Annotated in this window: 111 protein-coding genes, 1 tRNA gene and 3 pseudogenes (2 of these 115 only partly in view); 65 read left to right on the top strand and 50 right to left on the bottom strand. The window is 59.3% G+C overall.

Annotated elements, in window-relative coordinates:
* Nucleotides 1-270, top strand: partial view of a glutathione S-transferase family protein gene (locus ACODTD_RS09915; protein ID WP_201816267.1) — the end only. The gene continues 363 nt to the left of window position 1, outside the view; only the last 270 of its 633 coding nucleotides appear in the window; its start codon lies beyond the left edge, outside the window; the stop codon is at nucleotides 268-270.
* Nucleotides 267-1211: a Nudix family hydrolase gene (locus ACODTD_RS09910; protein ID WP_011335655.1), complete on the top strand. Its 945-nt coding sequence runs from the start codon at nucleotides 267-269 to the stop codon at nucleotides 1209-1211. Before ACODTD_RS09915 ends, ACODTD_RS09910 begins: the two co-directional genes overlap by 4 nt.
* Nucleotides 1212-1285: 74 nt before the next feature.
* Here the strand turns inward: ACODTD_RS09910 and ACODTD_RS09905 are convergent, their stop codons facing one another.
* From ACODTD_RS09905 to ACODTD_RS09895, 3 genes are read right to left on the bottom strand one after another with little or no spacing between them, the layout of a single operon-like run.
* A complete protein-coding gene (locus ACODTD_RS09905) occupies nucleotides 1286-1870 on the bottom strand; it encodes a cob(I)yrinic acid a,c-diamide adenosyltransferase (protein WP_285354190.1) in 585 nt (194 codons plus the stop codon).
* Between the two features lie 3 nt (nucleotides 1871-1873).
* Entirely contained in the window at nucleotides 1874-3910 is a 2037-nt protein-coding gene (locus tag ACODTD_RS09900) for a sensor histidine kinase (protein ID WP_011335653.1), read from the bottom strand.
* 45 nt (nucleotides 3911-3955) lie between these two features.
* Nucleotides 3956-4873, bottom strand: a complete 918-nt coding sequence (locus ACODTD_RS09895) for a putative 2-dehydropantoate 2-reductase (RefSeq protein ID WP_011335652.1) — start codon at nucleotides 4871-4873, stop codon at nucleotides 3956-3958.
* A gap of 140 nt (nucleotides 4874-5013) precedes the next feature.
* Here ACODTD_RS09895 and ACODTD_RS09890 point away from each other — a divergent pair, with 140 nt between their 5' ends.
* Entirely contained in the window at nucleotides 5014-5499 is a 486-nt protein-coding gene (locus tag ACODTD_RS09890) for a YajQ family cyclic di-GMP-binding protein (protein ID WP_011335651.1), read from the top strand.
* Between the two features lie 136 nt (nucleotides 5500-5635).
* A complete protein-coding gene (locus tag ACODTD_RS09885; protein ID WP_007951217.1) occupies nucleotides 5636-6475 on the top strand; it encodes a mechanosensitive ion channel family protein in 840 nt (279 codons plus the stop codon).
* A gap of 123 nt (nucleotides 6476-6598) precedes the next feature.
* On the opposite strand, the gene ACODTD_RS09880 is transcribed toward ACODTD_RS09885, so the two are convergent.
* Complete coding sequence (locus tag ACODTD_RS09880) at nucleotides 6599-7945, bottom strand: OprD family porin (protein ID WP_011335650.1); 1347 nt, start codon at nucleotides 7943-7945, stop codon at nucleotides 6599-6601.
* Nucleotides 7946-8844: 899 nt separating this feature from the next.
* Here ACODTD_RS09880 and ACODTD_RS09875 point away from each other — a divergent pair.
* Nucleotides 8845-9270: an HIT family protein gene (locus tag ACODTD_RS09875; protein WP_041475414.1), complete on the top strand. Its 426-nt coding sequence runs from the start codon at nucleotides 8845-8847 to the stop codon at nucleotides 9268-9270.
* Nucleotides 9271-9273: 3 nt separating this feature from the next.
* A complete protein-coding gene (locus tag ACODTD_RS09870; RefSeq protein WP_007951214.1) occupies nucleotides 9274-9480 on the top strand; it encodes a SlyX family protein in 207 nt (68 codons plus the stop codon).
* A 90-nt stretch (nucleotides 9481-9570) separates the two neighbouring features.
* Here the strand turns inward: ACODTD_RS09870 and ACODTD_RS09865 are convergent, their stop codons facing one another.
* On the bottom strand, nucleotides 9571-10173 hold the full coding sequence (locus ACODTD_RS09865) for a cold-shock protein (RefSeq protein ID WP_011335647.1): 603 nt from the start codon (nucleotides 10171-10173) through the stop codon (nucleotides 9571-9573).
* A gap of 307 nt (nucleotides 10174-10480) precedes the next feature.
* On the opposite strand from ACODTD_RS09865, the gene ACODTD_RS09860 reads away from it, so the two are divergent.
* From ACODTD_RS09860 to nadA, 19 genes are all read left to right on the top strand, one after another.
* Complete coding sequence (locus ACODTD_RS09860) at nucleotides 10481-10951, top strand: Dps family protein (protein ID WP_007951212.1); 471 nt, start codon at nucleotides 10481-10483, stop codon at nucleotides 10949-10951.
* 242 nt (nucleotides 10952-11193) lie between these two features.
* Complete coding sequence (locus ACODTD_RS09855) at nucleotides 11194-11541, top strand: ribbon-helix-helix domain-containing protein (RefSeq protein ID WP_011335646.1); 348 nt, start codon at nucleotides 11194-11196, stop codon at nucleotides 11539-11541.
* Between the two features lie 113 nt (nucleotides 11542-11654).
* Nucleotides 11655-11876: an FmdB family zinc ribbon protein gene (locus ACODTD_RS09850; protein ID WP_007951210.1), complete on the top strand. Its 222-nt coding sequence runs from the start codon at nucleotides 11655-11657 to the stop codon at nucleotides 11874-11876.
* A 108-nt stretch (nucleotides 11877-11984) separates the two neighbouring features.
* Nucleotides 11985-13760: an aspartate--tRNA ligase gene (aspS, locus tag ACODTD_RS09845; RefSeq protein ID WP_011335645.1), complete on the top strand. Its 1776-nt coding sequence runs from the start codon at nucleotides 11985-11987 to the stop codon at nucleotides 13758-13760.
* Nucleotides 13761-13884: 124 nt separating this feature from the next.
* On the top strand, nucleotides 13885-14631 hold the full coding sequence (locus ACODTD_RS09840) for a YebC/PmpR family DNA-binding transcriptional regulator (RefSeq protein WP_003227527.1): 747 nt from the start codon (nucleotides 13885-13887) through the stop codon (nucleotides 14629-14631).
* Nucleotides 14632-14771: 140 nt separating this feature from the next.
* Complete coding sequence (gene ruvC, locus ACODTD_RS09835; RefSeq protein WP_007951206.1) at nucleotides 14772-15299, top strand: crossover junction endodeoxyribonuclease RuvC; 528 nt, start codon at nucleotides 14772-14774, stop codon at nucleotides 15297-15299.
* A gap of 114 nt (nucleotides 15300-15413) precedes the next feature.
* The gene (ruvA, locus tag ACODTD_RS09830) at nucleotides 15414-16022 is read left to right on the top strand and encodes a Holliday junction branch migration protein RuvA (RefSeq protein ID WP_007951205.1); all 609 of its coding nucleotides are present in this window, start codon (nucleotides 15414-15416) and stop codon (nucleotides 16020-16022) included.
* On the top strand, nucleotides 16023-17084 hold the full coding sequence (ruvB, locus tag ACODTD_RS09825) for a Holliday junction branch migration DNA helicase RuvB (protein WP_011335643.1): 1062 nt from the start codon (nucleotides 16023-16025) through the stop codon (nucleotides 17082-17084).
* 127 nt (nucleotides 17085-17211) lie between these two features.
* A complete protein-coding gene (gene ybgC / locus ACODTD_RS09820) occupies nucleotides 17212-17679 on the top strand; it encodes a tol-pal system-associated acyl-CoA thioesterase (protein WP_007951203.1) in 468 nt (155 codons plus the stop codon).
* The gene (tolQ, locus tag ACODTD_RS09815) at nucleotides 17669-18364 is read left to right on the top strand and encodes a protein TolQ (RefSeq protein ID WP_039766018.1); all 696 of its coding nucleotides are present in this window, start codon (nucleotides 17669-17671) and stop codon (nucleotides 18362-18364) included. Before ybgC ends, tolQ begins: the two co-directional genes overlap by 11 nt.
* A 23-nt stretch (nucleotides 18365-18387) precedes the next feature.
* Nucleotides 18388-18840 (top strand): protein TolR, encoded by a 453-nt coding sequence (gene tolR, locus ACODTD_RS09810; protein ID WP_162130475.1) that lies wholly within the window; start codon nucleotides 18388-18390, stop codon nucleotides 18838-18840.
* Nucleotides 18840-19919, top strand: a complete 1080-nt coding sequence (gene tolA / locus ACODTD_RS09805; protein ID WP_064383749.1) for a cell envelope integrity protein TolA — start codon at nucleotides 18840-18842, stop codon at nucleotides 19917-19919. Before tolR ends, tolA begins: the two co-directional genes overlap by 1 nt.
* A 17-nt stretch (nucleotides 19920-19936) precedes the next feature.
* A complete protein-coding gene (gene tolB / locus ACODTD_RS09800; protein WP_166742344.1) occupies nucleotides 19937-21217 on the top strand; it encodes a Tol-Pal system beta propeller repeat protein TolB in 1281 nt (426 codons plus the stop codon).
* A gap of 52 nt (nucleotides 21218-21269) precedes the next feature.
* Entirely contained in the window at nucleotides 21270-21767 is a 498-nt protein-coding gene (gene pal, locus ACODTD_RS09795; protein ID WP_003178634.1) for a peptidoglycan-associated lipoprotein Pal, read from the top strand.
* 6 nt (nucleotides 21768-21773) lie between these two features.
* Nucleotides 21774-22613 carry a tol-pal system protein YbgF gene (ybgF, locus tag ACODTD_RS09790; RefSeq protein ID WP_011335639.1) on the top strand — a complete coding sequence of 280 codons (840 nt, stop codon included), beginning with the start codon at nucleotides 21774-21776 and terminating at the stop codon, nucleotides 22611-22613.
* A 164-nt stretch (nucleotides 22614-22777) separates the two neighbouring features.
* On the top strand, nucleotides 22778-23425 hold the full coding sequence (gene queE, locus ACODTD_RS09785; protein ID WP_011335638.1) for a 7-carboxy-7-deazaguanine synthase QueE: 648 nt from the start codon (nucleotides 22778-22780) through the stop codon (nucleotides 23423-23425).
* A gap of 1 nt (nucleotide 23426) precedes the next feature.
* On the top strand, nucleotides 23427-24119 hold the full coding sequence (gene queC / locus ACODTD_RS09780) for a 7-cyano-7-deazaguanine synthase QueC (RefSeq protein ID WP_011335637.1): 693 nt from the start codon (nucleotides 23427-23429) through the stop codon (nucleotides 24117-24119).
* A gap of 63 nt (nucleotides 24120-24182) precedes the next feature.
* A tRNA-Lys gene (locus ACODTD_RS09775) sits at nucleotides 24183-24258 on the top strand.
* A gap of 271 nt (nucleotides 24259-24529) precedes the next feature.
* A complete protein-coding gene (gene nadA, locus ACODTD_RS09770) occupies nucleotides 24530-25588 on the top strand; it encodes a quinolinate synthase NadA (protein ID WP_039766022.1) in 1059 nt (352 codons plus the stop codon).
* Between the two features lie 58 nt (nucleotides 25589-25646).
* On the opposite strand, the gene ACODTD_RS09765 is transcribed toward nadA, so the two are convergent.
* From ACODTD_RS09765 to arcD (ACODTD_RS09710), 12 genes are all read right to left on the bottom strand, one after another.
* A complete protein-coding gene (locus ACODTD_RS09765; protein WP_011335635.1) occupies nucleotides 25647-26135 on the bottom strand; it encodes an RDD family protein in 489 nt (162 codons plus the stop codon).
* Between the two features lie 97 nt (nucleotides 26136-26232).
* Nucleotides 26233-26445 (bottom strand): cold-shock protein, encoded by a 213-nt coding sequence (locus ACODTD_RS09760; RefSeq protein WP_011335634.1) that lies wholly within the window; start codon nucleotides 26443-26445, stop codon nucleotides 26233-26235.
* A gap of 404 nt (nucleotides 26446-26849) precedes the next feature.
* Nucleotides 26850-27974 (bottom strand): glycine cleavage system aminomethyltransferase GcvT, encoded by a 1125-nt coding sequence (gene gcvT, locus ACODTD_RS09755; protein WP_011335633.1) that lies wholly within the window; start codon nucleotides 27972-27974, stop codon nucleotides 26850-26852.
* Nucleotides 27975-28067: 93 nt separating this feature from the next.
* Nucleotides 28068-29444, bottom strand: coding sequence for an L-serine ammonia-lyase (locus tag ACODTD_RS09750; RefSeq protein ID WP_221615325.1), 1377 nt, complete (start codon nucleotides 29442-29444; stop codon nucleotides 28068-28070).
* Between the two features lie 202 nt (nucleotides 29445-29646).
* A complete protein-coding gene (gene gcvP / locus ACODTD_RS09745; protein ID WP_489104790.1) occupies nucleotides 29647-32499 on the bottom strand; it encodes an aminomethyl-transferring glycine dehydrogenase in 2853 nt (950 codons plus the stop codon).
* 10 nt (nucleotides 32500-32509) lie between these two features.
* Complete coding sequence (gene gcvH / locus ACODTD_RS09740; protein ID WP_011335630.1) at nucleotides 32510-32893, bottom strand: glycine cleavage system protein GcvH; 384 nt, start codon at nucleotides 32891-32893, stop codon at nucleotides 32510-32512.
* A 367-nt stretch (nucleotides 32894-33260) separates the two neighbouring features.
* Nucleotides 33261-34769 (bottom strand): sigma-54-dependent transcriptional regulator, encoded by a 1509-nt coding sequence (locus ACODTD_RS09735; protein ID WP_039766033.1) that lies wholly within the window; start codon nucleotides 34767-34769, stop codon nucleotides 33261-33263.
* A gap of 285 nt (nucleotides 34770-35054) precedes the next feature.
* Entirely contained in the window at nucleotides 35055-35417 is a 363-nt protein-coding gene (locus tag ACODTD_RS09730) for a DUF5064 family protein (protein WP_011335628.1), read from the bottom strand.
* A 62-nt stretch (nucleotides 35418-35479) separates the two neighbouring features.
* Nucleotides 35480-36409: a carbamate kinase gene (arcC, locus tag ACODTD_RS09725; RefSeq protein WP_064383742.1), complete on the bottom strand. Its 930-nt coding sequence runs from the start codon at nucleotides 36407-36409 to the stop codon at nucleotides 35480-35482.
* 73 nt (nucleotides 36410-36482) lie between these two features.
* Nucleotides 36483-37493, bottom strand: a complete 1011-nt coding sequence (locus tag ACODTD_RS09720) for an ornithine carbamoyltransferase (RefSeq protein WP_201816234.1) — start codon at nucleotides 37491-37493, stop codon at nucleotides 36483-36485.
* 69 nt (nucleotides 37494-37562) lie between these two features.
* Nucleotides 37563-38819 (bottom strand): arginine deiminase, encoded by a 1257-nt coding sequence (gene arcA / locus ACODTD_RS09715; RefSeq protein ID WP_011335625.1) that lies wholly within the window; start codon nucleotides 38817-38819, stop codon nucleotides 37563-37565.
* A gap of 34 nt (nucleotides 38820-38853) precedes the next feature.
* A complete protein-coding gene (gene arcD, locus ACODTD_RS09710) occupies nucleotides 38854-40281 on the bottom strand; it encodes an arginine-ornithine antiporter (RefSeq protein WP_011335624.1) in 1428 nt (475 codons plus the stop codon).
* A 448-nt stretch (nucleotides 40282-40729) separates the two neighbouring features.
* On the opposite strand from arcD (ACODTD_RS09710), the gene arcD (ACODTD_RS09705) reads away from it, so the two are divergent.
* A complete protein-coding gene (gene arcD, locus ACODTD_RS09705; protein ID WP_285354196.1) occupies nucleotides 40730-42157 on the top strand; it encodes an arginine-ornithine antiporter in 1428 nt (475 codons plus the stop codon).
* A gap of 74 nt (nucleotides 42158-42231) precedes the next feature.
* On the opposite strand, the gene ACODTD_RS09700 is transcribed toward arcD (ACODTD_RS09705), so the two are convergent.
* From ACODTD_RS09700 to gap, 9 genes and pseudogenes are all read right to left on the bottom strand, one after another.
* On the bottom strand, nucleotides 42232-43578 hold the full coding sequence (locus ACODTD_RS09700; protein WP_201816217.1) for a CoA transferase: 1347 nt from the start codon (nucleotides 43576-43578) through the stop codon (nucleotides 42232-42234).
* Between the two features lie 38 nt (nucleotides 43579-43616).
* A pseudogene (locus ACODTD_RS09695) lies at nucleotides 43617-44144 on the bottom strand (methyl-accepting chemotaxis protein); the annotation flags it as partial.
* A gap of 330 nt (nucleotides 44145-44474) precedes the next feature.
* A pseudogene (locus ACODTD_RS09690) lies at nucleotides 44475-45482 on the bottom strand (methyl-accepting chemotaxis protein); the annotation flags it as partial.
* 453 nt (nucleotides 45483-45935) lie between these two features.
* The gene (locus ACODTD_RS09685) at nucleotides 45936-46331 is read right to left on the bottom strand and encodes a YbaN family protein (protein WP_011335620.1); all 396 of its coding nucleotides are present in this window, start codon (nucleotides 46329-46331) and stop codon (nucleotides 45936-45938) included.
* 91 nt (nucleotides 46332-46422) lie between these two features.
* Nucleotides 46423-47019 carry a biliverdin-producing heme oxygenase gene (locus ACODTD_RS09680; RefSeq protein ID WP_011335619.1) on the bottom strand — a complete coding sequence of 199 codons (597 nt, stop codon included), beginning with the start codon at nucleotides 47017-47019 and terminating at the stop codon, nucleotides 46423-46425.
* 109 nt (nucleotides 47020-47128) lie between these two features.
* A complete protein-coding gene (locus ACODTD_RS09675; RefSeq protein ID WP_285354197.1) occupies nucleotides 47129-49714 on the bottom strand; it encodes a TonB-dependent receptor in 2586 nt (861 codons plus the stop codon).
* Nucleotides 49715-49836: 122 nt separating this feature from the next.
* Entirely contained in the window at nucleotides 49837-50802 is a 966-nt protein-coding gene (locus tag ACODTD_RS09670) for a FecR family protein (RefSeq protein ID WP_011335617.1), read from the bottom strand.
* A 124-nt stretch (nucleotides 50803-50926) separates the two neighbouring features.
* A complete protein-coding gene (locus tag ACODTD_RS09665) occupies nucleotides 50927-51445 on the bottom strand; it encodes an RNA polymerase sigma factor (RefSeq protein ID WP_201816208.1) in 519 nt (172 codons plus the stop codon).
* Nucleotides 51446-51564: 119 nt separating this feature from the next.
* Nucleotides 51565-52566: a type I glyceraldehyde-3-phosphate dehydrogenase gene (gene gap, locus ACODTD_RS09660; protein ID WP_085689348.1), complete on the bottom strand. Its 1002-nt coding sequence runs from the start codon at nucleotides 52564-52566 to the stop codon at nucleotides 51565-51567.
* 220 nt (nucleotides 52567-52786) lie between these two features.
* On the opposite strand from gap, the gene edd reads away from it, so the two are divergent.
* The 11 genes from edd to ACODTD_RS09605 all read left to right on the top strand — a co-directional run bounded on the left by edd (nucleotide 52787) and on the right by ACODTD_RS09605 (nucleotide 66073).
* Nucleotides 52787-54613 carry a phosphogluconate dehydratase gene (gene edd, locus ACODTD_RS09655; protein ID WP_085745187.1) on the top strand — a complete coding sequence of 609 codons (1827 nt, stop codon included), beginning with the start codon at nucleotides 52787-52789 and terminating at the stop codon, nucleotides 54611-54613.
* Nucleotides 54610-55566, top strand: coding sequence for a glucokinase (locus tag ACODTD_RS09650; RefSeq protein WP_489104789.1), 957 nt, complete (start codon nucleotides 54610-54612; stop codon nucleotides 55564-55566). Before edd ends, ACODTD_RS09650 begins: the two co-directional genes overlap by 4 nt.
* A gap of 79 nt (nucleotides 55567-55645) precedes the next feature.
* Nucleotides 55646-56377, top strand: a complete 732-nt coding sequence (locus ACODTD_RS09645) for a response regulator (protein ID WP_011335612.1) — start codon at nucleotides 55646-55648, stop codon at nucleotides 56375-56377.
* 31 nt (nucleotides 56378-56408) lie between these two features.
* A complete protein-coding gene (locus ACODTD_RS09640) occupies nucleotides 56409-57836 on the top strand; it encodes an ATP-binding protein (RefSeq protein WP_170929703.1) in 1428 nt (475 codons plus the stop codon).
* Between the two features lie 104 nt (nucleotides 57837-57940).
* Nucleotides 57941-59200, top strand: coding sequence for a D-mannose isomerase (locus ACODTD_RS09635; RefSeq protein WP_201816202.1), 1260 nt, complete (start codon nucleotides 57941-57943; stop codon nucleotides 59198-59200).
* A gap of 118 nt (nucleotides 59201-59318) precedes the next feature.
* Complete coding sequence (locus tag ACODTD_RS09630; protein WP_007951167.1) at nucleotides 59319-60620, top strand: ABC transporter substrate-binding protein; 1302 nt, start codon at nucleotides 59319-59321, stop codon at nucleotides 60618-60620.
* Nucleotides 60621-60713: 93 nt separating this feature from the next.
* Nucleotides 60714-61622: a carbohydrate ABC transporter permease gene (locus ACODTD_RS09625; protein WP_011335609.1), complete on the top strand. Its 909-nt coding sequence runs from the start codon at nucleotides 60714-60716 to the stop codon at nucleotides 61620-61622.
* On the top strand, nucleotides 61615-62460 hold the full coding sequence (locus ACODTD_RS09620; protein WP_011335608.1) for a carbohydrate ABC transporter permease: 846 nt from the start codon (nucleotides 61615-61617) through the stop codon (nucleotides 62458-62460). Before ACODTD_RS09625 ends, ACODTD_RS09620 begins: the two co-directional genes overlap by 8 nt.
* A gap of 2 nt (nucleotides 62461-62462) precedes the next feature.
* The gene (locus tag ACODTD_RS09615; RefSeq protein ID WP_064383728.1) at nucleotides 62463-63623 is read left to right on the top strand and encodes an ABC transporter ATP-binding protein; all 1161 of its coding nucleotides are present in this window, start codon (nucleotides 62463-62465) and stop codon (nucleotides 63621-63623) included.
* A gap of 132 nt (nucleotides 63624-63755) precedes the next feature.
* Nucleotides 63756-65102 (top strand): carbohydrate porin, encoded by a 1347-nt coding sequence (locus tag ACODTD_RS09610; RefSeq protein WP_489104788.1) that lies wholly within the window; start codon nucleotides 63756-63758, stop codon nucleotides 65100-65102.
* Between the two features lie 116 nt (nucleotides 65103-65218).
* A complete protein-coding gene (locus ACODTD_RS09605; RefSeq protein ID WP_221615331.1) occupies nucleotides 65219-66073 on the top strand; it encodes a D-hexose-6-phosphate mutarotase in 855 nt (284 codons plus the stop codon).
* A gap of 58 nt (nucleotides 66074-66131) precedes the next feature.
* Here ACODTD_RS09605 and ACODTD_RS09600 read toward each other — a convergent pair whose 3' ends face one another.
* Nucleotides 66132-66992, bottom strand: coding sequence for a MurR/RpiR family transcriptional regulator (locus tag ACODTD_RS09600; RefSeq protein ID WP_169842436.1), 861 nt, complete (start codon nucleotides 66990-66992; stop codon nucleotides 66132-66134).
* A gap of 226 nt (nucleotides 66993-67218) precedes the next feature.
* Here ACODTD_RS09600 and zwf point away from each other — a divergent pair, with 226 nt between their 5' ends.
* The 4 genes from zwf (at nucleotide 67219) to ACODTD_RS09580 (ending at nucleotide 70952) form a co-directional block, all read left to right on the top strand.
* Nucleotides 67219-68685 carry a glucose-6-phosphate dehydrogenase gene (zwf, locus tag ACODTD_RS09595; RefSeq protein WP_221615332.1) on the top strand — a complete coding sequence of 489 codons (1467 nt, stop codon included), beginning with the start codon at nucleotides 67219-67221 and terminating at the stop codon, nucleotides 68683-68685.
* A complete protein-coding gene (gene pgl, locus ACODTD_RS09590) occupies nucleotides 68672-69385 on the top strand; it encodes a 6-phosphogluconolactonase (protein ID WP_064383725.1) in 714 nt (237 codons plus the stop codon). The genes zwf and pgl overlap by 14 nt, the downstream gene beginning before the upstream one ends.
* A gap of 17 nt (nucleotides 69386-69402) precedes the next feature.
* Entirely contained in the window at nucleotides 69403-70068 is a 666-nt protein-coding gene (locus ACODTD_RS09585) for a bifunctional 4-hydroxy-2-oxoglutarate aldolase/2-dehydro-3-deoxy-phosphogluconate aldolase (protein ID WP_011335602.1), read from the top strand.
* Between the two features lie 167 nt (nucleotides 70069-70235).
* Nucleotides 70236-70952, top strand: a complete 717-nt coding sequence (locus ACODTD_RS09580) for an intradiol ring-cleavage dioxygenase (protein ID WP_201816161.1) — start codon at nucleotides 70236-70238, stop codon at nucleotides 70950-70952.
* Here ACODTD_RS09580 and ACODTD_RS09575 read toward each other — a convergent pair.
* Entirely contained in the window at nucleotides 70949-72130 is a 1182-nt protein-coding gene (locus tag ACODTD_RS09575; RefSeq protein ID WP_489104787.1) for an aminotransferase class V-fold PLP-dependent enzyme, read from the bottom strand. The two genes, ACODTD_RS09580 and ACODTD_RS09575, sit on opposite strands and share 4 nt — an antisense overlap.
* A 30-nt stretch (nucleotides 72131-72160) precedes the next feature.
* The gene (locus ACODTD_RS09570) at nucleotides 72161-72397 is read right to left on the bottom strand and encodes a DUF3820 family protein (RefSeq protein WP_003213031.1); all 237 of its coding nucleotides are present in this window, start codon (nucleotides 72395-72397) and stop codon (nucleotides 72161-72163) included.
* 205 nt (nucleotides 72398-72602) lie between these two features.
* Between ACODTD_RS09570 and ACODTD_RS09565 the strand changes: the two genes are divergently transcribed.
* On the top strand, nucleotides 72603-73070 hold the full coding sequence (locus ACODTD_RS09565; RefSeq protein WP_007951153.1) for a PA2169 family four-helix-bundle protein: 468 nt from the start codon (nucleotides 72603-72605) through the stop codon (nucleotides 73068-73070).
* A gap of 75 nt (nucleotides 73071-73145) precedes the next feature.
* Here the strand turns inward: ACODTD_RS09565 and ACODTD_RS09560 are convergent, their stop codons facing one another.
* The gene (locus tag ACODTD_RS09560) at nucleotides 73146-73616 is read right to left on the bottom strand and encodes a MaoC family dehydratase (protein WP_003227420.1); all 471 of its coding nucleotides are present in this window, start codon (nucleotides 73614-73616) and stop codon (nucleotides 73146-73148) included.
* A gap of 43 nt (nucleotides 73617-73659) precedes the next feature.
* Entirely contained in the window at nucleotides 73660-74604 is a 945-nt protein-coding gene (locus ACODTD_RS09555; protein ID WP_201816158.1) for an alpha/beta hydrolase, read from the bottom strand.
* 248 nt (nucleotides 74605-74852) lie between these two features.
* Between ACODTD_RS09555 and fadD2 the strand changes: the two genes are divergently transcribed.
* On the top strand, nucleotides 74853-76541 hold the full coding sequence (gene fadD2 / locus ACODTD_RS09550) for a long-chain-fatty-acid--CoA ligase FadD2 (RefSeq protein ID WP_201816156.1): 1689 nt from the start codon (nucleotides 74853-74855) through the stop codon (nucleotides 76539-76541).
* Between the two features lie 352 nt (nucleotides 76542-76893).
* Nucleotides 76894-78591, top strand: coding sequence for a long-chain-fatty-acid--CoA ligase FadD1 (gene fadD1 / locus ACODTD_RS09545; protein ID WP_011335597.1), 1698 nt, complete (start codon nucleotides 76894-76896; stop codon nucleotides 78589-78591).
* Between the two features lie 52 nt (nucleotides 78592-78643).
* On the opposite strand, the gene ACODTD_RS09540 is transcribed toward fadD1, so the two are convergent.
* Complete coding sequence (locus tag ACODTD_RS09540) at nucleotides 78644-79021, bottom strand: hypothetical protein (RefSeq protein ID WP_007951149.1); 378 nt, start codon at nucleotides 79019-79021, stop codon at nucleotides 78644-78646.
* Between the two features lie 197 nt (nucleotides 79022-79218).
* On the opposite strand from ACODTD_RS09540, the gene ACODTD_RS09535 reads away from it, so the two are divergent.
* The 3 genes from ACODTD_RS09535 to def all read left to right on the top strand — a co-directional run bounded on the left by ACODTD_RS09535 (nucleotide 79219) and on the right by def (nucleotide 81080).
* Nucleotides 79219-79410, top strand: coding sequence for a CsbD family protein (locus ACODTD_RS09535; RefSeq protein ID WP_011335596.1), 192 nt, complete (start codon nucleotides 79219-79221; stop codon nucleotides 79408-79410).
* Nucleotides 79411-79587: 177 nt separating this feature from the next.
* The gene (locus ACODTD_RS09530) at nucleotides 79588-80538 is read left to right on the top strand and encodes a YihY/virulence factor BrkB family protein (protein ID WP_011335595.1); all 951 of its coding nucleotides are present in this window, start codon (nucleotides 79588-79590) and stop codon (nucleotides 80536-80538) included.
* Between the two features lie 2 nt (nucleotides 80539-80540).
* On the top strand, nucleotides 80541-81080 hold the full coding sequence (gene def, locus ACODTD_RS09525; protein ID WP_007951144.1) for a peptide deformylase: 540 nt from the start codon (nucleotides 80541-80543) through the stop codon (nucleotides 81078-81080).
* Here the strand turns inward: def and ACODTD_RS09520 are convergent, their stop codons facing one another.
* Entirely contained in the window at nucleotides 81081-81500 is a 420-nt protein-coding gene (locus ACODTD_RS09520) for a GNAT family N-acetyltransferase (RefSeq protein WP_489104786.1), read from the bottom strand. It lies immediately after the preceding gene.
* A 337-nt stretch (nucleotides 81501-81837) separates the two neighbouring features.
* Here ACODTD_RS09520 and ACODTD_RS09515 point away from each other — a divergent pair, with 337 nt between their 5' ends.
* From ACODTD_RS09515 to ACODTD_RS09490, 6 genes and pseudogenes are all read left to right on the top strand, one after another.
* On the top strand, nucleotides 81838-82779 hold the full coding sequence (locus ACODTD_RS09515; protein WP_489104785.1) for a fatty acid desaturase: 942 nt from the start codon (nucleotides 81838-81840) through the stop codon (nucleotides 82777-82779).
* Between the two features lie 7 nt (nucleotides 82780-82786).
* Nucleotides 82787-83578 (top strand): phosphate/phosphite/phosphonate ABC transporter substrate-binding protein, encoded by a 792-nt coding sequence (locus ACODTD_RS09510; RefSeq protein ID WP_489104784.1) that lies wholly within the window; start codon nucleotides 82787-82789, stop codon nucleotides 83576-83578.
* Nucleotides 83579-83705: 127 nt separating this feature from the next.
* A complete protein-coding gene (locus tag ACODTD_RS09505; protein WP_489104783.1) occupies nucleotides 83706-84251 on the top strand; it encodes a sigma-70 family RNA polymerase sigma factor in 546 nt (181 codons plus the stop codon).
* On the top strand, nucleotides 84248-85261 hold the full coding sequence (locus ACODTD_RS09500; protein ID WP_489104782.1) for an ABC transporter substrate-binding protein: 1014 nt from the start codon (nucleotides 84248-84250) through the stop codon (nucleotides 85259-85261). Before ACODTD_RS09505 ends, ACODTD_RS09500 begins: the two co-directional genes overlap by 4 nt.
* Nucleotides 85262-85852: 591 nt before the next feature.
* Nucleotides 85853-86623, top strand: a pseudogene (locus ACODTD_RS09495) (PAS domain-containing protein); the annotation flags it as partial.
* Between the two features lie 9 nt (nucleotides 86624-86632).
* Nucleotides 86633-87172 (top strand): methyl-accepting chemotaxis protein, encoded by a 540-nt coding sequence (locus tag ACODTD_RS09490; protein ID WP_371914057.1) that lies wholly within the window; start codon nucleotides 86633-86635, stop codon nucleotides 87170-87172.
* A 46-nt stretch (nucleotides 87173-87218) separates the two neighbouring features.
* On the opposite strand, the gene ACODTD_RS09485 is transcribed toward ACODTD_RS09490, so the two are convergent.
* The 4 genes from ACODTD_RS09485 to ACODTD_RS09470 form a co-directional block, all read right to left on the bottom strand.
* Nucleotides 87219-87680 (bottom strand): hypothetical protein, encoded by a 462-nt coding sequence (locus tag ACODTD_RS09485; protein WP_011335588.1) that lies wholly within the window; start codon nucleotides 87678-87680, stop codon nucleotides 87219-87221.
* A 154-nt stretch (nucleotides 87681-87834) separates the two neighbouring features.
* Nucleotides 87835-88401 carry a hypothetical protein gene (locus tag ACODTD_RS09480; RefSeq protein ID WP_011335587.1) on the bottom strand — a complete coding sequence of 189 codons (567 nt, stop codon included), beginning with the start codon at nucleotides 88399-88401 and terminating at the stop codon, nucleotides 87835-87837.
* Between the two features lie 153 nt (nucleotides 88402-88554).
* Complete coding sequence (locus ACODTD_RS09475; protein WP_489104781.1) at nucleotides 88555-89976, bottom strand: MFS transporter; 1422 nt, start codon at nucleotides 89974-89976, stop codon at nucleotides 88555-88557.
* 125 nt (nucleotides 89977-90101) lie between these two features.
* The gene (locus tag ACODTD_RS09470; RefSeq protein ID WP_011335585.1) at nucleotides 90102-90542 is read right to left on the bottom strand and encodes a PACE efflux transporter; all 441 of its coding nucleotides are present in this window, start codon (nucleotides 90540-90542) and stop codon (nucleotides 90102-90104) included.
* A 120-nt stretch (nucleotides 90543-90662) separates the two neighbouring features.
* On the opposite strand from ACODTD_RS09470, the gene ACODTD_RS09465 reads away from it, so the two are divergent.
* A complete protein-coding gene (locus ACODTD_RS09465) occupies nucleotides 90663-91535 on the top strand; it encodes a LysR family transcriptional regulator (protein WP_011335584.1) in 873 nt (290 codons plus the stop codon).
* Nucleotide 91536: 1 nt separating this feature from the next.
* Here the strand turns inward: ACODTD_RS09465 and gntR are convergent, their stop codons facing one another.
* Nucleotides 91537-92568, bottom strand: a complete 1032-nt coding sequence (gntR, locus tag ACODTD_RS09460) for an HTH-type transcriptional regulator GntR (protein ID WP_039766142.1) — start codon at nucleotides 92566-92568, stop codon at nucleotides 91537-91539.
* Between the two features lie 216 nt (nucleotides 92569-92784).
* On the opposite strand from gntR, the gene ACODTD_RS09455 reads away from it, so the two are divergent.
* Nucleotides 92785-93318 (top strand): gluconokinase, encoded by a 534-nt coding sequence (locus tag ACODTD_RS09455; RefSeq protein ID WP_011335582.1) that lies wholly within the window; start codon nucleotides 92785-92787, stop codon nucleotides 93316-93318.
* Nucleotides 93319-93401: 83 nt separating this feature from the next.
* Nucleotides 93402-94754 (top strand): GntP family permease, encoded by a 1353-nt coding sequence (locus ACODTD_RS09450; RefSeq protein WP_011335581.1) that lies wholly within the window; start codon nucleotides 93402-93404, stop codon nucleotides 94752-94754.
* A gap of 76 nt (nucleotides 94755-94830) precedes the next feature.
* On the opposite strand, the gene alaC is transcribed toward ACODTD_RS09450, so the two are convergent.
* The gene (alaC, locus tag ACODTD_RS09445; protein ID WP_201816119.1) at nucleotides 94831-96039 is read right to left on the bottom strand and encodes an alanine transaminase; all 1209 of its coding nucleotides are present in this window, start codon (nucleotides 96037-96039) and stop codon (nucleotides 94831-94833) included.
* Nucleotides 96040-96178: 139 nt separating this feature from the next.
* Here alaC and ACODTD_RS09440 point away from each other — a divergent pair, with 139 nt between their 5' ends.
* The 3 genes from ACODTD_RS09440 (at nucleotide 96179) to ACODTD_RS09430 (ending at nucleotide 98210) form a co-directional block, all read left to right on the top strand.
* A complete protein-coding gene (locus tag ACODTD_RS09440; protein ID WP_201816113.1) occupies nucleotides 96179-96841 on the top strand; it encodes a LysE family translocator in 663 nt (220 codons plus the stop codon).
* Between the two features lie 68 nt (nucleotides 96842-96909).
* Nucleotides 96910-97404 carry a GyrI-like domain-containing protein gene (locus ACODTD_RS09435; protein ID WP_285354208.1) on the top strand — a complete coding sequence of 165 codons (495 nt, stop codon included), beginning with the start codon at nucleotides 96910-96912 and terminating at the stop codon, nucleotides 97402-97404.
* 317 nt (nucleotides 97405-97721) lie between these two features.
* Nucleotides 97722-98210, top strand: a complete 489-nt coding sequence (locus ACODTD_RS09430; RefSeq protein ID WP_489104780.1) for a GNAT family N-acetyltransferase — start codon at nucleotides 97722-97724, stop codon at nucleotides 98208-98210.
* A 75-nt stretch (nucleotides 98211-98285) separates the two neighbouring features.
* Here the strand turns inward: ACODTD_RS09430 and ACODTD_RS09425 are convergent, their stop codons facing one another.
* From ACODTD_RS09425 to ACODTD_RS09405, 5 genes are all read right to left on the bottom strand, one after another.
* Nucleotides 98286-98972, bottom strand: a complete 687-nt coding sequence (locus ACODTD_RS09425) for a dTMP kinase (RefSeq protein ID WP_285354210.1) — start codon at nucleotides 98970-98972, stop codon at nucleotides 98286-98288.
* Nucleotides 98969-100105: a radical SAM protein gene (locus ACODTD_RS09420; protein ID WP_108563050.1), complete on the bottom strand. Its 1137-nt coding sequence runs from the start codon at nucleotides 100103-100105 to the stop codon at nucleotides 98969-98971. The genes ACODTD_RS09425 and ACODTD_RS09420 overlap by 4 nt, the downstream gene beginning before the upstream one ends.
* A gap of 23 nt (nucleotides 100106-100128) precedes the next feature.
* Nucleotides 100129-100965: an inositol monophosphatase family protein gene (locus ACODTD_RS09415; RefSeq protein WP_108563049.1), complete on the bottom strand. Its 837-nt coding sequence runs from the start codon at nucleotides 100963-100965 to the stop codon at nucleotides 100129-100131.
* Entirely contained in the window at nucleotides 100962-101813 is an 852-nt protein-coding gene (locus ACODTD_RS09410) for a hypothetical protein (protein ID WP_234420585.1), read from the bottom strand. The genes ACODTD_RS09415 and ACODTD_RS09410 overlap by 4 nt, the downstream gene beginning before the upstream one ends.
* A gap of 278 nt (nucleotides 101814-102091) precedes the next feature.
* Complete coding sequence (locus tag ACODTD_RS09405) at nucleotides 102092-102712, bottom strand: MATE family efflux transporter (RefSeq protein ID WP_236676401.1); 621 nt, start codon at nucleotides 102710-102712, stop codon at nucleotides 102092-102094.
* 298 nt (nucleotides 102713-103010) lie between these two features.
* On the opposite strand from ACODTD_RS09405, the gene ACODTD_RS09400 reads away from it, so the two are divergent.
* On the top strand, nucleotides 103011-103331 hold the full coding sequence (locus tag ACODTD_RS09400) for a hypothetical protein (RefSeq protein WP_489104779.1): 321 nt from the start codon (nucleotides 103011-103013) through the stop codon (nucleotides 103329-103331).
* 123 nt (nucleotides 103332-103454) lie between these two features.
* Here ACODTD_RS09400 and ACODTD_RS09395 read toward each other — a convergent pair whose 3' ends face one another.
* The 3 genes from ACODTD_RS09395 to ACODTD_RS09385 form a co-directional block, all read right to left on the bottom strand.
* Entirely contained in the window at nucleotides 103455-104513 is a 1059-nt protein-coding gene (locus ACODTD_RS09395) for a hypothetical protein (protein WP_489104778.1), read from the bottom strand.
* A gap of 220 nt (nucleotides 104514-104733) precedes the next feature.
* On the bottom strand, nucleotides 104734-105339 hold the full coding sequence (locus tag ACODTD_RS09390; RefSeq protein WP_285354214.1) for a pyridoxamine 5'-phosphate oxidase family protein: 606 nt from the start codon (nucleotides 105337-105339) through the stop codon (nucleotides 104734-104736).
* A 17-nt stretch (nucleotides 105340-105356) separates the two neighbouring features.
* Entirely contained in the window at nucleotides 105357-105842 is a 486-nt protein-coding gene (locus ACODTD_RS09385; RefSeq protein ID WP_011335575.1) for a GNAT family N-acetyltransferase, read from the bottom strand.
* Between the two features lie 141 nt (nucleotides 105843-105983).
* Between ACODTD_RS09385 and ACODTD_RS09380 the strand changes: the two genes are divergently transcribed.
* The 3 genes from ACODTD_RS09380 to ACODTD_RS09370 are packed head-to-tail and all read left to right on the top strand — an operon-like array spanning nucleotide 105984 to nucleotide 108031.
* A complete protein-coding gene (locus tag ACODTD_RS09380) occupies nucleotides 105984-106409 on the top strand; it encodes a YybH family protein (RefSeq protein WP_285354215.1) in 426 nt (141 codons plus the stop codon).
* A 40-nt stretch (nucleotides 106410-106449) separates the two neighbouring features.
* A complete protein-coding gene (locus tag ACODTD_RS09375; RefSeq protein WP_007951101.1) occupies nucleotides 106450-106794 on the top strand; it encodes a YciI family protein in 345 nt (114 codons plus the stop codon).
* Nucleotides 106787-108031: an RNA polymerase sigma factor gene (locus tag ACODTD_RS09370; protein ID WP_489104777.1), complete on the top strand. Its 1245-nt coding sequence runs from the start codon at nucleotides 106787-106789 to the stop codon at nucleotides 108029-108031. The genes ACODTD_RS09375 and ACODTD_RS09370 overlap by 8 nt, the downstream gene beginning before the upstream one ends.
* Nucleotides 108032-108042: 11 nt before the next feature.
* Here ACODTD_RS09370 and ACODTD_RS09365 read toward each other — a convergent pair whose 3' ends face one another.
* Entirely contained in the window at nucleotides 108043-108768 is a 726-nt protein-coding gene (locus ACODTD_RS09365; RefSeq protein ID WP_489104776.1) for an SDR family oxidoreductase, read from the bottom strand.
* Between the two features lie 111 nt (nucleotides 108769-108879).
* Between ACODTD_RS09365 and ACODTD_RS09360 the strand changes: the two genes are divergently transcribed.
* Nucleotides 108880-109716, top strand: a complete 837-nt coding sequence (locus tag ACODTD_RS09360; protein ID WP_201816071.1) for a LysR family transcriptional regulator — start codon at nucleotides 108880-108882, stop codon at nucleotides 109714-109716.
* Between the two features lies 1 nt (nucleotide 109717).
* Here the strand turns inward: ACODTD_RS09360 and ACODTD_RS09355 are convergent, their stop codons facing one another.
* Entirely contained in the window at nucleotides 109718-110572 is an 855-nt protein-coding gene (locus tag ACODTD_RS09355; protein WP_011335570.1) for a LysR family transcriptional regulator, read from the bottom strand.
* An 88-nt stretch (nucleotides 110573-110660) separates the two neighbouring features.
* Between ACODTD_RS09355 and ACODTD_RS09350 the strand changes: the two genes are divergently transcribed.
* Nucleotides 110661-111098, top strand: coding sequence for a multidrug/biocide efflux PACE transporter (locus ACODTD_RS09350; RefSeq protein ID WP_011335569.1), 438 nt, complete (start codon nucleotides 110661-110663; stop codon nucleotides 111096-111098).
* Nucleotides 111099-111158: 60 nt separating this feature from the next.
* On the opposite strand, the gene ACODTD_RS09345 is transcribed toward ACODTD_RS09350, so the two are convergent.
* A protein-coding gene (locus ACODTD_RS09345) for an SDR family NAD(P)-dependent oxidoreductase (RefSeq protein ID WP_011335568.1) crosses the window boundary here: on the bottom strand, nucleotides 111159-111298 show its end. 616 nt of this gene lie beyond the right edge of the window; the window shows 140 of its 756 coding nt (coding positions 617-756); its start codon lies off the right edge, out of view; the stop codon is at nucleotides 111159-111161.

The following is a 111298-nucleotide window of genomic DNA, read 5'->3' as shown; positions in this document are numbered from 1 at the left end:
CCGCTCAATCCGGTGCCGCCGGAGGTGAAGGTCGACATCGAGCGCATGCTCGCGCTGTGGGCCGAATGCCGCGCTGTCGCGACCGAGCCTGGGCCTTATCTGTTTGGTCGAGTGTCGCTGGCCGATGCGTTCTTCGCGCCGATTGCCGTACGCCTGCGCACCTATCAGGTGAAGCTGCCGGCCGACGATCAAGCCTATGTTGAAACCGTCTACCAATGGCCGGCCTTCAAGGCCTGGCAAAAGGCTGGACTGGAGGAATTGCAGTCGTGAAACGTGTACACGTCGCCGCCGCCGTCATTCGTGACGGCAGTGGCAAGATTCTGATCGCCCGTCGTGCCGATACCCAGCATCAAGGCGGCCTCTGGGAATTTCCCGGTGGCAAGGTCGAGGCCGATGAGTCGGTGCAAACCGCGCTGGCCCGAGAGCTGCACGAAGAGTTGGGCATTGTCGTTGGCGCCGCTCGGCCGCTGATCAAGGTGCGTCATGACTACCCGGACAAGCAGGTGTTGCTGGATGTCTGGGAAGTTTCGAGTTTTACCGGTGAGCCCCACGGCGCTGAAGGTCAGCCCTTGGCCTGGGTGTCGGCCAGGGAGCTGACGGATTACGAATTCCCGGCGGCCAACCAGCCGATCGTGGCGGCGGCGCGTCTGCCTGCCGAATACCTGATCACCCCGGAAGACCTGGAAACCCCGGCCTTGCTGCGCGGTATCCAGAAGGCAATCGCCGGTGGCATCAAGCTGATCCAGCTGCGTGCGCCCAATGGTTATGATCCGAAGTACCGCGATCTGGCGGTCGATGCGGTCGGCCTGTGCGCCGGCAAGGCGCAGTTGATGATCAAGGGCCCGTTCGAGTGGCTGGGGGATTTCCCGGCGGCCGGCTGGCACATCACCTCGGCGCAGTTGCGCAAATACGCCGCTGCGGGGCGTCCGTTACCGGCGGAGCGCTGGTTGGCAGCGTCCTGCCACAACGCTGAAGAACTGGCACTGGCCGAGCAGATGGGCGTGGATTTCGTCACTCTGTCGCCGGTGCAGCCGACCCTGACTCACCCGGATGCACAGCCGTTGGGCTGGGAGCAGGCGTCGACGCTGATCGAAGGCTTCAGCAAACCGGTGTTCCTGTTGGGCGGAGTCGGCCCGGCGGAGCGCGAAAAAGCATGGAATGCCGGGGCTCAGGGTGTCGCGGGGATTCGGGCGTTCTGGCCTGAGGCCTGAGGCCTGAGGCCTGAATTAGCATTGATGCGACTGCCCCCTTCGCGAGCGGGCTCGCGAAGGGGGCCTGACTGGCGCTACTGATCCGAAGGTTTCGCCGCCGGTTGCCACAGAATCTCGGCAATACCCTGGCGCCGGGCGATCAGCCTGGCCGCCACAAACAACAGATCCGACAAGCGATTGATATACGCCAGGCCAACCCCGGCCAACGGTTCGATCGCATTCAAATGCTGACAACGCCGCTCGGCACTGCGCGCCAGGCTGCGGCAGACGTGGGCCTGGGCAATCAGCATCGAACCGCCCGGCAGAATGAAATTCTCCAGCGGCCCCAGTTCCTCGTTCCAGACATCGATAGCGGCTTCCAGCCGTTCGATTTCTGCTGCGTTCAATGCCTGATATTCCGGCATCGCCAGCTCGCCACCGAGATCGAACAATCGGTGCTGGCAGGGCGCCAACACATCGATCAGCTCATTCAGCCCGGGGCAGATTTCGCGCTCGGCGATCAATCCGGCCAGCAGTACACCGACCTGACTGTTCAGCGTATCGACCTCGCCAATGGCTTCGATGCGCGGGTGATCCTTGGGCACCCGGCGGCCGTCGCCGAGTCCGGTTTCGCCCTTGTCGCCGGTGCGGGTGTAGATCTTCGACAGGCGAAAGCCCATGGTTTACCTCGGTAGTTGATTGGTTTCGGCGGCGATGGGCGCCGGTTGCGCCAGTGGCAGGCGCAGGGTGAAGCAGGTGCCTTGCCCCGGCGCCGACTGCACTTCCATCTGGCCTTTGTGGTTGTTGGTGATGATGAAGTACGACACCGACAGCCCGAGGCCCGTGCCCTGGCCGATTTCCTTGGTGGTGAAGAACGGCTCGAAGGTGCGCTTGCGCACGTTCTCGCTCATGCCGATGCCGTTGTCCTCGACTTGAATCTCGGCCCACGGCGGATTGAGCCGGGTGCGCAAGGTGATTCGCCCTGGCTCGCTGTCATCTTCGCGCTGGTGGATCGCCTGCGCGGCGTTTTTCAGCAGGTTCAGCAGCACCTGTTCCAGTTCGTTGGCAGTGCCGGGCACCGGGCCCAGCGCCGGGTCGAACTGGCGAATGATTGCCTGACCCTTGAAGTCGAACCCGATCGCCAGGTCGAAGTCGTTGCCGGCGATTTCCACGGCTTGATCGATCAGCGCCGGCAGGTCGCACGGCGCCATCTGGCGGTTGCTGCGACGGCTGAAACTGAGCATGTGGGTGACGATTTTCGCCGCCCGGGCGCCGGCCTGCTGAATGCCGTCGAGCAGTTGCGGGACTTCCCGGCCTTGCAGATAACGGTTCACGGTATCGAGTTCGATGCCCAGTTGCTCGGCCTGCTCGAGGTTCTTCGGCAGGTCCGGCGACAGGCGTCGGCGAATGTTCTGCACGTTGTGCAGGATCGCCCCCAGCGGGTTATTGATCTCGTGGGCCATGCCGGCGGCGAGGCCACCGACCGACAGCATTTTCTCCGACTGCACCATCATTTCTTCCAGCGACAGGCGCTGGGTGATGTCGTCGATCCGGATCACCACGCCGCGCCCGGCACCGCCCATCAACGGGTAGAAGGTGAGGGCGTAGTGCTTGGGCTCGTCGTCCTTGAACCACGTCACCCGCTCGATTTTCGCCACAGTGTGCTGTTCGACGGTCTGCTTGAGTTGCGGCAGGAACGGCTTGAGCGGCTCGAACGCGAGGAAGATCGGCTGGTTAAGCGCTTCGTCCAGTCGTGTACCGGAAAGGGCGCTGGCCTCCTGGTTCCACTGCGTGACGTAGAGCTGTTCGTCGAGGGCGATCAGCGCCGAGGGCATGGAGTCGATGATGCTGTTGAGGTAGTTCTGGAACCCGGTGAGTTTCTTCTCGATCTTGCTGCGCACCTGGACTTCCAGTTCCAGCTTGCGGTTGGTGTGGCGGGTTTCTTCGGCCAGCCCCTGGGCCTGATCGTAAGCCGCCTGGGAATCATCGCGGGCACGCTTGAGTTGCTGCTCCCTCGCCTCGATGCGCGACAGCATGGTGTTGAACGCTTCGGCGAGGCTGCCGATTTCGTCATGGTTGCCCCGGGAGGCGCGCAGGGCATAGTTCTCCTCGCGGGTTACCTGACGGGACAGTTCTTCCAGTTGATGAATCGGCCGGGTGATCAGGCGCTTGATCTGCCGGGCGATGACCAGCCACAGCAGCACACTGAAAATCAGGATCCCCAGGCTGGCCGTGAGTGTGCCGGTATAGAACGCCACCGGCAGCTCGCTGCTGGCCACCAGCAACAGATGGCCCGGCGCGGTGCCGGGGCGGGGCAGGGTGATCAGTTGATTGCTGCGAAACTCGGTCAGTTGCCAGGCTTCGATGTGCCGGTAGCGTTCCGGCAGGTTGAGTTTGTCGCCGTGTTGCAACTGCGCCAGACGTTCGCCTTTGCCGTCATATAAAGCGGCTGCACGCAGCGGAGAATAGCTGTCGAGCTCCTTGAGCAGACGCTCGGCGCTTTGTGGCGATTGCAAGGCTTCGGCCACCAGGCTCGGGTTCGACACCAGCCGGCCGATGGTCTGCAACGCCTGGGGCGCCATGCTTTCCTGGGAAATGTAATAGGCGGCGCTGATAAAGGTCAGGTTGGCGACCAGCAACACGGTGGTCAACAGCACCAGCAGGGCGGCCAGCAGTTTCTGGCCGACCGGCAGGTTTTCAAGACGCTGGCGCAATGGCATCAGGTTTATCGCAGCAAAGGAACAAGTGGCCAGCGTAGCCGCTGCTCAGTCGACGGGCAATCCGAGACTGTGCAGATGGGCAGTCAGGCGCTGCTGCAACTGCTTGAGATGCGGCAGGTTCAACTGATGACGCTCTGCAACCTTGCAGGCATGCCCAAGCAAATAGCTGATCTCGGTGCGGCGCTGGCTGGCCACGTCCTGATACATGGACGAGAAATTCGCCGCCGTGGCCTGGATCACCCGCTCCACTTCCTGTTGCAGGTTGTCCGCCGCCGCCGGTTGCCCGCAGCGTTCGAGCAGCTCGGTCAGTTCGCCGCACAGCGTGGCGACTTCGCAGTGATGTTGCTGCAAGCCACCGTTGCGGCAGTCGTGCAGCACCGTCAGCGGATTGATTGCACAGTTGAGTGCCAGTTTGCGCCACAGACGAGTGAGGATATCGGCGCTCCATTCATGGGGGATTTTCGCCGCCTCGAGATCGTCCAGCCAGATCGGCGCTACCGGATGACCGGCGTCCCCCAGCCAGGTGTAACCGTGGCCGGCGAACACCACGCGCCAGTCGCCGTCGCGAAAGGCGCCTTCGGTGCTGGAGGCGCTGATGCAGCGGGCCTGCGGGACTCGCGCGGCGACCGCTTCCTGGCTGCCGAGGCCGTTCTGCAAGAGGATCAGCTCGGCGTCCGGTGCCAGGCGATGGGCAAGTCCGGCCACAGCCGCTTCGGCGTCGTAGGCCTTACACGCCACGAGCAGGCGGCGGATCGGTTCGGGGCTGTCCGGGGTTTCGCCGGGGATGGCGTAACTGCTGGCCACGCCTTGTTCGACGAGGGTCAGGCCGCCCGCCGTTGCATAGTCGTGCAAGCGGTCAATGTCGCGCAGGATCAACCGAACCGGCAGGCCGGCCCGGGCCAGGCGCGTGGCCCAGAGCGTGCCGAGACTTCCGGCGCCGAGGACATGCCAGGGGGTGGACATCAGTTTTTCACTCGGTAAGGTACAGGCATGCAAGGCTCGCCGTGTCGGTGGGAAAAGACCCGTTATAATGAGCCCGATTTTAACCGCAAGCCAAGCGCGCCGCGTCCCGTACGAGCGCGCCTTTTTATTGGAGAGATTACATGCCGTCGTTCGACGTGGTATCCGAACTGGACAAACACGAACTCACCAACGCGGTCGAGAACGCCGTGAAGGAACTCGATCGTCGTTATGACCTGAAAGGCAAGGGCAGCTTCGAATACAAGGAAAAGGATCTGACCGTCCACCTGACCGCTGAAGCCGATTTCCAGCTGGAAGCGATGATCGAGATCCTCAAGCTGGCCCTGGTCAAGCGCAAGATCGACGTGCAGTGCCTGGAAGTCAAAGACTCCTTCGCCTCGGGCAAGCTGATGAAGCAGGACGCTGTCCTCAAGGAAGGCATCGACAAAGAACTGGCGAAGAAGATCGTCGGCCACATCAAGGAAGCCAAGCTCAAGGTGCAGGCCGCCATTCAGGGCGAGCAGGTGCGTGTGACCGGCAAGAAGCGTGACGACCTGCAGGAAGCCATCGCGGCCCTGCGTGCCAAGGAATTTGGCATGCCACTGCAGTTCAACAACTTCCGCGACTAAGCTTTTCGGTCGGAACCTCTCGGCGTTTAATGCGTCCGAGGCCCAAGCAACGGCAGAAACGATTGAGCCCTGTTCGGTTCGGTCTTTCTGCCGCTGGTTTTTACAGCCCGGGAAGCCGGCAATCAGGAGATGAAAGATGGATTTGAATGCTGAGGTGGACAACCTGGTCAAGGCATCCCAGGCGTGGATTCCGATGATCATGGAATACGGCAGCCGTGTGCTGCTGGCGGTGATCACCCTGGCCATTGGCTGGTGGCTGATCAACAAGGTCACGCAAAAGCTCGGCGGCCTGCTGGCCCTGCGCAATGCCGACCTGGCGCTGCAAGGTTTCATCAGCAGCCTGGCCAACATCATTCTCAAGGTGCTGCTGATTGTCAGCGTGGCGTCGATGATCGGCGTCGAGACCACTTCGTTCGTTGCGGCGATCGGTGCGGCCGGCCTGGCCATCGGTCTGGCGCTGCAGGGCAGCCTGGCGAACTTCGCCGGCGGCGTACTGATTCTGTTGTTCCGTCCGTTCCGCATCGGTGACTGGATCGAAGCCCAGGGTGTGGCGGGTACCGTCGACAGCATCCAGATCTTTCACACCGTGCTGCGCACCGGTGACAACAAGACCATCATCGTGCCAAACGGCAATCTGTCGAACGGCATCATCACCAACACCAACCGTCAGCCGACCCGCAAGGTTGTGTTCGACGTGGGTGTGGATTACGAAGCCGATCTGCAAAAGGCCCGTCAGGTGCTGCTGGATCTGGCCAAGGATGATCGTGTTCTGCAGGATCCGGCACCCCAGGCCGTTATTTCGACACTGGGTGACAGTTCGATCACTGTTTCCCTGCGCGTCTGGGTTAAAACGGCGGATTACTGGGATGTGATGTTCATGTTTAACGAACAATCCCGTGATCGTTTAAAAACTGCCGGAATTGATATCCCGTTTCCGCAACGAGTGATTCGTGTGGTTCAGGAATCGGCAGTGTAATGATAGGTTGCTAATTAATTGCCTGACTTATCGGTCAGGCATCTATTACAAGTGACAGGCAATAAAAAAGGCCCATCCGAAGATGGGCCTTTTTGTTTTGTTACCGCAACTAACTCGGTGCGATTACAAAAGCGACAGCGGGTAGTCGACGATCAGACGGAACTCTTTGGTATCGCCTTCACCTTCGTCGGCGTTAGCGAAGTGCCAGGCTTGGCGAATACGGAAGGACAGGTCTTTGGCCGGGCCAGACTGAACTACGTATTTGGCTTCGAAGTTGGTTTCGTTGTGTTTGCCATCTTCGCCATACAGACCAGCGTAGGCGCTGCCTGCTGGAGTGTGGGTACCGTCGATGTCCCAGCCTTTAACGTAGCGGGTCATGAAGCTCAGACCTGGAACGCCGTACTCGGCCATTTTGATGTCGTAACGGATCTGGGCAGACTTCTCGCCCGGGGCGTTGAAGTCAGAGTACTGGATGGAGTTGGCGAGGAAGATCGAGTCGCCGCCACGGTTGTTCTTGCCCACGCCGATGTAGTCGAACGGAGTGTCGCCGTTGACCTTCTGGAAGGCCAGGGTGATGGTGTGCGCTTTCAGGAACGAGAGAGCGGTGGCCAGGGAGAACGCGGTGTTGCTGATGTCACCGGCTTTCGCGCTACCGGTGTCGGTGGTGCGATAGATGTTGAAGTCGGTGTTCAGCGAAGTGTCACCACCAAATGGAGTGGTCAGGTTCACGTTGGCGTAGTACTGGTTCCAGATGTCTTCCAGTTTGGCGCCGTAGAGCGATGCGCTCAGGTTTTCGGTGATGCCGTACTTGCCACCGAAGTAGTCGATGGTGTTGGCTTCAACACCAGCGTAGGTCGCGTACAGACCACCTTCACGGGCGTTGCGGTCCTGGCTGGTTGCCGAGTAGAAGTGACCGGCTTCGAGGTCAAGGTCTTTGATCTCGCTGCTCTGCAGTTGGAAACCGCTGGCAGTTTGCGGAAGGATACGGGAGCCGCCGACAGCGAACACCGGAGCGGTGCTAGGCTGCATGTCACCGATTTTCAGCTCGGTTTTCGATACGCGGAACTTGATGGCAGCGCCGGCTTTGCCTTGGCTGTCGTCAGGGTCGCGGGAACCGTTTGCATTGAACTCGTTGCTGCGGCTCATGTTGCCGGAGCCGCTGGTGCCGGCACCGCCGTCCAGTTTGATGGCCAGGTAGCCGAACGCATCAACGCCGACGCCAACAGTACCTTGGGTGTAACCGGAGCTGAAGTTGCCCCAGATACCCTGGGTCCAGTCTTTTACGTCACGGGCACCGTCTTTGTTGTCACGGTTGAAGTAATAGTTGCGAATCAGCAAATCAGCTTTCGCGCCTTCAACGAAGCCTTTGGCTTCTGCCTGGTCACTTACGAACGGTGCGGCCGTAGCCATCTGAGTACTGGCGGCTGCTGCAACTGCCAGTGCGATCATGCTCCACTTCATCACGCGCATCGTGATTTGCTCCTTTGGTTTTAGAAGAGTACTGCCGTCCCACCTGTTTTATTATCTGGGCGGCTCTTTCTTTTTGTGTCGGCGCAAACTTATATCACGCCGACCATGTTGGCGATACTTGCGCATTCAACCTTTCAGCTTCTTTACGAGCGTGTCGCAATCGGCTTGGTAGATGTCGCAAATTTACAGTCCAAATGCAATGGGACTGACAACTTCAGCGCTGTTTTACAGGGCTTGAGCATCGGTAAAAAAGAGTCCCTTGGCAAAACGCTTGAATCTCCATCGGGCAACCCTGCCACTGTTTTTATTGGGCTCAAGGCATCCACTTCTTGTGATGCGCTTATAGTCCATATGGGTATGAATGCAACAAGCGTGCACAAACCGCTGAATTGTTCCGGTTTTTTTCAGAGCGCTCGTCTGACGCTGTAAAAACCTCATAAAACCGGGGGCTTCGAGGGCCTGTCAGTCAGGCTTGACGCCATCCTTCGCATGGTGTTGCTCCGTGAGTTTTGCTACGCGACAACCAAAAACGTTACCGGTTCACCCCGTCAGTGAGTATTCGGCGGATGCCCGACGCACTGAGCGTAGACGCACTGTGCGGTTTTGGTGCAAAAAATTTCAATGGCTGTACTGAATTCATACAGTTGGGTCGCTGGATGAACGTAGAGGCTCAGGTGTCAGGCGGTCATATTGCTCGGTTCGTTCGCGCTCCCGGTTCCGTTCTGGTGCGCATGAGTCATAAATGTCACATCCCGGGGCGTGGAGGAATTCTTGCCGCAACCCTGTTCGCCGTGAAGGTCGCTCCAATCGCAGGTATGCTGCCGTCCAGTCGCTTGGTGCACTGCTTTCAAAGCAGGGCGCTAAGCTGTAAACAGGTCATTTCGCCGGGAGTGCGCGCAGTGTTTGCTTTAGATTCACGACTTCAACAGGACACGCTGACCATCGGCGATTTCCCGCTGTGCCGACTGCTGTTGTCCAATGACGCCAACTACCCGTGGTTCATCCTGGTGCCACGCCGCGACGATATCAGCGAGTTGTTTCAGTTGGATGTCGCCGACCAGCAGCGCCTGTGGCAGGAAACCACCGCATTGGCCGAGGTGCTAAAGGATTCCTTCGACGCCGACAAGATGAATGTGGCGACCCTGGGTAACGTGGTCAGCCAGTTGCATATGCATGTGATCGTGCGTAAGCGGGACGACGCCGCCTGGCCGGCGCCGGTCTGGGGCAAGCACCCCGCCAAGCCTTACAGCGCCGAGCAAGTGGCCGCGATCCGCGAGCGCCTGCGCCTGGTGCTGGACGAAGATTTCACCTTTCTGGAGGGCTGAGTCATGAGCCTCGAACAACGTGTTACCGAGCTGGAAAGTCGTCTGGCATTTCAGGACGACACCATTCAGGCATTGAACGATGTGCTGGTGGAGCAGCAGCGAGTGGTCGAGCGTCTGCAATTGCAGATGGCAGCCGTACTCAAGCGCCAGGAAGAGATGGTGGGGCAGTTCGGTTCTTTTGAAGAAGACGCACCGCCGCCACACTATTGAGAAGTGCGCGGGCATGCTCCCGTTAAAACGCATTCATTAAAAAACCGCGAACAGCCAGGCTTTTCGCGGTTTTTTATTGCGGGACGTGGATCAGCGGCGCGGCAGGGCGGCGATCACGTCTTCGGCCTGCAGGCCCTTGTCACGGTTCATCACCGAGAACTCCACACGCTGGCCTTCGACCAGAACGCGGTGGCCTTCGCCACGGATGGCGCGAAAGTGCACGAAAATATCATCGCCGGAATCCCGGGAGATAAAGCCGAAGCCCTTGGAGGTGTTGAACCACTTGACGGTGCCGGTATCGCGGTTGCTCATGTCGTAGCTTTGCGTAGCGGCGGCCGGTGAAGATTTATAGAAGCTGACCGCCAGGTGCAGAACCACGGCGACCAGTGCGATCACCAGGCTGAACAGCACGGCTGGCTGGCCGGCGATGACAGGCATCGGCGCGATCAGGGTCAGGGTTTGCAGGACGACAGTCAGGACCAGCAGGGCGCTGACCAGATTTTGCAGATGCTGGCGCGGACCTTTGTTCCAGTAAGGGATGACTGGCGCAAGGATCAGGTTCAGCAGGCCGAAAAAGGCCAGGTAAAGTGCATCGGGTTGTTGCAGGTAAGGTACCGCTTCGGACTTCAGGCTGGGTATGAAGGACAGCAGCAAGGCTGCTGCGCCCATTAGCAGGTGGACGATTTTCAACATTTTTATTGACTCACGTTATGACGGCTCACAAGGAAGAGCTGAAGGCGCACGGTTCGCTTCGGAACAATAAGAGGCGTTGGACACGTGCACGACATCAGCCTATGCGCAGGCCCGGAAAACGGGGCGTAGCGACACACTGCCTATTTAACAGCAAAGCCTGCAGCTACTCAAATTACCCCGGCCAGTGGCAGGTACCGGACGATTTGTCGCGTCTATCGGGTTCATACGGGGGCTGCGGGGCAGGGGTGGCCTTGCTACAGTGAACCGACATCTGCTGGATGAATTCAATCGCCGTTAGGGGGTAAGCATGGCAATCGATATCGGTATCAGTGAAGAAGACCGCAAATCCATCGTCGAAGGGCTCTCGCGCCTGCTGTCGGACACCTACGTGTTGTATCTGAAGACCCACAACTTCCACTGGAACGTCACCGGACCGATGTTCCGGACCCTGCATTTGATGTTCGAGGAGCAATACAACGAACTGGCCCTGGCAGTGGACTCGATCGCCGAACGCATCCGGGCGCTGGGGTTTCCGGCGCCGGGCGCGTACGCGACCTACGCGCGCCTGTCTTCCATTAAAGAGGAGGAGGGCGTGCCGAGTGCCGAGGACATGATCAAGCAATTGGTCGAGGGTCAGGAAGCGGTCACCCGCACGGCGCGGGGGATTTTCCCTCTGCTGGACAAGGTCAGTGACGAACCGACCGCCGACCTGCTGACCCAGCGCATGCAGGTTCATGAGAAAACCGCGTGGATGTTGCGCGCGCTGCTCGAGGCTTGATGACGGAAAGCGCACGGATCCTTCGCTCGTGCGCTTTTCTCTTTTTTTCCGGAAAAATCATTCGCGACGGTAGGAAACAAGGAATACGCCCCACCGCTCCACGATCCTCCGTATCGCGTTGGCTTATCCTACGTGGATGGTCAAAAAGTCATCTGGATCTGCCTTTGCACCTGCGCTTTTAATGAGGTCACAGGAAATCGCCTTGATCACAGGCGCAGGAATGACAAAGGAGTGTCAGCGATATGGAAGGTGGAGACAGGCGAGGCGGCATTGCCGTCGGTTTGCAGCAGGACAAGTTCGGGGAGCCGTTTCTCGGCGGGTTCGACATGGCGTTGATCCGGCCGCTGTCCCGATCGGTACGCTTGAACGGTTTCGCGACCTGCATGCGGCTGGAGCAGGTTTACTGGAACATTCTGGGCCGGATGGCCGAGGACAATTGCTGTTCGGTCGGCACGCTGTTGTCCCGTGTCGATCGTGAAGTGCACCTGCGCCATGGCGGGGTGAAAAACTTTAGCGGTCTGGTGCGGGTGGTATGTGTGGTGCATGGCCTGCGGGATTCTCCGGGTATGCACGACGCGGGTTGTCACTGACGAGACGGCCTGTGCAGTCTTCCGGCTGCACAGGCCGCATTTAATGGATATAATCCCGCCCTTTCGCCGCACAGCCCTGCGCGTGCTGGCAATCTGATTGCCGAGACAACCCCATGCCGATGTACGATTACCAATGTGCTTCCTGTGGTCATCAGTTGGAAGCCATTCAAAAGATCAGCGACGCACCACTGGTCGATTGCCCTGCCTGCCAGGCGCCGGAACTCAAGAAGCAACTGTCGATGCCGGGCTTTCGCCTCAGCGGCAGCGGCTGGTACGAAACCGATTTCAAGACCGGCGCGAAGAAGAATCTGGCCGGTGGCGACAAATCTGACTAGGGTTCAAACCCAGGTCGAACGACACGCGCGAGTTTCCACAGGTTGCACAGTGCTTGAGTGCAGCGGGATCTCCACCGAATTTCGAATTACGAGAAGCGAACCACTACCATGATGCGCAGCCATTATTGCGGCCAACTGAACGAAAGCCTGGAAGGCCAGGAAATTACCCTTTGCGGATGGGTTCACCGTCGTCGCGACCACGGCGGGGTGATTTTCCTCGATATCCGTGATCGTGACGGTCTGGCCCAGGTAGTGTTCGATCCGGATCGCGCCGAGAGCTTCGCCGCCGCCGATCGCGTGCGCAGCGAATACGTCGTGAAGATCACCGGCAAGGTGCGTCTGCGTCCGGCCGGTGCCACCAACGCCAATATGGCGTCGGGCATGATCGAAGTGCTGGGCTACGAACTGGAAGTGCTGAACGAGTCGGAAACCCCGCCGTTCCCGCTGAACGAGTTCTCCGACGTCGGCGAAGAAACCCGCCTGCGTTATCGCTTCCTGGACCTGCGTCGTCCGGAGATGGCCGAGAAGCTGCGTCTGCGCTCGCGTATGACCACCAGTATCCGTCGCTATCTGGACGAGAACGGCTTCCTCGACGTCGAAACGCCGATCCTGACCCGTGCCACTCCGGAAGGCGCGCGCGACTACCTCGTACCGAGCCGTACCCACGCCGGCTCGTTCTTCGCGCTGCCGCAATCGCCACAGCTGTTCAAGCAACTGCTGATGGTCGCCGGCTTCGACCGTTACTACCAGATCGCCAAGTGCTTCCGCGACGAAGACCTGCGTGCCGACCGCCAGCCTGAGTTCACTCAGATCGACATCGAGACCAGCTTCCTCGACGAAAAAGACATCATGGGCCTGACCGAAGGCATGATCCGCAACCTGTTCAAGGAAGTGCTGGATCTGGAATTCGGCGAATTCCCGCACATGACATTCGAAGAAGCCATGCGCCGTTACGGTTCCGACAAGCCGGATCTGCGTAACCCGCTGGAGCTGGTCGACGTGGCCGATCAGCTGAAAGAAGTGGATTTCAAGGTCTTCAGCGGCCCTGCCAACGATCCGAAATGCCGTATCGCCGCACTGCGCGTTCCAGGCGGGGCGAGCATGCCGCGCAAGCAGATCGACGACTACACCAAGTTCGTCGGCATCTACGGTGCCAAGGGTCTGGCGTACATCAAGGTCAACGAGCGTGCTGCCGGTGTTGAAGGTCTGCAATCGCCGATCGTGAAAAACATCCCGGAAGCCAACCTGAACGTGATCCTCGACCGCGTTGGCGCAGTCGACGGCGACATCGTGTTCTTCGGCGCCGACAAGGCCAAGATCGTCAGCGAAGCCCTGGGCGCGCTGCGTATCAAGCTCGGTCACGACCTGAAGCTGCTGACCTGCGAATGGGCTCCGATGTGGGTTGTCGACTTCCCGATGTTCGAAGAGAACGACGACGGCAGCTTCTCCGCGCTGCACCACCCGTTCACCGCACCGAAGTGCTCGCCGGAAGAGCTGGAAGCCAACCCGGCCGGCGCTCTGTCCCGTGCCTACGACATGGTGCTGAACGGCACCGAACTGGGTGGCGGTTCGATCCGTATCCACCGTAAAGAGATGCAACAGGCGGTGTTCCGTCTGCTGGGCATCAACGAAGCGGAACAGGAAGAGAAGTTCGGCTTCCTGCTCGACGCCCTGAAATACGGCGCACCGCCACACGGTGGTCTGGCCTTCGGTCTGGACCGTCTGGTGATGCTGATGACTGGCGCCCAGTCGATCCGTGAAGTGATCGCCTTCCCGAAAACCCAGAGTGCTGCCGACGTGATGACGCAGGCGCCGGGTGTCGTGGACGCGAAGGCATTGCGCGAACTGCACATTCGTTTGCGCGAAACGCCGAAGGCTGAGTAAGACGGGCCTGAAGGCGCATCTTCGGATGCGCCTTTTTTCTTTCTGCAGTGATTGAAAACAAGATTTTTTTGCTGGCCGATGCACCTGCATGGCGGGCATTGTTCAAGAGAATTCGGAGCGAGTTATGGCAGGTCATTCCAAGTGGGCGAACATCAAGCACCGCAAAGAACGCCAGGATGCCAAGAGAGGCAAGATCTTCACCAAGTGGATCCGCGAACTGACCGTTGCGGCCCGTCAGGGTGGCGGTGATCCGGGCTCCAACCCGCGTCTGCGTCTGGCGCTGGACAAGGCGCTGGGCGCCAACATGAGTCGCGACATCATCGACCGTGCCGTGGCCCGTGGCGCCGGTGCGACGGAAGCCGACAACGTTGAAGAACTGACCTATGAAGGTTACGGCCCAGGCGGCGTGGCGGTGATGGTCGAGTGCATGACCGATAACCGCAACCGCACCGCAGCAGCTGTTCGCCACGCGTTCAGCAAGTGTGGCGGCAACCTCGGTACCGACGGTTCGGTAGCCTACCTGTTCGAACGCAAGGGCCAGATCAGCTTTGCCCCGGGCGTGGACGAAGACGCGCTGACGGAAGCGGCGCTGGAAGCCGATGCCGACGACGTGGTCAGTCACGAAGATGGCTCGATCGACGTGTTCACCTCGTTCACCAGCTTCTACGCGGTACGCAATGCCCTGGAAGCCGCAGGTTTCAAGGGTGATGACGCGGAAATCGTCATGCAGCCGACCACCAGCGCCGAACTGGATCTGGAGGGTGCCGAGAAGGTGCTCAAGCTGATCGACATGCTGGAAGACCTGGACGACGTGCAGAACGTCTACTCCAACGCGGACATTCCGGAAGACGTGGCCGCTCAGCTCGGTTAAGAGCGACTAGGCTCAATGTGGGAGCTGGCTTGCCAGCGATGGCGTCGGCACATCAGCTAATGATGGTGCCTGACACACCGTCATCGCTGGCAAGCCAGCTCCCACATTTGTTTTTTGTGTTTTTTCGAACCAGCAGGCTTATGACTTTAATTCTTGGTATCGACCCCGGTTCGCGCATTACCGGTTACGGCATTGTTCGCGATACCGGACGCGGCGGTTGCATCTACGTCGCCTCGGGTTGTATCCGCACTGGTGCCGGCGAGCTGCATGAGCGGTTGCAGATTGTCTACCGCGGCGTGCGGGAAATCATCCAGACCTACGGCCCGGTCACCATGGGCATCGAAAAGGTGTTCATGGCGAAAAACGCTGATTCGGCGCTCAAGCTCGGGCAGGCCCGTGGGGCCGCTATCGTTGCCGGCGCCGAAGAAAGCCTGGAGATCGCCGAGTACACGGCCACTCAGGTCAAGCAGGCTGTGGTGGGAACCGGTGCTGCCAATAAAGAGCAGGTGCAGATGATGGTCATGCACATGCTCAAGCTGACCAGCAAACCGCAAATCGACGCATCGGATGCCCTGGCGATTGCCATTTGTCACGCCCACACCCGCTCCAGTCTGTTACCGCACGGCTTGGGAACGGCACGCAGTCGTGGCGGGCGCCTGCGTCTCTGATAGCATCAGCAGTCATTTTTACGGAATGTGGATTTCGTGCCTGGGTTGTCGGCCGTGAATCCATGCTCTGTCGGTCGCCAGCCCACGGCTGGCCAACGCTCAAGGATCTGAAACGTGATTGGACGCTTGCGCGGTACTCTGGCTGAGAAACAGCCGCCGCACCTGATTCTGGATGTAAACGGCCTCGGGTATGAGCTGGAAGTGCCCATGACCACCCTTTATCGTCTGCCGTCGGTCGGTGAACCGCTGACCTTGCACACCCATTTGGTCGTACGCGAAGACGCACAGTTACTCTATGGTTTTGCCGGCAAGCGTGAGCGAGACTTTTTTCGCGAGTTGATCCGTCTCAACGGTGTAGGGCCGAAACTGGCCCTGGCCTTGATGTCGAGTCTGGAAGTCGACGAACTGATCCGCTGCGTACAGTCCCAGGACACCTCGGCGCTGACTAAGGTGCCGGGCGTGGGCAAGAAAACCGCCGAGCGTCTGCTGGTCGAGCTCAAGGATCGCTTCAAGGCCTGGGAAACGTCGCCGGCCATGTTCGCGCTGGTGCCGAACCAGCCGGACGGCCCGGCGCCAGTCAATACGGCCGAGAACGATGCGGTCAGCGCGCTGATTTCCCTGGGCTACAAGCCACAGGAAGCGAGCAAGGCGATTTCCGCGATCAAAGAGAAAGGCCTGAGCAGCGAAGACATGATTCGACGCGCCCTGAAGGGAATGATTTAAGTGATTGAAGCTGATCGTCTGATCGCCGCCACGCACAGTCCGCGTGAGCGCGAAGAAGTCCAGGATCGGGCGATACGTCCCGTCAGCCTGGCCGAGTACATCGGCCAGCCGACCGTTCGCGAGCAGATGGAACTGTTTATCCAGGCCGCCCGTGGCCGTAGCGAATCCCTCGACCACACCCTGATCTTCGGTCCGCCGGGGCTGGGTAAAACTACCTTGGCGAACATCATTGCTCAGGAAATGGGTGTGTCGATCAAGAGCACTTCCGGCCCGGTGCTGGAACGTCCGGGTGATCTGGCGGCGCTGTTGACCAATCTTGAGCCGCACGACGTGCTGTTCATCGATGAAATCCATCGTCTGTCGCCGATCGTCGAAGAAGTGCTGTACCCGGCCATGGAAGATTTCCAGCTCGACATCATGATCGGTGAAGGTCCGGCGGCGCGTTCGATCAAACTTGATCTGCCACCGTTCACCCTGGTTGGCGCGACGACGCGGGCGGGCATGCTGACCAACCCGTTGCGCGACCGTTTCGGCATCGTCCAGCGTCTCGAGTTCTACAGCACCGCTGACCTGGCGACGATTGTCAGCCGTTCGGCGAATATCCTCGGCTTGCCGCTGGATCCGGAAGGGTCTTTCGAGATTGCCCGTCGTGCACGTGGCACGCCGCGGATCGCCAACCGACTGCTGCGTCGGGTGCGGGATTTCGCCGAAGTCCGGGCCAAGGGCCACATCACCAAATCCGTCGCAGATCTGGCGTTGAACCTGCTGGATGTCGACGAGCATGGTTTCGATCATCAGGACCGGCGTCTGCTGTTGACCATGATCGAGAAGTTTGACGGCGGCCCGGTAGGCATTGACAGTCTGGCGGCGGCGATCAGCGAAGAGCGCCACACCATTGAAGACGTGCTCGAGCCGTACCTGATTCAGCAGGGCTACATCATGCGTACGCCGCGGGGCAGGGTGGTTACCCGTCACGCGTACCTGCATTTTGGTTTAAACATTCCGACACGAATGGGCGAGATGCCCGTGGTAGACGAGTTTCTCGATGCCGTGGACGATTGATACACATTTATTGTCGATTTATTCAGCGTTTGTACTGTCACAGGACGGTACTTTTGCGGTAAAGCCTTCCAACAATGAAAAACAGTTGCCTGGCCGGATTGGCAACCCGAGGAGTAAGCACTAGAGTATGCGCGCGCAAAACGGGCTTGAGCCGTTCGCACATCGTTGTCGCGTTTATTACGAGGACACCGATGCGGGCGGCATCGTGTATTACGTTAATTACCTCAAGTTTATGGAACGGGCTCGAACCGAGCGGCTCCGGGAGCTGGGCTTTGCCCAGTCGGCGCTGGCAGGGGAGGACCTGTTGTTCGTCGTGCATTCCAGCGAAGCGCGTTATCACGCGCCGGCGCGACTGGATGACGAGCTTCTGGTAAGCGCTGATGTAATCGAATTGAACCGTGCCAGCCTGCGCTTTCGACAGCAGGTCAGGCGGGCAACGGATAATGTGCTGCTCTGCGAAGGGCAGTTTCTGGTGGCCTGTGTGCGCACTAACAGTTTGAAACCCCGGGCCCTTCCCGAAGACCTGCGTGCGGCCTTTGCCGACGCGGTCGGCACGGGTACACACTCAAAGCAGGAGATAAAGCGTGGAAGCTAACGTCGTCGACCATTCCTCCATGTGGAGCCTGGTCAGCAATGCCAGCATCGTGGTGCAGTTGGTAATGTTGACTCTGGTGGCCGCATCGGTGACCTCATGGATCATGATCTTTCAGCGCAGCAATCTGATACGCGCCGGTCGACGTGCCCTCGAGAGCTTCGAGGAGCGATTCTGGTCGGGTATCGACCTGTCCAAACTCTACCGTCAGGCTGGCAGCAATCCGGATCCGGATTCCGGCGTCGAGCAGATCTTCCGTGCCGGCTTCAAGGAGTTCTCCCGTCTGCGTCAGCAGCCAGGCGTCGATCCTGAAGCGGTGATGGAAGGCGTGGCCCGTGCCATGCGCGTCGCCATCTCCCGTGAGGAAGAGAAACTCGAGCAGAGCCTGCCGTTCCTCGCCACCGTAGGTTCCGTCAGCCCGTACATCGGTCTGTTCGGTACCGTCTGGGGGATCATGAACTCCTTCCGTGGTCTGGCCAGCGCCCAGCAGGCCACTCTGGCCACCGTCGCACCCGGCATCGCCGAAGCCCTGATCGCCACCGCGATCGGTCTGTTCGCCGCGATCCCGGCCGTTATTGCTTACAACCGTTTCTCTGCCCGCAGCGAAACCTTGCTGAGCCGCTACTACACCTTCGCCGATGAGTTCCAGGCGATCCTGCACCGCAAAGTGCACACCAGCGAAGAATAAGCAGGTATTTCCCGATGGCTTTAATCACTCGAGCCCGACACAAGCGCAAGCCGGTCGCCGAGATGAACGTAGTGCCTTACATCGACGTGATGCTGGTGCTGCTGGTCATCTTCATGGTGACTGCGCCGATGCTCAATCAGGGCGTGAAAGTGGATCTGCCCAAGGTTTCCAGCGAAGCCTTGCCGCAGGACAACAACACCCAGGTGCTGACCATTTCGATCAAGTCGGACAAGACCTACTACTGGAACCTTGGCAGCGAAGTCGACACCGAGAAGCAGCAGGACCGGGCCATGACCCTGCCACAGATGACCGACGCGGTGACCAAGATCATTCGCGCCGGCACTGAAGGCGGCAAGCGTACCCAGGTCTTCATCCGTGGCGACAAGTCCGTCGATTATGGCTCCGTCATGGGCGCCATGGGCGGGTTGCAGAAAGCCGGGGTCGGTAACGTTGGCTTGATCACCGAGGCGCCCTGATGCAGCAACAGCGAGAGCCGTCCGCCTCGGAAAGCTACTTCTGGCCCAGTGTCTGGGCGATTGGCTTGCACGTGCTGGTGTTCGGCATGCTGTTCGTCAGTTTCGCCCTGACTCCGGAGTTGCCGCCGGCCAAGCCGATTGTCCAGGCGACCCTGTACCAGCTGAAATCGAAAAGTCAGGCAACCACCCAGACCAATCAGAAGATTGCGGGTGAGGCGAAGAAATCCGCCGCGCGCCAGACCGAAGTCGAGCAGATGGAGCAGAAAAAGGTCGAGCAGGAAGCGGTGAAGGCTGCGGAACAAAAGAAAGAAGAAGCGGCTCAAAAGGCCGAGGAAGCCAAGAAGGCCGATGAGGCGAAGAAAGCGGACGAGGCGAAGAAGGCTGATGAAGCCAAGAAAGCCGACGACGCGAAGAAAGCCGCCGAAGCCAAGAAGGCAGAAGAGAAACAATTGGCTGATATAGCCAAGAAGAAAGCCGAAGAAGAAGCCAAGAAGGCTGCTGAAGAAGAGGCCAAGAAAGCGGCCGCTGAAGAAGCCAAGAAGAAGATCGTCGAAGACGCGAAGAAGAAAGCCGCCGAAGACGCCAAGAAGAAAGCTGAAGCTGAAGAGGCGAAGAAGAAAGTCGCCGAAGACGCGAAGAAGAAAGCTGCTGCCGATGCTGCGAAGAAGAAAGCGCAGGAAGCGGCACGTAAATCCGCCGAAGACAAAAAGGCTCAGGCCCTGGCAGATTTGCTTTCCGACACGCCGCAGCGCCAGCAGGCCTTGGCCGATGAGCAGGGCGATGAAGTCGCGGGCAGTTTCGATGACCTGATTCGTGCGCGGGCAGCGGAAGGCTGGGCACGTCCACCTTCGGCACGCAAAGGCATGACGGTTGTGCTGCAGATCGGCATGTTGCCGGACGGTACGGTGACTTCGGTCAGCGTGGCCAAGTCCAGTGGCGACGGTCCGTTCGATGCGTCGGCAGTGGCAGCGGTCAAGAATATTGGACGTTTGACGGAAATGCAGGGAATGAAGCCGAGCGATTTCGCTCCGTATCGTTCATTCAAGATGACATTCACACCTGAGGATCTAGCCTTGTGAGAAACCTTCTTCGAGGAATGCTGGTCGTGATCTGCTGCATGGCAGGGATCGCGATGGCGGATGAAAAGAACATTCTGGTCACCAGCGGCAGCGATCGGGCAACGCCGATCGCCGTCGTACCGTTCGGTTTCCAGGGCGGTGCCGTCCTGCCGGATGACATGGCTGAAATCATTGGTAACGATTTGCGCAACTCGGGCTATTACTCGCCGATTCCAAAGCAAAACATGATCAGCCAGCCAAGCCAGCCGAGCGAAATCATCTTCCGTGACTGGAAGGCGGTGGGCGCGCAATACATGATGGTCGGCAGCATCGTGCCGGCCGGCGGCCGTCTGCAGGTGCAGTGGGCTCTATTCAACGTCGCCACCGAACAGAAAGTGGCTGACGGCAGTGTGTCCGGTACCACCGAACAGCTGCGTGACATGGCGCACTACATCTCGGACCAGTCGTTCGAAAAACTGACCGGCATCAAAGGTGCATTCTCGACTCGCCTGCTGTACGTCACAGCCGAGCGTTTCTCCGAGAAGAACACCCGTTACACCCTGCAGCGTTCGGACTATGACGGCGCCCGCGCCGTGACCCTGCTGCAATCGCGCGAGCCGATCCTGTCGCCGCGTTTTGCACCGGACGGCAAGCGTATCGCCTACGTGTCGTTCGAACAGAAGCGTCCGCGCATCTTCATGCAGAACATCGACACCGGTCGCCGTGAGCAGATCACCAACTTCGAAGGCCTGAACGGCGCGCCTGCCTGGTCGCCGGACGGCAATCGCCTGGCGTTCGTACTGTCGAAAGACGGTAACCCTGACATCTACGTGATGAACCTCGGTTCGCGTCAGATCACTCGCGTGACTGCAGGTCCTGGCATCAACACCGAACCGTACTGGGGCAAGGATGGCTCGACCATCTACTTCACCTCCGACCGTGGCGGCAAACCGCAGATCTACAAGACCAGCGCTGGTGGCGGCGGTGCCGAGCGTGTGACGTTCGTGGGCAACTACAACGCCAACCCGAAGCTTTCGGCGGATGAAAAGACCCTGGTGATGATCCATCGTCAGGACGGTTTCACCAATTTCAAAGTGGCGGCTCAGGATTTGCAGCGCGGAAGTGTAAAAATCCTCACTGATAGCACTCTGGACGAGTCGCCTACTGTTGCGCCCAACGGCACCATGGTAATCTACGCCACCCGCCAGCAGGGCCGGGGAGTCTTGATGCTCGTGTCCATTAATGGACGCGTGAGGCTCCCGCTTCCTACCGCTCAAGGCGAAGTCAGAGAACCGTCCTGGTCCCCTTACCTGAACTGACGCGGCGCTTTACGTTTTACTTAACACACTGGGGTTCATTAGGAGTTTCACGATGGAAATGCTGAAGTTTGGTAAATTTGCTGCGCTGGCTCTGGCCATGGCTGTAGCTGTAGGTTGCTCGTCCAAAGGCGGCGACAACGCCGGTGAAGGCGCTGTTGATCCAAACGCTGGTTACGGCGCAAACACTGGTGCAGTTGACGGTTCCCTGAGCGAAGAAGCTGCTCTGCGCGCAATCACCACCTTCTACTTCGAATACGACAGCTCGGACCTGAAGCCAGAAGCCATGCGCGCTCTGGACGTTCACGCCAAAGACCTGAAAGCAAACGGCGCTCGCGTTGTTCTGGAAGGCAACACCGACGAACGTGGTACTCGTGAGTACAACATGGCACTGGGCGAGCGTCGTGCGAAAGCCGTTCAGCGCTACCTGGTACTGCAAGGTGTTTCCCCAGCTCAGCTGGAACTGGTTTCCTACGGCGAAGAGCGTCCAGTTGCTACCGGCAACGACGAGCAGTCCTGGGCTCAAAACCGTCGCGTCGAACTGCGTAAGTAATTCGATATGCGAACGTGCCGTCGTGCTGTAACTGTTCTGGCTCTCAGCCTCGCGCCGCTTGCGGCGTGGGCTGCGGTTCCTGTGGTCGATGACAACTCCGGTTATAACAATAGCGGGAGCAGTTATCCGCCTGCAGGTTACGGTACGAACGGCGCCTATGCCGGGGGAGCGGCTTCGGCCCCTGCCTCGGCACAAGGCATGCTGTTCAACCAACTGCAACAAATGCAGGATCAACTGTCGCGCCAGCAAGGCGTGATCGAAGAACTGCAGAACCAAGTTTCGCGCATGAAGCAGGAATCCCTGGAGCGATACCAGGATCTTGATCGGCGCATAGGATCCGGCGTTGCACCTGCCGCGACTCCCGAGAATTCTTCTGCCGGTGGCGATGCAAGTGCTGCTGCCGGTGCCGCCGCTGGAGCCGGGGCTGCTGCGGCCGCCCAGGCACCTGCCGCAGGTGGCGAACCGGCTGATCCGGCCAAGGAAAAGCTGTATTACGATGCAGCTTTCGACCTGATCAAGGCCAAGGATTTCGACAAGGCCAGCCAAGCGTTTGCCGCTTTCCTGCGTAAATACCCGAACAGCCAATACGCGGGCAACGCCCAGTACTGGCTGGGTGAAGTGAACCTGGCCAAAGGCGATCTGCAAGGTGCAGGTCAGGCTTTCGCCAAGGTTTCACAGCTGTATCCCAAGCACGCCAAAGTGCCGGATTCGCTGTACAAGCTGGCTGATGTAGAGCGTCGCCTCGGTCATACCGACAAGGTCAAAGGCATTCTGCAGCAGGTGGTGGCCCAATATCCGGGCACGTCCGCCGCTCAGTTGGCCCAGCGCGATCTGCAACGCATGTAACAGCTTTGACCCGTTTGGAAGAAACCCGCGCTTGTCGCGGGTTTTTTCGTTAGAATTCACGCCCTTTTATGAAACACGCTTCTGGTGATCTACGCGTTGGCGGGGTTGCCTGAAGTGCCTGACGGAGGCGGACAGCCTGTTTAGCTGTTACGCCCGTGGCGACTATGCAAGACACATTGAGAATTACCGAAGTTTTCTACTCGTTGCAGGGGGAAACGCGGACTGCCGGGCTGCCCACTGTTTTTGTGCGCCTGACCGGTTGCCCATTGCGTTGCCAATACTGCGACAGCGCCTACGCGTTCAGCGGTGGCACGATCCGTACCCTCGACGACATCCTCGAGCAAGTGGCCGGCTTTCGCCCGCGCTACGTCTGTGTCACGGGCGGTGAGCCGCTGGCACAGCCCAATGCCATCCCTTTGCTCAAACGGTTGTGCGATGCCGGCTACGAAGTCTCGCTGGAAACCAGCGGCGCCCTCGACATCTCGGCGGTCGATCCACGGGTCAGTAGGGTGGTCGACCTGAAGACGCCTGACTCCAAAGAAGCCCATCGCAACCGTTACGAGAACATCGATCTGCTGACGCCCAACGATCAGGTGAAGTTTGTCATCTGCTCGCGGGAGGACTATGACTGGGCGGTATCGAAGCTGATCCAGTACGGTCTTGAGCGACGTGCAGGTGAAGTGCTGTTTTCCCCAAGTCACCACGACCTGAACGCTCGGGATCTGGCGGACTGGGTGGTGGCGGATAACCTGCCAGTGCGCCTGCAACTGCAGCTGCATAAATATCTATGGAATGATGAGCCGGGGCGCTGAGATGACTGAACAACTGAACACTAGCCAAAAACGTGCGGTAATCCTGCTGTCGGGTGGTCTGGACTCGGCTACGGTGGTGGCCATGGCCCGCGCTGAAGGCTACGCCTGCTACACCATGAGTTTCGATTACGGTCAGCGTTCCCACGCCGAACTGCATGCCGCTGCGCGCGTTGCCCGCGATCTGGGTGTGGTCGAGCACAAGGTGATCGGCCTGAACCTGAACGGCATGGGCGGCTCGGCCCTGACCGACACCAGCATCGACATCCCGGAAGAGCTGGGCGAAGGCATCCCGGTGACTTACGTGCCGGCACGCAACACGGTATTCCTGTCGCTGGCTCTCGGCTGGGCTGAAGTGCTCGGCGCCCGTGACATCTTTATCGGCGTCAACGCAGTGGATTACTCCGGTTACCCGGATTGCCGTCCCGAGTTCATCGAGTCGTTCGAGCGCATGGCCAATCTGGCGACCAAGGCTGGCGTCGAAGGTAATGGTTTCCGCATCCAGGCACCGCTGCAGAACTTGAGCAAGGCGCAGATCGTCCAGGCGGGCGTGAAGCTTGGCGTTGATTACGGGCTGACCGTTTCCTGCTATCAGGCTGACGATGACGGCCGTGCTTGCGGTAAATGCGACAGCTGCCGACTGCGTGCAGAAGGCTTCGCGGCGGCCGGAATCAGCGACCCGACACGTTATTTTTGATTTTTTTCAAATTAGGTGTTGAATAGTCCTTAAAAATCAGTATTATACGCGCCACCACACAGCGGGTCGTTAGCTCAGTTGGTAGAGCAGTTGGCTTTTAACCAATTGGTCGTAGGTTCGAATCCCACACGACCCACCATATTTGGCGGTTTAGAAAATCCGGAAGGCCCACTAAAGTGAGGATTTCCGGGTTTTTTTTTGCCTGTGATTCGGGCATCTCTCCCTTCGTTTCTTCCTGCCGTGACGCAGGTCAGAATCATCTTTTGTATCAACGGGATATTCTGTAGCCTTGCGCAGCTTCAATGCTGTCCGTGCCTGATAATACTCACTCTCCCGGCGGTACCCTCAAGCGGTCCGGAGCCGGGTGTATACTCGACTTTCGCGCGAATGCGCCTGCAGGTCTTGCGAACATGACGCAGATTTCCGAACGCCTTCTGGTACAAGCCCACCTCGACGCCAAACAGCCCAAACCGCTGACGGCCGAGGAAGAGGCTTATTACCGTTCCGCCATCGCCGCCGAGCTCAAGGCTCAGGACGCGGTGCTGGTTGCCCACTTTTATTGCGATCCGATCATCCAGGCCCTCGCCGAAGAGACCGGCGGTTGCGTTTCCGATTCACTGGAAATGGCCCGCTTCGGCAACGCCCATCCGGCCAAGACCGTGGTGGTCGCCGGCGTGAAATTCATGGGCGAGACCGCGAAGATTCTCAACCCTGAAAAGCGCGTGCTGATGCCGACCCTGGAAGCGACCTGCTCGCTGGATCTGGGTTGCCCGGTGGACGAGTTCTCGGCGTTCTGCGATCAACATCCGGAGCGCACCGTGGTGGTGTATGCCAACACCTCGGCCGCCGTCAAAGCCCGGGCCGACTGGGTGGTGACATCGAGCTGCGCGCTGGAGATCGTCGAAAGCCTGATGGACAACGGCGAAACCATCATCTGGGGGCCGGACAAGCACCTGGGCACCTACATCCAGCGTCAGACCGGCGCCGACATGCTGCTCTGGGATGGTGCCTGCATCGTTCACGAGGAATTCAAGTCCAAGCAGCTGGAAGACATGAAAGCGCTGTACCCGGACGCCGCCATTCTGGTGCATCCGGAGTCGCCGACCTCGGTGATCGAGTTGGCGGACGCTGTCGGTTCCACCAGTCAGTTGATTGCCGCCGCTCAATCGCTGCCGAACAAGACTTTGATCGTCGCTACCGACCGCGGCATCTTCTACAAGATGCAGCAGCTGTGCCCGGACAAGGTCTTCATCGAAGCGCCAACCGCCGGTAACGGCGCGGCATGCCGCAGTTGCGCACATTGCCCGTGGATGGCCATGAACACCCTTGAGCGCACGCTCAAGTGCCTGAAGGAAGGTTCGAACGAGATCTTTGTCGACCCGGCTCTCATTCCTCAAGCGATCCGCCCGCTCAAGCGCATGCTCGACTTCACTCAAGCCGCGCGGATGAAACTGGCCGGCAACGCCTGACCTTGCGACGCAAACAAAAACGCCCCGATTGGATCGGGGCGTTTTTGCATCTGGAGGATTATTTGGCTTTCTTCGGAATTCGCACAAGCTGCGTGTCGGAGTAGATGTCATGCCAGGCGCGTTTCTGTTTGTCGAACAGTGACCAGAAGAACCCCAGGCCCAGGCAGAGCCACGATGCAATCGACACCATGAACCGCAGCAACGCCTGCCACAGGCTGATTGCAGTGCCATCAGCGTTCTGCACGCGAATGCCCCAGACCTGCATGCCCAGCGTCTGCCCGGCGTGAGTCCAGAACTTGGCGAAGAAACCAAACAGCACCAGCAGCAGCACCGTGGAGTAGAGAGGATCGCCATCCAGCTGCCCGGCGTCGGTCAGAACCCGCAGACGCTCCTCACCGATGATCGCGGCCTGGATCATCTTGTAGACGCCACCGGTCACGATCAGCAGGGCGGTGCACAGCAGAAAGTCATAGAACATCGCTGCCAGACGACGGCCTAGGCCGACGGCGGGGAAATTGCCCTGGGGCGTGAGCAGGTGTTTCGACATGGCAGCCTCTGGACGGAAAGTGAAGCGCCATTTTACGGATTTGCGCCCACAAAAAAGCCCCTGATATCAATATCAGGGGCTTTTTCGTTACAGAAAATCAGGCTTCTGCGATGACTTCGTCAGCTTGCATGCCTTTCTGGCCTTGCACTGCAACGAAGGTCACTTTCTGGCCTTCTTTCAGGCTCTTGAAGCCGTTGCCCTGAATGGCGCGGAAATGCACGAACAGATCCGGACCGCTTTCTGGAGTGATAAAACCAAAACCTTTCTCGTCGTTAAACCACTTGACGGTACCGCTCTGACGTTGGGACATTTCTTATTTCCTTTGACGCAAAAATTGATGACAGTCTCTTCCTCATGAAAGAGTACTGGGGCTGGTTGCAGGAGAGTAAGAAGACGTCGAACGGGATGTAGCTAACTTGTAGGCTACTGCCCAGGTCACGATTCCAAGCTGACCCATGCAAACACAGTGGACAAACTCTACGCCAACTACGGGAGGAAAAACAAGCCCCGCGAAGGCCCCGGTTTTCCTGCCCTTGCCGGCACTTAGTCGATTCACTAGTCCGGCTTATACGATTAGCTTGTTCAATTGTTTTCGAACGTTATAAGCCAAGTTCATATTCGAATCGAATGTAAACAGAGTGCACTGTTTTATGGCGATTGCGTTACACATTAGTGCACGCATAACGCAATCGCGTTACTTATAGAAACAGTCAATCAACCGCGATAGTAGCGTTGTGGAACAAATGGCATTTTGCTTACAAGCAATGGCACCTTTTTCCCACGGACAATCGCCCAGACTGGCGTATCGAGTGCGACGTAGGCGCTGTCCAGGTAACCCATGGCCAACGGGCCACCCAGGGTCGGGCCGAAACCGCCACTGCACACGCTGCCGATGATCTCGCCCGCTTCGTTGACGATCTCTGCACCTTCTCGGACCGGCGTACGCTCTTGCGGCAGCAGGCCGACGCGTTTGCGCGACACGCCGTTTTGCTGTTGAGCGAAGACTTGCTCCGCACCCGGGAAACCACCGGCGCGCGCACCATCGGCACGCCGAGGTTTGGAGATTGCCCACAGCAGGCTGGCTTCGATCGGGGTGGTCTCGGTGTTCATGTCGTGGCCGTACAGGCACAGGCCGGCTTCCAGGCGCAGCGAGTCACGGGCGCCGAGGCCGATGGCGGCGACTTCCGGTTCGGCCAGCAGGGCGCGGGCGAGTTTTTCCGCGTCGACTGCCGGAACCGAGATTTCGAAACCGTCTTCACCGGTGTAGCCCGAACGGCTGACAAAGCAGTCAACGCCCAGCAGCTTCACGCGAGTGAATTGCATGAAAGTCATTTTCGCCACTTCCGGTGCCAGGCGTGCCAGCACGGTCACGGCGGCGGGGCCTTGCAGGGCGAGCAGGGCGCGTTCTTCGAACAGTTGCTCGATCTTGCACTGGTCGCCGATGTGTTTTTGCAGATGGGCCAGATCCTGGTCCTTGCACGCGGCGTTGACCACCAGGAACAGCTCGTCGTTGCCGAGATTGGCGACCATCAGGTCATCGAGAATACCGCCGGTTTCGTTGGTGAACATCGCGTAGCGCTGCATGCCCACCGGCAGATCGATGATGTCCACCGGCACCAGGGTTTCCAGGGCTTTGGCGGCATTGGCGCCGGTCAGGCGGATCTGGCCCATGTGCGAGACATCGAACAGCCCGGCCTGCTCACGGGTGTGCTGGTGTTCTTTCATCACGCCCAGCGGGTATTGCACCGGCATGTCGTAGCCGGCGAACGGCACCATGCGGGCGCCGAGTTCGAGGTGCAGAGCGTGCAGCGGGGTTTTCGACAGTTGTTCGGTGGACATGCGTGACTCCTTGATTCACACCAACCCTCTCCCGGAGGGAGAGGGGGCCAGTTTTGTGTTCTCTCCCAAAGGGAGAGCGAGTTTATGGCGCGATCAGCACTCGATAATGTTGACCGCCAGACCGCCACGGGCGGTCTCCTTGTATTTGCTTTTCATGTCGGCGCCGGTCTGGCGCATGGTGCGGATGACCTTGTCGAGGGAGACGAAGTGCTGCCCGTCTCCGCGCATGGCCATGCGCACGGCGTTGATCGCCTTGACCGAACCCATGGCGTTGCGCTCGATGCACGGCACCTGCACCAGCCCGCCAATCGGATCGCAGGTCAGGCCGAGGTTGTGTTCCATGCCGATTTCAGCGGCGTTTTCGACTTGTTGCACGCTGCCGCCAAGGACTTCGCACAACGCGCCGGCCGCCATCGAACAGGCCACGCCGACCTCGCCCTGACAACCGACTTCGGCACCGGAGATCGAGGCGTTTTCCTTGTACAGAATGCCGATGGCCGCGGCGGTGAGCAGGAAGCGCACCACGCCGTCATCGTTCGCACCGGGAATGAAGCGCATGTAGTAATGCAGCACCGCAGGGATGATCCCCGCTGCGCCATTGGTTGGTGCCGTGACCACGCGCCCGCCGTTGGCGTTTTCTTCGTTGACGGCGAGGGCGTAGAGGTTGACCCAGTCCAGCACCGACAGCGGATCGCGCAGCGACGATTCCGGGTTCTTGCACAATTGCCGGTGCAACGCCGCCGCCCGCCGCTTGACCTTCAGACCGCCCGGCAGAATGCCTTCGTTGCGACAGCCGGCGGCCACACAGTCCTGCATCACTTGCCAGATTTTCAGCAGGCCGGCACGGGTTTCCGCCTCCGGGCGCCAGGCGCTTTCGTTGGCCAGCATCACCTGACTGATCGACAGACCATAGGTGGCGCAATGACCGAGCAAGTCCTTGGCACTCTTGAACGGGAAGGTCAGCGGGGTGGAGTCTTCGACGATGCGGTCGGCGCCGGCCGCATCTTCGTCGACCACAAAACCACCGCCGACCGAGTAGTACTCGCGGCTGCGGATTTGTAATCCCGCCGCATCGAAGGCGCGGAAGATCATGCCGTTGGGGTGATAGGCCAACGGCTTGCGGATCATGGCCAGGTGTTCTTTCTCGTTGAACGCAATGCTGTGTTCGCCGAGCAGGTTCAAGCGCCCGTTGCCACGAATCTCCGAGAGACGGGCGGCGACGGTTTCAGTATCCACGGTGTCCGGATGTTCACCTTCCAGGCCCAGCAGTACGGCCTTGTCGCTGCCGTGACCCTTGCCGGTGGCGCCGAGGGATCCATACAACTCGACCCTGACGCTGGCGGTGGCCGACAACAGGTTTTCCCGGCGCAGTCCTTCGACGAAGCGCGCGGCAGCGCGCATCGGGCCAACGGTGTGGGAGCTGGAGGGGCCGATGCCAATCTTGAACAGGTCGAACACGCTTAACGACATGGTTGTTCTCCGGTTTCTTGTTATAGGAATTGGCGGGATATCAGGCTTGATGCATTTCGTGTGGGAGCTGGCTTGCCAGCGATGGCGGAGTGTCAGGCAACAGGGATGGAGGCTGATTCGCCCTCATCGCTGGCAAGCCAGCTCCCACAGGGATTTTTGGTGTTGCTGAAATCGGGGCAAGTAAAACCTGCCCCTCATTCGTTTAAGCGTAGCTTTCGATCGACGGGCAGGCGCAGACCAGGTTGCGGTCGCCGAACACGTTGTCGACGCGACCGACCGGCGGCCAGTACTTGCCTTCGATCAACGACGCCACCGGGTATACCGCTTGTTCGCGGCTGTACGGGTGAGTCCACTCGCCGACCAGCTCTGCCGCCGTGTGCGGAGCGTTCTTCAGCGGGTTGTCGTCCTTGTCCAGGGTGCCGTTTTCCACCGCGCGAATTTCTTCGCGGATGCGGATCATGGCGTCGCAGAAGCGGTCCAGTTCTTCCTTGGATTCGCTTTCGGTCGGCTCGATCATCAGCGTGCCGGCCACCGGGAACGACATGGTCGGGGCGTGGAAGCCGAAGTCGATCAGACGCTTGGCGACGTCATCGACGCTGATGCCGCTGCTGTCTTTCAACGGGCGCAGATCCAGAATGCACTCGTGCGCCACCAGACCGTTGCTGCCGGTATACAGCACTGGGTAGTGCTCTTCCAGGCGACGGGAAATGTAGTTGGCATTGAGGATCGCCAGTTGCGAAGCGCGCTTCAGGCCTGCGCCACCCATCATGCGAATGTACATCCAGGTGATCGGCAGAATGCTCGCGCTGCCGAACGGTGCTGCGCAGACCGCGCCTTCCTTGCGTTCCATGTGGCCGTGGCCCGGCAGGAACGGGGTCAGGTGCGATTTCACGCCGATCGGGCCGACGCCCGGGCCGCCACCGCCGTGCGGAATGCAGAAAGTCTTGTGCAGGTTCAGGTGCGAGACGTCGCCGCCGAACTTGCCCGGTGCGCAGAGGCCGACCATCGCGTTCATGTTGGCGCCGTCGATGTACACCTGGCCGCCGTTGTCATGAATGATGCCGCAGATTTCGCGGATGCCTTCTTCGAACACGCCGTGGGTCGACGGGTAGGTGATCATCAGCGCCGCGAGGTGTTCGCGGTGCTCGATGGCCTTGGCGCGCAGGTCTTCGATGTCCACGTTGCCACGGGCGTCGCACGCGGTCACGACCACGCGCATGCCGGCCATGTTGGCGGTCGCCGGGTTGGTGCCGTGGGCGGACGACGGGATCAGGCAGATGTCGCGACGGTCTTCGCCACGGCTCTGGTGATAGGCGCGAATCGCCAGCAGACCTGCGTACTCACCCTGGGAACCAGCGTTCGGCTGCAGCGAGATCGAGTCGTAACCGGTTGCGGCGCAAAGCATCGCTTCCAGTTCGTCGGTCAGTTGCTGGTAACCGGCGCTTTGCTCGGCCGGGGCGAACGGGTGCAGGGCGCCGAATTCGGCCCAGGTCACCGGGATCATTTCGCTGGCGGCGTTGAGTTTCATGGTGCACGAGCCCAACGGGATCATGGTGCGATCCAGCGCCAGATCCTTGTCCGCCAGTTTGCGCAGGTAGCGCATCAGCTCGGTTTCCGAGTGATAGCGGTTGAACACCGGGTGGCTGAGGATCGGCGACTGACGAACCAGCGAAGCCGGAATCGTGCTTTGCGCGGCAGCGGCCAGCGCAGCGAAATCCGGCAGAGTCTTGCCGTCGGCGAACAGGCCCCACAGGGTTTCGATGTCGGCCTGGGTGGTGGTTTCGTCGACCGACAGGCCCAGACGCTGAGTGTCGATCACACGCAGGTTGATCTGTTGGGCGCGAGCCTTGTCGTGCAGCGCGGCGGTTTGCGCGCCGGTGGCGAGGGTCAGGGTGTCGAAGAAGCTCGCTTGCTCGACGTTCACGCCCAGTGCGCTCAGGCCCTTGGCCAGAATCGCGGTCAGGTGATGCACGCGGTTGGCGATCTGGGTCAGGCCTTTCGGGCCGTGATACACGGCGTACATGCTGGCGATGTTGGCCAGCAGCACTTGTGCGGTGCAGATGTTCGACGTGGCTTTCTCGCGGCGGATGTGTTGCTCGCGGGTCTGCATCGCCAGACGCAGGGCCGGCTTGCCGAAGCGGTCAACCGAAACACCGACCAGACGGCCCGGCATGTCGCGCTTGAACGCATCTTTGGTGGAGAAGTAAGCCGCGTGCGGGCCACCGAAGCCCAGCGGCACGCCGAAGCGTTGCGCGCTGCCGATGGCCACGTCTGCGCCGAATTCGCCCGGCGGAGTCAGCAGGGTCAGGGCCAGCAGGTCAGCGGCCACGGCGACCAGTGCGTTGGCAGCGTGGAAGCGTTCGGTCAGTTCGCGGTAGTCGAACACATCGCCGTTGCTGGCCGGGTATTGCAGCAGTGCGCCGAAGAACGGCGTCACGTCGGTCAGTTCGCGCTCATCGCCCACCACCACGTCGATGCCCAGTGGCTCGGCACGGGTGCGCAGCACGTCAAGAGTTTGCGGGTGGCTGTGGATCGAGGCGAAGAACTGGTGGCTGCCCTTGTTCTTGCTCAGGCGTTTGCAGAAGGTCATGGCTTCGGCAGCGGCGGTAGCTTCGTCGAGCAGGGAAGCGTTGGCGATCGGCAGGCCGGTGAGGTCGCTGATCAGGGTCTGGAAGTTCAGCAGCGCTTCGAGACGGCCCTGAGAAATTTCTGGCTGGTACGGAGTGTAAGCGGTGTACCAGGCCGGGTTTTCCAGCAGGTTGCGCAGGATCGGCGACGGCGTGTGGCAGTTGTAGTAACCCTGGCCGATGTAGGTCTTGAACAATTGATTCTTGCCGGCGATGCCTTTGATCATTGCCAGGGCATCGGCTTCGCTCAGGCCGTCGTCCAGACCGAGCACGCTGGTGCCCTTGATGCTTTCCGGGATGACGCTGGCGCTCAGGGCTTCGAGCGAGTCGAAGCCGAGGCTGTTGAGCATGGCTTGCTCGTCACCGGCGCGCGGGCCGATGTGACGGGCGATGAATTCGTTGGCAGTGCCGAGATTTACTTGGGTCATGTCAGGTTCCTCAGGCTTCGGCTTGGGCTTTGATCAGGCGGTCGTAGGCGTCCTGATCCAGCAGCTTGGCGACGGCGGTCGCGTCGGCTGGCTTGAAGCGGAAGAACCAGCCTTCGCCCAGCGGATCTTCGTTCACCAGTTCAGGGCTGTCTTCCAGGGCCGGGTTGGTGGCCAGGACTTCACCGTCCAGTGGCATGTAAACGCCGCTGGCGGCTTTTACCGATTCCACGGTGGCGGCTTCGGCGCCTTTCTCGTAAGCCTGCAATTCAGGCAGTTGCACGAACACCACGTCGCCCAGGGCGTTCTGCGCGAAAGCGGTGATGCCAACGGTGACAGAACCATCGGCTTCGGCGCGCAGCCATTCGTGATCTTCAGTAAAACGCAACTCGCTCATGGAATCTCCTAGGGGCCAGACTCGTCTGGTGGACGCGGTGGAATACTCGGGCGGCAATGCCCTGATTTTATGAACGGTTACTTAGCAAGAACGCGGCCAAAGTAAAAATATCGTTATAAATCAATGGTTTGATTGATTTTAGGGCGAGCGCGAGTGCACTGTCTGTAGCGAAATCGCTACAGCGTGAGGCGAAGAAAAAAGCTGAACCGGATCAAAGCCTTGCACAGCGGTGATCGGAGGAGGGTGTAGCGATATCGTTCCGCTGTAGCGCTTTCAGTACAGATGGAGGTCGCTTTTGAACGGATTTCGAATCCGTCACATACCGTGTGGGAGCAAGCCCGCTCCCACATTTTTGACCGAGTTCGGTTCAGGGCTTGTTGGGGATGCCGTACTTGCGCAGCCGATGGGCAATTGCGGTGTGCGAGGTCTGCAGGCGGCTGGCCAGTTGGCGGGTCGAGGGGTAGCTGACGTAGAGCTTTTCCAGCAGCGATTTTTCGAAGGCTTCGACCGCTTCTTCCAGGCTGTCGACATCGGTGTCGGTCTGGCGTGCCACGGAGGTGCCGGCGATGTCGAGGTCGCCGATGTCCACCAGGCTGCTTTCGCAAATGGCGGCGGCGCGGAAGATCACGTTCTGCAATTGCCGCACGTTGCCTGGCCAGCGGTTACCGAGCAGCGCCGGATAGGTGCCCGGGGCCAGGCGGCAGACCGGGCGCTGGATCTGCGCGCAGGCCTGCTGCATGAAATAGCGCGCCAGCAACAGAATGTCCTGACCACGTTCACGCAGTGGCGGCACTTCGACGTTGAGCACGTTGAGGCGGTAGAACAGGTCTTCGCGGAACAGGCCTTCGCTGACCATTTTTTCCAGGTCGCGGTGGGTGGCGCTGAGGATCCGCACGTTGACCTTTACCTCTCGGTCACCGCCAACCCGACGGAAGCTGCCGTCGTTGAGAAAGCGCAGCAGTTTGGCCTGCAAGTACGGCGACATCTCGCCGATTTCGTCGAGGAACACCGTGCCCTGGTTGGCCAGCTCCATCAGCCCCGGTTTGCCGCCGCGTTGTGCGCCGGTGAAGGCGCCGGGGGCGTAGCCGAACAGTTCGCTTTCGGCGAGGTTCTCCGGCAGGGCCGCGCAGTTCAGTGCGAGGAATGGCGCACTGTGCCGGGCGCTGATGGCGTGGCAGGCGCGGGCCACCAGTTCCTTGCCGGTGCCGGTTTCGCCCTGGATCAGCAGCGGCGCGTCGAGGGCCGCGACGCGTTGGGCGCGAGCCTTGAGGGTGCGGATTGGCGGCGATTCACCGAGCAGCGCATCAAAGCCTTCGGCATGGTCGTGGTGCAACGCCGAGAGTTGTTCGCCGATGCGGTTGGGTTGATACAGGGTCAGCAGGGCGCCGGCGTCGGTGATCGGCGTGGCGTCCAGCAACAGGGTCTGGCCGTTGACGGTGATTTCCCGCAGCGGCAGGCGGAAGCCTTGTTCGAGCAGGGTTTCGAGCAGGCCCGGATCGTTGAACAGTTCCGAAACGCTTTCGCCAGCCGGCTCGCGGCCGTACAGGGCGATCAGTGCCGGGTTGGCCAGCAGCACCTTGCCGGCGCTGTCCAGTGCCAGCACCGGGTCGGTCATCGCCGCGAGCAATGCGTCGAGCTGCAAGTGCCGACGCTGGCCGGGGAGGATGTCGACCACGGTTACTGCTTCTACACCACGCACGCGAAACAGCGCATCTTTCAGTTCTTCGAGCACTTGCGGGCTCAAGGTCGGGGCGTCGATGTAGACGTTGGGCGGGATCATTTCCACCGCATCCAGATTGAGATTGCGCCCGCCGAGGATAGCCAGGACTTCCTGGGTGATGCCGACGCGGTCGATGAAGCTGACGTGGATACGCATGGGGCGGTTCTGGGTTCTGGAGTGCGGAGGGGGGCAAGTATGCCTTGATGGGGGACTGGGGTGAAATCTTGAGAATGGCGTCGTGCTCGAAATCCACCCCTCACCCCAGCCCTCTCCCGGAGGGAGAGGGAGCTGACTGAGGTGTCTAAGGTTTGACATCGACCTGAAAGAACCAGTCGATTATGGATTCGGCAGAGCAGGTTCAGGTCGGTGTAACTCTGAAATATCCCCGGATCAGTCCCCTCTCCCTCTGGGAGAGGGCTAGGGTGAGGGGGTCTTTGGGGGTTACTCGAAATGCTCGGGATTGACCGGATCCCCGGATTTCATATTCAACTTCATGCGGATGTCCTCAAACATCAGGTCGTAATGCTTGTGCACCGAGCCGATCTGGCTGTGGCTCTTGGGAATGCCGTACTTTTCGGCAATCTGCGTTACGTTGCGGGCGAAGTTGTAGGCTTCCTCCTTGGGCAGAAAGAACGGTTCGTTGACCTCTTTGCCCTGCATGCTGCCATGCAGGGTGAACTGTATCCCTTTGCCTTTCTGAGGATCGGTGAACACTTCATAGTCGAGGTGCACGTTGTAATTGACGTCGTCGTCAGTCAACGCGTGCCGCTCGATATGCAAATGACCGGGTTCGAACTGGGCCATGGTTTTCTCCTTTCAAGGCATGGGAGAAGGGCAGACCTGAGGTCTGCCCCCGGAGTTTCTTTTTATCGGTAGGTGATGCCCGGTGTCGCCGTGCTGACTCGCGTCCCGGCGGTGCCCTGGACGATGGCTTCGATGTCCGAGAGCGAACCGATCACCGCGACCTTGCCAGTATGGCGCGCAAATTCACAGGCTGCCTGCACCTTCGGCCCCATGGAGCCGGCGGCGAAGCCCAGGCGTTCGAGTTCGTCCGGGTGGGCCTGGGCGATGGCTTTCTCGGTGGGTTTCTTGAAGTCGATGTACGCCGCGTTGACGTCGGTGGCGATCACCAGCAAGTCCGCCTCCAGTTGTTCGGCCAGCAGCGCCGAGCACAGGTCCTTGTCGATCACCGCTTCGATGCCTTGCAGCTTGCCGTGAGCGCCATACATGGTCGGGATGCCGCCACCGCCGGCGCAGATCACGATGCTGCCCTTGTCCAGCAGCCACTTGATCGGACGGATTTCGAAGATGCGTTTCGGCCGGGGGCTGGCCACCACACGGCGGAACTTGTCGCCGTCCGGGGCGATGGCCCAGCCTTTTTCAGCGGCGAGTTTTTCTGCTTCGGCCTTCTCGTAGACCGGGCCGATCGGTTTGGTCGGATTCTTGAAAGCCGGGTCGTTGGCGTCGACTTCGACCTGGGTGAGCAGGGTGGCGAACGGGACTTCGAAGTCCAGCAGGTTGCCCAGTTCCTGTTCGATGATGTAGCCGATCATGCCTTCGGTTTCGGCGCCGAGCACGTCCAGCGGGTAAGGGGTGACAGAGGTGTAGGCCGCTGCCTGCAACGACAGCAGGCCGACTTGCGGGCCATTGCCGTGGGCGATGACCAGTTGGTTGCCAGGGTGGATCTTGGCGATTTGCTCGGTGGCGATGCGGATGTTGGCGCGCTGGTTGTCAGCGGTCATCGGCTCACCACGGCGGAGCAGGGCGTTACCGCCCAGAGCTACGACGATACGCATAATGCAGTCCTTTCAGAATTCGGTGAGCCTGCGGGCGCAGCCTTCGGCGACGCCCGCAGGTCAGGGTCAACGCTTACAGATCAGCCAGGGTCGACACCAGAATCGCCTTGATGGTGTGCATGCGGTTTTCCGCTTGCTCGAAGGCGATGCAGGCCGGCGACTCGAACACGTCGTCGGTCACTTCGATGCCGTTGGCCAGGTGCGGATACTGTTCGGCGATCTGTTTGCCGACCTTGGTATCGCTGTTGTGGAACGCCGGCAGGCAGTGCATGAACTTGGTGCGCGGGTTGCCGGTGGCTTTCATCAGCTCGGCGTTGACCTGATACGGCAGCAGTTGCTGGATACGCTCGGCCCAGGCTTCCACCGGCTCGCCCATCGATACCCAGACGTCGGTGTGGATGAAGTCCACGCCTTTGACCGCCGCTTTCGGGTCTTCGGTCAGGGTGATGCGGGCGCCGCTTTCCTCTGCGTATTTTTTGCAGCGATCGACCAGATCGTCGTGCGGCCACAGGGCTTTCGGCGCGCAGATGCGCACATCCATGCCGAGTTTGGCGCCGATCAGCAGCAGCGAGTTGCCCATGTTGTTGCGCGCGTCGCCCAGGTAGGCGTAGCTGATCTCGTGGATCGGCTTGTCGGCGTGCTCACGCATGGTCAGCACGTCGGCGATCATCTGCGTTGGGTGATACTCATCGGTCAGGCCGTTGAACACCGGTACGCCGGCGAACTTGGCCAGCTCTTCGACGATTTCCTGCTTGAAGCCACGGTACTCGATGGCGTCGTACATGCGCCCCAGAACGCGGGCGGTGTCCTTCATGCTTTCCTTGTGGCCGATCTGCGAGGAGTTCGGGTCGATGTAGGTGACGTTGGCGCCCTGGTCATAAGCGGCGACTTCGAACGCGCAGCGGGTGCGGGTCGAGGTTTTTTCGAAGATCAGGGCGATGTTGTTGCCCTTCAGGTGTTGCTGCTCGGTGCCGGTGTACTTGGCGCGCTTCAGGTCGCGGGACAGGTCGAGCAGGTAGCGCAGCTCACGTGGGGTGTGGTGTTCCAGGCTGAGCAGGTTACGGTTGTGAATGTTGAACGCCATGATGATTCTCCTTGGATTCGGTAATCGGCCCGGCCGCGACAGGGTCAGTGCGGCCGGGGAGATGGTCGTTTAGTAATCGATAGGGTCGCGGATGATCGGGCAAGTCATGCAGTGGCCGCCGCCACGGCCGCGACCGAGTTCGCCGGCGCTGATGGTGATGACCTCGACCCCGGCCTTGCGCAGCAGGGTGTTGGTGTAAGTGTTGCGGTCGTAGCCGATGACCACGCCCGGCTCCACGGCCACCACGTTGTTGCCGTCGTCCCATTGCTCGCGTTCGGCGGCGAAGCTGTTGCCGCCGGTTTCGACGACGCGCAGTTTCGGCAGGTTGAGGGCTTTGGCCACGACGTCGAGGAACGTGCCTTCTTCGCGACGGATGTCGATGCCGCCCTGTTTGCTTTCGTCAGGGCGCAGGGTGAAGGCGACGATCTGGTTGACCACTTCCGGGAAGATCGTGACGAGGTCGCGGTCGCAGAAGCTGAACACGGTATCGAGGTGCATCGCGGCGCGAGACTTCGGCAGGCCGGCGACGATGACTTTTTCCACGGCCTTGTTCTTGAACAGGTTCAGCGCCAGTTGGCCGATGGCCTGACGCGACGAGCGCTCGCCCATACCGATCAGCACCACGCCGTTGCCGATTGGCATGACGTCGCCGCCTTCGAGGGTCGAGCTGCCGTGATCCTTGTCCGGGTCGCCGTACCAGATCTCGAAATCGGCGTTGGTGAACTGCGGATGGAATTTGTAGATGGCGGTGGTCAGCAAGGTCTCCTGACGACGCGCCGGCCAGTACATCGGGTTCAGCGTCACGCCACCGTAAATCCAGCAGGTGGTGTCGCGGGTGAACTGGGTGTTCGGCAGCGGCGGCAGAATGAAACTGGAGTGGCCGAGGAAGTCGCGGAACATCTGGATGGTCTTGCCACCGAAGCTGTCCGGAAGGTCATCGGCGGACACGCCGCCAATCAGGAATTCGGCGATGTGTCGCGGCTCCAGGCTTTTCAGCCAGGATTTGACTTCGTTGATCAGGCCCAGGCCCACCGAGTCGGCGGTGACCTTGCGCTCGAGGATCCAGTCCAGCGCTTCGGGGTTGCCGACGATGTCGGTCAGCAGGTTGTGCATTTCCAGCACGTCGATTCCGCGCTCACGCATCTTGGTCACGAAGTCGAAGTGGTCGCGCTTGGCCTGAGCGACCCACAGCACGTCGTCGAACAGCAGTTCATCGCAGTTGTTCGGGGTCAGCCGCTGATGGGCCAGACCTGGGGAGCAAACCATGACTTTGCGCAGTTTGCCGGCTTCGGAATGGACGCCGTACTTAGCTTTTTCCGTGGTCATTTCGGTGATCCTCCAGAGTGAAAACGTTGGGCAATTACAGAGTCAGGAAGCCGTCATACAGTCCGTAGGCAGCCACCAGGGCGCCCACGACCACTGCGGCGAAAATCAGCTTCTCGACGTTGGTGAAAACCGGTTGTTTGAGTTCGAGCTTGGCCTTGGCGAACAGGATCGCGCCGGGGGCATAGAGCAGGGCCGAGAGCAGCAGGTACTTCACGCCACCGGCGTAGAGCAGCCACACCGCATAGATCAGGGCGATGGCGCCGATGATCAGGTCCTTGCGCCGTTCGGCCGCGAAGCCTTCGTAGCTTTCGCCGCGCACCGCCAGCAGCAGGGCGTAGGCCGCCGACCACAGGTACGGCACCAGAATCATCGAAGTGGCGAGGTAGATCAGCGACAGGTAAGTGCTGGCCGAAAACAGAGTGATGATCAGGAACAGCTGCACCATCGCGTTGGTCAGCCACAGGGCGTTGACCGGCACGTGGTTGGCGTTTTCCTTGCGCAGGAACTCCGGCATGGTGTGGTCTTTGGCAGCGGCGAACATGATCTCCGCACACAGCAGCACCCACGACAGCAACGCCCCCAGCAGCGAGATGATCAGACCGACGCTGATCAGCACCGCGCCCCAGTGACCGACCACGTGTTCCAGCACGGCGGCCATCGACGGGTTCTGCAGTTTTGCCAGTTCCGGCTGAGTCATGATGCCCAGCGACAGCACGTTCACCAGCACCAGGAACAGCAGCACGGTGATGAAACCGATCACGGTCGCCTTGCCGACGTCCGAACGTTTTTCCGCCCGGGCCGAGAAGATGCTCGCGCCTTCGATGCCGATGAACACCCACACGGTGACCAGCATCATGTTGCGCACCTGGTTCATCACGCTGCCCAGATCCGGGTTTTTCACGCCCCAGATATCGGCGGTGAAGATGTCCAGTTTGAAGGCGAAGATCGCGATCAATACGAACAGCAGCAGCGGCACGACCTTGGCGACGGTGGTCACGAGGTTGATGAACGCCGCTTCCTTGATCCCGCGCAGTACCAGAAAGTGCACGCCCCACAGCAGGACAGAGGCGCCGATCACGGCTGCAACGGTGTTGCCCTCCCCAAAAATCGGAAAAAAATACCCGAGAGTGCTGAACAGCAGAACGAAGTAACCGACGTTGCCCAGCCAGGCACTGATCCAGTAACCCCAGGCCGAAGAGAAACCCATGTAATCGCCGAAACCGGCCTTGGCGTAGGCGTAGACACCGCCGTCCAGGTCAGGCTTGCGATTGGCCAGGGTTTGGAAGACGAAAGCGAGGGTGAGCATGCCGACAGCGGTGATGGCCCAGCCAATCAGTACCGCGCCGACATCGGCACTGGCGGCCATGTTTTGTGGCAAAGAGAATATCCCGCCACCGATCATTGAGCCGACTACCAACGCGACCAGTGCACCTAGTCGTAGTTTTCCGGGAGCTTCAGACATTGCATGACTCCATTGCAGGAGAGAAGAGTTCACAGCGTAGTTCTGTTGGCTTTTCAAACAGCTGACTTAGATCAGTGCATGGTCACATTCCATTGTTAATGAATGACTTATGAAACGTCTGATGGCATAAGGCTTCTGCGTGTAAAGCCTGTCCTAGAGGCTTTCGGCATATATAGTTGGGAACTTTTCCTATTACTTTCGAGTTATCACGCTAGTCCGTTTTCAAGGTTTGGCAAATTTTTCGCCTCTGTTTCCAGTACAGAATCGAATTATCAGGATTCGCACACAAAATTGCCTATCCGTGCTAGGCATTAGTGCCATCCGCTATATATAAAAGACGTTGATTGGCGTTATTCAATAAACGTACTTACGCTCTAACCGTTTGGTTAATACCGGTTACATGACCATGGGCGGCCAATGCCGACCTCGGGAACCTGGAGACGCTGGAATGTCGCAACCGACGCAAAAACTGCGCCTTGGCGCACTGATCGCCCTGGTGGTGGGTTCGATGATTGGCGGGGGGATTTTTTCCTTGCCGCAAAACATGGCAGCCCGGGCCGATGCCGGCGCCATCCTGATCGGCTGGGGCATCACGGCGATCGGCATGCTCACCCTGGCGTTCGTGTTCCAGACTTTGGCCAATCGCAAGCCGGAACTGGACTCCGGCGTGTATGCCTACGCCAAGGCCGGGTTCGGCGATTACATGGGCTTTTCTTCCGCGTGGGGTTACTGGATCAGCGCCTGGCTGGGCAACGTCGGGTATTTCGTGTTGCTGTTCAGCACCCTCGGCTACTTCTTTCCGGTATTCGGCCAGGGCAATACGCCGATTGCGATTGGCTGCGCTTCGGTGTTGCTGTGGGCCGTGCACTTTCTGGTGATGCGCGGGATCAAGGAAGCCGCGCTGATCAATCAGTTGACCACCGTGGCCAAGATCATTCCGCTGATCATGTTCGTGGTTATCGCCGCCGTGGCGTTCAAGGCCGATATTTTTACCCGCGACATATGGGGCCGCAGCAACCCGAATTTCGGTGGCGTGATGGATCAGGTGCGCAACATGATGCTGGTCACGGTGTTCGTGTTCATCGGTATCGAAGGCGCCAGCGTTTACTCGGCTCGGGCGGAGAAGCGCACCGATGTGGGCCGTGCCACGGTGATCGGTTTCATCGGTGTGCTGGCGCTGCTGGTGCTGGTCAATGTGTTGTCGCTGGGGATCATGAGCCAGCCGGAACTGGCGACCTTGCAGAATCCGTCGCTGGCCGCCGTACTGGAACATATTGTCGGGCCATGGGGTGCGCTGCTGATCAGCGTGGGCCTGGCCATTTCATTGCTCGGTGCGTTGTTGTCGTGGGCGCTGTTGTGCGCCGAGATCCTGTTCGCCACTGCCAAGGACAACACGATGCCGGCGTTCCTGAAAAAGGAAAACGCCAACCATGTGCCGGTCAATGCGTTGTGGCTGACCAACGTGATGATCCAGATTTTCCTGCTGATCACGCTGTTTTCCGCCGGTACTTACACCAGCCTGATTTACCTCGCCTCGTCGATGATTCTGGTGCCGTATCTGTGGTCGGCAGCCTACGCCGTGTTACTCAGCGGACGGGGTGAGACCTATGAACATGCCTCCGCCGAACGTACCAAGGATCTGCTGATCGGCGGTATCGCGCTGTGCTACGCGGTGTGGCTGTTGTATGCCGGCGGGGTGAAATACCTGCTGCTGTCGGCGCTGTTGTATGCGCCGGGCGTGATCCTGTTCGCCAAGGCCAAGCATGAGCAGGGCGAGCCGTTGTTCACCACGCTCGAGAAGGGGATTTTCACCTGCGTCATCGCCGGGGCCGGGCTTGCGGCCTACGGGTTGTACAGCGGCGTGTTGTCCCTGTGAGATTGCGGCTCGACTTTCAGGGGCCTTACGACTGGCCGGCGATGCTCGGGTTTCTCGCGAAAACGGTGGAGAGGTCACCACTGCGCCCGATGTGAACCCAATTCAGTTGCCGGCAAAGTCCACTGCAACGGCGTTCCAGCAATACGCAGCGGCGCCTGAAGCCGATGTGCCGGCCCCCATGGTGTCTGCTCCAAGCTCAAGCTCTGATCCTGTGGATATTCCGGAAGCAACGCCTGGTCAGTCCCCGGTCCATGCTCAATCAACAACTTCGCCGTCCGCGCCAGCGACAACCGCGCCGATCCACCTCGACCACTGCGTAACCGTTCAGCCAGCAACCGAATCACACTCGCCGCCATCAGATACCCCGTCGCATGATCCAGCGCCTGCACCGGCAGCGGTGTCGGTTTGTCCGCCTGCTTCCAGCGCTGCCCGGCCTCGGCGATTCCGCTGCTCATCTGCACCAGACTGTCGAAGCCCCGACGGTTCTGCCACGGGCCGCTCCAGCCGTAGGCGTTGAGGCAAACGTCGATCAGCCCCGGCGCCAGTTGTCGGCGGCGTTCGACGCCGAAGCCGAGATGTTCAAGGGCGTCGGCGCGATAGCCGTGCAGCAGAATGTCGGCATCCTTGAGCAGGCTTTCGAACACTGTGCGATCTGCCGGCACATGCAGATCCAGTCGCGCACAACGTTTGCCGAGGGTCACTTCCGGCACCACGCCGGGTTCGTTCCAGGTCGGCGGGTCGATGCGCAGCACGTTGGCGCCGAGCCCCGCGAGGAAGCGGCTGGCGGTCGGGCCGGCCAGTACGCGGGTCAGATCGAGCACCTTGAGCCCGGCCAATGGCCGCGCCACCGAGCCTTGCCAGGGTTGATGACTTTCTTCTTTCCCGTCACTGAAATGCACCAAGGGTTCGGCATTCACCGCCAACCCTTGGGGATGTTTCTGCCACTGTTCCCAGCTGCGCATCTCAGCCGCACAACCCTTGGCCTCGACCACCGCTTGCTCCAGATCGGCACTGGCCCATTGCGCGACTTTCGCCGCCATCGCTGCGCGGTCTGCACAGGCGCCGAGCACGCGTTCAGCAGCGGCGCGGTGATGCGGGGCGTTGGTGTGCAGGCGGATCCAGCCGTCTTTGGTCGCATAGTCGCCGGCCACCGGATCCCACAGCGGCGGCACTTCCCAGCCGATGGGTCGTAGCGAGGTGGCGAACCAGAACGAGGCGAGGCGACGGTCGACTTCTACGCCGGGCAAGTGACCGGTCTGCTGCTGAAGGAGTTCGGCGACTGCCTGCCCGGCAGCGGCAATGCTCGCGCAGGCAAGGTCAGTAACGGCAAACGCCGAGGGCAGGGCGCCCTCGCCGGTGAACGGAATCGGCGTGGGGGACAAGCCGAGTGCGGCTTGAATGGACGTGAGCAGATCAGTCATCGAAGGCCCTCCGGAAGAGGGCCTGATCATAGATCAAATCAGACGCGGAACTGATCCATCAATTTCATCTGCTGGCTGGCCAGGGCGTTGAGCTGGCTGCTGATCGCCGCCGATTCGGTGGCCTGTTCGGTCAGGGTTTCGGTGACGGTGCGGATCGCCGAGACGTTGCGGTTGACCTCTTCGGCCACCGCGCTCTGCTGTTCGGCGGCGCTGGCGATCTGCAGGTTCATGTCGCTGATCACGGTGACCGCGTCGCTGATCTTGCCGAGGGCGTCCACGGCCTGGCGGATCTGCCCGGCGTTGTTGTGAGCCTGGGTCTGGCTCGAGTGCATGGTCGCGACCACGCCACGGGTGCCGGTCTGGATGCGTTCGATGACCACGCGGATTTCTTCCACCGAATCCTGAGTGCGCTTGGCGAGGTTACGGACTTCGTCGGCCACCACCGCAAAACCACGACCGCTTTCACCGGCACGGGCCGCTTCGATCGCGGCGTTCAGTGCCAGCAGGTTGGTCTGTTCAGCGATGCTGCGGATCACTTCCAGCACCGAACCGATCTGCTCGCTGTTGACTGCCAGCTCTTCGACTTCGGTCACCGCTTTGCTGACTTCGTCCGCCAGTTGATTGATGTCGCGGGTGCTGCGCTCGATGATCGACATGCCGTCCTTGGCCGACTGGTCGGCGCCTTTCGCCGCGTTGGCCGCATTCGAGGCGCTGTTGGCCACGTCGTGGGCGGTGGCGCTCATCTCGTTGGAGGCGGTTGCCACCTGATCGATCTCGCGGAACTGCACCTGCATGCCTTCGCTGGTCTGGCGGGCGATTTCCGACGATTGATCGGCGGTGCCACGGGCCTCGGTGATGCTCTGTTTGATCTGGGCGATGGTCGGTTGCAGCTTGTCGAGGAAGCGGTTGAACCAGTTCACCAGTTCGCCCAGTTCGTCTTTCTTGGTGTAGTTCAGGCGCTGGGTCAGGTCGCCTTCGCCGCTGGCGATGTTCTTCAGCATTTCGGCGACGCTGTTGATCGGGCGGGTCACGCCGGAGGCGGTGAGCCAGATCAGCAGCAGACCGATCAGGCCGGCGATCACGGCCACCGCCAACGCGGTAATCATGCCGGTTTGCTGGGCATCGTCGAGCACTGCCTGGAGCTTGACCGAGTCGGCCAGCAGCACTTGTTTCGGCAGGTCGATGACCACGCCCCAGGCCCGGGAGTTGCCAATCGGATCGACCGGGTACACGGCGCGGATCAGGTCGCCCTGTTCGAGAATCTTCGGCGTGCCGGCGCTCAGCAGTTGCAGGATGTCCTTGCCTTCGGCACCGAGGGTTTCGGTGATGCCTTTGCCGACTTTGGTTGCGTCGGTGCTGTAGGCGCCCAGCACGCCGCTGCCGGAGACGATCAGCATGTGTCCGGCACTGTTGAACAGCTCACGCTGGGAATTGACGGCCGCCGCTTGCAGCGCATCCAGGGCAATGTCGATGCCGACCACGCCGATGGCCTTGCCGTCCACCAGCAACGGTACGGAAATGGTGGTCATGAGCATTTCCTTGCCGCCCACGGTATCGGCGTAAGGATCAAGCAGGCAGGTGCGCTTGTTGTCGCGAGGGCAGGTGTACCAGCTGTTGTAAGGCGTGCCGCTGAGGCTGAGGGTGGTCTTGTTCATGTCGTCTTCGACCATGATCGTGTTCAGCGACGGACCCGCAGCACGGCTCCAGTAACTGGCGAAACGCCCCGCCTCGTTGGACTGACGCGCGGCATCGTTGGCGAATTCGCTGTCCTTGCCATCCAGTCCGTTCGGTTCGAACGCCAGCCAGATGCCGAGCACCTTGCTGTTGCGTTCGAAGGCGGTTTTCAGGCTCTGGTTCAACTCTTCACGCAGGGCGCCGGCGTCCAGCGAACGCTTGGCAGCCATGACGCGCATGTCCTTGACCTGGTCGGCCAGGGCGGTGATCACCAGCAGGCTCTCGCCGAAGGTTTTCTGCACTTGCACCGCCTGTTCGGCAGCCTTGGCCTGCAGCAGGTCCTGCACACTGGCGGTGAGCATCTTGCTGCTGGAAGTGCTGACCAGTTCGTCGTTCTGGTTGGTCTGGTAAATATTGATGCCAACGATCAGCGCGACCACACCGAGCAGGCACAGGCCGGAGAGCAGGACGATTTTCAGGCGAATGGACAGAGAGTCGAACATGGGACGTTCTCGCGAATGGATGAGCTGTTGGCTAAGAGGCAGGAAGGTGCCCGGTTCGCCAAATCCATTCAGCGCCATTCAATGCTCATCGGCGCGGGGCGGACAGGCATGAATCACAAGCCGACGAGCGGTCGCGGCTAAACGTTTGCGCGGGTAAATACCCTGAAAACAAGGGGAAAATCAGGAAATTTTCGGCAACGCTTCCGGTCGTGACCAGATCCACAGGTTGCCCATCGTCATCCCCACAATCGCCAGATAGATCGGCCAGCCGTGATCGAGCATCACCAGCATCAGCGTGGCGCACAGCAACATGCTGACCGTGGCGCTGACCTTGGCCTTGCGGGCGATGATCTTGCCGTTGCGCCAGTTGCTCAGGATCGGGCCGAACAGACGATGGTTTTCCAGCCAGGCACTCAGGCGCGGCGAACTGCGGGTCGCGGCCCAGGCAGCGAGCAGGATGAACTCGGTGGTCGGCAGGCCGGGCACGACGATGGCGATCAGGCCGATGCCGAGGCTGACATAGGCGAGCAGGCCGAACAGCAGGCGGGCGAGTCGGGAGGCGGCGGGTTGGGGCATGGGCTCAGCGAGAGACTTATGAAGCGGGATGGGAATCTTACAGGCTTATGCAGTTCCCTGTGGAAGCCAGGCTTCCACAGGAATTAAGCAATCAGGCCGGTTCGGCTTCAGTCGAGTAAGCCTGTTCCAGCAACACGGTGAAGCGGTTGAACGCGTCGATCGCGCCTTGCTCCACTTCGGCTTCCTCTTCAGCGCTGAATTGCAGCGAATCGAGGGTGCGTACAAAGCTCTTCCAGCCTTCGGCACGACCGCCTTCAGGTTCGCCCAGATGACGGGCGCCAAAGGTTTCGCTCAGGTCCAGCGCCACCGCGCGTTTGATCAGGAACGCAGCGCCAAGCTTTGAACCCTCGGACACGAAAATCCAGCCGAGGGCGCGGGCCTTGCTCGGGTTTTTCACCGCGCCGGCGACTGGCGCAGGCACTTCGGTGTCGAGGTCGGCGAGGTCGGCCCTGGCGGCTTCGGCGCGGCAGCGGGCCGGCAGGTCAGGGACGATAGCGGTCAGTTCGGCATCGTTGTACAGCGACACCAGCTCCGACTGGAACAGGTATTGCGCAACCACGAAGCGGGCGAAATTGGCGCGGGTCTCGAACGGCGCGTGGGCCTTGACCAGCGCATCGAGCTTGCTGTGCGGCTCGTGGGTGATCTGGTTCAGGCGTTGCGAACGCAGGGCTTTTTCCGGGGTGCTCATGAGATGTCCTTGAAAAGAAGAGGCGCTTGATAACGAGACGTACGGGCAAGCGCCGGACAGTAAAAAAACCTCACGGCGCGGCCATGCGCGCGCCGTGAGGTCATCCGGATCAGATATCCCAGACCAGATTGATCGCGAAGTTGCGACCCGGCTGGGTCAGGCGATCGAGGTTGGCCGGTTGTGTCACCGACGCTTCGCCGACGCTGTCGTAACCGCGCACGTCATCCCACAGCCAGTATTTCTTGTCGGTCAGGTTGTAGATGCCGCCGCTGACGGTGACGTCGTCGGTGACCTTGTAATAACCGGCCAGATCGAGAATGCCGAAGCCCGGAGTCTTGAACTGACTGCTGACCCCGTCCGGCGATTTGAAGTTGCTGTCGTCGACGCGATCCTTCTTCTTGACCACGGTCCAGCTCAGCAGGCCGCCGTAGTTGTCCTGGTCGTAACCGAGGCCGAACACGCCGGTCAGCGGGTTGACGCTGTTCAACGGCTCGCCGTTGTCGTTGTTGCGTCCGTAGGCGTAGGAGATCGAACCCTGGGTATACAGGCCTTGCGGCGCGCCGAAGGAATCGAGGTTCAGACGACCTTTGACTTCGGCACCCTTGATGGTGGCGTGCTTGATGTTGCTCGACTGGAAGGTCAGCTCGTCGTAGCCAGGGGTGACGGCGTCTTCGTTGATGAAGTCGCGGTACTTGTTATAGAACACCGCCACGTCGAACGAGCCTTGCTCGAAGTTGCCGCGCAGGCCGGTTTCATAGCTTTTGCTCTTTTCCGGCTCCAGGTCCGGGTTCGGTGCCACGTTGTAGCCGGTGGTGCTGTTCTCGAAGCGGCCGTACAGGGCTTTCGCGGTCGGGGTGCGGAAGCCTTCGGCGTACTGACCGTACCAGGTGTAGTTTTCGGTCAGGGCGTAGGTCAGGCCGAATTTCGGCGAGACTTTATGCCATGTCTTGTTCGAATCACTGACCGTGCCATTACCGTCGGCGGCCACGGTGTTGAGGAATTCCTGGGTGATGTGCGGCTTGAGCTGGGTGTAGTCGTAGCGCAGGCCCGGCAGGAAGGTCCAGTTGTTCCAGCTGATCTGATCCTGGGCGAACAGGCTGTAGGTGTTGATGGTCGGGTCCGGGAAGTCGCTGGACTTTTTCAGCACGTCGGCTGCGCTGGTAGCGCCGATGGCGGTGCAGCCGCGACCGACCGCCAGGCACTTGCCGTCGCCGCTGCGCGAGCCGGTGACTTTCTGCTGCTTGATCGTGGTGCCGTAGGTCAGCACGTGATCGGTGTCACCGATGGCGAATGCCTTGTCCAGTTGCGCGTCGAAGACCCACTGTTTTTCTTCGTAGATCGTGTCGCGGGTGCGCAGGACTTTACGGGTGATCGGGTAATAGAACTCGTCGGTGCTCTGGTCGGTCTTGGCGGTCTGGTGGTTGAGGCTCCACTTCACGTTGTCCGCCAGCAGGCTGTCGAGCTCGAAGCTGTGCTCCAGGCCGAAACGCTCGCGGGTGATGGTGTCGTTGCCGGTGCGCCACTGGTACATGCCGCCGGGCAGCACGCTGTTCGGGATCGTCGGAGCACCGTTGAAGTACGGGCCGCCGTAGGCGCTTTTCTGATCGGTGTCGCGATCATCCTTGTACTTTTCGTAGGTCAGGCCCAGGCGCGAACCTTCGTTGTAGTTCCAGCCGATCTTGGCCAGCACGTTGGTGGCTTTCACGTCCTCCGGGTTGGCGGCGGTGCGTTCCAGGCCCGTGCCGTTGTTGCTGCCGTAGGAATCGGTTTCATGACCGTCGCGCTGGCTGTAGTGCAGCAAGCCGTCGAACTGGTCGGCGCGACCGGCGACGGTGGCGGATTTCAGCCAGCTCTCGTCGGCGGAGCTGTAGCCGGTTTTCAGGCGGGCGCCGACGTCTTTGCCGGGCTTGATGATGTCGTCCGGGTCGAGGGTGTAGTAGCTGACCGCGCCGCCGATGGCGTTGCTGCCGTACAGCACCGAGGCCGGGCCGCGAAGAATTTCGACGCGTTTGACGATTTCCGGGTCAACGTAATTGCGCTGAGTCTTGGCGTACGGACCATTGAAGAAACCGTCCGGCACTTCGACGCCGTCGACCTGAGTCAGGATGCGGTCGCCGTCGATGCCGCGAATGTTGTAGCCGCTGATCCCGCCACGCTGGCCGGCGCCGCCCACGGATACGCCCGGCTCGTAGCGCACCAGATCCTTGATGGTGTTGACGTTGTTGCGGTCCAGATCCTGACGGGTCTGCACGGTGACGGTGGCCGGCACGCTATTGATCGACTGTTCCTGGCGGGTGGCGCTGATGGTCACCTGATCCAGGTTGAGTGCGCCGCTGCTGGCGCGTTTTTCCAGCACGACGTTGTTGTTGCTCAGTTTGCGGAAGCTCAGGTTGGTCCCCACCAACAGACGCTCCAGGGCTTTTTCCGGTGGCAGCGAACCGCGCACGCCCGGCGACGACACGTCTTGACCCAGTTCCGCCGGCAAACCGACCTGCCAGCCGGTGACCGCGGTGAACGCATTGAGCGCCGACACCAGCGGCTGCTGGGCAATGGCGAACGAGTAATCGCCCATGTTGCGCGTCGGCTGTTCGGTGGCGGCCATCAGCGGCGCGGTGCCGGCCATCAGGATGGCGGCGGTCAGCAGCGACAGCACGCGGGAAGGGGAAGAAGTCTGGCGGGTAAGGCGAGAGGACATCGATAGCGCTCCGTGTCGCACGAATCTTTATAGGTGCTGATTGATCTCGCGAGATGCGAATCAATTGCATTGGCTATAACGAGACGAACGAGCTTTGGCTATCGAGTAAAAATAATTCTCATTTAGTTCAGAATCACCAGCGCTGGGAATTCCTGAAGCTTGGCCGAGGTGATGTGAGCGAGCGAACGCACCACGTCCAGCGGCTGGTCGAGACGGTAATTGCCAGTGACGGCGACGTCGGCTAACTGTTCGTTGGTGTTGATGATGAAGCCCGGATAGTAGCGGCGCAGTTCCGCCAGCACCTGGTTCAGCGGGCAGTTCTCGAAGATCAGCCGACCCTGCACCCACGCCAGATCGGTAGCGGCGTCGACCTTGGCCGGGTGGTCGAAACCGTTCGGGCCGATGCGGATGCTTTCTCCGGCGGACAGCCGCACCCGTGCATCATCACGGGTCGCACGCAGATCGACATCGCCACGCTGCACCCGCACCTGCGCCACGCCGTCGAGATAACGTACGGCGAACGCGGTGTCGCGCACGCTGGCTTTCACCGGGCCGGCGTCGATTTCCAGCGGCTGACTGCGGCTGGCCGGAATCTCGAAAAATGCTTCGCCCTGATACAGCCGCGCGACCCGCTGCTGATCGTTGATCGTGCTGGAGAAGGCGGAGTTAGTGTTGAGCAGGACCTTCGAACCGTCCTCGAGCTGCAAGCGCTGACGCTCGCCGACCACGGTCAGGTGATCGGCCTGCAGACGCATCGGCAGGTCGCTGAAACTGAATAGCCCGAGCAGCAGCACCGCGGCGGTGGCCAGCGGTTTCCAGTGCGGGCGCAGACGTGTGAGGACGGTGACTTTCTTCGGTTTGGCCGCGAGGTTCTGCGCGCACTGGGCGATCTGCGGGCCGTCCCAGATTGCCTGGGCCCTGGCGAACGCCTCGGCATTCAACGGATCGGCCGCCAGCCAGGCATGGAATTGCCGGGTCTGCTCCTCGTCCGGACTGCCGAGCACGATGAGCCAGTCCAGAGCCTGGTCCATTGCGCTGGCGGCGTCCTGCGCCGATGAAGGCGAAGGGGAGCGGTGGGTGTCCGTCACGGTGTTTCCTCGGCAGTGTCTGTGCACGGCTGTTTTTTTAGTGAAGCGTAAAAGTCGGGCAAGGGTAACAAAGCCCGATGATCAGTGCAGTCGATCCTGAGGTTTACAGAAAAGCCCTACGGCATCAGTCGCCATTCAAACGCTCGGCGACACCGATGCAGATGGTCATGATCAGTTTGAGTTCTTTCTGCACCGTGCTGAGAGAGACGCTCAGTTCTTCGGCGATTTCCTGATAGCTGCGCCCGTGCAGACGGCTGAGGATGAAGATTTGTTGTTGGCGGGGGCTGAGTTCACCGAGGCTCACGTTCAGACGCTCCAGCAATTGTTCGGCGTGGGCGGCGTCTTCGGCGCTGCTGGCGGGGGCGGCGACGCTGTGCACCACGTCCTGCGGCACGTCGTCGACCATGGTGCGTGAATGAATCTTGCGCGCACGCAAATGGTCCAGCGCCAGGTTGCGCGCGGTCTGGAAGACAAAGGGTTCAAGGTGATCGATGGCCCGTTCGCCCAGCGCCCGGGTGACGCGCAGGTAGGTTTCCTGCAACAGGTCTTCGGCGGTGCTGTGGTTGTTGACCATCCGTTCCAGGGTCCGCAGCAGCGAGGTGCGCTGGGCGAGGAAGACGTGATTGAAGTGTGATTGACTCACGGGAGGACCTGATCCATTTCGAGCGAATGATAATGCTTATCATCCGCCCGAATGGTCAAGTGTTGATTTGTCAAAGGTGGGTAAAGCTTTTGCCCGCTCTCAAAAGGGCGGCAGCGGTTTTATTCCGCGTTGCACAGCGCCAGGCAGTTATCGAGCATGCGGTTGGAGAAGCCCCACTCGTTGTCGTACCAGGCAAGTACTTTCAGCAGTTTGCCGCTGGCTTTGGTGTGGTTGGCGTCGAAGATCGACGACAGCGGGTTGTGGTTGAAGTCGCTCGAAACCAGCGGCAGAGTGTTGTAGCCAAGGATCTTCGAATGCTGGCTCGCGGCTTTCATCAGTGCATTGACTTCATCGGCCGAGGCTTCGCGCTTCAACTGCACGGTCAGGTCAACCAGTGACACATTGATCACCGGTACGCGCACGGCCATGCCGGTCAGCTTGCCCGCCAGTTCCGGCAGCACCAGGCCCACGGCTTCGGCAGCGCCGGTCTTGCTCGGGATCATGTTCTGGGTGGCGGAGCGCGCTCGGTACGGGTCGGTGTGATAGACGTCGGTCAGGTTCTGGTCGTTGGTGTAGGCATGAATGGTGGTCATCAGACCGCTTTCGATGCCCAACTCGCGGTGCAGCACTTGCGCGACTGGCGCGAGGCAGTTGGTGGTGCACGACGCGTTGGAAATGATCTGGTGCGACTGGCGCAGAATGTCGTGGTTCACACCGTAAACGACGGTGGCATCGGCGCCTTTGGCCGGGGCCGAGATAATCACTTTGCGTGCGCCGGCGGTAATATGCGCAGCGGCTTTGGCCCGGTCGGTGAACAGACCGGTGCATTCGAACACCACATCAATCTTTTCCGCGGCCCATGGCAGGTCGGCCGGGTTGCGGATGGCGCTGACCGAAATGCGGTCGCCGTTGACGGTCAGGCTCTCGTTGTCATGAGCCACTTCGGCGTCGAATGTGCCATGAACGGTGTCGTACTTGAGCAGATGCGCATTGATCGCGCTGTCGCCCAGATCGTTGATGGCGACGATCTGCAAATCCTGACGATAGCCTTGGGTATACAGTGCGCGCAGGACATTACGGCCGATGCGGCCAAAACCATTGATTGCGATTCGAAGAGTCATTGAACAGCGCCGCCGTCGTTTTGTTGTTGGAATTACAAGATTATTCGCATAAAAATAGAAAACAAGCCTTTTTAGTGGCAATATTTTGTTTTATCTACAACGAGTGACCTGAATCAACTGGTCCGAATGATCAACAAAACCGTTCGTCATCCCACGCGAACGGGCTTTTGATCAGCATAGACAATCAGGTCGCCACATCCGTTAGCCTGGAGTTCTACACATGCATCCCCGCGTTCTTGAGGTCACCGAACGGCTTATCGCCCGCAGCCGCGCCACGCGTCAGGCTTACCTTGCGCTGATTCGCGGCGCTGCAACTGACGGGCCGATGCGCGGCAAACTGCAATGCGCCAACTTCGCCCACGGCGTGGCCGGGTGTGGCAGCGAAGACAAGCACAGCCTGCGGATGATGAACTCGGCCAACATCGCGATTGTTTCGTCATATAACGACATGCTCTCGGCGCACCAGCCGTACGAAGTCTTCCCGGAGCAGATCAAGAACGCCCTGCGCGAAATCGGCTCGGTCGGCCAGTTCGCCGGCGGCACGCCTGCGATGTGCGACGGCGTGACCCAGGGTGAACCGGGCATGGAACTCAGCCTGCCGAGCCGCGAAGTGATCGCGATGTCGACGGCGGTGGCGCTGTCCCACAACATGTTCGACGGCGCGCTGATGCTCGGCATCTGCGACAAGATCGTGCCGGGCCTGATGATGGGCTCCCTGCGTTTCGGTCACCTGCCGACGATTTTCGTCCCGGGCGGGCCGATGGTCTCGGGGATTTCCAACAAGGAAAAAGCCGACGTGCGGCAGAAGTACGCCGAAGGCAAGGCGACCCGCGAAGAGCTGCTGGAATCGGAGATGAAGTCCTACCACAGCCCGGGCACCTGCACCTTCTACGGCACCGCCAACACCAACCAGTTGCTGATGGAAGTGATGGGCCTGCACCTGCCGGGCGCATCGTTCGTCAATCCGAACACCCCGCTGCGTGAGGCGCTGACCCGCGAAGCCGCGCATCAGGTCACCCGCCTGACCAAACAGAACGGCAACTTCATGCCGATCGGTGAAATCGTCGACGAGAAGGCGCTGGTCAACTCGATCGTCGCGCTGCACGCCACCGGCGGCTCGACCAACCACACCCTGCACATGCCGGCCATCGCCATGGCGGCGGGCATTCAACTGACCTGGCAGGACATGGCCGACCTCTCCGAAGTCGTGCCGACCCTGAGCCACGTTTATCCAAACGGCAAGGCTGACATCAACCACTTCCAGGCAGCGGGCGGCATGTCGTTCCTGATCCGCGAACTGCTCGAAGCCGGCCTGCTGCACGAAGACGTCAACACCGTGCTCGGCCACGGCCTGAGCCAGTACACCAAGGAGCCGTTCCTCGATAACGGCAAGTTGGTGTGGCGCGAAGGCCCGACCGACAGCCTCGACGAAAACATCCTGCGCCCGGTGGCCCGTGCGTTCTCGGCAGAGGGCGGCTTGCGCGTGATGGAGGGCAACCTCGGTCGCGGCGTGATGAAAGTGTCCGCCGTCGCGCTGGAAAACCAGATCGTCGAAGCGCCGGCCATGGTGTTCCAGGATCAGCAGGATCTGGCCGACGCCTTCAAGGCCGGTTTGCTGGAGAAGGATTTTGTCGCGGTGATGCGCTTCCAGGGCCCGCGCTCCAACGGCATGCCGGAACTGCACAAGATGACGCCGTTCCTCGGCGTGCTGCAGGATCGAGGCTTCAAGGTGGCGTTGGTGACAGACGGGCGCATGTCCGGCGCTTCGGGGAAAATCCCGGCGGCGATTCACGTCAGCCCCGAGGCTTATGTCGGCGGCGCTTTGGCGCGCGTGCAAGAGGGCGATATCATCCGCGTCGATGGCGTCAAAGGCACTTTGGAACTCAAGGTGGACGCCGCCGAATTCGCAGCGCGCGAACCCGCCAAAGGCCTGTTGGGCAACAACATCGGCAGCGGTCGCGAACTGTTTGGCTTCATGCGTTTGGCCTTCAGCTCGGCGGAGCAGGGCGCCAGCGCCTTCACTTCTGCCCTGGAGACGCTTAATTGAAACTGGCTTTGGTCGGTGACATCGGAGGCACCAACGCGCGGTTTGCGTTGTGGAAAGATCAGCAGCTCGAATCGGTTCAGGTGCTGGCCACGGCCGACCATGCCAGCCCGGAAGAGGCGATCAGCCTCTACCTCAGCAGGCTCGGTCTGGCGCCGGGCGCCATCGGTTCGGTGTGCCTGTCGGTGGCGGGGCCGGTGAGCGGCGATGAATTCAAGTTTACCAACAACCATTGGCGCCTGAGCCGCAAGGCGTTCTGCCAGACCTTGCAGGTCGAGCAGCTGTTGCTGGTCAACGACTTCTCGGCGATGGCGTTGGGCATGACCCGTTTGCAGCCGGGCGAATTTCGTGTGGTCTGCGAGGGCACGCCGGAGCCATTGCGCCCGGCGGTAGTGATCGGCCCTGGCACTGGCCTGGGCGTCGGCACCTTGCTTGATCTCGGCGAAGGGCGGTTTGCCGCGTTGCCGGGCGAGGGCGGTCATGTCGATCTGCCGCTGAGCAGTCCGCGTGAAACCCAGCTCTGGCAGCACATCCACAACGAGATCGGCCACGTCAGCGCGGAAACCGCGTTGAGCGGCGGCGGCTTGCCGCGGGTCTACCGGGCGATCTGCGCGGTGGATGGTCATGAACCGAAACTCGATACGCCGGAAGCCATCACTGCGGCGGGGCTTGCAGGCGACCCGATTGCCCTGGAAGTGCTGGAGCAGTTCTGCTGCTGGCTCGGTCGCGTGGCCGGCAACAACGTGCTGACCACGGGCGGCCGTGGCGGGGTGTACATCGTGGGCGGCGTGATTCCGCGTTTTGCCGATTTCTTCCTCGAAAGCGGTTTCGCCCGCAGTTTTGCCGACAAGGGCTGCATGAGCGATTACTTCAAGGGGATTCCGGTGTGGCTGGTGACGGCGCCGTACTCGGGGCTCGTCGGTGCAGGAGTGGCGCTCGAACAATCCGGTCAATGATCATTCCCACGCCGGGCGTGGGAACCCTCGACACATCAGGCATAATCCGCCCAATTCCAACAACAAGGATGCCTTCGAAGTGAGCTCAGTCAACAAGTCGATTTTGTTGGTCGATGACGACCAGGAGATACGCGAGTTGCTGGAAACCTACCTGACCCGCGCGGGTTTTCAGGTACGGGCCACGGCGGATGGCGCCGGTTTTCGTCAGGCGCTTAACGAGGCGCCGAGCGATCTGGTGATCCTCGATGTGATGCTGCCGGATGAAGATGGCTTCAGCCTGTGCCGCTGGGTGCGCCAGCATCCGCGTCAGGCCCAGGTGCCGATCATCATGCTCACCGCCAGTTCCGACGAAGCCGACCGGGTCATCGGCCTGGAGCTCGGCGCCGACGATTACCTCGGCAAACCTTTCAGCCCCCGCGAACTGCAGGCCCGGATCAAGGCCCTGCTGCGCCGCGCCCAATTCGGCCAGGAACGCGGCGGCAGTGAAGTGCTGGCGTTCGATGAATGGCGGCTGGACATGGTCAGCCATCGGCTGTTTCACGCCGACGGCGAGGAGGTGATTCTGTCCGGCGCCGACTTCGCCCTGTTGAAACTGTTTCTTGATCATCCCCAGGAAATCCTCGACCGCGACACCATCGGCAACGCCACCCGTGGCCGCGACCTGATGCCCCTCGACCGCATCGTCGACATGGCCGTCAGCCGTTTGCGCCAGCGTCTGCGCGACACCGAAAAACCGCCGCGCCTGATCCGCACCGTGCGTGGCAGCGGCTACCAACTGGCAGCCAATGTGGTTGCCGGCAATGGTCACTGAGTTCCTGCGCACCACCGCGCGCAAAGTGCCGATGCCGCGTTCGCTGCTCGGGCGGATGCTGCTGCTGACGTTGCTCGCGGTGTTGTTCGCCCAGACGCTGTCCAGCGTGATCTGGGTGTCCCAATTGCGCGCGACCCAGCTCGAAGGCCTGGTCACCAGCGCCCGCAGCCTCGCCCATTCGATGACCGCCAGCGTCAGTTATTTCCGCTCGTTGCCGGTGGCTTATCGGCCGCTGGTGCTCGACCAATTGCGCAGCATGGGCGGCACGCGTTTTGTGGTGACACTGAATGACAAACCGCTGGGCATGGAGGTGTTGCCGGTGACGCCGCGCAAGGCCGCGGTGCTGAAAGCGGTGGATGAAGTGCTGCGCCAGTCGCTGGGCCAGGACACCGACATTCTGGTGACCTTCGTCAGCCCCGATGACTTACGGATCTTCAACGCCGGGTTGAAACTTGATGAGTTGCCGCGTTCGTGGGCGCATTACGCGTTGACCCTGGAACCGGTGAATCCACCGGTGCTGGTGACCCAGATTCAATTGGCGCCGGGTGAATGGCTGTACATCGCCTCGCTGCTGCCCGAACCCTACACCAGTCTTGAAGAACAGGGTCTGCCGACCCAGCAAGTGTGGTTCATCGTCTTCACCAGTGGTTTTCTGTTGTTGTTCATCGGTCTGCTGGTGCACTGGCAGAGCCGGCCGCTAAAGCGTCTGGCGCGAGCCGCGCGGGATTTGTCGCTGGGCGCCGACGTCGAGCCGGTGGCCGAGGGCGGCGGCAGTGAAGTGGTCGAAGTGGGCCGCGCCTTCAACACCATGCGCGAACGCATCAGCCGTTACCTGACCGAGCGTAGTCAGTTGTTCAGCGCGATTTCCCATGACCTGCGCACGCCGATCACCCGTTTGCGTCTGCGGGTCGAACTGCTGGAAGACGAACAGCTGCAAACCAAGTTCGGCCGTGACCTGGATGAATTGGAGCTGTTGGTCAAAGGCGCGCTGCAATGCGTGAAAGACACCGACATCCACGAAAACATCGAGCCGGTGGATCTCAATCATGTACTCGACTGCCTGGTGGAACCGTATCTGGCGCCCAACGGCAATGGCCGCGTGACCCAGCAGGGGCGGGCGCTGGCGGCGTATCCGGGCAAGCCATTGGCGCTCAAGCGCTGCATCGGCAACCTGATCGACAACGCGTTGAAGTACGGCCAGAACGCGCACCTGCACATCGATGACGACGAAAGCGCATTCGTGCTGCATGTCGACGATGAAGGGCCGGGCGTGCCGGAGCAGCGGCTGGAGCAGGTGTTCGAGCCGCACTTCCGCTTGGCGGGACAGCAGCAGGGTTACGGGCTGGGGTTGGGGATCGCCCGCAACATTGCTCATAGCCATGGGGGGGAGGTGACGTTGCAGAATCTGCGTGAGGGTGGATTACGCGTGACCCTGCAATTGCCGCGTTCGGCGGATTGATCTGATTGTCACCGCTCGGTGACAAAACCCGCCCCCTTCGTTACAAGACCCTCCCGGCCCGTTGTTTAGACTGCCCGCAGTCATAACAACAAAAAAGGCCACCCATGGATCACTTCAATCCGGGCTTCAGCAGTTGGCTGAACGCCCCTGCCCACCAGCAATGGCTCGCCGATGAAGGCCTGCGCCTGCTGGCGTTCGCCAAGGCTTCACGGTTGCCCGAGGGCTTTGGCAATCTCGATGAGCGCGGCCAGCTTCAGGCCGGCGCGCAAGCCGAAACCATGAACACCGCGCGCATGACCCACAGCTTCGCCATGGCCCACATTCAGGGCCTGCCGGGATTCGCCGAGCTGGTCGATCACGGCATTGCGGCCCTGCGCGGCCCGTTGCGTGATGCGCTGCACGGTGGCTGGTTCGCCGTCGCCGAACACCGTGATGGCAACACCGGCAAGAACGCCTATCTGCATGCTTTCGTCGCGCTCGCGGCCAGTTCCGCTGTGGTCGCCCAGCGTCCCGGCGCGCAGGCGTTGCTGGATGACGCCATCGACATCATCGACACGTATTTCTGGAGCGAAGAAGAGGGCGCCATGCGCGAGTTCTTCAATCGCGACTGGCGCGAAGAGGAAGCCTATCGCGGCGCCAACAGCAACATGCACGCCACCGAAGCGTTCCTCGCTTTGGCCGATGTCACCGACGACCCGCGCTGGCTGGTGCGTGCGCAGCGCATCGTCGAGCGGGTGATTCACGGGCACGCCGCTGCCAACGATTACCTGGTGATCGAGCATTTCGACCGCAACTGGCAGCCGCTGCGCGACTACAACCATGACAATCCCGCCGACGGTTTCCGTCCCTACGGCACCACGCCGGGGCACGGTTTCGAGTGGGCGCGGCTGTTGCTGCACCTCGAAGCCGCGCGGGTCCAGGCTGGCATGCTCACCCCCGGCTGGCTGGCCACCGACGCGCAAAAGCTGTTCGAACAAAACTGCCGCCATGGCTGGGACGTCGACGGTGCGCCGGGCATCGTTTATACCCTCGACTGGAACAACAAAGCCGTGGTGCGCCATCGCCTGCACTGGACCCACGCCGAGGCCAGCGCTGCCGCCAGTGCCTTGCTCAAACGCACCGGCGATGCGCAGTACGAAACCTGGTATCGCCTGTTCTGGGAATTTTGCGAAACGTATTTCATCGACCGCTGCGACGGCAGCTGGCATCACGAACTTGACCCGCAAAACCGCCCGAGCGCCGATATCTGGGCGGGCAAACCGGATCTGTACCACGCCTGGCAGGCCGTGCTGATTCCGCGTCTGCCGCTGGCGCCGAGCATGGCCAGTGCTCTGGCACACCTGTCTCGAAGCGTTCCTGTGTAACCATGTGGTGACATTCGCGCGTCCCTTCGTTACCTGCGGGGGGAAACGCTCTGTTTAAACTCGTGTGCAGCGCAAGCACCAGACTTGCATGCATAACAACAAGAAAGGTACATCTCAGATGAATGCGATTTCTCGCCTCGCTACTGTCATTTCTGTCGCCTCCCTGTTCCCGCTCGCTGTGCTGCCCCTGAGTGTTTCCGCTGCCGAATCCAAAGGTTCGGTGGAAGTCGTGCATTGGTGGACGTCCGGTGGCGAAAAAGCTGCCGTCGATGTGCTCAAGGCACAAGTCGAGAAAGACGGTTTCACCTGGAAAGACGGCGCTGTCGCCGGCGGTGGCGGTGCGACTGCCATGACCGTGCTGAAAAGCCGCGCGGTAGCCGGCAACCCGCCGGGCGTTGCCCAGATCAAAGGCCCGGACATCCAGGAATGGGCGTCGACCGGTCTGCTCGACACTGACGTCCTGAAAGACGTTTCCAAGTCCGAGAAGTGGGACAGCCTGCTCGACAAGAAAGTCTCCGACACCGTGAAGTTCGAAGGTGATTACGTAGCCGTACCGGTGAACATTCACCGCGTGAACTGGCTGTGGATCAACCCGGAAGTCTTCAAGAAAGCCGGTATCGAAAAAGCCCCGACCACCCTCGAAGAATTCTACGCCGCCGGCGACAAGCTGAAAGCGGCGGGCTTCATTCCGCTGGCCCACGGCGGTCAGCCATGGCAGGACAGCACCGTGTTCGAAGCGGTCGTGCTGTCGGTGATGGGTGTTGATGGTTACAAGAAAGCCCTGGTCGACCTGGACAACGCTGCCCTGACCGGCCCGGAAATGGTCAAGGCCCTGACCGAGCTGAAGAAAGTCGCGACCTACATGGACCAGGACGGCAAAGGCCAGGACTGGAACCTGGAAGCGGCCAAGGTCATCAACGGCAAGGCCGGCATGCAGATCATGGGTGACTGGGCCAAGTCCGAATGGACCGCCGCCAAGAAAGTCGCCGGCAAGGACTACGAGTGCGTAGCGTTCCCGGGCACCGACAAGGCGTTCACCTACAACATCGACTCCCTGGCCGTGTTCAAGCAGAAGGACGCGGGCACCGCGGCCGGTCAGCAGGACATCGCCAAAGTCGTGCTGGGTGAAAACTTCCAGAAAGTCTTCAGCATCAACAAGGGCTCGATCCCGGTGCGTAACGACATGCTCGCCGACATGGGCAAGTACGGTTTCGACTCCTGCGCGCAGACCGCTGCCAAAGACTTCCTGGCAGACGCCAAGAACGGTGGCTTGCAGCCAAGCATGGCGCACAACATGGCGACCACGCTGGCCGTGCAGGGTGCGTTCTTTGATGTCGTGACCAACTACATCAACGACCCGAAAGCCGACCCGGCCGACGCTGCGAAGAAACTCGGCACCGCCATCAAGGCTGCCAAGTAACGTCAGCGTAGAGCAGCTGCAAGCTTCAGGTCGCGCATCGGCCTGAAGCCTGCAGTTTGCAGCGGTCCTTCATTTTCTTTACTGGATCTTCCCATGAGTTCTGTTGCTGTGTTCAGCAAGGCCTCGCCGTTCGACGCATTGCAGCGCTGGCTACCGAAACTGGTGCTGGCGCCGAGCATGTTCATCGTTCTGGTGGGCTTCTATGGCTATATCCTCTGGACGTTTGTCCTGTCGTTCACCACGTCGACCTTCCTGCCGAACTACAAATGGGCAGGCCTGGCGCAATACGAGCGCCTGTTCGACAACGACCGCTGGTGGGTGGCGAGCAAGAACCTGGCCGTGTTCGGCGGCATGTTCATCGGTATCACCCTGGTGATCGGCGTATTGCTGGCAGTGTTCCTCGACCAGCGGATCCGTCGCGAGGGCTTTATCCGCACCATTTACCTGTACCCGATGGCGCTCTCGATGATCGTCACCGGTACCGCGTGGAAATGGCTGCTCAACCCGGGCATGGGCCTGGACAAATTGCTGCGGGACTGGGGCTGGGAAGGCTTCCGTCTCGACTGGCTGATCGACCCGGATCGCGTGGTGTATTGCCTGGTGATCGCGGCGGTCTGGCAAGCTTCGGGCTTCATCATGGCGATGTTCCTCGCCGGTCTGCGTGGCGTTGATCAGTCGATCATCCGTGCCGCCCAGATCGACGGCGCGAGCATGCCGCGCATCTACTGGAAAGTGGTGCTGCCAAGCCTGCGTCCGGTGTTCTTCAGTGCGGTGATGATCCTGGCGCACATCGCGATCAAGAGCTTCGACCTGGTAGCGGCCATGACGGCCGGCGGCCCGGGTTATTCCTCCGATTTGCCGGCGATGTTCATGTACTCGTTCACCTTCAGCCGTGGACAAATGGGCATGGGTTCGGCCAGTGCAATCCTGATGCTCGGTGCGATCCTCGCGATCATCGTGCCTTACCTGTACTCCGAGCTGAGGACCAAGCGTCATGACTAGTCTCGCTTCGAAACCCGCCATCAGCCTGAGTCGCGTCGCGATTTACGCGGTGCTGATCCTCGCGGTCCTGCTGTATCTGGTACCGCTGGTGGTCATGCTGCTGACCAGCTTCAAGACCCCGGAAGACATCTCCACCGGCAACCTGCTGAGCTGGCCGACCGTGGTCAGCGGCATCGGCTGGGTGAAAGCCTGGGCGACCGTTGACGGCTACTTCTGGAACTCGATCAAGATCACCGTTCCGGCCGTGATCATCTCCACCGCCATCGGTGCGTTGAACGGTTATGTACTGTCGTTCTGGCGCTTCCGTGGTTCGCAGCTGTTTTTCGGCCTGTTGCTGTTCGGCTGCTTCCTGCCGTTCCAGACCGTGCTGCTGCCGGCCTCGTTCACCCTCGGCAAGATGGGCCTGGCGAGTACGACCACCGGCCTTGTGTTCATCCATGTGGTCTACGGTCTGGCGTTCACCACGCTGTTCTTCCGTAACTACTACGTGAGCATTCCGGATGCGCTGATCAAAGCGGCACGTCTCGATGGCGCGGGCTTCTTCACGATCTTCCGCCAGATCATCCTGCCGATGTCCACCCCGATCATCATGGTCTGCCTGATCTGGCAGTTCACCCAGATCTGGAACGACTTCCTGTTCGGCGTGGTGTTCTCCAGCGGTGATTCGCAACCGATCACGGTGGCGCTGAACAACCTGGTCAACACCAGCACCGGGGCCAAGGAATACAACGTGGATATGGCGGCGGCGATGATCGCCGGGCTGCCGACCCTGCTGGTCTATGTGGTCGCAGGCAAGTATTTCGTGCGCGGGCTGACGGCCGGCGCAGTCAAGGGGTAATCATGGCTACGCTCGAACTTCGCAATGTAAACAAGACCTACGGTGCCGGCCTGCCGGACACCCTGAAGAACATCGAACTGTCGATCAAGGACGGTGAGTTCCTGATCCTCGTCGGGCCTTCGGGCTGCGGCAAGTCGACCCTGATGAACTGCATCGCCGGCCTGGAAACCATCACCGGCGGCGCGATCATGATCGGTGACCAGGACGTCAGCGGCATGAGCCCCAAGGATCGTGACATCGCCATGGTGTTCCAGTCCTACGCGCTGTACCCGACCATGAGCGTGCGCGAGAACATCGAGTTCGGTCTGAAGATCCGCAAGATGAGCCAGTCGGCGATCGACGAAGAAGTCGCCCGCGTGGCCAAGCTGTTGCAGATCGAGCACCTGCTCAATCGCAAGCCGGGCCAGCTCTCCGGCGGTCAGCAACAGCGCGTGGCGATGGGCCGTGCGCTGGCGCGTCGACCGAAGATCTACCTGTTTGACGAACCGCTGTCCAACCTCGACGCCAAGCTGCGCGTCGAGATGCGCACCGAAATGAAACTGATGCACCAGCGCCTGAAAACCACCACGGTCTACGTGACCCACGACCAGATCGAAGCGATGACCCTGGGCGACAAAGTGGCGGTGATGAAGGACGGGATCATCCAGCAGTTCGGTACGCCGAAAGAGATCTACAACGACCCGGCCAACCTGTTCGTGGCGAGCTTCATCGGTTCGCCGCCGATGAACTTCATCCCGCTGCGCCTGCAACGCAAGGACGGCCGTCTGGTGGCGCTGCTCGACAGCGGCCAGGCCCGTTGCGAATTGCCGATGGCGATGCAGGACGCCGGTCTCGAAGACCGCGAAGTGATCCTCGGCCTGCGCCCGGAGCAGATTGTCCTGGCCAATGGCGAGGGCAATGGCTTGCCGAGCATCAAGGCTGAAGTGCAGGTCACCGAGCCGACCGGTCCGGACACCCTGGTGTTCGTCAACCTCAACGACACCAAGGTCTGCTGCCGTCTGGCGCCGGATGTGGCGCCGCAGGTGGGTGAGACCCTGACCCTGCAATTCGATCCGTCGAAAGTGCTGCTGTTCGATGCCAAGTCCGGCGAGCGCCTGGGGGTTGCGGGCCTGCCGAAAACCGAGTCGCACAGCGCCAACGTGGCCCAGTTCAAGGGTCGCTGATCAACAAATGCGGGAGCGGGCTCGCCCGTTTCCGCAGGGAGCACGCGGTGCGTGGCCTGTCGCGCGCCGCATCAGATGTAAACCGCGTTAGATAAGAAGAACAGTTAATAACAATAAAACGAGGATGTAGGGATGAAGAAGAACAACAACGCTCAGCGAATCGGCCAGTTGTCAGCGGTTGCGGCAATGATGCTGGCCGGCAGCGTCCACGCGGCTGACGCGTTCAGCTCCGATTCGGAGTGGATGACCGGGGACTGGGGTGGCGAACGTACCAAGCTGATCGAGCAGGGTATCGACATCAAGATGGACTACGTCGGTGAGGTGGGCGGCAACCTGCACGGCGGCTACAACAACGACAAGACGGCGCGTTACTCCGACCAGTTCGGTCTGGGCGTGGCGCTGGACCTGCAGAAACTGTGGGGCTGGGACAACACTCAGGCCAAGATCCAGCTGACCAACCGTAATGGCGAAAACATTTCCAACGACCGTGTTGGCGATCCGCGTGCCGGCACACTCAGCTCCTCGCAGGAAGTCTACGGTCGTGGCCACATGGTGCGTCTGACCCAGTTGTGGATCAAACACCAGTTCTTCGACAACAAGCTCGACGTCAAGGCCGGTTACTTCGGCGAAGGCGAAGATTTCAATACCTTCCCGTGCGAGTTCCAGAACCTGGCGTTCTGCGGTTCGCAAGTGGGCAACTGGGCGACCAACATCTGGTACAACTGGCCGGTCAGCCAGGCGGCCATTCGCGTCAAATACAACATCAACGACGAGCTCTACGCGCAGATTGGTGCGTACAACCAGAACCCGTCGCAACTGGAACACGGCAACGGCTTCAAGTTGAGCGGCAGCGGTACCAAAGGCACCGTGTTGCCAGTGGAACTGGTCTGGTTGCCTAACCCGAACGGCCTGCCGGGCGAATACCGTGTCGGTTACTACAAGAGCACGGCCGATGCCGACGACGTTCGCGAAGACGTCAACGGTTTCGACGCGGCAACCACCGGTGACGCCTACCGCACCCACAGCAGCAAGCACGGTTACTGGTTCGTTGCACAGCAACAACTCACCAGCCACAACGGTGACAAGAGCCGTGGTCTGAACATCGCTGCCAACGCCACGTTCCATGACAAGGACACCAACTTCATCGACAACTACCAGTCCTTGATGTTTGTGTACAAAGGCCCGTTCGACGCACGTCCGAAAGATGACGTCGGTATCGGTGCGGCACGCATTCACGTGAACAATGACGTGAAGAAAAACGCCGAACTGCTCAACGTCGCCAACGGTGTTTCGGACTACGACAATCCGGTGTTCTCGCCGATTCGTGAAACCGAATACAACTACGAGATCAACTACGGCTTCCACGTGACCAACTGGCTGACCGTGCGCCCGAACCTGCAATACATCACTCATCCGGGCGGTGTGGATGAAGTGGATAACGCTTTGGTCGCTGGCCTGAAAATTCAGTCTACGTTCTGACGCGTCTGCGATAAGCTCCTCTCTATGTGCGCATATTTGCGGACAGCCAAGGCTGTCCGCTTTTTTTTGGACAGGGGTGTCGCAGCCCATGAAAGTTGAATCTGGAACCGTGGCCCATGCATGAGCATCCGCTGCAACGCTTCTTCAAATCCCTGCGCGAACGACCGGTGTTCGCCTGGGAGCGCTATCAGATGCGCGATGTGCTGGTGATCGATCATCCGCTGTGTCAGGCGGTGTTCAGTCGTCAGGGCGCGCAGTTGCTGCACTTTCAGCCGCGCGGGCAAAAACCGTGGCTGTGGTGCGCCGCGAAGTGGCCGCATGTCGGCGCGATTCGCGGCGGCGTGCCGGTGTGCTGGCCGTGGTATGGCCGTCACCCGAGCGAAAACGCGTGGCCGTCCCATGGCTGGGCGCGCCTGCTGGACTGGAAACTGCTCGACAGCAGCACCAGCGATGATGGCGTGCGCCTGCATTGGCAATTGCAGCTGTGCGACTGGCAGGTGGACCTGCACGCGCACTTGGGCGAACGCATGGAATTGCGCCTGAGTACCGAGCATCAGGACGACATGCCGTGCCAGTTGAGCCAGGCTTTGCACGCTTACTGGCGTATTGGTGATGTGAGTGAGATAGCGCTGTCTGGGCTCGAAGGAGCGCAGGGTTATGACCAGTTGAACCGCGAGGTTTGCCAGCAGGAAGGCGAGTTGCGGGTTGATGGCGGCTGTCAGCGAGTGTTCCAGCACGACGGCGAGTTGCAGCTCAAGGATCACGCCTGGCAGCGCGAGTTGTGCATCGATACCGGTGACAGCGCGGACACCGTGGTGTGGCATCCGGGTGCGCGGCCGTTGTTGGGCGTGAGCTGGGACGAGATCTCTGAATTTGTCTGTGTTGAAGCGGCGGCGGGCGGCACCGACAGTCTGCATCTGGCGCCGGGGGAGAAGGCGCATTTGAGTTTGCAGGCTTGGGCTGCTGCGTGATGATCGTCCCCACGCGGACGGTTCGACGCCTCGGCGTGGGAGCGATCAGTCGTCAGGATCAGTTGAACTCGTCACCCACCGGATACCGGCTCGCATTCAAGCTCTCTTTGATCTTGCGCAGATGCGGCTGGAAATCCACCCCGCGACGCAACGTCATCCCCGTCGCCAGCACATCCAGCACGGTCAACTGAATGATCCGCGAAGTCATCGGCATATAGATGTCAGTGTCTTCCGGCAGCGGAATATTCAGGCTCAGCGTACTGGCCTTGGCCAGCGGCGAATTCTCTGCCGTCAGGCCCAGCACCGAAGCGCCGTTCTCCCGGGCGATGCGCGCCACTTCCACCAGCTCGCGGGTGCGCCCGGTGTAGGAAATGATCACGAACAGCTCGCCGGTGTGCGCCACCGAGGCAATCATCCGTTGCATCAGCACATCGGCGTGGGCGGTGACCGCCAGGTTGAAGCGGAAGAACTTGTGCTGTGCATCCAAAGCCACCGGAGCCGAAGCACCGAGGCCGAAGAAGTGGATCTGCCGGGCCTGGATCAACAGGTCGACGGCGCGGCTGATCAGGTTCGGGTCCAGCGCCTGGCAGGCGCTGTCCAAAGACGCGATCGCACTGCCGAAAATCTTCTGCGTGTAAGCCTCGGGATTGTCGTCGGCTTCTACTGCACGGCTGACATACGCCGCGCCGCTGGCCAGACTCTGGGCCAGTTGCAGCTTGAGTTCGGGGTAGCCGCTGACACCGAACGAACGGCAGAAACGGTTGACCGTCGGTTCACTGACCGACGCCGCCTGGGCGAGGGCGGCGATGCTGAAGCGGGTGGCCTGCTGTGGGTTGAGCAGGATCACTTCGGCGACTTTGCGTTCGGCCTTGTTCAGCTCTTCAAGGCGACTCTGGATCTGTTCCAGTAAATTTCGCACGCGGTCCATAAGAATTCCTAGATTCACCGGCGCCGATAAGCGCGCGGCTATGCAAATTGGGCCTTTGATGTGGCCCGTGACGGTGGCCTATCCTACTGATGGCTCCGACCGACCACCACTCGGAATCTGTATTTTGCGAAAATGTTGTGGTTATTACTACATTTTCCCTTGAGTGATGCCTTGAAAAAAGGTATTTGTAGCTTAACTTGATAAAAGAACAAACATCATGCCTTCGATTACGGTTGAACCGTGCACCTTCGCCTTGTTCGGCGCCTTGGGCGATCTGGCCCTGCGCAAGCTGTTTCCTGCCCTTTATCACCTGGATGGCGCCGGCCTGCTGCACGAGGATACGCGCATTATCGCACTGGCCCGTGAGGCGGGCACCGAGCAGCAGCACCTGGCGTTCATCGCCGCCGAGCTGCGCCGTTACGTGGGCAAGGAACTGGACGAGGCCGTGGCCGAGCGCTTTCTGGCGCGCCTGACCTACCTGCACGTCGACTTCCTCAAGGCTGAAGATTACATGGCGCTGGCCGAACTGGCCGGCAGCACGCAACGCATGATTGCCTACTTCGCCACCCCGGCGGCGGTGTACGGCGCGATCTGCGAGAACCTGGCGAACGTCGGTCTGGCGGAAAACACCCGCGTGGTACTGGAAAAACCGATCGGCTCCGACCTCGAATCCTCGCGCAAGGTCAACGACGCCGTGGCGCAGTTCTTCCCGGAGAACCGCACCTACCGCATCGACCACTACCTGGGCAAAGAAACCGTCCAGAACCTGATCGCCCTGCGTTTCGCCAACAGCCTGTTCGAAACCCAGTGGAACCAGAACTACATCTCCCACGTGGAAATCACCGTGGCCGAGAAGGTCGGTATCGAAGGTCGCTGGGGTTACTTCGACAAGGCCGGTCAGTTGCGGGACATGATCCAGAACCACCTGCTGCAACTGCTCTGCCTGATCGCCATGGACCCGCCGGCCGACCTGTCCGCCGACAGCATCCGCGACGAGAAGGTCAAGGTGCTCAAGGCCCTGGCGCCGATCAGTCCGGAAGGTCTGACCACGCAGGTGGTGCGCGGCCAGTACATCGCCGGGCACAGCGAAGGCAAGTCCGTGCCGGGCTACCTCGAAGAGCCGAATTCCAACGCCCAGAGCGACACCGAAACCTTCGTCGCCCTGCGTGCCGACATCCGCAACTGGCGTTGGGCCGGCGTGCCGTTCTACCTGCGCACCGGCAAGCGCATGCCGCAGAAACTGTCGCAGATCGTCATCCACTTCAAGGAGCCGTCGCACTATATCTTCGCCCCCGAGCAGCGCCTGCAGATCAGCAACAAACTGATCATCCGCCTGCAACCGGACGAAGGTATTTCCTTGCGCGTGATGACCAAGGAGCAAGGCCTGGACAAGGGCATGCAACTGCGCAGCGGCCCGCTGCAACTGAATTTTTCCGACACCTGGCGCAGCGCTCGGATCCCCGATGCCTACGAGCGGTTGTTGCTGGAAGTGATGAACGGCAATCAGAACCTGTTTGTCCGTAAAGATGAAATCGAAGCCGCGTGGAAATGGTGTGACCAGCTGATCGCCGGGTGGAAAAAATCCGGTGACGCGCCCAAGCCGTATGCGGCCGGGTCGTGGGGGCCGATGAGCTCCATTGCATTGATCACGCGGGACGGGAGGTCGTGGTATGGCGATATCTGATGTGAAACTGCCCGAGGGCGTGAATGCCCATGAATTCAAGAGCCCGGTGCTGCTCGCCGAAGGCCTGGCGCTGAATGTCGCCAAGCAATTGAGCGAAGCGTTGGCGGCACGCGGCAACGCCGTGCTGGTGGTGTCCGGCGGCCGTAGTCCGGTGGCGTTTTTCCAGCATCTGGCCAAGCAGGAACTGGACTGGTCGAAGGTCGTCGTGACCCTGGCCGACGAACGCTGGGTGCCGGTCGAACACGCCGACAGCAACGCCGGCCTGCTCAAGCAGTATCTGCTCAAGGGCCCGGCGGCCAAGGCGCAGTTCCTCAGTCTCTACAGCGCGGCGGCCAATGTCGAGCAGGCTGCGGAGCAGGCCGATCGTTTGCTCGCCGAGTTGCCGCCCATCGACGTGCTGGTGCTGGGCATGGGCGATGACGGTCACACCGCCTCGCTGTTCCCGGACAGCCCGAACCTGGCCGAAGCCCTGCAAGCCGACGGCACCCGTCGCTGCTGGCCAATGCTCGCGCCCAGCGTGCCGCGTCAGCGCCTGACCATGAGCCGCGCACTGCTGGCCTCGGCCCGGCACAAGATTCTGTCGATTTCCGGTCAGTCGAAACTGACCACCCTGAATGCCGCACTGGCATCCAACGATGTCGCCGCCATGCCGGTTCGCGCGTTTCTGCAACCTACGTTAGAGATTTACTGGTGCCCATGAGCCAAGGAACAGCCGCTATGACAACCCCATCCCCGACCGTTTCCATGGCGGACAAAGTTGCCCTGATCGACAGCCTCTGCGCCAAGGCGCGGATCCTGCCGGTGATCACCATCGCCCGCGAACAGGACGTGCTGCCGCTGGCCGACGCCCTGGCCGCCGGTGGTCTGACCGCGCTGGAAGTGACCCTGCGTTCGCAGTTCGGCCTCAAGGCGATCCAGATCCTGCGCGAACAGCGCCCGGAGCTGGTGACCGGTGCCGGCACCGTGCTCGACCGCAATATGCTGGCCGCGGCCGAAGCCGCCGGTTCGCAGTTCATCGTCACCCCGGGCATCACCCGTGACCTGCTGGAAGCCAGCGTCGAAAGCCCGATCCCGCTGCTGCCGGGCATCAGCAATGCCTCCGGCATCATGGAAGGCTATGGCCTGGGGTATCGCCGCTTCAAGCTGTTCCCGGCTGAAGTCAGCGGCGGCGTGGCGGCAATCAAGGCCCTCGGCGGCCCGTTCGGCGAAGTGAAATTCTGCCCGACCGGCGGCGTCGGCCCTGCCAACATCAAGAGCTACATGGCGCTGAAAAACGTCATGTGCGTGGGCGGTAGCTGGATGCTCGATCCGGAGTGGATCAAGAACGGCGACTGGGCCCGCATTCAGGAATGCACCGCCGAGGCTCTGGCGCTGCTGGACTGATCTTCAACTGACACTTCGTTGTGTGTTCTACGGCTTTACGGTGCGCTTGGTCGGTGCACCGTTTTTTTTTGCCCGAAAACCTTCGATATCTCGAGATACATAGTTACCGCACCTGGCTGCGCGTGTGGCGTTAACCTGCGTTCATCTTATGGAAGAGAGAGCGCGTCATGGATCACCAGCCTTCAGCTCCAACGGTTTATCAACTGGCCCCCGAGCAAGTCGCCGGGCCATATTTCCGCAATCCCAAGCTGCTGCGCCGCAACATCAGCGAAGGCGCCGAAGGCCTGCCGTTGCTGCTGCGCCTGACCATCGTCGATGCCATGACCGCCGAGCCGGTCAGCGGTGCGCTGGTGGATATCTGGCACTGCAACGCACGCGGCGCCTATTCCGGCTGGAGCCGGGTGAACCCGGATCTGGAAGTTGACGTTGAGGATATCGGCTCGATCCCGCGAACCGACGACGACACTTATTTGCGCGGCGGTCAGTTCAGCGACCACAAGGGCAGGGTGCGCTTCACCACGATCTATCCGGGTTTCTACGCCGGTCGCACCCTGCATGTTCACGTGGCGGTGCGCATCGTCGCCGGCAACGAATACCTGGAGGAGCGCAATGTGGCCTGGGTCGGGCAGCTGTATTTTCCGGAGGTGGTTTCCCGCGGCGTGCTCAATGCCAAGGCCTACCGCGGGCGCAGTTCGCTGCCGGTGTGCAACAACGACGATGCCTACTACGCCAACATGGGCGGCGAAGAGTCGACCCTGACGGTGTGGCCGATCGGTCGTGATTCACACGAGGACGGGTACTTCGGCCACCTCACGATCGGCATCGACACCTTTGCGGTGTCGTCGCAGATCAAGCCCGAGGACTTCGACAAGTACACGGTTTAACGCAGTTCATTCAACGCCAGAACCAGCTGCTGAATCTCCGCCGCCGTCGTGGTCAGCGACGGCGTGACACGGATGCACGGCCCGCAGGCAGCGCCGTTGCGCACGACAGTGAACAGGTTGTAGTCGTTGAGCAGGCGTTCGACCATCGCCTGCTGGTCGGCATGCCGGGTAAAACGCATCGAGGTGATGCCGCAATACAGACGCGGATCGTCCGGGGTCATGACTTCAATGCCCGGCAGGTTGCGTACGGCACTCACCCAAAGGTTGCGCAGGTAGTTCACCCGCGCGCCCTTGGCGGCCGCGCCACCCAGTGAGCGGTGTTCCTCGAACACCAAAGGCAGGGTCATCAGTGCCGGAATGTTCGGCGTGCTGTAGGGCGTGCGTGAGCGGATATCGCCCGCCGAAAAATGCATCTCGCCCATGTCCGGGTCGATGTCGGCCAGGCGCTGTGGAGCTATGTAGAGAAAACCGAGAGTCAGCGGCGAGCCGATCCACTTGTGCAGGTTGTACCCGGCGAAGGCGATGCCCAGCGCTTCGAGATCGAACTCGATCTGGCCAAGGGCATGGGCACCATCAAGGATGATATCGACCCCATGTTCCTTGGCCAGCGCGGCAATGGCCTGCACCGGCATCACCAGCCCGGTACGGTGAGTGACGTGAGTAAGGGCCATCAGCTTGAGCTTTGGATGGCGGATGAAGGCTTCGCGGTACGTGGCCAGCAGGCTGTCGAAGCTGGCGGGGTGGGCGTGCTCGATCTCGATCACCTCGACCCCGTGATGCTGTGCCAGCCAGCGCATCGCGCCCTTGACCGTGTCGTACTCCAGATCGCAGATCAGCACCTGGTCGCCAGGTTGCAGGCGGTTATAGTTGCGGATCAGCGATTGCAGGCCGGCAGTGGCGTTGTGGGTGAAGGCCACACTTTGCGCGCGCACGCCGATCAGCTCTGCCAGTTGCGCACGGATGTCGAGGCTGTCGTGCTGCTCGAAACGCTGTCGCACGTAGATCGAGTTGCTGTTGTTGATCAGCTCGATGTTGCGCTGGTACTCCTCGACCACGGTGCGCGACATGCGCCCGAAATAGCCGTTCTCCAGATTCACCGGGCCGGGGTGGCGGTCGTAACGGTCGGCGAAGGTTTGCCAGAAAGCTTCGTCTCGGGCGCGGCGGGTGTTATCGGGCATGGTCGACTCGACTCGGATCAGGGTGACGCCTCAGTGGCGCGGGGCAGGTTTGCCGTGTTTGGCGCGCAGCGGTTCGAGCAGTTCCGACAGGCCGTTGTGATCGATTTCCTGCATCAACGCCAACAGCCCGCCCAGTTCGCCATGGGGAAATCCTTCCCGGGCAAACCAGTTCAGGTACGGGCCCGGCAGGTCGGCAATGATCCGGCCCTTGTATTTGCCGAAGGGCATTTCGCGGGTGATCAGCAGTTCGAGCTTTTCAGGGTTCATCGTTGGAATCGTCTGGCTTTGAAAACACTTCGGAAAATACAGGCATTCTGCATGCAGGCCAAATGACAGATCATGCAAATAACAGGCATACAGATTTCTGGATTATTTGTAAGTTATTGAAAATCAAAGATTAAATTCTTTTAGTGAAGCTGGCACGACCACTGCAACACTCCTTGCATCTTTCACCCACGCAAGGAATTGAAAAATGACTGACATGAATAAAGAAGCCATCTCCGTCCTCAACGACCTGATCGAAACCAGCAAGGACGGTCAGGAAGGGTTCAAGACCTGCGCTGAAGACATCAAGCACCCAGAGCTGAAAACCCTGTTCGTGAAACGCTCCGCCGATTGCGCAACCGCTGCGGCCGAGTTGCAAGCCGCCGTGCGTTCGATGGGTGGCGATCCGGAAACCTCGACCAGTGTCAGCGGTGATCTGCACCGTCGCTGGGTCGACGTCAAAGCGATGTTCACCGGCAAGGACGAAGAAGCGGTGCTCAACGAAGCCGAGCGCGGTGAAGACCACGCCCTGAAGGCTTATCGTGAAGCGATCGAGAAGATCAACAAACACAATCTGGTCGGCATTCGTGACCTGGTCGAACGCCAGTACCACGGTGTGCAACGCAATCACGACCAGGTGAAGGCGCTGCGTAACCAGGCTCGCGCACGCTCGTAAGCGTTCGAAGCCCACAAAAAACGCCAGCTGGTCTGGCGTTTTTTTGTGCCCGGATTTGATCGAGGGCGAGGGCGATCAACCGATGCTGATGGCCGGCAGCGTCGGCAGGGTAACGGTCTGTTGCTTGCGCGGCGCCAGGATCTCGGCCTCGCCGTCCACCACCAGCTCATCGCGCTGATTGAATACGCGAGTGGCGATGCGCACGCGGAATTTCGGCAGTTTCTCAAGGATTTCCAGGCGCACGGTCAGGGTGTCGCCGATCTTCACCGGCTTCTGGAAGCTCATCTGCTGGCCGATATAAATGGTGCCCGGTCCAGGCAGCTCGCAAGCCACTGCGGCACTGATCAGCGCGCCGCTGAACATGCCGTGGGCGATGCGTTCCTTGAACATGCTGGCGGCGGCGAACTCGGCGTCCAGGTGCACCGGGTTGTGGTCACCGGACATCGCGGCGAACAGCTGAATGTCGCGTTCCTCGACAGTCTTGCTGTAGCTCGCGGTCTGGCCCACTTCGAGGGCTTCGTAAGGGATGTTGGTAACCTGGGTCATGGGGCTGAATTCCTGTGACGGATGAAATGAATCCAAAAAAAAATTATTCGCTGCGGTGTGGCCGGCGATGGCTCAGGGCCTGTTTGATCCAGGCCAGCACATCGGCGGTCACTTCGTCGCGGTTGCTCTCGTTGAACAATTCGTGCCGGGCTTGCGGGTAGATCTTGAGTTGCAGGTTCTGGCTGCCGGCTGCGCGCAGGGCGTTGGCCAGATCAGTCAGACGCTTGCCTTCGCTCACCGGATCACATTCGCCGCCAATCACCAGCAGCGGCAGGCCCGGATCAATCTGGGCGAGATTGGACGCTTTGCTGATTTGCTGCAACCCGCCGAGCAGGTCGATCCACAACTGATTGGTGCAACGAAAGCCACACAACGGGTCGGTGGCGTACTTGTCGACCTCGACCGGGTCGCGACTGAGCCAGTCAAACGCGGTGCGCGCCGGTTTGAATTTATTGTTGAACGAGCCAAATGACAGCCACTCGATCAGTGCGCTGCGGCCCTTGGCGCCCTGGCGCAGCTTTTCGAACCGGGCGATCTGCCGGGCCGCGCGGTACAGCGCGACCGGCTGGAAATTCGAGCCGCTGAGAATCGCGCCGTGCAGGCTGGCGCTGTGATGCAGCAGATAAGCCTGGGCAATGTAACTGCCCATGCTGTGCCCGAGCAGCACGATCGGCACGCCCGAATGACGTTGGCCGAGGAACTGGTTGAGACTCGCGAGATCCCCAACCACCTTGCACCAGCCGTCGTCGTCAGCGAAGTGCCCGAGCGTCCCATGATCGGCCGTCTTGCCATGGCCGCGTTGATCGGGTGCGTACACACCGTAGCCTTCAGCGCAGAACGCCTCTGCCAGCCGTGCATAGCGACCGCTGTGTTCGGCCATGCCATGGGCCAGCAGAATCACCGCTTTCAGCGGCGCGTTCGGCAGCCAATGGTTGACGAAGAGGCGGCTGCGGTCACTCGCGTCCAGCCAGAAGGTGTCGTGGATCATGGCGATTCCTTTTGCGGCCTGTTTTTGCTCAAGAGTCGTGCAGAGGTTGCATTGTATAGCGCGTCCGATCAGCTCACGCCACGGCAGGAAGATTCACACGATCAATGAGGACCTTGCCCATATTTGCCTGATTGACCATAGCTGCTAGTGTCCGTGAAGCCCCGCTTTTTGCTCTCGGCTTTTTCAGGGACAGAAAGAAATGACAGCGAAGCGGCCCCGGATCGGCTCAGGTAAAGAGGACAAGAACAATGCAACCTGATTTCTGGAATGACAAACGCCCGGCGGGCGTACCCCTGGACATCGACGCGGGTGAGTTCAAGTCGGTGATCGAGGTGTTCGAGCGTTCCTGCAAGAAATTCGCTGATCGCCCGGCGTTCAGCAACATGGGCGTGACCCTGACCTACGCCGAGCTGGAGCGCCAGAGCGCCGCCTTCGCCGGTTATCTGCAAGCCCACACCGACCTGGTGCCGGGGGATCGCATCGCGGTGCAGATGCCCAACGTCCTGCATTATCCGATTGCCGTGTTCGGTGCTCTGCGCGCCGGGCTGATCGTGGTCAACACCAACCCGCTGTACACCGCGCGGGAGATGCGTCACCAGTTCAAGGACTCCGGTGCCCGGGCGCTGGTGTACCTGAACATGTTCGGTCAGAAGGTCCAGGAAGTGCTGCCGGACACCGACATTCAGTACCTGATCGAAGCGAAGATGGGCGACCTGATGCCCACCGCCAAGGGCTGGCTGGTCAACACCGTGGTCAGCAAAGTGAAGAAAATGGTCCCGGCGTACTCGCTGCCCCAGGCGATTTCCTTCAAGAGCGCGTTGCGCATGGGCCGGGGCCTGGGCATCAAGCCGCTGAAGGTCGGCCTGGATGACATCGCCGTGCTGCAATACACCGGCGGCACCACCGGCCTGGCCAAGGGCGCAATGCTGACCCACGGCAATCTGGTGGCGAACATGCAACAGGTGCGCGCCTGTCTCGGCCAGTTCGGCAGCGACGGCCAGCCGCTGCTGCGCGAAGGGCAGGAGGTAATGATCGCGCCGCTGCCGCTGTACCACATCTATGCCTTCACCGCGAATTGCATGTGCATGATGGTGTCGGGCAACCACAACGTATTGATCACCAACCCGCGTGACATCGGCGGCTTCATCAAGGAGCTGAAGAACTGGAAGTTTTCGGCGCTGCTGGGGCTCAACACGCTGTTTGTCGCGTTGATGGATCATCCGGACTTCAAGACCTTGGATTTCTCCACCCTCAAGCTCACCAACTCCGGCGGCACCGCGCTGGTCAAGGCCACCGCCGAGCGTTGGGAGCAGATCACCGGTTGCCGGATCACCGAAGGCTATGGGCTGACTGAAACCTCGCCGGTGGCCTGCACCAATCCGTACGGCGAGCTGTCGCGGATCGGAACGGTCGGCCTGCCGGTGCCGGGCACCTTGTTGAAAGTCATCAACGACGACGGCGTCGAGCAGCCGCTGGGCGAGCGTGGCGAACTGTGCATCAAGGGCCCGCAGATCATGAAGGGCTACTGGAACAAGCCCGAGGCCACCGCCGAAGTGCTGGATGCCGAGGGCTGGTTCAAGTCCGGCGACATTGCAGTCATTGACCCGGACGGGTTCGTGCGCATCGTCGACCGCAAGAAAGACATGATCATTGTCTCCGGTTTCAACGTGTACCCGAACGAGATCGAAGACGTGGTGATGGCCCACCCGAAAGTCGCCAACTGCGCGGTGATCGGGGTGCCGGACGAGCGCTCAGGCGAGGCAGTGAAGCTGTTTGTGGTGGCGCGGGAAACCGGCGTGAGCCTGGAAGAACTGAAGGCTTACTGCAAAGAGAATTTCACGGCGTACAAGGTGCCGAAACATATCGTGCTGCGCGAGTCGTTGCCGATGACGCCTGTCGGGAAAATTCTGCGGCGGGAGTTGCGCGATATCGCATAAACAGACTGTGCCAAGCGCAATCGTCGGATCGCCGCCCGAAGCGGGCTCGCTCCCCCCAGGTTCACTGGTGACCCTGTGGGAGCGAGCCCGCTCGCGTTTCAAGCCCCCGAAAACCGGGACTTTCAAGGTGTTATAGGATTTTTGCTCTAAAATGACTGCCAATAGTTCTTGAGTCATTAAAGTGACCATGTGGGCCGCTTTTGGCTCTGGTCGACCCTTGGCAAAGCTGCTACTCTCGGCGCGCTTTGTGACTTCTCGGCCTTGTAAAAAGCCAGACTCACCAATAAACAAACACCAATAATAATCGCATCAAATGCGGTGCTGAATTCGCGTTGCTGAGGAGTGGGCTTCCATGATCGAAGACTTTTGGAAGGATAAGTACCCCGCTGGAATTGCTGCCGACATCAATCCAGACGAGTACCCGAATATTCAGGCAGTGTTGAAGCAATCCTGCCAACGCTTCGCCGACAAACCGGCGTTCAGCAACCTGGGCAAGACCCTCACCTACGGTGAACTGTACGAATTGTCCGGTGCGTTTGCCGCTTATCTGCAACAGCATACCGATTTGCAGCCCGGTGATCGAATCGCCGTGCAACTGCCCAACGTGTTGCAGTACCCGGTTGCCGTCTTCGGTGCCATCCGTGCCGGGCTGATCGTGGTCAACACCAACCCGCTGTACACCGCGCGGGAAATGGAACACCAATTCAACGACTCCGGTGCCAAGGCGCTGGTATGCCTGGCGAACATGGCGCATCTGGCCGAAACCGTGGTGCCGAAAACCGGTGTCAAACACGTCATCGTCACCGAAGTCGCCGACCTGCTGCCGCCGATCAAGCGTCTGCTGATCAACAGCGTCATCAAGTACGTGAAGAAGATGGTGCCGGCCTATCACCTGCCAAAAGCCGTCAAGTTCAACGACGTGCTGAGCAAGGGGCAGGGCCAGCCGGTTGCCGAAGCCAACCCGGACAGCGGCGATGTCGCGGTGCTGCAATACACCGGCGGCACCACCGGCGTGGCCAAGGGCGCAATGCTCACCCATCGCAACCTCGTCGCCAACATGCTGCAGTGCAAGGCGCTGATGGGCTCCAACCTCAATGAAGGTTGCGAGATCCTGATCACGCCGCTGCCGCTGTACCACATCTATGCGTTCACCTTTCATTGCATGGCGATGATGCTGATCGGCAACCACAACATCCTGATCAGCAACCCGCGTGACCTGCCGGCGATGGTCAAGGAACTGTCGAAGTGGAAGTTCAGCGGCTTCGTCGGCCTCAACACCCTGTTCGTGGCCCTGTGCAACAACGAAGGTTTCCGCAAGCTGGACTTCTCGGCGCTGAAAGTCACCTTGTCCGGCGGCATGGCTCTGCAACTGGCCGCAGCCGAGCGTTGGAAAGCGGTCACCGGTTGCCCGATCTGCGAAGGGTACGGCATGACCGAAACCAGCCCGGTGGCCACAGTCAACCCGATCCAGAACATCCAGATCGGCACCATCGGCATTCCGGTACCGTCGACCCTGTGCAAAGTCATCGACGATGCCGGTGTCGAGCAGCCGCTGGGCGAAATCGGCGAGCTGTGCGTCAAGGGCCCGCAAGTGATGAAGGGCTACTGGCAGCGTCAGGAAGCCACCGATGAAATGCTCGACAGCGAAGGCTGGTTGAAAACCGGTGACATCGCGTTGATCCAGCCGGACGGCTACATGCGCATTGTCGATCGCAAGAAAGACATGATCCTGGTCTCCGGTTTCAACGTGTACCCGAACGAGCTGGAAGACGTGCTGGCGGCCCTGCCCGGCGTGTTGCAGTGCGCGGCCATCGGCGTTCCGGACGAAAAATCCGGCGAGGCGATCAAAATCTTCATCGTCGCCAAACCGGGCGTCACGCTGACCAAGGAGCAGGTGATGGAGCACATGCGCGCCAACGTCACCGGCTACAAGGTGCCGCGTTCGGTGGAATTCCGCGATGCGCTGCCGACCACCAACGTCGGCAAGATCCTGCGCCGCGAACTTCGCGACGAAGAGCTGAAGAAGATCAAGGCGAAGAGCGCCGCATAAAACAAAAAGCCCCGCAGATGCGGGGCTTTTTGTTGGTGCAGGGCTTGAACGCTTACTGGCGGAACGGCGCGAAGTTCACATTGGTCCCCGCCGGGCGCATGTCCTGCAGGTACGAGTCCTTGTCGGCGCTCAGTTCCAGGCTCAGGGCGGCCTTGCGCTTGCCTTCGTTGCGGATCACCAGGCCTTCGAGTTTCTCGCGCAGAAACACGGTCGGCACTTTCAGGTGCAGCAGTTCGTCGGTGGCCGGGGTGTGCATCAACAGGTGAATCCACTCGTACTGACCGATCGCCAGACGCGAAACCGGCAAGTCGAACCACCAGATGTTGCGGTTGCGGTTCAGTTCGGCGAAGTGGCAGTTGTTGGTGCCGAGCACGGCACCGCCCAGTTCCTGGTTGCGACGGGCGATGGCCTGCTTTTTATCGAGTTTCATAACATTCCTGCGGGATCGGTTCAGTGGCGCCTGGCGCCCTTGTGGTGGGCATTCTCGGGGCAACGCTCGCAAACATAAAGCCCAACCTGCACGTCGCGACGAAATGAAACCCTGAAAATAAATGAAACTTGGCGCAAACCGGGCCAGTCAATCATTACGTACTGACTTTCCCCGTTAATGTTCCAAGGAGAATCACCATGGGTAGCACGAGCGATAAAGTGAAAGGCATGGCCAACGAAGCGGTCGGCAACGTCAAGCAGGGTGTCGGCAAAGCCACCGACAACACCAAACTGCAAGCCGAAGGCAAATTGCAAGAGAAGAAAGGCGAGGCCCAGCAAGCGGTGGGCAAAGCCAAGGACGCGATCAAGAAAGGCGTCGACAAGGCTTGATCAGGCCTTGAACGAAACAGCGAAGCGGCCATCCAAGGATGGCCGTTTTCGTATCCCGCTCACATGCGGTCACGGAACACAGTGTTTCAAAGTCGCCAAGTAAGCTACTTTGATGAGAGAAAAACGGCCCCTGAGTCGCCACGACTTCAACCTGTTTTGCGGCGAAAGGAGACGCGAATGATTTTTCCCGACATGAAAGGTCTGCCCCTGCACCGGGTGATGGTGCGCACGATCACCGAATTCGTCGACGACGAGATGTCGACCTATGCCTCGGCATTGGCCTACCAGATGCTGTTCTCGCTGTTCCCGTTCATTCTGTTCCTGATTGCCCTGATCGGTTTCCTGCACCTGCCGGACTTCTTCTCCTGGCTGCGCCTGCAATCGGAACTGGTGTTGCCGCCCCAGGCGCTGGAGCAGGTCAACCCGGTGATCGATCAACTGCAGCAATCCAAGGGCGGCCTGCTTTCGGTGGGTATCGTCATCGCCCTGTACACCGCGTCTGCCGGCGTGCGCCTGATGATGAGCGCGATGAACGCCGCCTACGATGTGGTCGAGGGCCGGCCTCTGTGGAAGCGTTTTCCGCTGTCTGTCATCTACACCGTGGGCATCGCCGGCATGTTGCTGGTGGCCGCTGCGCTGATGGTGCTCGGCCCGCAGGTGATGGGCTGGATCGCCGCGCAGGTCGGGTTGGAAGAAGTCATCGTTACCTTGTGGACCATCGCCCGCTGGCCGGTGATCGTGATCCTGATGATGGTGGCCGTGGCGCTGATCTACTACGTGATGCCCGACGTCAAACAGGAATTCCGCTTCATCACCCCCGGCTCGGTGTTGGCGGTGGTGGTGTGGATCATCGCGTCCCTGGGCTTCGCGTTTTACGTCAAGACGTTCGCCAACTACAACGCCATGTATGGCAGCATCGGTGCGATCATCGTGCTGTTGCTGTATTTCTATATTTCCTCCGCCGTGTTGTTGCTCGGCGCGGAGATGAATGCGGTCATCGAACATATGTCCAGCGAGGGCAAGGATTCGGGCGAGAAAGTCCCCGGCGAACTCGATGAACATCCCAAACAACACGTTTCCGGCCTCGGGCGCGATCATTCGCTCAAGCCGAACACTGACGAAGTCTGACCATGATCCGTGAAATCCTGAAGATGGGCGACGAACGCCTGCTGCGCATCGCCCCGCCAGTGCCCGCTGAAATGCTCGACAGTCCCGAGCTGTGGCAACTGATCGACGACATGTTCCAGACCATGGAAAGTGTCGGCGGTGTCGGCCTGGCCGCGCCGCAGATCGGTGTCGATCTGCAACTGGTGATCTTCGGCTTCGAGCACAGCGAACGCTACCCGGACGCCGAAGCCGTGCCGCAGACGATCCTGATCAACCCGCTGATCACGCCGCTCAGCCCGCTGATGGAAGAGGGCTTCGAAGGTTGCCTGTCGGTGCCCGGCCTGCGGGGCGCGGTGGATCGTTATCAGCAGATCCGTTACGAGGGCGTCGATCCCAAAGGCGAGCCGATTGTGCGTGTGGCCTCGGGGTTCCATGCGCGGGTGGTGCAGCACGAATGCGATCACCTGATCGGACGGCTGTACCCGTCGCGCATTACCGATTTCAGCAAGTTCGGTTTCACCGAAGTGATGTTTCCGGACCTCGATCCCAACGCGGACGACTGACTAAAACACGCGCGGTGCGAGCTCCATGGCAATCATCGGCTTGCTCCGCGCATAGCGGCTCAAACGTTCGGCCATGGCCTGGGGCAGGGCGGGGTCGAAGGTGAAGCCGCGCCGCTCGTAGAATCCACGCAAGTCCGGATGGCAGAACAGCCACACCGGCGCCTCCACATCTTTCACCGCCGCCGCGATCAATTGCGCAGCGATGCCCTGTTCGCGGCAGGCCGGATCAACGAACAACCCGGTCAGCCAATGCCCGCCGAACACCGGCCGCAGGCACAGCGCCGCCACGATTTCCTCCCGCCGCGCCACCCACCATTGCGCCTCGCGCACCGCTTTCATCGACGATTGATGCTGGCGGTAGAACTTGTTCATCAAGGGCCAGGACAGGTCGTCGAGCTGGCTGTAACGGATGTCGGTCATGAATCGGACTGCCGGTGCAAAAGCTGCGGATTATAAAACAACGTGCCCGCCGGGATAGGTGTATACCTGATCTCACATCCCCTCTGAGTGGAGTACGCATCATGTCCAAAGGTATGGATTCGAAAAAAGCCGCGAAGAAGAAACCGGCCAAGACCGCCATCGAAAAACGCCACGAAAAAAGGGCGAAAAAAGTCGACATTTTTGGCCATTGATCGCGCTGTACGGGAGCCCGGATCCGGGCTCCTGTCCTGTCCTTGAAAACAGCTCGCAAAAATAATCTGCAAGATTTCCCGCCGGTGTTGCACAGAACGATCAGACCCTCGTTCCGAGCCACGCCATGCCCCACTATTTTGACGATGCCCATCGCCAACAGATCGAAACCCTGCGTCAGCGCTTCACCGCGCGCACCGAGTGGCCGACCTGGCTGCTGCTGATCGGCGTGTACGTCGGCTGGTTTGCGATTGTGCTGGGCAGCGAACGGCTCGGCGTCTGGTGGAGCACGCTGCTGCTGATTCCGCTGCTGGTGCTGTGGCTGTCGGTGCAGCACGAATTGCTCCACGGACATCCGACGCGCTGGACCTTCGTCAACAAACTCCTCGGCTATGCGCCATTCGCGGTGTGGTATCCGTACACGCTCTATCGCGACAGCCATTTGCAGCACCATCGCGACGAAGACCTGACGATTCCCGGCGTCGATCCCGAAAGCCGTTACCTGAGTGCCGAACGCTGGCAGGGCAGTTCGCTGTTCGAACGCAGCCTGCACTGGCTGAACAAGACCGTATTGGGCCGCTTCATTCTTGGCGCACCGCTGGCATTGCTGACGCTGGCCGGTGAGGAATTGCAACGTCTGAAAAGCGGCGAGCGCCAGGCCTGGCTGATGTGGCTGACCCACGGCGCCCTGACCGTGCTGATGCTGTATTTCATCGCCCGCTACAGCGTGTTGCCGATCTGGCATTACCTGTTTCTGATCAGCGTGCCGGCGCTGTCGATCGCGATGGTTCGCTCCTACTATGAACATCGGCCGCATACGCAACCGGAGCAGCGCACGGTGCTCAACGAAGCCGGATGGCCGTGGCGCTGGCTGTTCCTGAACCTGAATTTTCATCTGGTGCATCACGACTTGCCGAAGCTTTCGTGGTACGACTTGCCCGAGGCTTACCGCATGCGCCGGGAGCAATGGGTGGCGCGCAGTGGCGGATTTCTGGTGCAAGGTTATGGGCAACTGTGGCGCCGGCACGGCATCAAGCCGATCGACAGCCCGCAGCATCCGTTTATTTGAGGCCAGCATGACGTCAGGTTACGCAGAGTTGTTGATGTACATCGCCCCCGAGCCGATCCGCGCGGCGAACGAGCAATGGCTGGCGCGGATTCTCGAACACCTGGGCCATTCGCGGCTCGATGCCGAAGGCCTGTCGCTGCTGGAACTCTGGCGCTCACCCGAGTTGCTGCTGACCCAGACCTGCGGCTATCCGCTGATGACCGCGCTGCGTGGGCAGGTGAGGATTGTCGGTTGTCCGCGCTACGAATTGCCGGACGCCAGCGCCGGCAACCATTGCAGCCTGATCCTCGCCCGCGCCGATGATTCGCGCCGCAGTCTGGCGGCATTTTTCGACAGTCGCGGGGTGATCAACAGCGACGACTCCAACAGCGGCATGAACCTGTTGCGTCAGCGTCTGGCGCCGTTGCACCGGGACGGGCAGTTTTTCGCCACGGTCGGCATCAGTGGTGGCCACCGCGAAAGCCTGCGCTGGTTGCGCGAAGACCGTGCCGATCTGGCGGCCATCGACAGCGTGACCTTTGCGTACCTGGCGCAATACGCCGCCGCAGAGGTCAGCGGCTTGCGGGTGGTGGCGCGCAGTGCGTTCAGCCCGACCTTGCCCTTTATCACCGCCGCCAGCACGACGGACGAGCAGATCGAATACCTGCGCCGGGCCATGAACCGCAGTCTTCAAGACTTGCCGGACGTGGCCCGATTCCTCGGTTTGCCCGAAGTCCTGCCCGCCAGCGAAAGCGATTACCTCGTCCTGCTGGATTACCAGCGCGAGGCCGAAGAGCTGGGTTATGGCCGCCTGCGCTAGTGACTTCTTGTAATTCGTTGGTGGAATATAAAAATTCTTTTTAAGTATTTTTAACGCATAAGGCACCTTGCTAGGATCGCGCCACCGGACGACCGGACATTCAGCGACCCTTGACCAAGGAGCCCCCATGTCCGGCGCCGACTCATCCCATCGCAATCATGTGAACACGTTGTTTCGCGACCATTACCAGTGGTTGTGCACACGTCTGCGTCGGCAATCGAATGATGCGGCCACGGCCGAAGACATCGCCGCCGAAACCTTCGCGCAGCTGCTCGAAGCCCCCGGCCTGACCGCCATCCGCGAACCCCGCGCCTTGCTCACCACCATCGCCCAACGCCTGCTGTATGAGCGCTGGCGGCGGGGCGACCTGGAGCGTCGGCATCTGCATCAACTGCAACAAGTGGAACTCGATCACGCGCCATCTCCCGAACAACTCGCCGACCTGTCGCAGAGCCTCAAACATCTGGACCGGACGCTCCAGCGCCTGCCAGGCAAGGTGCGCTCGACCTTTCTGCTGGCCCGCATCGACGGCCTGACCTACCCGCAAATCGCTGCCGAACTGGGCATCTCCCAGCGTTCGGTGAGCATGTACATGACCCGTTCCCAGGCCCTGTGCAATCGCCACAGCGCCAACCAAACCCTGATTTCCTCCCAGAACAAGAGGTCCGCATGAGATCGCTCAAAACCCTGCTCGGCAGTTCGCTGCTGGCCCTGACCCTGACGGCCGGCCACGTGGTGGCAGCGGAAAAAACCGCGCCGATCCACTTCGGCGACATCACTTGGGAAAGCGGCAGTTTCATCACCGAAGTGCTGCGCCTGATCGTCGAGAAAGGCTACGGCTACCCGACCGACACGCTGCCGGGCAGCACCGTCAGCCTGGAAGCGGCGCTGGCGAAAAACGATATTCAGGTGATCGGCGAAGAGTGGGCCGGGCGCAGTCCGGCGTGGGTCAAGGCTGCCGCCGAAGGCAAGGTGTTCGGCCTTGGTGACACGGTCAAAGGCGCCACCGAAGGCTGGTGGGTGCCGGAATACGTGATCAAGGGCGACCCCGAGCGTGGGATCAAGCCGCTGGCGCCGGAGCTGAAATCGGTGGCCGATCTGCCGCGCTACAAGGATGTGTTCAAGGATCCGGAAGACCCGAGCCGTGGGCGTTTCCTCAACAGCCCGACCGGCTGGACCTCGGAAATCGTCAACAGCCAGAAGCTCAAGGCCTACGCGCTGAACGACAGCTTCGTCAACTTCCGCACCGGCTCCGGCGCGGCGCTGGATGCCGAAGTGGCGTCGTCGATCAAGCGCGGCAAACCGGTGCTGTTCTACTACTGGTCGCCAACGCCGCTGCTCGGTCGCTTCAAACTGGTGAAGCTGGAAGAGCCACCGTTCGACGCCGAAGCCTGGAAAACCCTGGCCGATGCCAACAACCCCAATCCGAAAGGCACCCGCTCGATGCCGGCGAGCCTGGCGATTGGCGTGTCGGCGCCGTTCAAGGCCCAGTATCCGGAGCTGGTGACGTTCTTTGAGAAAGTCGACTTGCCGATCGATCTGCTGAACCAGACCCTGGCCGGGATGAGCGAGAAGCGCCAGCAGCCACGTCAGGTGGCCGAGGCGTTCCTGCGCGATCAACCGCAAGTGTGGAAGCCCTGGGTACCGGCTGATGTGGCGAACAAGGTGGGCAGCAGTCTGTAGTTTTTTTCTGATATTTCTGTAGTGCTGCACCGACGCCATCGCGGGCAAGCCCGCTCCCACAAGGTTCTGCGCAATGTTCAAGCCTGCGTGGTACCTGTGGGAGCGTGGCTTGCCCGCGATGGCGTTCGACCAGACAACACCTTTTTGCGCTGAACCGTTTCTCGTCCGTTTCCTGTCCGAATTCCCTCATTGCTGGCCGACTAGTGGCCTTGCGCAAGCATTCGCGCTGTCTATGCTCATTCATAACTAACTATGTCGGCCGCCATTCAAAGCGCTCAGACGGCAATCGGTTAGCCGTGGACAAAGCTGCCAGAGTGCGCAACCGAAGGCACCGGACACTGAACCGACAAGGAGCATGTTTTTAAATGGAAGTTCTTCTTCACGTTAGGAATGGCCCGCCTGCGGGCTATCAAGAAAAGGATGCCTTGATTAGAGCGTCGTCGCATGGACTCTCCGATTAATCATCGTTTATCACCTGACAACTTCCTCCCGTGGAGGAAGGCGTGTGCCTGTTCTGTGGAACGTAGTGGTGGATTCTGAAAGACCTGAACTTTCATCAAATCAAAAGAACGCGCGGAAGGTGATCGAGACATGTTCAACCTACATCACAAGGCTGATCTGCAGGAAATCGAACGTTTCAGCTGTGCCCTGACCGAAGCCAACGCCAAGCTGGCGGCGATCAGCCGTTCGATGGCAATGATCGAATTCACCCCCGAGGGCATCGTGCTGGATGCCAATGACAACTTCTGCAAGACCATGGGCTACAGCGCCGAAGAAGTGCGTGGCAAACATCACCGGATTTTTTGTGAAGAAGAATTTTATCGCAGCGAGGAATACGCCAAGTTGTGGCGTGACCTGGCCCGTGGCGAACCCATCAGCGGGACTTTCCTGCGCTTGAACAAAAGCGGTCGGGAAATCTGGCTCGAAGCCAGTTACATGCCGGTGTATGGCCCGGACAAACAGGTCCGCAGTGTGATCAAAGTGGCGGCGGACATCACCGCGCGAGTGAACAAGGAAAAAGAAGAAGAAAGCATGCTGGCCGCCATCGGCCGTTCGATGGCGGTGATCGAGTTCACCCCGGAAGGCAATGTGATCACGGCCAACGACAACTTCCTCAAGACCATGCAGTACTCGCTCAACGAAATCGTCGGCCATCATCACAGTCTGTTCTGTCACCGGGTCGAGGCCGAGTCCGCGCAGTACAAGGCGTTCTGGGCCTCGCTCAATCGCGGCGAATATCACTCGCACCGCTTCGAACGCAAGAACAAGTCGGGGCAGACCGTTTACCTCGAAGCCTCGTACAACCCGTTGTTCGACGCCAAAGGCCGGTTGTACAAAGTAGTGAAGTTCGCCAGTGACATCACCCACCAGATGACCACCTTGCAGACCGCTGCGGAATCGGCCCACAGCACCTCTGTACAAAACGACGCCTGCGCGCAAAAAGGCTCACAGGTCGTGCAGCAAACGGTGCAGATCATTCAGGATATTTCCCGCGACCTCAACGAAGCGGCGCTGAGCATCGATGCGGTCAGCAAGCAGTCGGACATCATCGGCACCATCGTCCAGACCATTCGCGGGATTGCCGACCAGACCAACCTGCTGGCGCTCAACGCGGCGATCGAAGCGGCAAGGGCGGGTGAGCACGGGCGTGGTTTTGCGGTGGTGGCGGACGAGGTGCGCAGCCTCGCGGCGCGAACCAGCCAGGCGACCGTGGAGATCGTCGACGTGGTGCGCAAGAACCATGAGCTGTCACTGAGCGCAGTGTCGAGCATGCAGTCGAGCCTGAGCCGCACCGGGCTCGGGGTGGAACTGGCGAACGAGGCGGGGGATGCGATTCGGGAGATTCAGCAGGGCTCGCGGCATGTGGTGGATGCGATCAGTCAGTTCAATGAGACGTTGAGATTAGAGTAGCGACTTGGGAATTGCCCCTCTGTATAGAGGGGCAAAATTTTCTCGATCACTCTTTTTCGGTCAAGGAAAAGCTACCAGTGGCATTTGCATAATTGGACGGGTTGCCACGCTCTTCTGCCCTGAACTTGAAGGTTCCTCTTGCAAACTTTTTCGTAACGTCTACTTCCAGAATTGTTATTTCCCCGCCCTTTGTAACTGCAGGCCAAGAGCTGACCAATCCGCTTTGATTATAAAAACCAGTGACGCTAAGGTCCTTTGTGAAGGGATATGTGCCAGTTTTGATCTCACCATAGATGTCCACTTGGGCACCTCGTAACCCGTTGGGACCTACTTGGAAACCGCCGACACGTAGATTTTTTGAGGTGACGGTGAAAAAGAGCTCATTAGTGGTGATGGTTTCTTCCGGGCCACCGTTTTCGCTCACTTTTAAACCAAACAGCCCAACTGCGTTGTTTTCCACGTTCATTTTTAATTCCTTTTCTTGGCTGAGCTGCTGGCGGAGCGACATTGCTCCTCCACGGTTGATGTTGTTTCAGCTTTGATGGGGAGGACAACTGTCAGAACTTACAGGTATCGACTCTCGGGAGTAAGAAATCGACTAGCGGTAACCGGACGGTGAGGTCAGAGTCTCGAGTGAGACTCTGCTGAGGGAAGGGATCTTCTTAGAGCGAAGCGAGGAACTTGTCCGCCGACTCGTCGCTGATCTTCGTCGAGTTGGCGTCTTGCTTGTTTTGTTTTTCGGCTTCGGCCAGCTTGATCTTGTCCTGTAGACGCTCGGCGATCTCTTTGCCGATTGCCAGTTGTTTCTCCGGCGGCATCGCTTTGATGTCGTCTTCGGTCAGGCCCATTTCCTTCAGGATACTGTCGCGCAGACGCTGTTCCGGCGTTTTGCTCATGTAGTCCTTGAATTCATCCAGGGCCGATGAGCCTGTGGATTTGCTCGGCGAAGTATCGGAGGTTTGCAGGGCGACGCGGGTCTTGGCGAACGCTTCGTCGACGTTGTCGCTGATGCGCGTGGCTTCGCTGACTTGCTGGGTCGCCAGTTGGGTAGCCGATTCCTGCACTTTGGCGGTGGCTTCGGCGGTTTGCGCCTGGGCCTGGTTTTGCAGGGTCTGCAGCATTGCGCCATGCAGACCGCCTTGCAGGCCGGCCGCAGCGGTGGCGGTTGCATCGTCATTCAGCGGCTTGGGCAGGTGAATGATTTGCTGTTGTTTTGCACTGACCAACATGATGAAAGGACCTGTAGGTAATGACTGTCAGTCCTAGGGAGCAATTACCATGCCCATCTAATAAGTTCTTTTATTTCAATGGCTTGTGGTTTTTGGTGAACCGGCAAAGCGGTCATCCCTTGCCGGAGGGCGGCAGAGGATGACCGTTGTCCGTCAGCGATGGGCGATGTTTTCCAGCGCCAGGTTTCGGGTGCCAGGACCGAAACAGCCGATGGTCAGCATCACGATCAACATGCTGGCGACGATGAACGCCAACACGCCCGGTGTCCCGAAGTGGTCGAGGAACAGACCGATCAACAGGCTGCTGAACACCGTCGACAAACGACTGAACGAATAGCAGAACCCGACGGCCCGAGCGCGGATGTTGGTGGGGAACAGTTCGCTCTGATAGGAGTGGTAACTGAAGCTCAGCCAGGCGTTGCAGAAGGTGATCATCACACCGCAGAAGATCAGGCCGACGGCGCTGGTCTGCAACGCGAACAGGGTGCCGAAAGTCATGGCGCCGAGGGCCGAGCCGACGATCTGCCACTTGTTCTCGAAGCGGTTGGCGAATTTGACGAACAGCAACGGCCCGAGCGGGTAGGCGAGGGTGATGATGAACGCGTACATCAGACTGTGGGTGACGCTGACACCCTGACCGGAAAGCAGCGCTGGCAGCCAGTTGCCGAAGCCGAAGAAACCGATCGCCTGGAAGATGTGGAAGACAATCAGCATCAGCGCGCGGCGCCGGTACGGTGGCTGCCAGATATCGGCGAAACGGCCCTTGCCCTCGACATCGACGGCTACTGCTTCCGGCGCATCCAGTGGCTGACGGTGATCCTTCTCACAACGCGCCTCGATGCCGTCGAGAATCCGGTTCGCCTCATCGAAGCGGCCATGCTGCGCCAGCCAGCGCGGCGACTCCGGCAGACGTTTGCGCAGCCACCAGATGAACAGCGCAAACACCGCGCTCGCCAACACCACCCAACGCCAGCCACTGATGCCGAACGGCGCCTGCGGCACCAGCCACCAGGACATCAGCGCCACCGCCGGCACCGACAGGAACTGCACGAAAAACGCGAAGGCAAACGCCGAACTGCGCATGCGCTTGGGCACCAGTTCCGAGAGGTAGGCGTCGATGGTCACCAGTTCGATGCCGAGGCCGATACCCACCAGAAAACGCATGCAGATGATCCCCAGCGCTGAACTCTGTACGCCCATTAAAACTGTGGCGACGGTGTACCAGACCAGCGCGAAAGTGAAGATCGCCCGCCGCCCGAAGCGATCCGCCATCGGGCTCAGCAGACTGGCGCCGAGAAACAGTCCGAGGAACGTCGCCGAGGCGAACGCGGCCTGATCGGAGAAACCGAACACGCCCTGATTGCCGATGGCGAAGATGCCATCGCGGATCAGGCCGGGGCTGATATAGGCGGTCTGGAACAGATCGTAGAGTTCGAAGAAACCACCGATCGACAGCAGCGCCACCAGCCGCCAGATCGTGGCGACTGCCGGGAGGCGGTCGATGCGGGCGGAAATCTGTGCGGCGCGTATGGGGTCGATGCCGTCGCGTTGCGCGGCGGGGGCGTGTGCAGTCATGGGCTGATCCATTTTTTATTGATGGAAAAGCTTAGCCTGCTATCGGAAATCAAGGATTGTTTATATCGGCAGTTGGCGAGGTAAAACCGACGATTTCTTGCAATATCCGCTTACCAATTAACGATTTATGTCGCAGGCGTCGGATCGGGCAGCGCCGACGCCGGCAAGCCGAATACCCGGTCGAACAGCCAGTTGAATGCGAAGGTGTAGCAAGGGATGAACACAATCAGCGCCAGATCCAGCAAAAAGGCTTGCACCAGACTGATGTTCATCCACCAGGCGATCAGCGGAATCAGGAACACGATCAGCGTCAGCTGGAATCCGACGGCGTGGGCGATGCGCCGTTTCACCGTGCGGGTGCGCGACACCTGACGGCTTTCCCAACGCTCGAACAACGAGGTGTAGATGAAGTTCCAGGTCACGGCGATGGTGGTGATGATCACCGCCAGCGGGCCGGTGCTGCCGGGTGAGGTGCCGGACAAAAGGGCGAGGCCAAGGGCCGAGAAGGTCATGCCGATCACTTCATAGAGCGACACATAGACCAGTTTGCGTTTGACGCCTTGCATGGGAATTGCCTCTTTCTTGCGACTTGTGGCCAACGGGGCTGGCGAAGGCGACGAAAGATAGCTTCAATGGCGGTGACAGAAAAAGTCAGAAGCTTTCAGTTTTATTGATAGGTAAATGAAGTGAATTTCAACAGCGAAAGCATCGAGCTGTTTCTCGCCGTGATCGAGCGCGGCTCGTTTTCCGCCGCTGCAAGGGCGTTGGGCAAAGTCCCGTCGGCGGTGAGCATGGCGATCGGCAATCTCGAGGCCGAACTCGGTTATGCGTTGTTCGACCGCAGTCACCGCGAACCGCAACCCACGGCGATGGCGCTGTCGCTGGTGCCACACGCGCGGCTGATCGCCGATCAGCTCAAGCAATTGCAAGTGCATGCGGTGCAGTTATCGCTGGGGCTGGAGAGCAAATTGTCGATTGGCGTGGCGGCGGACATTGACCGTCGACGGTTGTTGGCGGCGATCAAGGACCTCAGCGAGCGCCATCCGCTGCTCGACATCGAAGTGCTGACTGCGCCGCAGGATGATGTGCTGGCAATGCTTCACAGTGGCCGGGTCAGCGTGTGTCTGGCGTTCGCCGGGTTGAGCGTGAATGTGCTGGAACGGTTTCAGTTTGTCGGCAGCGAACGAATGATCGCCACGCTGGCGGCGGATAGCCCGTTGTTGCAGGGGCAGGATCTGTTTCTCGAGGATCTGGTGCATGTGCGGCAGATCGTGGTTGGCAGTCGCGATTTGCCGATCAGCGAAACCCGGCCACTGGTGGCCGAGTCCCACTGGCGCACCGACAACCTGGAGACGGCGCTGGAAATGGTCGAGACGGGGTTGGGCTGGGGCAATTTTCCGCTGTCGGTGGTGCAGCCGTGGCTCGATAGCGGACGACTGAAACGGCTGAATTTCCGCAACATCGAAAACGGCCTGGTGCTGCCGGTGCACGCGGTGTGGCTCAAGAGCCAGCCGCTGCAGAAGGGCGCGCTGGCTCTGGTGGAGTTGCTGGGCGGTTGAGTCAGGTGCTCTCGCGAATCTTCAGCTCGAAGCCCATGTCTTCGACCGGCCGCGCCACACTGTTGCCGGCCATCAGTGTCAGCATCTGCTCCGCCGCACGCTTGCCGATCGCTTCGCGGGGCGTATTGATGCTGCTCAGGCGCGGCACCATGTGCTCCGACATCGGCAGGTCGTTGAAGCCGAGGATCGCTACTTGCTCGGGGATCCTGATCCCGTTGCGCAGCGCTTCGAGCAAGGCGCCCTGAGCCAGGTCGTCGTTGCCGAAGAAGATCGCATCGACATCCGGATGCGCCGCCAGCAATTGCAGGAACAACTCGCCACCCAGGCCCACGGACGATGAACGCGGGGTCAGCACTTCCAGATCCGGGTCGTAGCGACCGGCCTTCTGCAACGCCTTGCGAAAGCCTTCACCGCGCAGCAGGGTGCGCTGATCGAGTTGCGCGCCGATGTACGCCAGACGCTTGCGGCCACGGGACAGCAAATGTTCGGCAGCCGTTTCCCCGGCGCTGAGCTGGGAGAAGCCGACACAGTTCACCCCGGCGGCGCTGTCCAGTTCCATCATGTACACGCAGGGAATATTGCTGGCCTCGATCATCCGCCGCGAACTTTCGGTGCGGTCAAAGCCGGTCAGCAGCAAGCCGCGTGGCTGATAGGCCATGTAGTTGCGCAGCAGGTTTTCTTCTTCATCGCGGGAATAGTGGAAGTTGCCGATCAGCACCTCGAAACCTTTGGGCGTCAGTACCCGATGAATGGCTTCCAGGGTGTCGATGAACAGCAAGTTGGACAGCGAAGGCACCAGAACCACCACCGAATGGCTCTGGGCCGAGGCCAGAGCGCGGGCGGCGGGGTTAACCACATAGTTGAGTTCCAGCGCGGCTTTCTGGACTTTTTCCACCAATTCGGTGGCGACCGTGCTGACCCCACGCAGGGCGCGGGAGGCGGTAATCGGGCTGACGCCGGCCAGACGGGCGACTTCATTAAGGGTGGGACGGCCGGTGGTGCGGGTGTTTTTATCGTTTTTAGGGGTGGTCATCGGGCGGCTTGCCAAACAAAAATCAAGGCACTAAGGTAGCGCTGTCCTTATGCAGCTGCAAATGCGTAAGCGAGGTCCTGCCTGATCCTCGCTTTTTGGCGTACGGACAAAACCTGCTGCAACCCAAAAAAACGACAAGAAGGCGTCGGCAACTTCTGCCTGTGCACTAGAGTCATAGCTAGCAAAGGTAGCGCTGTCTGCGCGCTGAGGTGTTACATGAATCATCCCATCACCGCCCTGGTCATCATGGGCGTTGCCGGTTGCGGCAAGACGTGCGTCAGCGAGGCCCTGTGCCAATTGAGCGGCGCCACTGCCATTGAAGGCGATACTTTCCATCCGGCCGCGAACATCGAAAAGATGAGCGCGGGGATCCCCCTGAACGACGAAGACCGTGCCGGCTGGCTCGACAGCCTGTGCGATGAACTGCGTCGCGTCGATGCCCTGGGCGAACGCCCGGTGCTGACTTGCTCGGCCCTCAAGCACAGTTATCGCGAAGTGCTGCGCAGCGCCTTGCCGGGCCTGGGCTTCGTGTTCCTCGAATTGACGCCTGAAGTGGCCGCCGAACGTGTGTCCCACCGTCCGGGCCACTTCATGCCGGCCACCCTGATCGAAAGCCAGTTCGCCACCCTCGAATCGCCCAAGGGCGAGCCGTTGACCCTGGCCCTGAATGCTTCGATCCACAGCGTTGAAGAACTGGCGGCGCAAGCCCACGTCTGGTGGCAGGCCCATGGCCTGAAACAGGCGGTATGAGTGTGATTGTGAAGACAGCGCTGTCCTTTCGACTTCTGATTAACCCGCTTTAATAACAACAACAAACCAGGAGACACCCCCTCATGTTTGGCATGTCCCATGACGCCTACCTGCTGCTCGATGCAGTGGTTACGGTGATCGGACTCATCGTCCTGATCACCAAGTTCAAGATTCACCCCTTCATTGCCCTGACCATCGCCGCCGCGTTCCTCGGCCTGACGTCCGGCATGCCGATCGGCACCATCATCAAGGCATTCCAGGACGGCTTCGGTGGCGTGCTCGGTTTCGTCGGAATCATCCTCGCCCTGGGTACGATGCTCGGCAAGATGATGGCCGAATCCGGCGGTGCCGATCAGATCGCCCAGACCCTGATCCGCGCGTTCGGCAAGGACAAGGTGCAGTGGGCGATGATGTTCGCCGCGTTCCTGGTGGGCATTCCGCTGTTCTTCGAAATCGGCTTTGTACTGCTGATTCCGCTGGTGTTCATCGTCGCTCGCCGCACCGGTGTGTCGATCATCAAGATCGGTATCCCGCTGCTCGCCGGCCTGTCCGCCGTGCACGGCCTGGTGCCGCCGCACCCGGGTCCGCTGCTGGCCATCGGCGTGTTCGGTGCCGACATCGGCAAGACCATTCTGTACGGTCTGATCGTCGCGCTGCCGACCGCCATCATCGCCGGCCCGATCTTCGGTACGTTCATCGCCAAGCACATTCCCGGTACGCCGAACCAGGAACTGGTCGATCAACTGGCCCGTGAAAACGATTCGGCCAACCTGCCGAGTTTCAGCATCACCCTGGTCACCGTGCTGCTGCCGGTGTTCCTGATGCTGCTGAAAACCTTCGCTGACGTGGCACTGCCGGACGGTCATTTCTTCCGCACCTGGATGGACATGATCGGTCACCCGATCTCGGCACTGCTGCTGGCATTGCTGCTGTCGCTGTACACCTTCGGTCACAAGCAGGGCATCGGTTCTCAGCAGATGCTCAAATGGCTGGACGCGAGCCTGGCGCCGACTGCCGCGATCATCCTGATCATCGGTGCCGGCGGTGGCTTCAAGCAGATGCTGGTGACCAGCGGTGTGGGCGACGTGATCGGCCACATGGCGGTCAGCGCGCAGATCTCGCCGATCCTGCTGGCGTGGCTGGTGGCGGCGGTGATCCGCATCGCGACCGGTTCGGCCACCGTGGCGACCATCACTGGCGCGGGCATCGTGGTGCCGGTGGTCGGGATGATCCCGGGCGTGAACCGTGAGCTGCTGGTGCTGGCAACCGGTGCCGGTTCGCTGATCCTGTCCCACGTCAACGACGCCGGTTTCTGGCTGGTGAAGCAGTACTTCAACATGACCGTGGCCGAGACCTTCAAGACCTGGACGGCAATGGAAACCATCCTGTCGGTGGTGGGTCTGGGCTTTATTCTGTTGTTGTCGCTGTTCGTTTAAGACTCTCTTCGTTCAAGAAGATGCAGACACAAAAAAACCGCAGTGATGCGGTTTTTTTGTGGGTGCAATTCGCGAGTTACTTGGTGCCCAGAGCATCCGCCCGGAACATTCCGCGAATCCCGCGTACCGCCTGGCGAATCCGGTCCTGGTTTTCGATCAGCGCGAAGCGCACGTGATCGTCGCCGTACTCACCAAAGCCAACACCCGGCGAGACGCAGACCTTGGCCTCGGCCAGCAGCTTCTTGGCGAATTCGAGCGAACCCAAGTGTGCATAGGCTTCGGGAATCTTTGCCCAGACGTACATCGAAGCTTTCGGGTTCTCGACCATCCAGCCCAGTTCATGCAGGCCTTTAACCAGCACGTTGCGGCGCTGGCGATACTGTTCGGCGATGTCGCGCACGCACTGCTGATCGCCTTCCAGCGCAGCAATCGCGGCCACCTGCAGCGGGGTAAAGGTGCCGTAGTCGTGGTAGCTCTTGATCCGCGCCAGGGCGCTGACCAGTTCCGGGTTGCCGACCATGAAACCGATGCGCCAGCCCGCCATGTTGTAGCTCTTGGACAGGGTGAAAAACTCCACCGCGATGTCCTTGGCGCCCGGCACCTGCATGATCGATGGGGCTTTCCAGCCGTCGTAGACGATGTCGGCGTAGGCCAGGTCGTGCACCACCAGCACGTCGTACTGTTTGGCGAGGGCGATAACCCGTTCGAAGAAGTCGAGCTCCACGCACTGCGCGGTCGGGTTCGACGGGAAGCCGAGGATCATCATCTTCGGTTTCGGGATCGAGCCGCGAATCGCCCGCTCCAGCTCGGCGAAGAAATCCACGCCCGGCACCAGTGGCACTGACCGCACCTGGGCGCCGGCAATCACGGCACCGTAGATGTGAATCGGGTAGCTCGGGTTCGGCACCAGCACGGTGTCGCCCTGATCCAGGGTCGCCAGCATCAGGTGCGCCAGGCCTTCCTTGGAACCGATGGTGACGATGGCTTCGCTTTCCGGGTCGATCTCGACCTCGTAGCGCTCCTTGTACCAGTTGGAAATCGCCCGGCGCAGGCGCGGAATGCCCTTGGACGTGGAGTAACCGTGGGTGTCTTCGCGTTGTGCAACCTGCACCAGTTTTTCAACGATGTGCGGCGGTGTGGCGCCGTCGGGGTTGCCCATGCTCAAGTCGATGATGTCTTCGCCACGACGTCGCGCGGCCATCTTCAGTTCGGCGGTGATGTTGAAAACGTAAGGGGGGAGTCGATCAATGCGCGCAAAGCGGCGCGGCGAACCTTGTTCAGCCATTGTTGCCTCGGATAACGTAAGCGCCCGGAACCGTCCGAGCGACGCTGGTCACTGCGGTGACCTGTGGCGGACGATAAGGGCAGCGATGGCAGACTGTCCAGCGCCTTTGTAAACAAATTTTTCCCAAGGAAATCGGTTAATGGAATTCACCAGCGGCTTCTTGCTGAGCCTTTCGCTGTGCCTGGACATCGGCGTGGCCAACATCGCGATGATCACCCTGGCGATGCAGCGCGGCTATTTTCAGGGCTTTGCACTAGGCCTCGGCACCTGCGTCGGCGACCTGATCTACGCGGTGCTGGCGCTGGCCGGAATGACCGTTCTGCTGCAATACGAAACCGTGCGCTGGGTGCTGTGGATCGGCGGTTCGGCGCTGTTGATCTACTTCGCGGCGAAGATGATCTATTCGGCGATCCACCACGAAGCGCAATTGGCGGCGACCGCCGAAGTGGGCCAGAACTCCCATCGCAGGGAATTCTTTCGTGGGATTTTTCTGGCCATGTCGTCGCCGAGCGCCATCCTCTGGTTCGCGGCCGTGGGCGGCACGTTGATCGCCCGCTCCGGTGGCGGCGGTCCTTTGAGCTCGACGCTGTTTCTCGGCGGTTTCCTGTGTGCCGGGCTGTTGTGGTCGGCGGGTCTGTGCTTCGCCGCGAGCCATGGCGGCAAGTTGCTGGGCGACAAACTGCTGCGCTATTCCTACATGGCATCGGCAGCGATCTTCTGCTATTTCGCGGTCTACGTGATCGTATCCGGTTATAACGAGTTCGTCGGTTCCGGCGCCGCCGAGGCCCTGCATACGCTGTAAATGTGCGAATCGGGTTTGGCTTCTATACTCCCAGCCGAACCCACTTTTTTCGTTCAAGGAGTCGAGTCATGGATGAGCAAAAACGCGTCGAAGTGGCTGAACCTCGCTTCGAACATGGACACTTCCTGCTGATTGCAGGATTTCGCGATCGCTTCACCAAAGAGACCGTTCAGGACATCTCTGCACTGTGGGAAAAACTGATCCCGCACATCGGACATATTCCGGGGCAGAAGGGCGAAGTGACCTACGGCGTTTGCAGCAATTTCGACGGCAACGGTGGTTTCGATTACATGGCCGGGGTCGAAATCCGCAAGCTGGATGACTTCCCGCAGGAGAAGTATCCGTGGATCGAAATCCTCCCGCGCCAGTACGCGGTGTTCGAACACAAGGGTTCGCTGGATCAGTTGCCGCAGACCATTGATTACATCTACAAAACCTGGCTGCCAGCCTCCGAATACAAGGGCCTCAACGCCCCGGAGCTGGAACGCTACAGCGCCGATTTCAATCCGAAGCTCAATACCGGAAAACTGGAAATCTGCGTCCCGGTGGAAAAGAAAACCTGATTGCTGACCGGCAGCGCGAACCCGCTTCGCGCTGCCGGTCGGGCTTTATTTGCCCTTGATCCGTCGTGCCCGCAACAGATCAATGCCCAGGGTAATGAAGCCGAAGAAGCTGATGCCCAACACCATCAACAAACCGATTTCCACGCTGCTCATAAACGGTTCCCCCCTCGGGTGATCAGAGACAGGCGTCAGAAATAGACCGTCTCGATTCCGAAGAAAAGCGCTTATACGCAGGCTTTACGCCCCCCGTGCGGATCGATATGAACACCTTATTCCTTTATCCTTGGCGGCCTTGTTTCTACTGATTTCGAGCCGCCATGAACACCCTCATCCGCCACGTCACCGCCGCCGACCTGGACCGCTGCTACGCCATCGAAACCCTCGCCTATGAGGGCGACGAAGCCGCGACCCGCGAGAAGATCGCCACGCGCATCGCCACCTGGCCGGACGGTTTCATCGTCGCCGAGGTGGACGGGCAGGTGGCCGGCTTCATCAACTCCGGCGCAGCGTTTGACGTGCAGATGTCCGACGAGGCGTTCAAGGAGCTGATCGGCCACGACCCGGCCGGGCCGAACGTGGTGATCATGTCGGTGGTGGTACATCCGGATAATCAGGGCCTGGGTCTGGCCAAGCGCCTGCTGGGGGAATTCATCGAGCGCATGCGCGAGCAGGGCAAGGCGACGATTCACCTGATGTGCAAGGAACGGCACATCCCGCTCTACGCCGGATTCGGTTTTGCCTACATCAAACCGTCCGAGTCCGACCACGGCGGGATGGCGTGGCACGAGATGATCTTCACTCTGTGAGCTAACGCTAAACCCCTGTGGGAGATTGGTTACTCATTTGTACGTGTCATGCACTCACCCGGGCAGGCGGGATTTCTAGTTTTTAATGAGGATTTTTTGTACCGCGCCTACCGCTCTATCAAGTACTGCCTCTTCACTTAAATCGGTGGTGTCAATCACCACCCAATTTGCCAAACCACAGCGCTCATAACTGGATCGGACTCGGTTCTGATATGCAATGAAACTTTTAAGGCGATCCTCATTGCCACCGTCATAAGCTCCGCTCTCGCTAAGACGGAACGATCCCTTTCTTTGTGCCGCGAGAGCCGGGTCAACATCGAGAAAAATCACGAAGTCTGGCTTTCTAATTGTTGAGAATACTGTTAGGGCTTCTTCTGCTAAATCTGTACTTTTAAGCAAGAAGCGCGCTAGGTATTTGTGGTACCAGCCATCTGCGATGCAATTTTTGCCAGAGCTAACTATCGGAGATATAGCAGCATGGTCTGTCGCTTGAAACCATGCGGTTATAAGGCTCATCCAGTGTTTGTCGCCTAATTGCTCAAGAGGGGCGTTGTCCGGATAGTCCCAAAGAACTTCCCGGAGTCGTGACATGTGGAATTCGGTATATCCTGAAGAAACGGGTGGGCGGTTTTTGTCGACGTAGTGCAAATCTATATTCGATTGTGAGAGGATTTCGTATGTTGCTCTTGCGATAGTCGACTTTCCTGCACCATCCGTTCCTTCAAATGTGATAAATATTCCTTGCTCAGAGGTGTAGTTCATGCGAAAGCTCCTAGGTAAGCCTCAGTATCTAGAGAGTTTCTACCGCTACCCTCTATCAATGGTCGAAATCCTTCTCTTTGATAAATTTCTGACATCTTTTTACCAATTGCACTCAGAAATTCTACGGAAGGTCGTTCTCTCGCACTGTATTGCGAGCCAGCATCTGGGTGAAATGCTGCCACTGCTGGAACTACGCCCATCTGACCAAAGTATTCGATACCCTCTATGATTGACTCTAATGGCTCCATTCCGGCAACGAATCCGGCATATACGTTGCCGCGCCCGAGAGTTTCTACAGCGGCTTCAAAAGCTTCGAGGAACCGATCCCGAGTGTAGTCACGAGATTTGCCTGGGCACACTTCTGAAAAAAGGCCAGGGTCGAATACTTCCAAGCTCATTGACATATTATTGCCGACAGTCTTGAATTTTTCGAAAAGTCGGAAGTCTTTGGGCGGCATAGAAATCAAGTGGTAGTCCAAGTGGTTATGCGCATTCTTTTCTTTTACTCTATTCAGCAAATCGATATGCATCCCATACCCTTTGTCGTAGTTACGGATTGTACCTCCGTTTAATAATACCCTACGGTATCGGCTACTCTCATCTTTGACAGCCATCGCTACTGCTTCTCCAGCAATGTCACCTTTAATTCGCATTCTATGATCTGACAGGCTTTCTCGAGCTGAACCCAGAGAGCAAAATTTACATTCATGACCGTCATTGAAGTAGTAGCAATGGCCGGGGGAGAAAATTCCAAGCGTAGAGTTTCCGTATATAGTCAGATGTTTTTCAAATAACTCGCCATTACTTAAAATTTTTCCGTAAGATTTAGGCCTGGCTGGAAAAGTAATTTTAATGATGTTTTTATTGTGGCTTAGTGCGGGAGCGTTTCGCTCTAAGATGATTTTGTATTTTGAGTGTGGGTTGTAGTTGGCGGCAGTAATGATATCGCCATCAAGAACAATTTCTTGTGGGGTTCGGATCGTTGGGTTGATTATGACGCTGTCACCTGTTCCGTATGCACGTCTTTTTTCAATATGATTCACCTCTGTTTGGAAATGCTCTAAGAAATCCCGGCTGAAATTAACGCCGTTAGCCAGTAGGGCGAGTTTCAATTTTACTGTATCGAATAGCATGATTCGGCTTCCAGTTAATTGCACTACAAAAATATTTTTATTAGATCTTCTGAAGATAAAGCAATCAATGTTCCATTATCCTTCAGGGCTTCTATGGATGGCGGTAAGCAATGCCTTGAGTGACCTTTTTCATCGAATAATGCTCCGCCTGACTCTCTCAAAATAAGTTCTGCCGCCGCAATATCACAGCTTCTCTCATGTCCAGGTGAGCCGATATCAATAAACGCATCAAGAACCCCAGCAGCAATCAGGCAGATTTCCAGCGAAGAGCAAGAGTAAACACGAACTTTGTCCGCTGACCATAAAAGCCGTTCTATTTTATGTCTTTCTTTACTGCCACGAGGACGGTGAAATGAAAGTCGCATTTGTTCTAATGATTCGGTTTTTCGTGTGTTTAACCGTTTTACAATTATTGCGGACTGAAGATACGCTCCTTCACCAAGTGAAGCGGTATAGACTAAATCTCTAGAGATGTCGTAAATCCATCCAAATACGTACTCATTACCATGATAGATGGCAACACTAGATGTGTAGTTCGGGAAACCCATAAGCGCATTGTGTGTGCCATCTAGGGGGTCAATAAGAGCGTAAAGGTCACCTTGGTCTCCAAGTTTTATTGGTGAAGTGCTTTCTTCTGAGTAAATTGTCATTTTGATACGAGATTTTGACAGGCAACTAAAGAGTATGTTCTGGCAATCTATGTCGTATTGTGTTTGGTTGAAATGCTGGTCTGCATTGGTTTTGTTAAAATCTGGAAGGCTGGACAATGTGCCGGCCCAATAGCGCCGCAACTGCTTTCTGGCTTCATAAAGACTTACTTCCAGTTCTGGAATGTATTCGCGCTTGAATAGAGCTCTCATACCGACTTCTCAGATATTAATTGCGTATGCCAGTTTTTCCGGTTGAGTTTAGATGCGTAGACTTTTACGTCGAATAGTTTTCCTGCGTAAACGGCGTAGTCTGCACTCATAAAGGCGCTGAACGTTTTGGGGAAAAGTGCTAGTGTTTTAACTTCGAAATTATAACCAAGTTTCTTTCTGATCATGTTCGCCGCTTGCCTGAGGCTTCCACCGGTATAGGCCTTGTCTATAATCAGCCATGAATCATTCGACGAAGTTGTATGAGGGAATATGTCTAGAAAATTTTCATCTCTAGTTAAAAGGCTCGGGTCATTTTGGCGATGAATTTCAGAGAAAAATATATCTGTATCTTTGGTAGCTGCCAAATATCCAAGTGCAAGCGGTAGGCCGGCTGACAATAAAAAGAGCTTATTTTTTGATATGTTTTTGATTTTCAGCCAGATAGAGTGGTCGTCATAGATGTATCTGGTATTGAGAGCAAGACTGCTATCCCAGTGTTCATAAGAAATGTATTTGCTGTAGAAAGCGCAGAATTTATTGTGGAAATCCAAGGTTTCATTATCAGTATCTATTAGCAGTCTGGTTTTTGTAAGGCCCCTATTCGTTGGCTTTACGCAGGAGAAGGGCTGGTGGGATGTCGCGAGTGCTTCTTTAATCAGGTCGCTCTTGAAATCTAATAGTTTGGTTTTGGAAGGTCCTGAAACGGCTAGTTCTGGTGAGAGACCATCTCCCTTTATCTTGCAAATGTCAGATGATTGTAATTGGGTTGTCCTTGAGTTTAAGTACTCCCATATTCGTATTACCTCTTCGTCTGACATGCCATCATAAATTGGGTCGAGGTTGCTCAAGTCGCAAACCATGACTTCCGGATGGCGGAGTTCAAAGGAGGCTCTCTGGAGATGGCAGCCGCTCATTAGCGCTTTGCGGTAAGCGTAATAATCACTGGTTTGTAAACCGGTCAGAGTTCTCCATGCGTGATGTTCGCTAATAATGGTCGTGGAATTTAAGTGCGAGTTGTAGAACAAAGGTAACGCGCTAGCATGATTCATGTTTGGAGTCTCACGAAAATGCAATCGGTTAGGTGTTTTAACTTGCGTTGTCAATTAGTAAAAACGCGATCAAGTATCTAAAGTTTACCTATTGGCTGGCTGCTGTGTATTTTCAATAAAAATGTTAATCGCCAAAACATTGTCAGCATCAGAATGAATGAACAGATTGTTAAGGTTATAAATATAGAATGTATGTTGCGGTAAAAATTTAGAAGAATTGCGCAAAGGGCGATGCCAAAAGTGTTCAACGTCAGAATGGTTAAAAGTGTGGGAGCCCAGAAATCGTCCATGCTTCTCAAAATCGTCCTGGTTAAAACATAGACGAACTCAAAAGTTAAAAAAGGAATCGAGTAAAGAGTATTGGTTTCAATTAGTTTCCTGATCGTTGAATCTGATGTATAGGTCATGGAAATGTTTTCTTTCCAAAGGACACTGGCTAGCAAAAAGGGCGCTAGTGTTAACAGGCCTGATTTTAGACCTTGGATATAAGTTTTTTTTAGTGAACCTAAATCCCTCCTGGTAAAGTGACGGGCGGCGATAAGCCCCGTCGCATTCCCTATTCCAATTGATATCATATATATGATGCTTATAAAGTGTAGTGATGCTTGGTAGGCGGATAAATTGTTTTCACCTAAGTTTTTTGAAATGAATGATAAGATGAAAAATAGAAAGCTTTCACCTCCAAAGCATAAGGCCATTGGCAAGCCTCGAGCTATATACTTAAGATACTGTTCTTTCGGTATTTGTATGGATTTTTGAGAGTTGTTGATGTAAAGGTGGATTTTAGAGTTGAAGTAGAAGAGTGCGAGAGTTGCGAAAGCACATCGTAAGCAAGAATATATGAGTATGAAGTCAGGTAGCGTGATTGCCGAGTTCGTGTTAATCAAGACTATGTAGGCGGAAGTGAGGCAAAGATTAAATGTCCACGTATAAATTACTTCATAGTGTGTTTTTTGAACTCCATTAAAAAAATTGAATATTGTAACCTGTAGATATATGGCTGGAATTGATAGGGATATCAGCAACAGTGCTTGGATGTCTTCCGTGTTGGTTAGGTTTGTGATTGGCGTGAGTGCGATTTTGTGCACAAAAAAAATTATACATATGATCAAGACTCCAAATAAAATCGAAAGCCTGAGTGATATTGTTATTTCGGATTTTATGTTGTTTGTGTTCAGATCATTTGATCCTGCTATCTTAATCAGTGTTGGAGAAAAAAATCCGATACCGGTGACAGTAATAAATGATATTGATGCCAAGGCAAATGAAGCGGAATCAAGTGAGTCAACAATAAAATGGCCAGCGAAGGAAAAGTAGATCAGTGAAGCTGTCATGTCGCCCAATCTAGAGAATATGAGCGGAATTGCTATTTTGTAAATTTCCATAAGCGGGCCGCCAGCAAGTAGCACCAATTAACAAGCATAGTGTTGTAGAAGCTCTTTATTCCCACTCTTTCAGTAAACTCAAAAGCGGCGGAGTGTCCTTTGCGGCAAAGTATTTTTTTCTGAAATAGTATTCGGACTTTGAAACTTTGTGCGTGGTCTGCTTGCGCTCATTGAATTCATTGTCGAGGGCGGCAAGAGACTGTTCTGCAGTTGGATAAATTTTTGAGCTATTTAGAATTTTTTCAATTTCTAGAAATAGCAGATCCATATATTGGAGGGTTTCTTGAATGTACGACCTGCATTCGTCTCTTGTGCTGGCGCCTTGTCTGGCTAGTGTGAAGAATTTATTCTTGATCTCATCAAATCCTTCAATGCGGTACATGTTTGAGTATACCCACTTGTAATGCTTGTTTGTTGTGCCCGTAAGGTAGGTGAAACTCATCACGGTTTTAAACATCATGTCTCTAGCTATCTCGCAACCCATCCATAAATTTTCTGATTGCCAGCAACCTTGAACATCCTGGAAAGCATAAAATACTGGAAGTTTCTCTCGGTGAGCTAAGTAGATATGTTTCTCTACGGGGATTCTTGATTTAAGTTTAAAGAATTTTTCATCGTTATTCAGAGCATGCCCGATTATTAGTCTATGGATTACATTGTTTTCTGTGTTCGTCAAAGCAGGGGCGTAAAGAAAACGTTGGTCGGAGGCAATTTCTTCAAATGTTTGTTCAATTTTGAAAAATATATTATCTATTTCTGAGTATGTTACATAGTCGGCATCGATGTGAATGCTGGTATCACCGTAGAAGTCTGTTGTATTGTGGACTTCTTCATCTTTAGTGATGTGGCGATAATTGATATCGGTAACAAACGCATGTCCGATGTGTTTCATGTTTTGCGCTTTTGGACGTTTTTCGCAAATGATAATGCAGTCGATGTCAGAATGAATTGTTCCGATCCCCTCAATTAAAGAGCCTGAAACAATCAGAGTGCTTGTGTGCTCCAAGTGTGCTTTATCGAGTAAATAGCTTTTTGGTAATGATAATTTCCCATCCAATATTGTTACGTTGTTCTCCGAAATTGAGGATTTTGATGTTTTTATTAAGGTTTCCATATTGGATGTCCTGTGTATTTAAATTTTCTGTAAACCTCGCTCATGAAGAAAGCCTAGTTTTTACTCGAGTCTTCCGTCAATATTTGGATCCAGAATCAGAAGAGCCCTACAAGTTGTTGAAGGGCGAGAGTGTTTTTGGTGAAGGAAAATTCTTTTTATTTAAGTTAACTCCTACAGATAGTTTCCGCAGAATCTGTAGGAGCTTGGCTGAGATGTTTTCTTAATAAAGACTGTCGTGCACTCTGGCCGGGGCCTCGCGATCATAGGCCTCGGCATCAAACTGCCCATCATTCAACCGCTTGTGAAACGCACCCGCCGTCGGCAGCGCCGAGCGCGGCAAGTGGGTTTCAGGGTTCCACGCATCCGAACGCACAAACGCTTTCGAGCAATGAAAGAACGCCGCCTCCACCGCCACCAGCAACACCGTGCGCGCCGGTTTGCCGTTCACCGCGAAGCTTTCCAGCAATTGCGGATCAGCGCTGATGGTCGCCGTGCCGTTGACCCGCAACGTCTCGCCAATCCCCGGAATGATGAACAGCAGCGATACCCGCGGATCGTGCAACACGTTGCGCAAGGTATCGATGCGGTTGTTGCCCGGACGATCCGGCAGGGCAAGCGTGCGCTCGTCAATGATCCGCACAAACCCTGGCGCATCGCCGCGCGGAGAACCGTCGATGCCATCGGCGCCGACCGAACTGACAATCACCAGCGGCGAGACCCGGACCATCGCCTGATAGTCCTCGTTGAGAAAACCGATCTGTTTGCGCACCGCCCGTTCGTGGGGCAAGCCGTAGATGGCTTCCAGCGCTTCGATTGAATCGATCATCGTTGCTCCCCCGACAATTAGAAGAACAGCCCCATGCGCCGCTCGTAGCCGATGCGGCCCTTGTACGCTTCGCCGCTGTCGACGAAGCCGTACTTGGCGTACAGCGCAATCGCGGCGTCGTTGTCGGCGTCCACTGACAGCTCCAGCCCTTTGATCTCCGGCCAGGCCTGGCGCGCAGCGTCAGGCAACGCCAGCAGGCAGGCCCTGCCGTAACCCTTGCCTTGGGCGCGGTGATCGACCTGCAATGCATGCAGGGTGGCGCTGTGTTCATCGGCCCATTCCGGTAACACCGGTGGGCGTTTGAGCAGCAGGAAGGCCACCGGCACGTCTTCGGCCAGCAGGGCAAAACCTTTTACGCCGGGGCCGGGTTTCGACAACAGCGTATGCAAGGCGCCGTGGATATCGCCGGAGAACTTGATCTGCTCGGCGTGGATTTCAATCGCTTCGACTTGCTGACGCTGCAAGGCGTTAAGGCTCTCGTACGGTACGAGTTTGGCTGACACGGGAATTTCCTTTTTCCTACAAAGATGAGCCTCGGATTCTAGCGACTTTGCGTTCTCTGGATTTTTTTTGTTTCAGCTGTCGATCCGGCAAATCGCCGAACGACCAAGGGTGTCTTCACAACAAAAACCACGGAGAACACCATGAGCGCACAAAGCGATATCCAGACCCTGATCAACACCTACCGCGAAGCCGTCATGACCAAGGACGTCGAGAAAGTCATGGCGCTGTACGCCGACGACATCCTCTCGTTCGATGCGATCAAGGCCCTGCAATTCAAGGGCAAACCGGCCTACCGCGCCCACTGGGTGGATTGCATGGAAATGTGCCCCGGCCCGCACATCTTTGAATTCCATGAAATCGCCATCGAGACCGCCGACAACATCGCCTTCGCCCACTGGGTCGCCAATTGCGGCGGCACCAATGAAAAAGGCGAAACCCAGAGCTGCTGGATGCGCGTCACCGCCTGCTATCGGCAGATCGGCGGTGCGTGGAAAATTGTTCACGAGCACTGGTCGGCACCGTTCGACCCGATGAGCGGCGCGACCCTGTTCGATGTGAAACCCTGATCTTCAGCCATAGTTGATCCGTCCGATTCAGGAGAATGCCATGAAGTATTTATGCCTGGTCTACAGCGATGAGCGCCTGCTGCATTCGTCGCCCGACAGCCCGGAAGATGCCGAGTGCTGGGCCTACGCCGAGTCGATCCAGGGCAGCGGCCGGATGGTCGCCGCCGAAGCACTGGAGTCGGTGCAGACCGCCACCACGGTACGGATGCGCAACGGCAAACTGTCGATCACCGACGGCCCGTTCGCCGAGACCAAGGAGCAGTTGGCCGGCTTCTACCTGATCGACGCGCGGGATCTCAACGAAGCGATTCAGGTCGCCGGCAACATTCCGGCGGCCCGGGTCGGCAGCGTCGAAGTGCGTCCCGTGCGGCAGTTGAATGTCTGAGGTCCGGGCGCGGGTCGAGCAGGTCTATCGTGAAGACTCGCGGCGGATCCTCGCGACCCTGATCCGCCTGCTCGGCGATTTCGACCTCGCCGAAGAAGCCTTGCACGAGGCGTTCTTCGTCGCGGTCGAGCGCTGGCAGCGCGACGGCGTGCCGGACAATCCGCGGACCTGGCTGGTGTCCACCGGGCGCTTCAAGGCGATCGATATGTTGCGCCGCCGTGCGCGGTTCAAGGCGTCGCAGCCGTTGTTGCTGGCGCAACTGGAGGAGCTGGAACAGTCGGAATGGGACGTTGAAGACGTGGAAGACGATCGCCTGCGCCTGATCTTCACCTGCTGCCACCCGGCACTGGCGGCGGACGCGCAAGTGCCGCTGACCCTGCGCGAAGTCTGCGATCTCACCACCGAGGAAATCGCCCGCGCATTTCTCTCGGCCCCGGCGGCGATTGCCCAGCGCATCGTGCGCGCCAAGGCGAAGATCCGCGATGCAAAAATCCCTTATCAAGTCCCGAGCCTGAGCGAGTTGCCCGAGCGCCTCGACAGTGTGCTGCGGGTGATTTACCTGGTGTTCAACGAGGGTTATTCGGCGTCCGGCGGCGCCCAGGTGACCCGCGAGGATTTGACCCGTGAGGCGATTCGTCTCGGGCGGTTGCTCCTGGAGTTGTTGCCGGACCCGGAAGTCATGGGGTTGCTGGCGTTGATGTTGCTGCATGAGTCGCGGCGGTCGGCGCGGTCGACGCCCGAGGGTGAGCTGATTCTGCTGGATGATCAGGATCGCGGATTGTGGAATGCCGAACTGATTGCCGAAGGCTGTGATCTGGTGGAAAAGGCGCTGACCACCGGACGCTTCGGGCCGTATTGCCTGCAAGCGGCGATTGCGGCGGTGCATGCCGAAGCGCCGACGGCGGGGGAGACGGATTGGGAACAGATTGTCGGGCTGTATGACGTTTTGTTGCGGGCGGTGCCGTCGCCGGTGATCGAGTTGAACCGGGCGGTGGCGGTGGCCAAGCGTGACGGGGCGCTGGCCGGGTTGACCTTGATTGAAGGAATTCTGGACCGTGGGGAGCTGCAGGACTACCACCTGGCGCATTCGGCGCGGGCGGAGTTTTGTCGGCAGTTGGGGCGGGTTGAAGAGGCGCGGGCGGCTTATTCGCGGGCGCTGGCGTTGACGCGGCAGGAGCCGGAGCGGCGGTTTATCGAGGGACGATTGCGCGAGCTGACGCTGCGCAATCCCCTTTAGTAAACGTCGAGTCAGGCTTGCTGGCGGGTAGCAGCCATCACAATCTCGCGAATACAAACCCCCTGCGGCTGCCCATACGCATAAGCAATCGCCGTCGCCACATCCTCGGCACTCAGCACCGTCCCACCCATGTCCTGCTTCCAAGCCTGATACCCGGTCTTGATCGCCTCATCCGTGGTGTGACTCAACAACTCGGTCTCCACCGCACCCGGCGCAATAGTGGTCACGCGCACGTTATGCGGCGACAGCTCTTCACGCAGGTTTTCCGACAACCCGTGTACCGCAAACTTGGTGCCGACGTACGCCACATGGTTCGGGAACGTCTTGCGCCCGGCCACCGAGCTGACGTTGATGATCGTGCCGTGCTTGCGCTCGATCATCCCGGCGACCACCGCGTGCACGCCATTGAGCAGGCCCTTCACGTTGACGTCGAGCATCTGGTCCCACTGTGCCGGATCCTGTTTGCTCATCTCGCCCAGCAGCATCACCCCGGCGTTGTTGATCAGCGCATCGGCCGGACCGAATTGCGCTTCCGCCTCGGCCACAACCGCCAGTAGCGCGGCGCGGTCGGTGATGTCGACGCGGCGGCTGAGGGTGTTCGGCAGTGCCAGTGCTTCAAGGCGTTCGATGCGCCGGGCCAGCAACAGCAGCGGATTGCCGGCCGCGCTCAAGCGGCGGGCGGTGGCTTCGCCGATGCCCGAGCTGGCGCCGGTGATGATGATCAATGGCTTGCTCATGGTTGAACTCCTGAGATAAGAAAAACAAATAACCAGATTCGCGGCGCAGTATATTTAGCCCGCTGGAGGCTGAAAAATGCCTTATTCCTCTGTCTGCTATCGGAATCTCCTATGGATATCCGCCATCTCAAAGCCTTCCTCGCGGTGTTCGAAGAACGCAACATCACCGCTGCCGCGCAACGGCTGTTCATCAGTCAGCCCACGTTGTCGGTGACCATCAAACAGTTGGAAGAGGAACTCGGCGCGACGCTGTTCGTACGTCAGCCCCGTGGTGTGGAGGTCAGCGACGAAGCGCGTCTTCTCTACCCGCAGGCGCGCCGGATGGTGGCCGAATCCGAGGCGCTGAGCCGGATGTTTCGCGGCCGCGAAAACCGTGCGCCGCTGACTCTCGGCATCGAAGGCGACATCGCCGCCAGCCACATTGAAGCCTTCGTCCGGATGGCCCATCAGGCGTTGCCCAATCTGCTGCTGACCCTGGAGGAGGGCTGCCATGGCGATGGTCGATTGGCCGTCGAGGAAATGTGCTGCGAAGACGAACTGTTCCTGCCGCTGTGGGAAGAATCCTATGTGATGGCGCTGCCCCTCGATCATCCGATGGCCAACGCGCAAGAGGGCTGGGCGCCGATTGAGGACTGGATCACCTGCCCGCAGCATCCGTCCCATCAGCGCTTGATGGCGCTGTACGGACGTTCGCCGGAAGCGGTGGCGGGGCATGCCGGTTCACTGCAACAGGCGTTGCACATGGTGGCGGCAGGTGTCGGTGTGGCCATGTTGCCGCAGTCGCTGGTCAGCGGGCATGAGCGCATCGTCGTGCGTGCGTTGCACCTGCCGGCGCCGACCCGGCGAGTGGGATTGTGTTACGCGGCGCAGGCGCTGGAGTTGCCGACGATGCGCGGGTTGCACGCGTATTTTCAGGTCAATCGCCCGGCAGCCATCGAGGCGGCCTGAGCTATTCCAGCATCTTGCTCAGCAACCAGCTCCCCGCCGGCCCCGGCGGGTACAGCCGCGACCATAGGGCATCGACGAACACCGGTTTCGGCCAGCCGCGCACCTTCAGTTCCACCAGCAAGTCATTGCCGAAACGCTCCACCAGCCAGCGCGGCAGCGGCGCCCAGCCGAAACCTTTTTCGGCCATTTCCAGCAGCATCAGATAACTCGGCGCCGACCACACCCGGCCTTTGCCGCGACTGTCATAGGGATTGACGATGGTGGCCAGGCGCAGCTCGCGATGCTGTTCAAGGACCGTTTGATCGATGGATTCCTGCGTCGCCAACGGATGCCCACGGCCCACGAACAGGGCGATTTCAGTGCGTTCGGCGACGGTCGCGGTCGCGAGGTCCGGCGGGTAGTTGTCCTGCATCTCGGCGAATGCCAGATGCGCCCGACCGCGCTGCACCAGTTCGACCAGGTCATCGCATTCGGCGATCAGGCATTCCAGCTCCAGATCCGGATAGCGCTGCTCGAAACCCACCAGTGCCGCTTCAAAACGGTCGGACTGATAAGTGTCGGAGATCGCCACCGTGAGTTTCGGCTCGACGCCCTGGGCCAATTGCCGGGCGGTCATTTCCAGGCGGCTGGTGGCGGACAGAATCGCCTCGGCCCGTTGCAGCATCACGTGTCCGGCCGGGGTCAGGGTCGGTTTGCGGCTGCTACGGTCGAACAAGATCAGGTCCAGATCGATCTCAAGACTCGCCACCGCCGCACTCACTGTCGACTGACTGCGCCCGAGTTTGCGCGCTGCCGCCGAAAACGAGCCTTGAGTCGCCGCCTGGACAAATGCCAGCAACACTTCCTGAGATGCCATGAACTATCGCCTTGATCGATGGTTATTGGTTATGAAGTATCGGTGTGGTGCTGGATCATGGCAACCATCTTCACAGAGGACTTCGGCCATGACTGCCAACAAATCCATCACTGAACGTATCTTCCAGGCCATCGGTTTCGAACTGCTGGCGATCCTGATCTGTACCCCGTTGCTGGCGTGGATCATGGGCAAACCGCTGGTCGAAATGGGCGCCGTCACTATCGCCATCGCGATGCTGGCCCTGGGCTGGAACGTGGTGTTCAACGGCTTCTTCGACCGCATGCTCAAGCGCTGGAACATCGCCCACAATGCCTGGGTGCGAGTGGCGCACGCGCTGCTGTTCGAAGGCGGGTTGATCGTGATGGGCGTGCCGCTGATTGCCTGGTGGCTGTCGGTCAGCCTGTGGCAGGCGTTCCTGCTCGACATCGGCGTGCTGCTGTTCTTCCTGCCGTACACCTACGTCTACCACTGGGGTTATGACGTGGTGCGCGAGCGACTGGTGATGCGGAGCGTCTGCCAGAGCTGAAAACAAAAAATCGCCGCCTGTGAGGGCTGCGATTTTTTTTGTCCGGGATTTTTGCAGGGTTTAGAGAAACATCCCGCCCGACGCTTCAATCCGCTGACCGTTGATCCACTGCGCCCCCGGCGACAGCAGCAGCGCCAGTGCGCCACCAATGTCATCCGGCTGCCCGGCACGGCCCAGGGCGGTGTTGCTGGCGACCATGG

It is taken from the genome of Pseudomonas sp. FG35, from assembly GCF_057809295.1.
Note: the sequence above shows the minus strand (reverse complement) of the source record. Positions and strands in the feature narration are given on the sequence as shown.

What these genes read in the sequence shown, in the direction of transcription:
- ACODTD_RS09905 (WP_285354190.1), bottom strand. Translation starts at nt 1,870, where the DNA reads ATGGGCTTTCGCCTGTCGAAGATCTACACCCGCACCGGCGACAAGGGC.
- ACODTD_RS09900 (WP_011335653.1), bottom strand. Translation starts at nt 3,910, where the DNA reads ATGCCATTGCGCCAGCGTCTTGAAAACCTGCCGGTCGGCCAGAAACTG.
- ACODTD_RS09895 (WP_011335652.1), bottom strand. Translation starts at nt 4,873, where the DNA reads ATGTCCACCCCCTGGCATGTCCTCGGCGCCGGAAGTCTCGGCACGCTC.
- ACODTD_RS09890 (WP_011335651.1), top strand. Translation starts at nt 5,014, where the DNA reads ATGCCGTCGTTCGACGTGGTATCCGAACTGGACAAACACGAACTCACC.
- ACODTD_RS09885 (WP_007951217.1), top strand. Translation starts at nt 5,636, where the DNA reads ATGGATTTGAATGCTGAGGTGGACAACCTGGTCAAGGCATCCCAGGCG.
- ACODTD_RS09880 (WP_011335650.1), bottom strand. Translation starts at nt 7,945, where the DNA reads ATGCGCGTGATGAAGTGGAGCATGATCGCACTGGCAGTTGCAGCAGCC.
- ACODTD_RS09870 (WP_007951214.1), top strand. Translation starts at nt 9,274, where the DNA reads ATGAGCCTCGAACAACGTGTTACCGAGCTGGAAAGTCGTCTGGCATTT.
- ACODTD_RS09865 (WP_011335647.1), bottom strand. Translation starts at nt 10,173, where the DNA reads ATGTTGAAAATCGTCCACCTGCTAATGGGCGCAGCAGCCTTGCTGCTG.
- ACODTD_RS09860 (WP_007951212.1), top strand. Translation starts at nt 10,481, where the DNA reads ATGGCAATCGATATCGGTATCAGTGAAGAAGACCGCAAATCCATCGTC.
- ACODTD_RS09855 (WP_011335646.1), top strand. Translation starts at nt 11,194, where the DNA reads ATGGAAGGTGGAGACAGGCGAGGCGGCATTGCCGTCGGTTTGCAGCAG.
- ACODTD_RS09850 (WP_007951210.1), top strand. Translation starts at nt 11,655, where the DNA reads ATGCCGATGTACGATTACCAATGTGCTTCCTGTGGTCATCAGTTGGAA.
- aspS (WP_011335645.1), top strand. Translation starts at nt 11,985, where the DNA reads ATGATGCGCAGCCATTATTGCGGCCAACTGAACGAAAGCCTGGAAGGC.
- ACODTD_RS09840 (WP_003227527.1), top strand. Translation starts at nt 13,885, where the DNA reads ATGGCAGGTCATTCCAAGTGGGCGAACATCAAGCACCGCAAAGAACGC.
- ruvC (WP_007951206.1), top strand. Translation starts at nt 14,772, where the DNA reads ATGACTTTAATTCTTGGTATCGACCCCGGTTCGCGCATTACCGGTTAC.
- ybgC (WP_007951203.1), top strand. Translation starts at nt 17,212, where the DNA reads ATGCGCGCGCAAAACGGGCTTGAGCCGTTCGCACATCGTTGTCGCGTT.
- tolA (WP_064383749.1), top strand. Translation starts at nt 18,840, where the DNA reads ATGCAGCAACAGCGAGAGCCGTCCGCCTCGGAAAGCTACTTCTGGCCC.
- tolB (WP_166742344.1), top strand. Translation starts at nt 19,937, where the DNA reads ATGCTGGTCGTGATCTGCTGCATGGCAGGGATCGCGATGGCGGATGAA.
- pal (WP_003178634.1), top strand. Translation starts at nt 21,270, where the DNA reads ATGGAAATGCTGAAGTTTGGTAAATTTGCTGCGCTGGCTCTGGCCATG.
- ybgF (WP_011335639.1), top strand. Translation starts at nt 21,774, where the DNA reads ATGCGAACGTGCCGTCGTGCTGTAACTGTTCTGGCTCTCAGCCTCGCG.
- queE (WP_011335638.1), top strand. Translation starts at nt 22,778, where the DNA reads ATGCAAGACACATTGAGAATTACCGAAGTTTTCTACTCGTTGCAGGGG.
- queC (WP_011335637.1), top strand. Translation starts at nt 23,427, where the DNA reads ATGACTGAACAACTGAACACTAGCCAAAAACGTGCGGTAATCCTGCTG.
- nadA (WP_039766022.1), top strand. Translation starts at nt 24,530, where the DNA reads ATGACGCAGATTTCCGAACGCCTTCTGGTACAAGCCCACCTCGACGCC.
- ACODTD_RS09765 (WP_011335635.1), bottom strand. Translation starts at nt 26,135, where the DNA reads ATGTCGAAACACCTGCTCACGCCCCAGGGCAATTTCCCCGCCGTCGGC.
- ACODTD_RS09760 (WP_011335634.1), bottom strand. Translation starts at nt 26,445, where the DNA reads ATGTCCCAACGTCAGAGCGGTACCGTCAAGTGGTTTAACGACGAGAAA.
- gcvT (WP_011335633.1), bottom strand. Translation starts at nt 27,974, where the DNA reads ATGTCCACCGAACAACTGTCGAAAACCCCGCTGCACGCTCTGCACCTC.
- ACODTD_RS09750 (WP_221615325.1), bottom strand. Translation starts at nt 29,444, where the DNA reads ATGTCGTTAAGCGTGTTCGACCTGTTCAAGATTGGCATCGGCCCCTCC.
- gcvP (WP_489104790.1), bottom strand. Translation starts at nt 32,499, where the DNA reads ATGACCCAAGTAAATCTCGGCACTGCCAACGAATTCATCGCCCGTCAC.
- gcvH (WP_011335630.1), bottom strand. Translation starts at nt 32,893, where the DNA reads ATGAGCGAGTTGCGTTTTACTGAAGATCACGAATGGCTGCGCGCCGAA.
- ACODTD_RS09735 (WP_039766033.1), bottom strand. Translation starts at nt 34,769, where the DNA reads ATGCGTATCCACGTCAGCTTCATCGACCGCGTCGGCATCACCCAGGAA.
- ACODTD_RS09730 (WP_011335628.1), bottom strand. Translation starts at nt 35,417, where the DNA reads ATGGCCCAGTTCGAACCCGGTCATTTGCATATCGAGCGGCACGCGTTG.
- arcC (WP_064383742.1), bottom strand. Translation starts at nt 36,409, where the DNA reads ATGCGTATCGTCGTAGCTCTGGGCGGTAACGCCCTGCTCCGCCGTGGT.
- ACODTD_RS09720 (WP_201816234.1), bottom strand. Translation starts at nt 37,493, where the DNA reads ATGGCGTTCAACATTCACAACCGTAACCTGCTCAGCCTGGAACACCAC.
- arcA (WP_011335625.1), bottom strand. Translation starts at nt 38,819, where the DNA reads ATGACCACGGAAAAAGCTAAGTACGGCGTCCATTCCGAAGCCGGCAAA.
- arcD (WP_011335624.1), bottom strand. Translation starts at nt 40,281, where the DNA reads ATGTCTGAAGCTCCCGGAAAACTACGACTAGGTGCACTGGTCGCGTTG.
- arcD (WP_285354196.1), top strand. Translation starts at nt 40,730, where the DNA reads ATGTCGCAACCGACGCAAAAACTGCGCCTTGGCGCACTGATCGCCCTG.
- ACODTD_RS09700 (WP_201816217.1), bottom strand. Translation starts at nt 43,578, where the DNA reads ATGACTGATCTGCTCACGTCCATTCAAGCCGCACTCGGCTTGTCCCCC.
- ACODTD_RS09685 (WP_011335620.1), bottom strand. Translation starts at nt 46,331, where the DNA reads ATGCCCCAACCCGCCGCCTCCCGACTCGCCCGCCTGCTGTTCGGCCTG.
- ACODTD_RS09680 (WP_011335619.1), bottom strand. Translation starts at nt 47,019, where the DNA reads ATGAGCACCCCGGAAAAAGCCCTGCGTTCGCAACGCCTGAACCAGATC.
- ACODTD_RS09675 (WP_285354197.1), bottom strand. Translation starts at nt 49,714, where the DNA reads ATGTCCTCTCGCCTTACCCGCCAGACTTCTTCCCCTTCCCGCGTGCTG.
- gap (WP_085689348.1), bottom strand. Translation starts at nt 52,566, where the DNA reads ATGACTCTTCGAATCGCAATCAATGGTTTTGGCCGCATCGGCCGTAAT.
- edd (WP_085745187.1), top strand. Translation starts at nt 52,787, where the DNA reads ATGCATCCCCGCGTTCTTGAGGTCACCGAACGGCTTATCGCCCGCAGC.
- ACODTD_RS09640 (WP_170929703.1), top strand. Translation starts at nt 56,409, where the DNA reads ATGCCGCGTTCGCTGCTCGGGCGGATGCTGCTGCTGACGTTGCTCGCG.
- ACODTD_RS09635 (WP_201816202.1), top strand. Translation starts at nt 57,941, where the DNA reads ATGGATCACTTCAATCCGGGCTTCAGCAGTTGGCTGAACGCCCCTGCC.
- ACODTD_RS09630 (WP_007951167.1), top strand. Translation starts at nt 59,319, where the DNA reads ATGAATGCGATTTCTCGCCTCGCTACTGTCATTTCTGTCGCCTCCCTG.
- ACODTD_RS09625 (WP_011335609.1), top strand. Translation starts at nt 60,714, where the DNA reads ATGAGTTCTGTTGCTGTGTTCAGCAAGGCCTCGCCGTTCGACGCATTG.
- ACODTD_RS09620 (WP_011335608.1), top strand. Translation starts at nt 61,615, where the DNA reads ATGACTAGTCTCGCTTCGAAACCCGCCATCAGCCTGAGTCGCGTCGCG.
- ACODTD_RS09615 (WP_064383728.1), top strand. Translation starts at nt 62,463, where the DNA reads ATGGCTACGCTCGAACTTCGCAATGTAAACAAGACCTACGGTGCCGGC.
- ACODTD_RS09610 (WP_489104788.1), top strand. Translation starts at nt 63,756, where the DNA reads ATGAAGAAGAACAACAACGCTCAGCGAATCGGCCAGTTGTCAGCGGTT.
- ACODTD_RS09605 (WP_221615331.1), top strand. Translation starts at nt 65,219, where the DNA reads ATGCATGAGCATCCGCTGCAACGCTTCTTCAAATCCCTGCGCGAACGA.
- zwf (WP_221615332.1), top strand. Translation starts at nt 67,219, where the DNA reads ATGCCTTCGATTACGGTTGAACCGTGCACCTTCGCCTTGTTCGGCGCC.
- pgl (WP_064383725.1), top strand. Translation starts at nt 68,672, where the DNA reads ATGGCGATATCTGATGTGAAACTGCCCGAGGGCGTGAATGCCCATGAA.
- ACODTD_RS09585 (WP_011335602.1), top strand. Translation starts at nt 69,403, where the DNA reads ATGACAACCCCATCCCCGACCGTTTCCATGGCGGACAAAGTTGCCCTG.
- ACODTD_RS09580 (WP_201816161.1), top strand. Translation starts at nt 70,236, where the DNA reads ATGGATCACCAGCCTTCAGCTCCAACGGTTTATCAACTGGCCCCCGAG.
- ACODTD_RS09575 (WP_489104787.1), bottom strand. Translation starts at nt 72,130, where the DNA reads ATGCCCGATAACACCCGCCGCGCCCGAGACGAAGCTTTCTGGCAAACC.
- ACODTD_RS09570 (WP_003213031.1), bottom strand. Translation starts at nt 72,397, where the DNA reads ATGAACCCTGAAAAGCTCGAACTGCTGATCACCCGCGAAATGCCCTTC.
- ACODTD_RS09565 (WP_007951153.1), top strand. Translation starts at nt 72,603, where the DNA reads ATGACTGACATGAATAAAGAAGCCATCTCCGTCCTCAACGACCTGATC.
- ACODTD_RS09560 (WP_003227420.1), bottom strand. Translation starts at nt 73,616, where the DNA reads ATGACCCAGGTTACCAACATCCCTTACGAAGCCCTCGAAGTGGGCCAG.
- ACODTD_RS09555 (WP_201816158.1), bottom strand. Translation starts at nt 74,604, where the DNA reads ATGATCCACGACACCTTCTGGCTGGACGCGAGTGACCGCAGCCGCCTC.
- fadD2 (WP_201816156.1), top strand. Translation starts at nt 74,853, where the DNA reads ATGCAACCTGATTTCTGGAATGACAAACGCCCGGCGGGCGTACCCCTG.
- fadD1 (WP_011335597.1), top strand. Translation starts at nt 76,894, where the DNA reads ATGATCGAAGACTTTTGGAAGGATAAGTACCCCGCTGGAATTGCTGCC.
- ACODTD_RS09540 (WP_007951149.1), bottom strand. Translation starts at nt 79,021, where the DNA reads ATGAAACTCGATAAAAAGCAGGCCATCGCCCGTCGCAACCAGGAACTG.
- ACODTD_RS09535 (WP_011335596.1), top strand. Translation starts at nt 79,219, where the DNA reads ATGGGTAGCACGAGCGATAAAGTGAAAGGCATGGCCAACGAAGCGGTC.
- ACODTD_RS09530 (WP_011335595.1), top strand. Translation starts at nt 79,588, where the DNA reads ATGATTTTTCCCGACATGAAAGGTCTGCCCCTGCACCGGGTGATGGTG.
- def (WP_007951144.1), top strand. Translation starts at nt 80,541, where the DNA reads ATGATCCGTGAAATCCTGAAGATGGGCGACGAACGCCTGCTGCGCATC.
- ACODTD_RS09520 (WP_489104786.1), bottom strand. Translation starts at nt 81,500, where the DNA reads ATGACCGACATCCGTTACAGCCAGCTCGACGACCTGTCCTGGCCCTTG.
- ACODTD_RS09515 (WP_489104785.1), top strand. Translation starts at nt 81,838, where the DNA reads ATGCCCCACTATTTTGACGATGCCCATCGCCAACAGATCGAAACCCTG.
- ACODTD_RS09510 (WP_489104784.1), top strand. Translation starts at nt 82,787, where the DNA reads ATGACGTCAGGTTACGCAGAGTTGTTGATGTACATCGCCCCCGAGCCG.
- ACODTD_RS09505 (WP_489104783.1), top strand. Translation starts at nt 83,706, where the DNA reads ATGTCCGGCGCCGACTCATCCCATCGCAATCATGTGAACACGTTGTTT.
- ACODTD_RS09500 (WP_489104782.1), top strand. Translation starts at nt 84,248, where the DNA reads ATGAGATCGCTCAAAACCCTGCTCGGCAGTTCGCTGCTGGCCCTGACC.
- ACODTD_RS09490 (WP_371914057.1), top strand. Translation starts at nt 86,633, where the DNA reads ATGACCACCTTGCAGACCGCTGCGGAATCGGCCCACAGCACCTCTGTA.
- ACODTD_RS09485 (WP_011335588.1), bottom strand. Translation starts at nt 87,680, where the DNA reads ATGTCGCTCCGCCAGCAGCTCAGCCAAGAAAAGGAATTAAAAATGAAC.
- ACODTD_RS09480 (WP_011335587.1), bottom strand. Translation starts at nt 88,401, where the DNA reads ATGTTGGTCAGTGCAAAACAACAGCAAATCATTCACCTGCCCAAGCCG.
- ACODTD_RS09475 (WP_489104781.1), bottom strand. Translation starts at nt 89,976, where the DNA reads ATGACTGCACACGCCCCCGCCGCGCAACGCGACGGCATCGACCCCATA.
- ACODTD_RS09470 (WP_011335585.1), bottom strand. Translation starts at nt 90,542, where the DNA reads ATGCAAGGCGTCAAACGCAAACTGGTCTATGTGTCGCTCTATGAAGTG.
- gntR (WP_039766142.1), bottom strand. Translation starts at nt 92,568, where the DNA reads ATGACCACCCCTAAAAACGATAAAAACACCCGCACCACCGGCCGTCCC.
- ACODTD_RS09455 (WP_011335582.1), top strand. Translation starts at nt 92,785, where the DNA reads ATGAATCATCCCATCACCGCCCTGGTCATCATGGGCGTTGCCGGTTGC.
- ACODTD_RS09450 (WP_011335581.1), top strand. Translation starts at nt 93,402, where the DNA reads ATGTTTGGCATGTCCCATGACGCCTACCTGCTGCTCGATGCAGTGGTT.
- alaC (WP_201816119.1), bottom strand. Translation starts at nt 96,039, where the DNA reads ATGGCTGAACAAGGTTCGCCGCGCCGCTTTGCGCGCATTGATCGACTC.
- ACODTD_RS09440 (WP_201816113.1), top strand. Translation starts at nt 96,179, where the DNA reads ATGGAATTCACCAGCGGCTTCTTGCTGAGCCTTTCGCTGTGCCTGGAC.
- ACODTD_RS09435 (WP_285354208.1), top strand. Translation starts at nt 96,910, where the DNA reads ATGGATGAGCAAAAACGCGTCGAAGTGGCTGAACCTCGCTTCGAACAT.
- ACODTD_RS09430 (WP_489104780.1), top strand. Translation starts at nt 97,722, where the DNA reads ATGAACACCCTCATCCGCCACGTCACCGCCGCCGACCTGGACCGCTGC.
- ACODTD_RS09425 (WP_285354210.1), bottom strand. Translation starts at nt 98,972, where the DNA reads ATGAACTACACCTCTGAGCAAGGAATATTTATCACATTTGAAGGAACG.
- ACODTD_RS09420 (WP_108563050.1), bottom strand. Translation starts at nt 100,105, where the DNA reads ATGCTATTCGATACAGTAAAATTGAAACTCGCCCTACTGGCTAACGGC.
- ACODTD_RS09415 (WP_108563049.1), bottom strand. Translation starts at nt 100,965, where the DNA reads ATGAGAGCTCTATTCAAGCGCGAATACATTCCAGAACTGGAAGTAAGT.
- ACODTD_RS09405 (WP_236676401.1), bottom strand. Translation starts at nt 102,712, where the DNA reads ATGGCCTTATGCTTTGGAGGTGAAAGCTTTCTATTTTTCATCTTATCA.
- ACODTD_RS09400 (WP_489104779.1), top strand. Translation starts at nt 103,011, where the DNA reads ATGGCTGGAATTGATAGGGATATCAGCAACAGTGCTTGGATGTCTTCC.
- ACODTD_RS09395 (WP_489104778.1), bottom strand. Translation starts at nt 104,513, where the DNA reads ATGGAAACCTTAATAAAAACATCAAAATCCTCAATTTCGGAGAACAAC.
- ACODTD_RS09390 (WP_285354214.1), bottom strand. Translation starts at nt 105,339, where the DNA reads ATGATCGATTCAATCGAAGCGCTGGAAGCCATCTACGGCTTGCCCCAC.
- ACODTD_RS09380 (WP_285354215.1), top strand. Translation starts at nt 105,984, where the DNA reads ATGAGCGCACAAAGCGATATCCAGACCCTGATCAACACCTACCGCGAA.
- ACODTD_RS09375 (WP_007951101.1), top strand. Translation starts at nt 106,450, where the DNA reads ATGAAGTATTTATGCCTGGTCTACAGCGATGAGCGCCTGCTGCATTCG.
- ACODTD_RS09370 (WP_489104777.1), top strand. Translation starts at nt 106,787, where the DNA reads ATGTCTGAGGTCCGGGCGCGGGTCGAGCAGGTCTATCGTGAAGACTCG.
- ACODTD_RS09365 (WP_489104776.1), bottom strand. Translation starts at nt 108,768, where the DNA reads ATGAGCAAGCCATTGATCATCATCACCGGCGCCAGCTCGGGCATCGGC.
- ACODTD_RS09360 (WP_201816071.1), top strand. Translation starts at nt 108,880, where the DNA reads ATGGATATCCGCCATCTCAAAGCCTTCCTCGCGGTGTTCGAAGAACGC.
- ACODTD_RS09355 (WP_011335570.1), bottom strand. Translation starts at nt 110,572, where the DNA reads ATGGCATCTCAGGAAGTGTTGCTGGCATTTGTCCAGGCGGCGACTCAA.
- ACODTD_RS09350 (WP_011335569.1), top strand. Translation starts at nt 110,661, where the DNA reads ATGACTGCCAACAAATCCATCACTGAACGTATCTTCCAGGCCATCGGT.